Raw genomic sequence first — 115,343 nt, 5'->3', positions numbered from 1 at the left:
TATTTCATTGCGATGCGCACAGCGCCGTAACCGCCGGAAGAATGGCCGCCAATTGCGCGGGATTCTTTGTCGACGATTGAGCGAATACCGCTTTGGTTGTTGACGTCGATGTAATCTATCAACTCGGTAGACATCATGGTTTCCCACTTGCCGGTCAAGTCATTGTTATTGTAGAATGATCCGCCGTAATAGAAAGATGCATCCGGCATAACGATGAACATCGGTTTGATTTCGCCTGACGCAATTAGTTCATCAGCTACGGCGCCGATCGCACTGGCGCGATAGTAGTTTTCATTGCCGAAGCGATAATAGAAAGACGGTTCGCCGTCGTAACCGGGAAGCAGATACAATACCGGAAAACGGGCGCCGGTAGTGTTAAAGTCATAACCGGGGGGAGTGTAAACAGAAATCCAGCGGCTGGGGAACTGGCTCCAGATCGCGCTGTCAGGGTGAAGGCCCTTGAATTGGTGCGTACCTTGAGATACGGCACCAGCTGTCAGATCTTGCGGGATTGTCGGATTGTCGCGGCGTGTACAGCCAGCGGCCACCAGCAACAAGACTCCCAGAGCGACTATGTAGAAGAATCTATTGTTCATTTTCAACACCTCACCTAAAACCGATAGTTAAGAGCCCAAGTGGAATTGAAGCTCTTAGTCTTCCACTCGCCGCCGAAGTTGTCCCAAGTGCCATTGCCATCGGCATCAGTTGCTTCGCCGACTTCACGAGAACCAGCAAAAACCGCTTCAAAAGCACCGTCGAAGGTAATTCTCTCATTGAGGAAGAACCGGGCGCCGATATTGAGATGATGTTTGTTGCCGGTATCGATAAATACCTGGTTGAAGGTTTCATCAGGAATCGGCGAGCCGTCATACATATAGCCGAAGCGCGCGGTCCAGCGTTCGTTCACTACACGTTCGAGACCGAGGCTGAGGCGAATTGCGTCGTCCCAGTTGAACCGATACAGCGGCGCCTGAAGCAATGATTTCCAGATATCGGATGCTTGCGGGTTAGTCGAGCCGAGGAAATCACGTTCAGTTATGACGACCGCAAAGTCATCAAACTGCGACCACATGGTATAGGTAATATCCGCCGAGACCAAGGTCTGTTCGTTTGCCTGGATGGCAACGCCAGCACCGAATTCTGACGGCAGTTTCATATCGACATCGAAGTTGCTCAGGACGATCCACTCGTTGCCGTTGGAATAGGTGTCGCGGATTTCAGCCTGATTTGGTATGCCGTTGACTTGCGGGTCATTGTAAAGGTTGGCGATACCTTGATTGAATGGGAAGTAGATGCGCTCTACTGATTCTCCATCGATCTTGATTTTCGAACTGGAGATGAAGTTTGCGCCAAAGCTGACCTTTTCATTGGGCTTGTACTGGAAACCGATATTGGCGCCAATTCCGTAGCCGAACCCGTCGATGGACGTGATCGTCGGGAACTTGTCGTAAGGACGGACATTAAGCGGATAGCCGTACGGATTATCGACGAAGCCGACCTGATCGATCCAAAGATCGCCGCGATTGATCTGAATACCGACGCCTACTCCGAGTTTATCAGAGAACTTATAGGAAATAGTCGGCTGGAAGGTTACGACGTCGACGTTGGAGCGATGATTTTCTTCCATGACTTGACGCTTACTGTTGTAGGCATCGGAGATCTGGAAGAGGTTCATCGTCGCGTTGTGGTCGTACATTTGATAGAGAGCGGCGCCAAAGGTGATCTTATCTGAGCCTTTGGGTTTGAAGAACAAGGCGGTGTTTCCCATCAGGTAGACATTGTCTTTGACAGGATAACGAGTCTGGCCATTGAGGTAGCCGAATTCGTAACCATTGGAGTTGAAATTGGGCGTAACTTCGGGTCTCGGACCGGCGAATTCGGCGGTGAGATTGAAGTAGTTGGTTGTTAAGAATGCCAACCCGCCCGGGTTATAGTAGGCACCTGCGCCGTCATCGGAAAGTCCGCGATATGCGCCTCCCAATGCCTTTGCCCGTGCACCGACCCCCGAATACTGCCACCCTCCGGCCATAACCACCCCGGATAAGAGGACGACAACCATCAGCGAAAGCGTCGTTAACCTGCTAATTCTCATTATCGTCTCCATGATAAGAAAAAAAATGAGTCAACCTGTACTGTCAGGATCAAATGCGTCTTTGTCGCCTGTCAATGGAGCGCCACTAAGGCTTCCGCACTCTCCCGTTACTCCCAAGACGCGCAATGCTTAGAACTTGCGCAAAAAATAGATTCGGCATATTACGCCTATGGCAGTTCTTTGTCAACCGATTTTTGGGAAGGGGGATAGTGCGACCCGGATGGTCGAGCATATAGCTTTTAGCGGTCAAAAGCGGACTTTGTTTACCATTGAATTCACAACAAAACGAAGCGAACAAGCTCGAATCGAGCCACAGATATTCGAGAATGAATTGTTGCACCCGAAGAGCCGGCAAGATTGAGATGCATTTATCAAAGTCTCAATTTGTCTATCTTCAAGAACTCTGTGATATTTGGTAGTAAGATGGCATCTTCAAGATTCGAATTGAGAACAAAACTACTGGCGTTGTTCTGCGCCTGGTGGTTGTTTTGGGCATACCAGCCTTCGCATTTCTCGGATTGGGTGCTGGAGAATGTCCTAACAGTGGTTTTCATCGCTGTTCTGATCTATACCCGCAACCGATTTCGATTCAGCAATGTATCCTACATCCTGATGTTTGTCTTCTTGTGTCTGCATACGATCGGATCACACTACACGTATGCGGAAGTTCCGTACGAGAATTGGACCTCAACGCTTGGTTTTTCGCTCAACGAGTTGTTTGGATTTGAGCGGAATCAATTTGACCGCATGGTACATTTCTTGTTCGGGTTCTTACTTTGTTATCCGGTTCGTGAGACCTTCATGCGCATTGTCCAAGCGAAAGGCGCCTGGAGCTACTATTTGCCGGTAGAACTGGTAATGTCGCTTTCGATGCTCTATGAGTTGATCGAATGGTTGGTTGCAGAGGTATTCGGCGGTGAACTGGGAATGGCATACCTTGGCACCCAAGGCGACATTTGGGATGCCCACAAAGATATGGGGCTGGCATCTTTGGGTGCGGCATTGGGAATGGCGATTGTGGCAGTGATCAACTGGCGCTATCATCGCGATTTCAGTGCCGAGCTTCGCGATAGTCTGAAGATCAAGGACAAGACTCCGCTTGGCGAAGTGAAATTTCGGGAGTACCGCAAACGGCGTGATGGTGAAGGTGGACATAGATAGGGAAGGCGGGAGTTGTTATGAAGAGCTATCGGAAAGAAATGTGGATTGAAACTGCGTCGCGTCGGCAACTGATCAATATCACTCCCGAGGTCGAGGAATGTCTGCATGAAAGCGGTGTCAGAGAAGGGTTGCTACTGTGTAATGCGATGCACATCACCGCAAGTGTGTTCATTAACGATGACGAGTCGGGACTGCATCAGGATTACGAACAGTGGCTGGAGAAGCTTGCGCCCGAGAAGCCGCATTCGCAATATCGCCACAATGGCTATGAAGACAACGCCGATGCGCACCTGAAGCGGACGATTATGGGACGGGAAGTGGTCGTGGCGATTACGGAAGGCAAACTTGATTTTGGGCCGTGGGAGCAGATTTTCTACGGCGAGTTCGACGGCAAACGTCGCAAAAGGGTATTGATCAAGATAATCGGCGAGTAGGTCGAGTCAGCAACAGCTAATTATTTGAAGCCGGGGCGGACGGCGTGTCCACGGTTCGTGGCGAAGATGCCAGCGACGATTCGAGCTTCTCGCGCAATTTTACCAAAGGGATAAAATCGGAATCAGCGTTCTTCCAAAGATCGACAGCTCGTTGACGATAAGCCAGCGCGGATGCCTGATCGCCGGCAGTTTCATAAACGTCTGCCAGTCTCAGCAGGGTCTTGCCGTGATTCGGGTTGATAGAGAGATTCTTCTGAAGTTCGGATATCGCCAAATCCAACTGATTGTTGCGGCGAAGAACATTGGCATAGTAAATTCGGTAGCCGAGTTTCTCTTCGGGGGTCATGGCGGTAGTCACGAGCTCGCCGAACACTTTTAGCGCATCCTCGTTGCGTCCCGATAAGTCAAACTCCGTTGCATCCATGAAGCGGCGATACTGCAGTATGCCGCGATCGTCCGCCAGTTGTGGCTTCTTTGCTACTTCCTTGTCAAGGTATTCGCGAGCGCACGCCCAAGCGAGTTTCAGGGAGTCGAGGTTCTCAATTCGATAGTAGATCGCGCCGAGCAGACGGCAGGCATCGCCTAGGACATTCTTTTCGCCGGTAGAATCCTCGCGGAATACGACCTCTAACATGCTCCGAGCAGAATCATAGTCCTCACGTTGAATCAACATGCCGGCCCAACCAATGTGGTATTGGAGCTTCTTGGCTTCAGCGGGACCTTGATCGAAGAGTATACGGTAGCAGTAATCAGCCTGGTCATTTTGTCCCAGTTGCTGATAAGACTGCGCCATGTGAAGCGTGGCGAAATCAAAATCGGGGTTGATATTGAATGCCTGGCGAAATTCGGCGATTGCTTCTTCGTATCTTCCAACAGAATGAAGGATTTCACCGCGCGAATCGTGCGGATTTGCCTGTTCGCGACTGAGTTCGATGTATTTGTCAAGCATCGCGAGAGCTTCATCATAACGGCCAAGATAGAAATTCAGGTAGCCGATCATATTGAATGCAGGGGCATAGCGGGGGTTTATCTTTAGCACAGATTGAAATAGCGCGAGAGATTCCTCGTAATGTTCCCGCGCAAACTCCTGATAAGCCATGGTAGTCAAGGCATCCTGATCTTCGGGGAATTGGCGAAGGAAATCCTGGGTCAATGTGAATGCCTCGTCCAAACGACCCTCCCATTGTGCTTTGAAGATATCAAGCTGCAGCTGTTCGCGGTGCGAAACAAAGGAGCGATTGGCAAGCGCGGTCACTTTCATTTCTTCGAATTTCTTTGTGAATCCACGGGAAGCATAAACTTGGGCGAGACTGGCTTGTGCCATGGCAAAATTAGAGTCGAGCTTAACTGCTTGTTCAAGTTCTTCCATTGCCTGACGGAAATAGAAATTCTCCATCCATTCAGTGCCGGCGAGATAATGTTCGTAGGCTTCGTTGGAAGTTGTGGTGACTCGTTTATCGTCTTTGAGCGCCACGACGACTGCCAAGATTGTCAGAACCAGGAAGATGATGAGTGCGGATTTTCTAAGCATTGGAATTGTCCTAAACAAGAGTCTCGGATTATAACGAATTGTCGATGAGCCGAAGCTCACCAATGATATACGAAATTCCAACGGGAATGTTCGCCGGTAATGAAAATCACTTGCTTGTGACCTTCACCTTCACAATATTTGAATATGCCTCGCATGGTTCAAATTGCAGCAATAGTGGGTCTGGTTTTCGTTCTTTGCAGTAATCTCTTCGGGATGACTTTGGCTGAAGCGCTTGATAAGGCGATTCAATCGAATCGGGCCATTGCTGTTGCAGAGAGTCGGATTAATGAAAATGACGGCCGGATTGATGCAGCTCGAAGCGCTTTTCTGCCGACCATAGATTTAAGCGGGACATACACTTATGTCTCACGGTTGTCGGAAATAGAGATCAAGCTGCCGTTGGCTGTCCCCTATGCCCGAGATCTCAACCGGAACACATAACATGGTCGACACCAAGCTTTCGGGAAAGTACCGCTTGTTCGATTGGGGGAAACGGCGCAAACGGGTTGGACAGGCAATTCTGGGCAAGGAATTGAGTGAAGTCGTGGTTCTTGGAACCAAGCAGGGAGTCGCCTATCAAGTGGTGCGGGTCTATGCGACTGCCGCACTGGTTGTGGAGCAGCGTCGGTTGTTAGAGGAGTACCTTGCCATTTCGCAGAAACATCTTAATGACGCGCAGACGAAGTATGACTTGGGATTGGTTTCGCAGTTTGACTTGCTCAAGAGCGAGATGCAATTGAAGGTCTATCAGGAACAAATCGCGATTGCGGATGCCGAACTGAAGATTGCCCTGCACCGGCTGAGCGAAGTACTGGGCGATACGGGCAGTGTGATTAAAGTGACTGAACAGCTGTCGGGTCTCACGATAGACGAACCGAATCTTGACGAAACGAGAGTTGGTGAGCAGATCAGATCCAAACCGGAAGTGGTGTCAAATCGCAAACAGCAGGAGATCTCGAACCTGACACTGGGAATGGAACGGCTACGACCAACGGTGTCGCTGTTTAGCTCTGCTGGATGGAAGAATAGTTATATGCCCGATCCTGATAAGCTTTTGTTCAATTACGCTGGCGGTGTTTCGCTCAACTACGAACTCTTTGACGGTGGTTATTCCAAGAGCAGGCGCGCCGAGGAACTGGCAAAGCAGGAATCGTTGGAGTTGGAGATAGAGCGTTTAACCAGCGAGTTTGAGACGGTAGTTCGACTGCATCGTGAGGAAGTTTCGAAGATATCCGCAAAGTCGAAGATCACTTCGGAGAAACTGATTCTTGCACGCAAGGCGATGGAGATAGCCTCGGTTGCTTACAGCACCGGCGTCATAACCAACGCCGATTATCTCGACACCGAGCTGGAAGTCCAGCAGATCGAGATGGAATCATTGCAGGATAAGTACAATCTGCTGATGTCGCAGATTGAGCTAAAGAGGGCGTTGTCGTACTGGCCGGAGATTGATTAGCAGCAGTTATTCGTAGCGCAAGGCAACGATAGGATCGGTTCGAGCGGCACGCCAAGCAGGATAAAGCCCCGAGACAATTCCAGTTCCAGCAGATAGAACCAAGCCAATAATCGCCCACGCGGGCGAGAAGAAATACTTCCATTCCAACAATGTTGTCACTAGCCAACCGAGACCGGCGCCAAAGATAATGCCGATCAGGCCTCCCATCATTGTAAGGGTGGCAGCTTCGACGAGAAACTGGAACATGATGTTGTGCTTGCGGGCGCCTACGGCTTTGCGAACGCCGATTTCACGAGTACGCTGGGTGACAGCGACCAACATGATGTTCATTACACCGATTACACCCACCATCAAACCGACGCAAGCCACGGCAGTTGCGCCGAGCTGGACCTTGGAGGTGATACCGGCGACCTCGTCCTTGAAACGATCCTGCGTGAGAATGCCGAAGTTGTTGGGTTCGTCGGGACGGACCTTGCGAACGCGCCTTAGAGCGTTGATGACCTGGTCCATTGCCTCGCCGAATTGCATGCGCGAAACAGCGCTGCACATGAGGGTTACCGATTTCTCGTTGGGATAGAGCCGGTCGAAGGTTGTCATCGGAATGAAGATAAAGTCATTTTCGCTGATGCCGAAAAAGTCATCTACGCGCGCCTGGACACCGAGAACGGTGAAATTCCAACCATTGATTCGAATCACCTTGCCGACCGCCTCTTCATGGGTGTCGAACAAGGCGTCGGCAATTTCAGGACCGATTACACAGACCATCGCTTCGCGTTGCATATCGTTGTCGTCAAAGAAACGGCCATGGGACACTTCGCGATTGGTTACAATCATCTGTGTTGGCCAGCATCCGCGGAAGTCATCGGGTGTGCGGATTGAGCGGTTGTTGTATTTGGCGATGTTATTTTGCGCGCGTTTTTGCGGGCCAACAGCTTCCACCAGCGGACACATCTCTTGAATGGCATAAGCTTCGTCCATCGTGATGTCTTTGCGGCGGCGTTCTTCCTCGGTCATGTTTTCCCAATCGGTGCCTTCGTCATATTGGATAATGTACATCACGTTGCTGCCGATTTTGTCGATCGAAGATTCCGCGTAAGCCGTGAAACCGTCCATGATAGTATTCACGAGTATCACCGCACCTACGCCGACCATAACGCCGATGATGGTCATCAGGCTGCGGAACTTGTTGGCGCGGACGGCATCGAGCGCGAGAATCATTCCTTCGCGGGTTTCCCAGATCCTTTGCGACCAATTAGTCATAGCTGAGTGCCTTGATAGGGTCGAATCGCGATGCGCGTACCGCAGGATAGATTCCGAAAAACAGCCCGACACCCATGGAAATACCAAAACCGAGAGTTATTGCCAAGGTGGTAGGTGTGACGAAGATATCAAGCAGTGAGGTGAGAATCTTTTCGCCGATGAGCACTCCAAAGAAGATTCCCATTACCCCGCCTACTAATGACAGGAATGTTGATTCGTACAGGAATTGCGCGAGGATATGCAATCGACGCGCACCAATTGATTTGCGGATACCAATTTCGCGGGTTCGCTCGGTGACTGAGATCATCATGATGTTCATAATGACAATACCGCCGATGATAATCGAGAGCAACGGGAGCGAAATCAGTACAATGCGGAAGCCGCGGGTGAAGTCGTTGATGAAGCTCAGAATCGCATCTGGTGTGACGATGGTGAAATCGTCCTCGTCGTCATACGATACATGTCGGGAGGAGCGCAAAACGACGCGGACCTGATCCATGGCTTGCTCGCGGCGTTCAAGCGAGACCGAACTGATGACGAGATTAACCGGATTACCGCGCTGGGTGAACATCTTCTGGTGTGTTGAGAGCGGGATAGCAACGAATTCATCCATGTCACCGCCCAGCATTCCGCCGAGAGCTTCAGCAACGCCGATGACGACGAATTCATCCTTGCCGATTCTAATCTTCTCGCCGATCCCGTTCATGCCTTCAAACAGCTTATCGTATACGGTATGACCGAGGAATGCGACCTGTTTGCGGCGGCTGTCGTCTTCCCAAGAGAGGTAGCGTCCCATTGCGACATCGAGATCGCGCATGGCAAGAATATTGGGTGTGTTGCCTTCGACCTGCACCCAGCTCATGCGTTTCGAGCCGTACTTGATGGTCGAAGAGGCATAAGCCTCGGCGCCGACTTCAGCGCAATCAGGGCAGCCTTCGCGAATTGGTTCAACGAGACTGCGAGTCAATTTGCGACGGTGCATGCGTTCGAGGTAGTCCTGCATCGAAAGACCGAAACCGAAGCGCGTGACCATGAAAGTATTGGAACCAAGTGAAGCGAAAGCGTCTTCGAGATTGGTCTGCATTCCTTCGACAGTTGAGACGATGGCGATGACGGATGTCACACCCAAGGTCATACCAAGGACGGTTAGGAATGAACGGAGTCGGTTTGCCCAAAGAGCGGCGAGCGACTCGCGAATCAGGGAGACAAGTATCATCGGGTTCTCAACCGCGGCGAGAGCCTGCGGCTACTTCTCTTTCATCTTGTCGAGTGAAGCCTGCTCGATTGTGACCAGGTCATTTTCGGCGATCTTGCGCAGGGTCTGGTAAGAGCCGGAGATTACGGTATCACCGGGGGCAATTCCGGTGATTGCGACGATATTGCGTTCGTCAGCAATGCCGGTCGTGATTTCGACGAAGCGCGCCTTGCCGTTATTGACGACGAAGATTCCCGACTTCTTGATCTTGGCACTTTTCTTTTTCTTAGCGGACTCGTCGCTTTGGTCCGATGTCTCAGCGGCATTGGCTTGTTGGATGATGCCTCCGCCGGAAGTCTCTGTTTTTGCTTTGAGCGAGTCAGGATCGAATTCGCGGGTAACCAATGCGGCATAAGGAATCAACAATGCATTTTCTGCGGTGTTGGTCGTAATATCGACGGTTGCGGACATGCCGGGACGGAAAGTGACCTCCGATGTATCGAAGCGGACTTTGACCCGGAAGCTGGTGGTGTAGTTGTCGCTGCCTTCGTTGGCGATGAGCGCTGAATTGCCGATTTCGACGACTGTACCGGCGAAAGAAGTATCACGATATGCGTCGACTTTGATTTTGGCTTTTTGTCCAAGTTGAATCTTGGCGATTTCGCTTTCGTCGACATCGATTTCGACTTCAAAGACGGACAGATCGGCAATGGTCATCAATGTCTTTCCCTGAGTAAACGCGGTCTGAGCCTGAGAAATTTCACCGACTTCCACGCTTAGGAAGGTGACAACACCGGCCATTGGGGCTTTGATCAATGTTTTGGTGAGGTTGTCGCTGGCTTTTTCGAGGCCGGCTCGTGCCGTTTCGACCTGGGAGAGCATAGCACGATAGTTGGCGGCAGAATTTTCGTAGCCATAGCGAGCGTTGGTGGCGGCGTTTTCGGTGCCAAGATCGCGTTCGAAGAGCTTCTGCTGGCGTTCGGCTTCGAGCTTGTCGATTTCGAGCTGCGCTTTGGCGGCTTCTGCACGCGAAGTGATTTCATCGAGGCTGTATCGCGATTGCGAGACATCTGATTGAAGCTGAATAGTGTCGAGCAAGATCAGGCGCTGGCCGCGTTCGACGAGATCGCCTTCTTTAACAAACAGGTTGATAATCTGCGCGGATACTTCGGAAGTGATATCAACCTTGGTTTGAGGTTGAATGCGTCCCGATGCCGAAACGATTTCTGAGATGTCGTCGTTAAATGCCAAGTCGGCTTGGATTTGCGTGGCTTCGGTGCCTGAACCGGAAGACATAGTGATTGCCACGATAATGATTACCGCCGCTCCGATTGCGGCAAAGAGGAACTTCTTCGATCGCCATTTAATTGCCATGGATACTCCCTAAGTGCACAATGAGAATAGATGTTAATCACTGGTTTGACTTTGGGGTGTTCGAAAATGTTTCAGGGCAGGAGGTGGAATTGGTGATTCGGACTGGTGCGGCGTAACTTTTGATGGTGCGATTACGTAAACTAACACGAATACCAAATTGACGGAATGTGTTCCTGGAGCTGTTTAACACATCTTAACCATAATTGTGGAACATAGAATCGGTCGAACAGGTATGAAGTGGTGAGTGTTGACAATGAAAGGAATCGAAATGAAGCATAGTCGCAAAATGTGGTTATTCTCAGCAATAGCAGGGCTTTTGATGATACTCGCCGTAAGTCCGCTTCAAGCAGCCAAGCGGCCGTGGATTGGTATCTATATGCAGGATGTCAATCAGAGTCTGGCCGAAGCGTTTGATCTGAAGACGACCGAGGGTGTGCTGGTCAATGACGTCGCCGAAGATTCTCCGGCGGAAGAAGCAGGGATCGAGCCGAAGGATATCATCTTGTCATGGAACGGCAGTACTGTAAGAGATTCGGACGCATTAACAGAATTAGTGCGAGCTTCGAAGATTGGTGACAAAGCGAGCCTTGCGATCAACCGCGACGGCAAAGAAATGACAGTTTCGGTTGAAGTTGGCGAGCGCCGTGAGCCGCAATTTTATGGTTTTGGCGGCGAGGGCGACGCTGGAGAGTGGGCTCCGCATTCTTTTGAATTTCTGGACAACATGAAGACGACCGGAATCGGCGTTTCGATGCAGTCGTTGTCGGGTGACTTGGGAGAATACTTCGGCGTACCAGACGGTGAAGGTGCATTAATCACGGAAGTGATGGAAGACACACCGGCCGCGAAAGCTGGATTGCAGGTGGGCGATGTTGTGGTAGAAGTGAACGGCGCGAAGGTCGAATCACCGAATGATGTCTCCAGCGAATTGCGCGGCAAGGATCGCGGCGAAGAGGTTGAGTTGTCGATTATTCGTAACAAGGCGAAGCAGAAGGTGTCAGTCGAGATAGACGAGATTGAAAGCTTCGGAATGCAGTTTCCCGGCAACTTGCGCGAGATGATGAATTGGAACGGAAATCGCGGTCAGACGTATCACAATTGGAGCGCGCCTTCAGTGCCGCAAGTCGATCAAGAAGATTTCATGCGCAAGATGGAAGAGATGCAGAAGCGTCTCGAAGAGATGAAGGTTCGCCTTGAGGGCCTCGAAAAGAAGATGAAATAACGCAAAGACCTTAACGGGTACTTCCCATTATCCGACAGAGCCGCCGGTAGATCAGCAACCCTATCGGCGGTTTCCATTTGTGCTCTCACCCCTTCCCCTCTCTCCGAGGGAGAGGGGAGCCGAAGAAATGGTCGATTCGAGTGCAGAGCACTCAAAAAGGAAACAAATCGCGGGCGCCAAAGCGATAGATTTCGTATAAAGGTATTATGGCAGACCAGACTAACAGCAAATATCTCTCACCGGAAGTATTGAGCAAGCTTAAGGGGCTTGAGGTCAAGGCGCGCTTGGTGGTAGAGGGATTCATTGCGGGGCTTCACAGATCGCCCTACCACGGGTTTTCTGTTGAGTTTGCGGAGCATCGTCAGTATATGCCGGGGGATTCGATTCGTAATGTCGACTGGAAGGTGTTTGCCAAGTCGGATCGGTTCTATATCAAGCAGTATGAAGAAGAGACCAATCTCAAGGCGTACTTGCTGGTTGATTGTTCGCGGTCAATGGGGTTTGCAAGCGAGAAACGAATCGACAAGCTGACCTATTCGCTGCAACTGGCGGCGGCGCTGTCGTTTTTGATGTTGAAACAACGCGACGCAGTCGGTCTGGTGGGATTCGACGAGAAGATCAATACTTACGTTCCACCACGGTCGGCGGCATCTCATCTGCACGTATTGCTTCGCGAAATGGAAGCATTCAAGCCGACACTTCAGACCAATATCGCGACAACGCTTCATGAAATGGCGGAACGAATCAAACGACGCGGATTGGTGATTGTGCTTTCTGATTTGCTCGATGATCCGACGCAGGTTATTGCCGGGCTGAAGCATTTCCGCCACCGTAAGCACGAGATTATTGTGTTTCATGTGCTTGACCCGAGAGAGCGCGACTTTGCGTTCCCGCAGGAAGCTATCTTCAAAGACATGGAGACCGGCGAGCAGATCAATACGTTGCCGTGGCAGATAAAGGGCGAGTACAAAAAGGTGGTTGGCGAAGTGATTGATCGCTTTTCGCGCGAGTGCCGGATGTCGAATATTGACTATGTTCCGATCGACACCGCGACCGATTATGATTTTGCACTGTTTGCGTATTTGAACAAAAGGGCGAGACTGTACTAACAGATTCGTCGGTTACGGCTTAACCAAACTACACCACTTTAGCATTCCAGACTTCTTAAGAACAGGAAAGACTACAGCTCCGGCCGGTCTACTTTCGACTCAAACGAAGCCAGCGTTTCATCCTCACTCGTCTCATGCACCAGCGACGCGATATGATTCAGCGCAATCTGAACATTGCCAAAGCCGGTTGAAATCAGCTTGATTCGTCCGGGATGATTTGAGATATCTCCGATTGCGTAGATATTATCGACGCTGGTCCGCATGAACTTGTCTGCGCGAATCGAGCCGTCAGCAATCTCAAAGCCGTGTTCCTTCAGGAATCCCAATTTCGACGTGAAGCCAATACAGCCAAGAATTCGATCAACTGCCAGTTCGGTTACTGTGCTGTCTTTGATGTTCGTTACGGTAGCGCCGGTAACTTGGGCATCGCCTTTGATGGCGAGAATCTTGGTGTCGGTGAGAATTCGGCATGGTGTTTTCTGAAGGCGCTTAAGAGAACCTTCAAATCCGACGAACTTGGTGCTGCGGTGGATTAGTGTCACTTCCGGTGACATTGCGGTAAAGAAATTTGCCCAATCAAGAGCTGTATCGCCACCGCCAATAACCAGCACGCGCTTGTCGCGATAGTCTTCAACGTTTTTGACGACATACTCAAAGCCCTTGCCGACGAATTGGTCAGCGTCTTCCAACTCGAGCTTGCGCGGCGAGATCATTCCCGCTCCGGCAGCGATCAAGACATACCGGGCGTGGACGTAACGGCCATCTTCGGCGGTGAGTTTGTACTCGCCGTCGGGTTCGCGCACCATCTCGACGACTTTGAAATTGACGAGCACCGGGACTTCGTGCTGTGTGACTTGTCGAAACAATTGATCAACTAAGTCCGCTGCTGTGACTTTCGGGTAACCGGCCACGTCGAAGATGAACTTCTGGGGATAAAGCGCTGTCAATTGTCCGCCGACATAGGGAAGGGCATCGACGACTGCAGCGGATAACTTCTTGTCGACAGCGCAGAATGAGGCGAAGAGCCCAATCGGACCTGCGCCTACCGTGACAACATCGTAGATTTTTTTCACTGTTCGCTGCTCAGCAGCTCGTTGCCGTAACCTTCCAACTCCTCAAGGCCATCCAGTTTGAACGGATCGCGCTCAGGAATTTCAATCATCACATCGCCGTGAATCCGGCACTGGCACCCCAACCTCGAGGTCGGCGTCAGTTCGGCGCATTCTTCCAGCCGATCTTCTTCTTCTTCTTCCATCGGCGAGAGATTCTGTTCGCCTTCGCGAACAATGATGTGGCAGGTTGTGCAACAGCAATTGCCGCCGCAGTTATGTTCCAATTCAATATCGTTTGCCATTGCTACTTCGAGGACGGTTTCGTCGTTATCTGCCTCGACAGTGACGTTATGCGGCAAGAATGTAATTTTATGACCCATGATTCGCCTGTTATTCCACCTTATCTATTTCTTCCCGCTTGAATATGCGCTTGGGTTGGCTGGAATCACCAAAAAAAATTTTGCGAGCATGTCGGGAAAGTTCTATACCAATCAACAAGTGAACCCAGGCAGGAATTTGTTCAAGTCCGCACGCGGAAATGCGCACCGACTTGTCTTGGAATTGTTTCCAGTCGAAAGCCTTGAATCGCTTGTCAAAATCATCTTCAAAGAATACCCCATCTTCGGAGAAGTCTTTTAGTTCGAGGAGTTCCATCAGAGGTTATACAGAGAACGAAGTACCGCAGCCGCACGACCGTTTGGCTTTGGGATTGGAAAACTGAAATCCGCCGTTGACCATTTTGTCTGAATAGTCGAGTGTCATTCCATTAATATATGACATCGACCGCTGCTCGACCAGAACAACGAGACCCTCAAAAAGGAATTCGACATCCGAATCCTTCTTGTCGGCAGTAAACTCCATTTCATAGGAAAGACCGGAGCATCCGCCGGCTTCCACCCAAAGACGCAGCATTTTGCCGGAGTCTTCCGGTTTGAGAGACATGCGGCGTCTGATCTCGCCGACAGCTGAAGGAGTCAACACGATAGATGGCAGCGGCTTAGACTGGACAGAGGCGTTGCCGCCAGCCGGTTCGGGCCGCAGGAACTTGGTGCTATATAATGTTGTCGCTCGGTTCATTTCTTACTCCTGGTCGGGAAATCCCTGACTCAGATTACTCTAACACAAAATCTACGAGTCGGTTCCATCTGCCTGTTTGTTGTTTCGGCAGATTTGGGCGGCTACTTAGGTCGCTGAATTTAATGAATTGCCGGAAAATGTCAATTGGTAGCTGTACTAATTGAAGCTCAAATCAGGCGCCTTCGACAGAATTGGTTAACAACTCGTTGATGGCTTCGGTCAGTTTCCTGTGTTCCCGCAACGACTTAACGTAATCTTGTTCGCGCAGGGCACCTTTTGACTTCATTATTGAGACCAGATTCTGCTTATCTCTGGTGACCCACTCCTCCAGATTTGGGAGGGAGAGCGCGAACAAAGCCAGACGGTTGAACCATAGTCTTTCGTCTGGTGTCCACCCCTTGGTTGACGATAGTACGAGTGTCCGCCGCGCCAGCTCCGGGGCTTCTCGTTCGGCACGGCTGCGGTCGCCATTAAAGTGGGATGCGATGAACCGGGTTTGAGCCAGAGAGATCTGACTCAAGCTGATATCGCGATCAGTGAATTCTCCACGGCGCTTGAGGTCCAAACACAGATCCGACTCAGCCAGTTCTTTGAGGACGGCCTTGGATGTGCGATAGCTCTTGTCTGAAGCGATTTTCGCGGCTTCAGCGTCCGCCAGTTTTCGGCACGATTCATCAATGGAGCGGAATCCAAGTTTGTAATAGAACCAGTAAGCGCCAGAATCCAGTCCTTCTGGATTATCGTATCCGACTTGATAGCGGCGAATCAACAAGTAGCTACAGCCAAACATTTGATTGAACAGCTGTGCAAACTTACCAAAAATGAATCCAGCTTCGCTGCGGCGGAATGTCTCAAAAATGTTGATCGCGATCTCGATGCGATCAAAGACCATTGCTCCGATTCCATACCCGATTGGCACTCCGTTGCGGACCAACAGCGCAGCATAGTTCGATTCAAGCGGCAATCGCCACTCGGGCATCATTCCCATGATATAGATGGTCATGCCGCGACCAAGAGCAGTCGCGTAGACTTCATCGAGATTCGCGAAGGTCAATGGCCACAATTCGCGATGACGCATGATCATCGCCATCTTGTGCATGTTGACAATCTCTTCGGCTTCTCGCTTTGGCAGGAGCTTTGGTTTCAGATCGATTTTGCGTGTAATTTTGCGAAGGTCAGGATATTCTTTTTCCAGAGCCTGTTTTTGGTAATGCATTTCGCCCGAAGCGAGTTTCACATTGGTTCGTGCAAAAGGCTGGTTACCGATATCGATAGTCAATGGAATGTCCATTTTGTCGAAGAGCAACCGTTTGAGGCGTTCGTCTTTGGACAGGCGTTCAAAGATATCCATGAACCACTCGAGTCGATTTACTCCGCGCACGGAAGTTTCGGCATCGATGATATCGGTGGTGGGCATGAACGGATCATCGACGGCATCGTTTTCGCAATATGTGAGTAACTCAGGAAGCAGATCGAGTATTGGATCGTTTTCCAAATCCTTGTAAGTATTCCAGTCGATGTCGACGGTCTTGGGATATTTCTTGAGCAGCCACTTCGTCATGAAGTAGGCATAAGGGTGACTCAGTTTCGTTCCGACGATACCCGTCTCATCGAGGGTGTCTTTGTCGGGTGACTTGAGCAAATTCACTCGTTCATGGAATTGCGCCAGTTCAGACTCGACGATTGCCAATACTTTTGCGTTGTCTGGAAATGCTCGCAGATAGCAAAGCGATTCGTGATAACTTAACAGCAGGTCGGCCTTCGGTACTGCTGTATCGCTCAGTTCATGCAACAGTTCGAGTTTCTGAGTCGGGAAGTCGCCGCCGAAACTGCTCTTGATGTCAGAAAGAATTTGAATCAGTTTGCTCGGGTTTTGACCGGATTGTGCGGTCTTAGTCACTAAGTCTCCCTGGTTATTGCGGTAGAATCTTTTCTAAAATGCACACTAAAACGCTTGCCCGCAACAGTTTTTACTAGAAAGTGAGCAGTTTTGAGATTGTGAAAAAAAGCACAAAATTTACTCGAAACCTTTGAAATTATTGTGGCTGAGGCCCGAAAGAATACTATATTTCGGTGATTAAATAAACCCGCAACGGGAGTTGTAGTTATGATTAAGAAAGAAGAAGCCCTACAATATCATTCGATGGGGCGCAGAGGTAAAATCGAGGTCACTCCGACCAAACCCTGCGTAACACAGCGTGATCTTGCTTTGGCATACACTCCAGGCGTCGCAATTCCTTGCCTGGAAATCGAGAAGAATCCATCCGATGCATACCTGTACACTGCCAAAGGCAATCTCGTCGCTGTAATCAGCAACGGTACCGCCGTCCTTGGGCTCGGTGACATTGGCGCTCTCGCCGGCAAGCCGGTTATGGAGGGCAAAGGCGTATTGTTTAAGAGATTCGCCGATATCGATGTGTTTGACATCGAACTTAATACGAAGGACCCGCTGGAGGTCATCCGTACCTGCCAGATCCTTGAGCCGACTTTCGGTGGAATCAATCTTGAAGACATCAAGGCACCAGAGTGCTTCCAGATCGAAGAAGAACTCAAGAAAACCCTGACCATTCCAGTCTTCCATGATGACCAGCACGGCACAGCGATTATTTCCGCTGCCGCGTTGCTCAATGCGCTCGAATTGTGCGGCAAAGATATTGCCAAGATTCGTGTAGTCTTCTCAGGCGCCGGCGCTGCCGGAATTGCCTGCGCGAAGCTTTATCTGTCGCTTGGCGTCAAGATCGAAAACGTCCTAATGGTAGATTCCAAGGGCGTCATGTATGAAGGCCGCGACGACAAGTGGAACAAGTACAAACAGCAATTCGTTCGCAAGACCGACATTCACACGCTTGAAGCCGCAATGAAAGATGCCGACGTCTTTGTCGGTGTGTCGGCGAAAGATGTTGTGACCAAGGATATGGTCAAGTCGATGGCGAAGGATCCGATCATTTTCGCGATGGCGAATCCTGATCCGGAAATCACCTATCCAGACGCCGTCTCTGTCCGCAAAGATTTGATTATGGCGACGGGCCGTTCCGATTATCCCAACCAGGTCAACAATGTGCTCGGCTTCCCGTTCATATTCCGCGGCGCACTCGATGTTGGCGCAACGGCAATCAACGAAGAAATGAAGATCGCTGCTGTCAGAGCTCTTGCCAACCTCGCCAAGGAAGACGTTCCCGACTCAGTGGCACGTGCCTATGGCGTAACCAGTTTCAAGTTTGGCCGCGAATACATTATTCCGAAGCCGTTTGATCCGCGCGTCCTGATTTGGGAAGCTTCTGCTGTGGCGAAAGCCGCAATGGACTCCGGTGTCGCCCGCAAGAAGGTTGATATCGAAGAATACAAGCACGAGCTTGAACATCGTCTCGGCCTTGGCCGCGAAATCCGCACGATGCTGATCGAACGCGCCAAGAAGTCGCCGAAACGCGTTGTCTTCAGCGAAGGCACTGCTCAGCGCATTCTGCGCGCCGCGATGATCGTCAAGCACGAAGGCTTCGCGCAGCCGATCGTTCTCGGCAATGAGACTGAAGTCCGCAAGGTCGCAGCCGAAGGCGATATTGATCTTACTGGAATTGAAATTGTTCATCCACATTCATCGCCGAACTATGAAAAGTACGTGAAGGAGTTCTTCCGTCTGCGTCATAAGAAGGGCGTCACGCTCGACGATGCGAAGTTCATCATGCGCAACCCGAACTATTTCGGCGCCATGATGGTTCACATGGGCGACTGCGATGCGTTCCTTGCCGGTGTTACTCAGCAATATCCTGAGACAATTCGTCCGGCGCTGGAAATTATCGGAAAACGCGATGACTTGTCGATCGTAAGCGGTTTGTTCGTTCTTATCATCAAGAACAAACTGTACTTCTTCAGCGACACGACGGTGAATATCACGCCGACGGCAGAGCAGCTTGTGGAAATCACGCTTTGCTGTGCTGAAGCCGCTCGTCGCTTCGGTATCTCGCCGAAGATTGCATTGCTGTCGTTCTCGAATTTCGGTTCGGTGAAACATCCGGAAGTTTCCAAGGTTCAGGATGCAGTCAGAATATTGCATCGCGAGTATCCCGACATGATCGTCGATGGCGACATGCAGGCAGATACTGCAACCGACATCAATATACTGCGCTCGAACTTCCCGTTCAGCAAATTGCAAGATCAGGCAAATGTCTTCATCTTCCCGGATCTATCCTCGGCAAACATCGCCTACAAGCTGATGATCAAGCTTGGCGGCGCTGAAGCGATTGGACCGATTCTGATGGGCATGAAGAAACCTGTCCATGTCCTGCATCGCAGTAATGACGTCGATCAAGTCGTGGTAATGGCAGCTTTGGCAACCGCCGAAGCAGGCCGTGCCGCCGCCGATCAGCCAAATCTACCGAGCAAAGTGAAAGCTTAATCGGTTACCGACGGGCGTTGCTAAATGGCGGCGCCCGTTTTTTTGTGTCTGGCGCCAAGTGCAGATAATATAGACCAGTCTTAATTACGGCGCTCAACATAAGTCGGGATTAGTAACTATGCACCGCAACGATTCACCGCACCAATTGCAATACTTCCTCCGCGAGCGGACCAAGGAACTCACCGCACTCCACAAGACTGCACGATTGATGCAGGATGACTCGCGCCCGATTGTCGAACTCTTGACTGAAGTAGTCAATCTTCTCCCACCGGCGTGGCAATATCCCGAAGTCACAGTCGCGAGAATCGCCGTAAACGGATTTGATGTAACCACCCGGGATTTTGACCGCAGTGCGTGGATGATGACCGCGCCAATCCAGTTCGTCGGAGGTGCCGCCGGGCTGATTGAAGTCGGCTATGTAGAAGAACGGTCTCCTGCGGTTGAGGGACCATTTCTTGCGGAGGAGCGCGAACTTCTCGATTCGCTTGCGGATATGCTCCGCAATTATCTTCAATACCGGATGGCAATTGAGGAGATCAAGAAATCGAATGACAATCTGGAACGGTTGGTGTCCGAGAGAACACTTGAATTGAGTAACACGAACGTTGCGCTGCAATTGCAGATTCAGGAACACGAAAACGCTCGCCGAGAGATTGTAGCGTACCAGAAACAACTTCGCAAACTGGCGGCTGAACTTTCGCTTTCCGAGGCGCGAGACCGTCGCGCTATTGCATCCGATCTTCATGACCATATTGGACAGGCGTTGGCATTCATTCGAATGAAGGTCTCCGGATTTAGCGGCGAGTCGGTCTTTTGTGGATTTGAGGAAAGCACTTCAGAGATTCTGACGTTGCTTGACCAGACAATTCAATATACCCGTTCACTCACATTCCAGATCAGTCCGCCGGTGCTGTACGAACTTGGGCTTGGACCGTCGCTTGATTGGCTAGCAGAGCAGTTCACCAAGAAGCACCGCCTTCAAGTGAAGACAATAGTTCAAAACGACGTGCCAAGGCTGCCGGAAGAGATCGAGGTATTCGCTTTTCGTTCGGTTCAAGAGATTCTCACGAATGCAGTCAAGCATGCACAGGCAAAGCGCGTTGAAATGAAGCTTTCGCTCGGCAATGGCACGCTTGAACTGAGCGTGTCTGACGATGGAGTCGGATTTCCACCAGATAAGTCAAACTCCGACTCAACTGATGGCGGTTTTGGGCTGTTCAGTATCAGGGAACGCTTGATGCATCTCGGCGGATCGATCAGGATTGATTCTTCACCGAAGCAAGGAGCACGCGTTACATTGTCTATCCCTGTAACTTCGGGAAAGGTGAATAAGTGAAAATTCGATTGCTCCTTGCTGATGATCACAAGCTCTTTCGCGACGGGCTGCGTTCAATGCTTGACGGTCACAAAGGAATCGAGATTGTCGCAGAAGCCAGCGACGGTATCGCAGTGACAAAATTGGCAGGGGAGTTGCATCCGGATATCATACTTATGGATGTATCAATGCCTGATTTGAATGGAATCGAAGCTACGCGCAAGATTAGCGCTGAACATCCAACTATCAAGATTATCATGCTTTCAATGCATTCTGATCGCAGGTACATCACTGAGGCTCTTCGTGCCGGTGCTCGCGGTTATCTTCTCAAGGATTCGGCATTTGACGAAGTGCTTACCGCTATTCGCGACTGCAGTTCGGGAAAATCTACTTAAGTTCCCGAATCGCTGACATTGTTATCAATGACTATATCAATCTCGCCCGAAATGCTGACTCTTCGGCTTTCGCGATTCTCAGCGCCCGCGAGCGCGAAGTGCTGCAATTGCTTGCCGAAGGGAAGTCGACGAAAGAAATTGCCTCTCAACTAAAGGTCAGCGCCAAGACGATCGAGTCGCATCGCAAGCAAGTGATGGACAAATTGAACCTGCACAGTGTCGCAGAGCTTACTAAGTATGCCATTCGAGAAGGGCTGACCCAGCTCAACTGATGCATCCTCTTTCCTGAACAAGCCGTTCCACGATATCAGCCTCCTAAGGAAAAACGCAGCCGACAATCAGGTACTGCCTAATTGCGTCGACAACATATTCCACGTTATTGGTGTTAATTCGGGTGCCGGCTTTCCGGCGAGTGTAACACGCTTCGTGGAGGCGAAAGATGTTTGATACTGGAAACACCGGCTTTATGCTGGTGGCAACCAGCCTCGTGATGTTGATGACACCGGGTCTGGCGTTTTTCTATGGCGGTTTGGTGGGCCGCAAAAACGTGTTGTCGATCATGATTCAGAGTTTTGTATCGATGGGCGTAACCACCGTGCTCTGGTGGATCTGCGGGTACTCGCTTTGTTTCTCGGGCGGCGAAGGCGGAATCATCGGCAATCTCGATCAGGCATTCTTTATGGGAATTGATCCGATGACGCCGTTTGGCGCCGGCAAGATACCGCTTTACGTCTTCATTGCATATCAGATGATGTTTGCAATCATCACACCCGCGTTGATCACCGGCGCGTTCGCGAATCGCGTCCGTTTCTCTGCCTACATCATGTTCCTTGTCGCATGGCTGGTGCTGGTGTATTTCCCGTTCGTTCACATGATCTGGGGAGGCGGGATTCTGGCAAAGTGGGGAGTGCTCGACTTCGCTGGTGGCATAGCCGTACACAACATTGCCGGATTCGCAGCATTAGCATCAGTGCTGTATGTTGGTCGTCGACGCATCGCCGATAGCGTTCCGCACAGCATTCCACTTGTCGCTCTTGGTACCGGACTTCTGTGGTTCGGCTGGTATGGGTTCAATGCCGGTAGTGAGCTACAGGTTGATACCGTTACCGCACTTGCTTTCCTCAATACTGATATAGCGGCGTCATTCGCGGCCGCGACGTGGCTGTTCCTTGCGTGGAGACTCGAGAGAAAGCCGAAACTGGTTGGCTTGCTCACCGGTGCTGTCGCGGGATTGGCGACAATCACGCCGGCAGCCGGTTATGTGACCACGACCAGTGCCGTCATAATTGGAGTGGTTGCAGGTATCGTTTGTTACGGCGCTGTCGCACTGAAGAACAAACTTCATTGGGATGATGCTCTTGATGTTTGGGGTGTTCACGGTGTTGGCGGGCTGCTTGGTATCGTAATGCTCGGATTGCTCGGAACGACCGCTGTCAATGCTGCCGGAGCCAACGGTCTGTTTAATGGCGGGAGCGAGTTTTTTGTTAAGCAGTTGGTAGCTATTCTCGTCTCCTCGGTATATGCGTTTGGTTTCACTTATGGTATGCTCTGGGTGATCAATCTGATTACGCCGGTCCGCACCAGCCAGGATGAAGAGAGCACGCTTGATGTATCATTGCACGGCGAAGTCGCCTATGAGGAGCCGCTTTAGAACCAACGAGATTTATGAAACCTTGATGGTATTGACCGGTTTCTTGACTATCATTAGAGGATCGCTTTTCGTTTGTTCATCGCTGTCAGATTAGACGACTAACAAGGAGAGACCAATTTGAACAAGTTTAACTACCGAATTATAAGTGCCTTGCTTCTGGTGATATCGGTATTTAGCCTCAACTCGGCTGCAGCCGAAAACCCGGTATCTGTCACCGCAGGCGCGACGTTTGTCAGCCGTTACAACTGGCGCGGATCCGACTACGGGGCGGCAGCTTCGATTCAACCGGCATTGACAGCGACTTATAAAGGTCTCAATGTCGGATTCTGGGGATCGTATTCGCCAAATTTCGAAGAGATTGATACCTGGGCGAGTTATTCGTATCAAGTGCCGAACTCGATCACTATTACCGGCGTCGTAACTGACTACTTCTTTCCAGATATGGGATTGGAGTTGTTCAATTACAATAATTGGGACGACCCGGATGGCGCAGGTGCCCATACCATTGAACTCGGTGCTGTAATCGCCGGTCCGGAGAAGTTGCCGCTTGTATTCTCGGCTTACGTCAATGTTTACAATGACGAAGGCAAGAACAAGTACTTCCAGCTTGATTACAATGCGACGCTGGGCGAAAACACGCTCGGCTTGACTGTCGGGGCAACCAGCGGGAGCAAGAAGAACCCCAGCTACTATGGAAGCGACGATTTCGCGATCATAAATTTGGGAGCCAAGGTCGGTCGGACCATTGAGTTCACCGACAAGTTCTCTTTGCCGGTATTCGGATAATTCATCGTCAACCCGAATGCTGAACAAGCGTACATGGTTTTTGGATTTTCACTGTAGACAAATGGACCGCCCCTTTCAATCGTTGAAAGGGGCGCGTCATTCTCAGTAGCTGGTCGAGTCCAGTTTCACCTTGCCTCGGAATATCCAGTAAATACTGATTGTGTAGGCCAGCACGACCGGCACACCCATCGCCGCAATTATCAGCATTATCTTGAGAGTCTTGGCCGATGACGCTGCATTGTAAATGTTCAGGCTGTTCTCAGCTATCGGATTTGAGAAGATCATGTTCGGGAACATTCCAATACCAAACAGCGCCAGCAAAAACACTATCGCAAAACTCGAAGACAAAAATGCCCGCCAGTCGCGACCATGATAAATCTCTCTCGGGATATTGGCGATGGCCAGCATGTTCATCAACGGCACTAAGAATAGCACGGGGTTCTCTTTGATTACATTCGCCATCTGCGGAACATAAAGCAGTGTTGCCATTGTCGTCGTTGCATAGCAGATGATGAAGAATATTATCGAATTATTGATCCATCCGCGCACTTTGTCGTGAAGTTCGCCTTCAGTCTTCATGACGACATAGATCGCTCCGTGCATCATGAAAAGCGAGACTGTTGTTACTCCGACCAGAATCGCATAAGGGTTGAGGAGCCCCAGGAATGTGCCGACGAATTCATTATCGCTGTCCAACGGTATGCCGATTCCAATATTCCCAAGTGCAACGCCGATCAAGAATGAAGCCAATACGCTCGACGCGCTGAACGATACATCCCACATCCGACGCCACCAGAGCATCTCTTGCTTGCTGCGAAACTCGATAGCCACGGCGCGGAAAATCAGGCAGAAGAGCAGCAACATCAGTGCGAGATAGAATCCCGAAAATGCCGTTGCATATACTTCGGGAAATGCGGCAAACAATGCACCGCCGGCAGTCACCAACCAGACTTCGTTGCCATCCCAGACCGGACCAATCGCATTCAAAAACGTCCGGCGTTCAACATCCGATTTCGTGAATAAGTGCAATGCACCGACTCCGAGATCAAAGCCGTCGAGGATTGCATAGCCGGTGAAGAGCACGCCAATCAGAATGAACCAGATTGTATTCAGATCAAGATTCATGTTATGCACGCCTCTTGATTGTCAGATCTTCGACAGCGGGTCCGTGCTGAATCTTCTCATTGAGCAAGTAGATGAAAAGAACGAAGAGGAGCAGGTAAATCGCTCCGAACATAATCAGCGATGTAATGACTTCGCCGGCTGTGACGGACTTCGAGATGCCGTCTTTGGTTTCTAAGAGGTTGTAGACGATATACGGTTGTCTTCCGACTTCGGCCGAGAACCAACCCAGTTGATTGGCGAGTTGTGGGCCGAGCACTGAGATTACGAATGCTTTCAACATCCACGCGGTGTTGAACAATTTTTTTCTCCACCAATACCATAGGCCGAGCCACGACAGGGCGATTAATCCCATTCCAATCGCGACCATTGCGTGATAACTCTGAAACACCGCGTTCACAGGTGGGCGTTTGTCCGGCGGAAACTCACTGAGCCCCGTCACCGGTTCATCCCAATCGCCGTGGATCATGTAGCTTAGCAATCCTGGAACCGCGATCCCGAATTGCACCTTTTCTTGTTCCTCGTTTACCCAGCCGAACAGGTACAGAGGTGCAGACTCATTAGCAGGGTAGTGTCCTTCATAGGCGGCCATTTTTGCCGGCTGAGTTTCTGCAACGCCGACAGCGCTTGAATGACCCGATACGAGTTGCAGCATCGAGGCGACCGCCGCAAGCACCAGAGCGATCTTCATGGAGGCTTTGGCGAAATCGATATGTTTTTTCTTGATCAGATAGTATGCGGCTACGCTGAGAACAAAGAAAGCTCCGGCTTGCCAACATCCCATATACACGTGCCAGATGCGATCGACACTTGACGGGTTGAAGACCATCGCCCAGAAATCAACAATCTCCGCTCTGGCCTTGAGCCCTTCACCAACGATGTGGTGCCCGGCTGGAGTTTGCTGCCAAGAGTTTGCGACGACAATCCAGACGGCGCTGAAGTGTGCGCCAAGACAAACCATAATAGTCGAAATGAAGTGCACCATAGGGCTGACTCGGTTCCAGCCAAACAACAGGATGGCCAAGAATCCTGACTCAAGGAAGAAGGCGAATATTCCCTCGGCTGCCAAAGCGCTGCCGAAGACGTCGCCGACATAGCGCGAGTAGGTAGACCAATTGGTGCCGAACTGGAATTCCATTACGATTCCTGTTGCCACACCGAGAGCGAATATCAGGCCGAATATCTTGACCCAGAAACGGGTCATTTGGTGATAGAGGGGATTCTTGGTTTTGAGGTACATCCCTTCCATGAACACCAGCAGTAATCCAAGTCCGATGCTCAAGGGCGGGAAGATATAATGGAACCCGATTGTTAATCCAAATTGGATCCGGGATAACATCAGGGCGTCCATCTTTAAGAGATTACGCCTTCAAATCAAATTCTGATAGAGAAATGTTTCACAAGTTGACGTGCTGCAAAGCAAAGAGAATGACGCTTAGCAAAACAGCTCGGTGATGATCTTTTCTCGGTGCTTGAAGATCTTCTCCAGATCGCGGCGCACGAACAATGCATGAGCGATACTTCCGTAAACTCCGAATGGCAACGCATAGCGAACATCATCAATGATCTTGGTACCACCATCGGCACTTTCAAAAGTATGCGTGTGATGCCAGAGTTTATAGGGTCCTGTCAATTGCTCGTCGACGAATCTGTTCGGCGGATCATAGGCTGAAATCAGAGTCTTCCAGCGAATCCGCATGCCCATCACTTTAATCGTGTAGTCAATCAAAGCACCGACTTTCATTTCTATTGGCGTCGGAGTTACAATGACGAAGCCCAACGACTCAGGTGTAATGCGAGCGAGATTTTCCGGTCGCTCGAAGAAGGCAAAGACTTCAGCCAATGGCTTGGAGACGATTTGTTCGGTATGCAGGTGGTAGACTTTCACACTACTATCCTCTATTCGCGTGTTTGGCGATGTACGATTTGATATCGAACTTCCGTTTGCAGCCGTCAAAGCTCATATAGCGAATCATACCGAAAACTGGTCGGGTTCCCCACGCTCGATCGTGAACGCCGCCGATGCTCCATGCGATGCCGGTGTATCCATTCGGGTCGCGGCCATCAAGCTCATAGCGATCATTCAGATAGATCGCTGTCTCCATTGCTTCCTCAGGTGAAGGAGACCACTCGAGGATCTTCTTCGCCCAATACATGCGCATGTAACCGTGCATCTTGCCGGTGGTAACCATCTCCAATTGAGCAGCGTTCCAAAGTTGATCGTGTGTTTGAGCCGACTCGAATTCATCGAGTGTATAGAGATATTCCCGGGTATCATTCCTGTGTTCGTTGAGAGTCTTCTGAGCCCAGGGGTGGAATCCTTCGAAGGCATCGTACTTGTCATTATAGTGGCAGAAATTGTCAGAGAGCTCCCGCCGGACTATGAGTTCTTCAAGGAACGCTTCTTGCGACGGAACATGTAGATCAAAGCGTTGTGCTTCCAATGCAACTCGCTGAGCTGATATTTGACCGAAGTGCAAGTAGGGAGAGAGATTCGACTGGCCATCGATCTGTGGTTGGTTTCGATCGGTGTCGTATCGAGAGAGTTTCTTCTCCAGAAAGTGCCGCATAACTTTGATTGCGGCGGCTTCACCTGAGTCGAATCCATCAACTATGCCGATGGAGCGGTCAATCTTGAGTGACTTGCGAACTCGCTCCCAGTTTGTGGGGTTTGGTTGCTTGGTTGAAGAAAATGGGTGTTTCTTCAATTTGGGAAACTCTGTCAGGTATTCCGGCAGCAGTTTTCGAATCTTCGGGCGGATTGTGTACGCCCCATACTCCTGTTTGCCAGACGCTACCAGACACGGGACGATGTTGTGAGCATCGACTTCAAAGAAGGGAGTATTCGTTCTTTGAGCCATGGAGTCTTTCCACCTGCGGTTGATGCGCAATGCGGTGAAGTCGGTTACGAGTGCAGCCGGTTTGATCTTTGCAAGGTACTTAGGGAGCTCGTCTTCCGGTTTCCCTAATAAGAGTGAGAATCCAATGCCGAATTTCTCACAGCCTTGTTCGATTTGCTCAAGTCCCTTTATCATAAACTCATATTGCCGCAGCGTCGCTTGAAGGAACTCTGGCACCAGACAGAAGACAATCTCGAGCGGTAACTTGCGTTCCAGAGCAGTCTGTTGTGCGAAGAGCAGCGCCCAATTGTCATTGAGCCTTTGATCTCGGCTCATCCAGTAGATGACAGAATTGCCTTCGCCGTTGCCATCGCCAAGTCTGCAGACTCGACCGGGATTGATGATTGATGTCCGCTCTTCGTGCTTCATGCTTACCAAGTTGGCTGCGTGGGATCTATCGGTATCGGACTTTGAGCGAGAGAATGGTAATTGTGATAAACAGCGCAACGGCATTGGCGACTATCACCGGAACATCGCTGATCAGGAGGCCATAAATCAGCCAAAGCAAGATCCCGGTACTGAAGACGATGTACATTACCAGCGAAATGTCATGCGTCGATTTGGAACGTACAATCTTTATCAACTGCGGGATAAAAGAAAGCGTTGTGAGTGTACCGGCTACCAATCCGATTATCGTTGCTTTATCCATAGAATTCTGCCTCGCTCGTTTGTGCTGTCAATCTTCGATTCGGTGTCTCTTAACGCAAGACTATTCAGACGATGCCGTCGCCAATTTCGTTTGTGCTTAGTGACTTCCAGCGCGTATACTCATAAGTATGAGTGAGAATTGTTGTTTCAGTTTCCATGATCTCTTCTTTGCCGCACAGGGCCGTTCCTGGACAGAAGAGGAGCGGATGTCATTTAGTGCACTATCGCAGGAAGAGCGAAACGATGAAGTTCGCAAGCTCGTGGCGGCGACCGATGGTCGTTGGGTCTGTGAAGATCGGCACTGGCACGACGGCGTAACCTATACTGCCTTTTGGAAGACCGGCACGCCAAGTTCGGCAACCCGCCCATAAACGAAATTAGTCCTGTTCAAAGTCGCATACCCGAATTACAAACTCTGACAATCCTTACCAAAGTGGTCAATGGAGTCAACATACATCATAAAAGTCGGAGTTTGTGAAAAATAGTACTTGACAAAATCGTCCAAGTTTTGTATTCATTGCAATCATAATCGTCAACAAACTCAACGTTTGTAATCGGATAGGTGCATCATGGCGTCCTCACAGTCGTACTCTGTCTGCCGCGAAGATTTTCTTAACCAACAGACCTTTCGATTTTCAATTGTCATTGGCGAGTTCCTGCCAGATTCCTATCGTTTTTTGACCAAGTCTATTGCCGGGGCTTTTTCTAATTTGACGTATCCGCATTTCGTTGATACGGGTGAGTATTCTGCTCACATAACTCACATCTTACGTTCCAACAGGAGGGAGTCGGATGATTTATTTGATCGACCCCATGGAAGCCACAATTGATATCTGCATTCCGAAGTGCTTCTTAAAGTGCACTGGCGTATGCGGTATTAAGCCGTTGTATGGCGTTCCGACGGAAACCGAATAACTTTCGGTGAAGAGTATGGAGGGAGCCAGTTGCTCCCTCCACGCTCGATCGATCATCCGCACCGGGAGAAGCATCATGGCAAAGATCTCGCGCTACAACCACTTCCAGCCCTGGCGAAACGGCCACTACATAGCGTTTAATGCTCGATCCGGCGCTGTGGCGGTAATGACTGCTGAGAATTTCGATGCTTACCAAAATCTCTCAATAAAACTGATTCAATCCAACGGTTCCTCGTCGCTCACCGATTCTGAAAAAGAATTGCTCAAGCAACTTGAGTATGGGCGATTTGCGTTTCCCGATAACTGTGACGAATTTGAAGCGATTAAATTCCAACACGGAGTCAGTCGCTTCGACATGACGAGCCTGGGTTTGGTGATTGCACCAACGATGGCTTGCAACATGGCCTGTGAGTATTGCTTCGAAAGCAACAAGAAGGGCAAGATGTCGGCGCAGACTCAAACGGCAATTGCTGATTTTGTCGAGAAGCGCGCTGATTCGCTCAACCATGTTGATATCTGCTGGTACGGCGGCGAGCCATTGCTTGCACTCGATGTCATTGAAGACCTTACTGCCAAGATGCTCGATCTGAGCCAGCGCAAGAGTTTCCAATACACGGCGACAATGATCTCCAACGGCTATTTGCTTTCGCAGAGTGTTGTTGATAAGCTGGTTGATCTCAAAGTATCGACCATTCAGATCACACTCGACGGACCGGCGCGAATTCACGATAAACGCCGCCCGCTCAAGAATGGCAAAGTCAGCTTCCACCAGATCATTGCCAATATTGTCTATGCAGTAACGAAGCTCATGATCACTGTGCGCATCAATGTCGACAAGAATTTTGATGAAGCTTTGATCGAGGAACTATTGCTCGAACTCAAGGCCGCCGGACTCGAGCGGAGAGTCGGCGTCTATTTTGGCCAACTTGAGCCTGCAACTTCGGTATGCTCCAACATCGCAGAGAGCTGTTACAACACGGCGGACTTCTCGGCAGTCGAGATAGACTACTTCCGGCTATTGTTGCAGCATGGATTCAGTATCGAGAAACTGCCGTCGCCGGTTGCTGCATTTTGTATGGCACAGCGGGTCAATGCGATGTTGATCGACCCTGAGGGGAATCTCTGTCGCTGCTTCAACTATGTCGGCGACCCGGAGCGCGTGATGGGAAACATCAGCCAACCGATCAATTATCAGGATCCGAACTTCACAAGACTGTTCAATTTCGATCCAACTATCAACGACAAATGCAAGAGCTGTAACATTCTGCCGATTTGTTTCGGCGGATGTCCGTCGCAACGCGTCGATCGCGACCTCACTGAAGATCAACTGTGTCAGGGCTGGCGGCATAATTTGATTCCGATGCTGGAAATCATCGCCTGCTCACGCCAACAACGAATGAAAAGTACCGTCAAGGAGCAAATATGACCGAGTTCCGAATGTACCCTCAATCTGTCGTCTGGGAGATCACCTTTGCCTGCAACATGCGCTGCATCCATTGCGGAACCTCGGCCGGCAAACAGCGCCCCGATGAACTGACGACCGACGAAGCACTCCATTTGGCTGATGAACTAATTGCTCTCGGCACTGAAGTCGTTGCCATATCAGGCGGCGAGCCACTGATGCGCAAAGACTGGCGGGAGATATCGGAGCGTTTCGTCAAAGGCGGTGTCAAGACTTGCTTGATTACGAATGGTCTTGCCGTCACTGAAGAAATCGTCGATGACTTCAAGCGCATTGGCTTCACCCGGGTCGGCTTCAGCTTCGACGGCACCAAAGAAACCCACAATTACATCCGCCAACGCGACGATAGTTATGACAAGGTCATTGGCGCAATGCACATGATGGCTGCGAAAGGCGTACCTTTCTGCGCTGAGAGCCAGATTTCCAATATTAACATTGGCGAACTTGACCAGATGCGCCAAATTCTCATCGATGCCAAGTGTCCGGTGTGGCGTATCCAAATGACCACCAGTACGGGCCGCATGATGGAGAATCGTAATCTCATACTTTCGCTGGACAACTACGAGCGACTCGTCAAGAAAATGATCGAATTCAAGCAGAAGAATCACGAGATCGCGATTGATGTCGGCGAAAATATCGGCTACTATGGATGTCTCGGAACCGAACTTTGGGAAGATGTTCCGTACTTTGGCTGTTTTGCCGGCACCCGCGTTGCTGGAATCGAATCAAATGGCAACGTCAAGGGATGTCTGTCGATGCAAGAGCAATTCGTCGAGGGCAATGTTCGCAACTCGTCTTTTACAGCGATCTGGAACGATCCCAACGCATTTGCATACAATCGCCGTTTCACTCGCGATACCGCCACCGGTGCTTGCCACGACTGCAAGTATCTTCCGTTGTGCCGTGGCGGCTGTACGACGACATCGGTTTCTGCTTCCGGTTGTCGCGCTGACAACCCATATTGTACTTATCGCATGGAGCAGCAACGCGGTGTTGCGGCACCCGAGGATAATGCGCTCGTGACGCAGCTGCTCAACCGTTTCAAGTCGGTGCAGGTGAAAGGATAGTGGTTGTAGTTGCCACAAAAGATCGCCCCATCGCATCGGGATAGATGCGCGTATGCAAAGGGGGAAGTACAATGAAGAGCATGAAAACTCCGCGAGCCCGGCGGTTATGGGCTTATCTTAAGCCATACCTGCGAATGGAGTTCGTTGCCTTTTTGGCGATGGCGATTATAGCCGTATTGCAGTTGGCTCTTCCGGCGTCAATTCAATACATGATCGACTCGCTCATTCCGGCGCTCGCAGCCGATAGCGCCGATCCGACAAGCTGGCACAAGTCCGCATTCTTTGCCGGTGCTTTGATTTCCGTCTACGTCATAATCCTACTTCTGTCGTGGCTACGCGATTATCTTGCCGCAAAGATCGGCGGCAGCATCATTGCCGACATCCGCTCCCAGCTATTCGAGCACTTGGAATTGGTCTCGTTGAGATTCTACCAGAAACATCAGGTCGGCGAGGTTATGTCGCGCATGATGTCTGATGTCAGTCGCATTCAGGATTTGTTTACCAACAGCCTGTTGAGTCTGCTTACAAATGTGCTGTTCCTGATTGGCATTCTGATCTACCTGTTTTCGCTCAACTGGTATCTCACTCTCATTGCCCTGATACCGCTTCCTGTCACGATCTATCTCACACATCGCTACGGACTCAAGATGAACACCATCTCCCGGACATTGCAAGAAGCGGTCGCAGAATTGTCGGGAAGAGTGCAGGAGCGATTGGTGGGAATCAAGACTATCAAGGCTTTTGGCCGCGAACGCGAAGAACGTGAGCGCGTGGACACCGTTCTCGATCGGCTAAAGGTTGTCTACATCAAGTACAGCGTCAATCAATCGCTTGCGCGGAATTTTGTTCAGATTCTCAGCTTTGCCGGTGTGATCGTCTTCCTGAGTATTGGCGCCTATCTGGTTGCGAGCGGTTCGATGAAGCTTGGTCAGCTAATGGCGTTCTTTGTCTTGCTGACGTGGCTGAATATGCCGATTCAGGCTTTGGCATCGGCGAATGTGGAAATCCAGGGCATAATGGCCTCGGTCGATCGCGTATTCGAGTATCTCGACTATAAGCGTGAAGTAGTCGAAGCGCCGAGTCCCGTTTCGATCACCAAAGCACGCGGCGTCATTGTGTTTGACAAAGTCGGATTCTCTTACGAAGAACAGAGCTTCCGAATGGAGAATTTCAATCTGACTATTGCAGCGGGCGAGAAATTGGCCATAGTCGGGACTTCGGGCGGCGGCAAAAGCACAATAGTAAATCTCGCGATGCGCTTCTATGACCCGCAACAGGGCAGTGTCACTCTTGACGGTATCGATTTGCGCAAGCTGTCATTTCAGTCATTGCGAGACAATATAGCCCTTGTCGATCAGGACCCGCTTTTGTTCAATGCCAGCATTTTCGAGAATATTGCATACTCCAATCCGGCGGCGTCACGCGAAGAAGTTGTATCGGCCGCGCGGGTCGCCAACATCCACGACTATATCGAATCATTACCTGCAGGCTATGACACCGTTGTTGGTGAGCGCGGGGTCACATTGTCCGGCGGCGAAAAGCAGCGCCTTTGCCTTGCCCGCGCGGTGTTGAAAGACCCGCCAGTGTTGATTCTCGACGAGGCGACTTCGGCGCTTGATTCAATTTCCGAACAACTGATTCAGCAGGCGCTCGACAAAATTCTTCTCAACAAGACAGCGATCATCGTTGCGCATCGGCTTTCCACTGTGCAACGCGCTGACCGCATTATCACCATGAAGGGCGGCGCCATTGTGGACGAGGGGACGCACAGTGAACTGATGTCACGGTCATCGATTTATCGTGAACTCGCAGAGAAGCAGCTGGTGAAGGCGAGTTAGCTCTGGTCCGGACGATGTGAGATTGCGCCCTCAGCCTCCCCTCTCCCCAGGGAGAGGGGAGAGGGGAACAATCAAAATCGAACGACACACCCCGCCTTGATCGCGCTCTCCGCCGCGGCGGATCGCGCGCTCAAGGCACCCCTCTTTTTAGAGGGGAATTGAACTTGGTGGCGGTTTCGGAATGAATGAGTCGCGTGGTGCGCCCTCACCCCTGCCCCTCTCCCCCGCAAGGCGGGACCTGGTTGGCCGAGGGGGAGCTTGCCGGGTACAGGAGAGGACCGTGACCCCAGCCACCCCGAGGGGATTGGGCGGGACTGATTGGGCATTTTGCATTGGGGCTGAGGCGGAAATTCACTTCACATTTGGAATCGGTGTGTTATAATCTCCGGCTATGAAGATCATTCATTCACCGAAGCAGATGCAAACGGCAATGTTACGGCTCAAGAAGCAGGGGAAGAGGATTGCTTTTGTGCCGACGATGGGGGCGTTGCATCGGGGGCATATTGAGCTTGTCAAGCGGGCGAAAAAGCACGGCGAGATCGTGGTTGTGTCGATATTTGTCAATCCGACTCAATTTGGGCCAAATGAGGACTACTCGAAGTATCCTCGGACTTGGAAGGAAGATTGCCGGGCGTGCAAGGCCGAAGGGGTGAATTTCATTTTCAATCCGGGCAAGGATGACATGTATCCGGCTGGATTTGATACCTATGTTGTGCCGGATAAGATAGCTACGGTGCTTGAAGGCGCGGCACGGCCGGGCCATTTTCAGGGTGTCGCGACGGTAGTTTTGAAGCTTTTCAACGCCGTCCAAGCAGACGTTGCGTTGTTTGGTAAGAAGGACTTACAGCAGACGGTGGTGATTCGACAGATGGTGCGGGATCTGAATATCCCAACCAAGATTGTCATCGTTCCGACAATTCGTGACCGAGACCAACTTGCTTTATCTTCGCGAAATGTGTATCTTAATCAGCTAAGTCGTTCCCAGGCGCTGACAATTCCCCAATCGTTGGGAGTAGCGCGGAAGATGATCGAGAGCGGAGAGCGATCTGCCGCGAAGATCAGGAACTATATAAAGAGCCGTCTTGTTAAAGAGGCGAAGGCGACAGTGGACTATGTTTCGGTCGCCGATGAAGACACGCTGGTAGAATTGACGAAGATCACCGGGCGTGTCGCCATCAGTCTGGCTTGCCGAATCGGCGGAGTAAGGCTGATTGACAATATCACTTTGAAGGTGAAGTAGAATGTATCTTACGATGTTCAAATCGAAAATCCACCGCGCTACCGTAACTGATGCCAATCTCAAGTATGAGGGTTCGCTTGAACTTGACCCACTCTTGATGAAGGCAGCGAACATTCTCGAAAGCGAGAAGGTGCAGGTGGTCAATGTTGCCAATGGTGAACGGTTTGAGACCTACACGATTCTTGGCAAGCCGGGATCGGGTACCGTGTGTCTCAATGGACCGGCGGCGCGACTTGGTCAAGTTGGCGACGAAGTTATCATAATCACCTATGTTCTGCTGACTCCCGAACAAGCGGCGAATCACAAACCGATTGTCGTCAAGGTCGACAAAAACAACAAGATCCTCGCGTGAGCAGTTATCCCGATGTAATGGCAATAGTCCTGGCTGCCGGGCTGGGGAAGAGAATGAAATCGGATTTGCCGAAGGTGCTTCATCCGGTCGGCGGCAAACCGGTGATTCGAGTTATTGCAGACATGCTTAAGAGCATGGGTCTGGCGAAGACCGTTTTTGTGATCGGATACGCCCGAGAATTGGTGAAATCAGAACTGAGCGGCGAGCCGAATTTTTCGTTTGTTGTTCAGGAAGAACAGCGCGGTACCGGTCATGCAGTGATGATGGCAGAGGAGTCGTATCGTAATTTCAAGGGAAGCATTTTGGTGCTTGCCGGTGATGTGCCGCTTCTGCGTAAAGAGACGCTGGAGAAGCTGATAGCTCGTCAGCGGGAGCTTAAGGCGGCTGGGATCGTCGTTTCTTTTGCTCCGCCGAATACCGAGAAGTATGGACGGATTGTCCGCGGTTCCGACGGCAAGATTAAGGCGATTGTGGAATTTGCCGATTGTAATAGTGAGCAAATCAACATCCCGGAGGTCAACACCGGGCTGTATGTATTCGATGCCGAGGCACTGGCGCCGGCGTTGGCGAAGCTGGATTCGAACAATGCTCAGGGCGAGTTGTACATCACGGATGTGATGCGGATTCTGATGTTGGACGGCAAGGTAACGGAGTGTATCCAGCTTGAGGATTATCGCGAGGGGTTGGGATTTAACGATCCTGATGAGCTAAAACAACTTGAAGCGATCTTTTTTGAATTAAAACGTTGACAAATTTTTGGGCAAAAAGTAGATTCCGCGCGTATTACCGATAGAGACTTATTGGAGATTTTCCGTCATGACTATTCTGAGAAATGCAGTGTTGGCTTGCTTCATCATTGTGTTGACGGTTGCTTCGGTTTCGGCCGAGACAGTGATGGACCAGAAGAGCAATTCGTCAATCGGTAATCAGAACGGGTTGTCAGTTGAAAAAAGCAACATGCCGTTTTCGTTGTTTGACCCGTCGCGTTTGCGGATGAATCACAGCTATTCGATGAACTTTTTCTCGTCCGGCGGACACACGCAGTCAATCGCGATGTACATGAATCAGATTGACTATCAGTTTGCCAAGCCGTTACGGATGCAGATCGGAATAGCGTACATTCATCAGCCGCAGTCGTTGTTTGGTGCATCGACCTCTTCGACTATCAACAACAAGATCTTGCCGAGTTTCCGATTGTTCTGGGAGCCGTCGCGTAATTTTCATGTTAGCGTCGGATACGAGCAGTGGGCGCCCGGTTTGATGAATTCGGGTTATCCGAATTATTATCGATCGCCGTACGGGAGGTATGGATCCTTTTTTGAATGACAGAAGTGACGCATTGTGCCCCCCTTACGTTCGCAGTCCCGAAACATTTTCAATAAAGAATAGAATCTGAGCAAAGTTCGTTCCAGAACCAAGGCGGCGAAGCCGAAATCGGGAAGCCGGATCATCGACATAATACTCATCGCAGTGTCACTGGGAGTATTGGCTTTTGTCGGTTCGTTTGTCATAAACATCATGAAGGGCGAATCGGCGCCTGCGCCGGATTCTGCCGAAGCGATTGTGCCGATGGCGTTGCGCGTGCAGATACTTAACGGCTGCGGAATCGCCGGGGCGGCCTCGACATTCTCGCGTCACGTTAAGACGAACGCTGGACCTGATTTCATAGTTGATGTTCTTGATGAGGGGAATTTTGAATCATTTCAGCAGGAGAAGACACTTCTGATAGCGCGCAAGGCAAAGCACGATCATGCGGCACGTTTTGCGGCGAAAATCGGATTGTCGCCCGACCGGATCAGCTTTAAGGAACTTGAAAGCAATTTTTACGATATAGATTATTCACTGGTAGTTGGCGCCGACTATGAAAAGTTGATCGCGCTCAAGAAACCAAACTGACCTCGCGACGGCGAAGGAGGACTTTTCAGCATCTCGTTATTGACTCCAAATGAACTGGCTCACAAGATAGCCGATCTGGCGCTCGACAAGAAAGCCTATGACATCAAAATACTCGACCTGCGCAAGTTGTCCGCGGTCTGCGATTATTTCGTGATCTGCACGGTAGATGCCGATGTGCAGGCGCGCGCAGTAGCGGATCACATTGTCGACGAACTCCGGGACACCGGGGTTAAAGTCTGGCACCGGGAAGGATACAGCAGTCTGCGCTGGGTATTGCTTGACTATGTCGATGTTGTAGTGCATGTGTTCCAACGCGACGTTCGCGAGTTCTACGGTCTTGAAGACCTGTGGGGCGACGCACCGTCGGAGGAAATCGCAGCCTAAGCAGCCCATCGGCGCTTCATTTCAACCGCTGGAGATCGCAACGAAATCAAATCGCCCGTGACAGGCGAGCCTCAGGCGCATATCAAGAGCGCATCGACCGGACTATCTCATTTGCCCGGGCACAACTAATCTCGAATTCAATTTTGTTTTAATATTCTGAAAGGACCATACAATATGGACATTGTCGAACTGAAAAGTAGAACCATTGCGGAGCTGTTGAAAACCGCCGAGGAATTGGAAATTCCCGGGGTTTCCGGTTTACGCAAATCCGAGCTGATCTTCAAGATTCTCGAAGCCAAGACGGAAAAGGACGGACTCATCTTCGGTGAGGGCGTTCTGGAAATTCTTGAAGAAGGCTACGGCTTTCTGCGCTCGGCTGATTACAATTACCTTCCCGGGCCGGACGATATCTACGTTTCGCCATCGCAGATCAAGCGATTCGATTTGCGCACCGGCGATATTATTTCCGGGCAAGTGCGACCGCCGAAGGAATCAGAGCGATATTTTGCGCTGCTTAAGATCGAGGCAGTCAATTTCGAGAATCCGGATGTTGCCAAGCACAAGATTCTCTTCGACAACCTGACGCCGCTTTACCCCAACGAAAAATTCCAGCTTGAGACGATACCGGAAGAGCAGACCACTCGCGTGATGGATCTGATGTGTCCGCTGGGCAAGGGACAGCGCGCATTGATCGTGTCGCCGCCGAAGGCTGGTAAGACGATCATTCTGCAGAAGATTGCCAATTCGATTACAACGAATCACCCGGAATGCAAGTTGATTGTATTGCTGATCGACGAGCGTCCGGAAGAAGTCACCGACATGAAGCGCTCGGTCAAGGGCGAAGTGGTGTCTTCGACATTTGACGAACCGGCGGAACGCCATGTGCAAGTTGCCGAGATGGTGTTGCAGAAGGCGAAGCGGTTGGTGGAGCATCAGCATCACGTTGTGATTTTGCTCGACTCGATTACCCGTCTGGCGCGCGCACACAACTCGGTGGTGCCGCACTCGGGCAAGATTCTTTCGGGCGGCGTTGACTCGAACGCATTGCAGCGTCCGAAGCGATTCTTCGGCGCGGCGCGTAATATCGAAGAGGGCGGTTCGTTGACGATTGTCGGAACGGCGTTGATCGAGACCGGCTCGCGCATGGACGAAGTGATTTTCGAAGAATTCAAAGGCACCGGTAACTCGGAAATCGTGCTTGACCGCAGACTGGCGGATCGGCGCGTGTTCCCGGCGATGGATATCAATCGTTCATCGACGCGTAAGGAAGAGCTTCTGATTGAAGAGGTGTCTTTGGCGCGTATCTGGATTTTGCGCAAGTTTTTGGCGGACATGAATGCGATTGAGGCGATGGAGTTCTTGTTGGATCGTTTGAAGAAGGCGAAGACGAACAAGAAGTTTTTGGATTCGATGAAGGATTAGGGGGCGCGACCTGGGACCTACAAGGAGACAGCAAGGTAGTTATGATCGGAAAGATAACGCGGGGAAGCTCCGCGAAGTTTGGAAACATGAGGCTCACGACTTCACAACTTGGCTTGAAAATAACATTGAAGTTCTGGGTGAATCGCTAGATCTGACTCTGTCGGGTGCAGAGCGCGAAAGAGACGCTGGCGATTTTAGCGTTGACTTAGTGGCAGAGGATGAACCAGGAAACGCCGTGATAGTCGAGAACCAACTCGAAAAGAGCAATCATGACCACCTAGGAAAGCTCATCACCTACCTGACTGTATTGGAAGCCAAGTCTGCCATTTGGCTCGTAAGTGAACCCCGTCCAGAGCATGTACGTGCAATCGCGTGGCTCAATGAAAGCCGGCAGCATCATTCTATCTGGTGAAGGTTGAAGCAATCAAGATGGTGACTCACAGCCTGCGCCATTGTTTACGCTGATTACCGGCCCGAGCGAGGAATCTGCGGAGGCTGGAGATTAAAAAGGACTTTGTAGAGCGTCACTACTATCGCACAAAGTTTGGGAGGGATTGCTGTCGTACGCCAAGACCAAGACGAAGTTGCACGCGGGAATTACTGCAAATCGATTCAACTGGATTGGCACTTCAGCAGGATCATCGGGGCTCCTTCTCAATTACGTCGTTCGCCGCCATGATGCGCAAATTGAGCTTTACATCGATCGGGGCAAAGAGGCTGAAGTTGCCAATCGACAAGTTTTTGACCAATTGAAGGCTCACAAAGAGGAGATTGAAGCTTCTTTTGGGGGTCCACTTGAGTGGGAAGTCCTAGAGGGCAAGCGTGCCTGTCGCATAAAGTATGTAGTGCCGATTGCAGGATGGCAGGACGAAGGAAAGTGGCAAGGAGCGTGGGAGGTTTTGGTCGACTCAATGATTCGATTTTACAATGCCTAAGGCCGTTTTTAAAGCAAAACTAGGCGAGTCTCTCTTTGGGGATCACAGTTGCATCCGATATTCAGGCGTTTGAGACTTGTTTAAACGCGCGGTTTGATCCGGCCAATTCAGACACATTTTCAGACTAACGTTCGGGAACCTATTCAAATACCTCGATGTTGTATTAGCTGACAACAGGATCTTCCGATAGATTAGTTCGGGGCCGGTCGACATCGTTGAATCCAACCAGTTTAGGGACCGGCTCCGGTACTTTTTTAAGCTACTACAAGTTGTTGGAGAAGTTGGATTTAGGAAGAGAATCCAATAATTCACTTGCCAAAGACGACGTCCGGGCATATAATAAAAGACTATTTTGTGGTTTAACAGGAGAGTGCGAAGTGAAACCGGATATTCATCCCAAGTACAATAAGGTCATGATCAAATGTGCCTGCGGCAGCGAGTTTGAAACCCGCTCGACCACGAAGGACACGATCATGGTTGAAATTTGCGCTCAGTGCCATCCGTTCTACACCGGCAAGCAGAAACTACTGGATACGGCAGGCCGTATCGACCGTTTCCGCCGCAAGTACGGCCAAACAGCCGGCGCTACCGAAAAGAAGTCGGAACAGTAACTGAGCAAGCAGAACATAAGCAGGAATGGCTTGGCTATTCCTGCTTTTTGTATATCTATTCCCTGAGGTATTAATGGCAGATTTCCAGGTAGGCGGACAAGCGGTAATTGAGGGCGTCATGATTCGTTCAGCGACGCATATCTCGACTGCAGTTCGCCGCGCCGATAATTCGATACTTGTCAAGACGACCGAGCACACGCCGCTGTCGAAGCGCTACAAGTTTTTTGCGCTGCCGATCATACGCGGATTTATCTCGTTGTTTGAGATGATGTGGATCGGAATCTCATCGCTGAATTTTTCGGCCGAAATTGCCGGACAAGATATTGATCTTCAAGAGGGCAAGGCGCCGGAAGAGATCAAGAAGACGAGTTCGATCATGCTGGCATTGAGCATTGTGTTTGCGCTGGGCATGGGTGTGGTGTTTTTCTTTTTCTTGCCGCTGTGGGTAGCCTCGTTGTTTGGACTGGGCAAGGACGCGCTGATGTTCAACGTTGTTGCCGGATCGGTGCGAGTGGTGTTTTTCCTCGGGTATGTCTCGTTGTTGACGCTGTTCAAAGATTTCCGGCGGATATTCGAGTACCACGGTGCAGAGCACAAGTCGATCTGGGCCTGGGAAATGAAAGATGATCTTACCGCGATTGCCGCAAAGAAGTACACGACTCTTCATCCGCGCTGCGGGACGTCGTTTATTCTGATCGTGGCGTTGTTTGCGATTTTGATTTTTGCGATATCGGATACGCTGTTCCAGGTGATTACCGGACAGCCGCCGAATTTGTTCGTTCGTTTTGCCCTGCATTTTTCGCTTCTGCCGATAGTCTCCGGCGGTTCATACGAACTGCTCAAGCTCTCCGGCAAGACGCGCGATAATAAGCTCACCAAGATATTGATCAAGCCGGGACTGTGGCTGCAACTGATTACGACCAAAGAGCCGAGTCTTGACCAGCTCGAGGTCGCGATTGTTGCGGTGAAAGCCTCGCTGCAAATGCCTCAAGATATAGAAGTCCGTGAATTCGCCGATGCTTGATCTCGTCAAATCATTCGAAGATAAACTCGATAAGCTTGCGATGGATTTGAGCGACCCGAAAGTGGCCGCCGATAACCAGCGTTTTCGCAAATTGTCACGCGAACACAAAGAAGTCGCGGAGATCGTCGCGGTTGGCCGCGAGTACCGCAAGCTGGTGCAGACGATTACGGAAGCGGACCGCATCATTACTGAGAACGCCGATTCTGATTTAGTCGAATTGGCGCAAGCTGAAAAGGAAGAAGCTGAGGCGCATCACGACGAAGTCGCCAAAAAGTTGAAGCTTCTTTTGTCACCGCGCGATCCGAACGACTCGAAGGATGTCATTTTGGAAATTCGTGCCGGTACCGGCGGCGACGAGGCGGCACTGTTTGCGGCTGATTTGTACCGAATGTATTCGCGTTATGCAGACAACAAAGGTTTGAAGATTGAGTTGCTTAGCTCGAATCCTACCGGTGGCGGCGGATTTAAGGAAGTGATTCTTGCCGTAAGCGGTGAGGATGTCTTTGCGCGTCTCAAGTTTGAATCGGGTGTGCACCGTGTTCAGCGCGTGCCGGCGACGGAAGCTTCGGGACGGATTCATACTTCAGCAGCGTCGGTGGCAGTACTGCCGGAAGCGGACGAAGTGGATATCGAGATCAATCCCAGCGAACTGCGAATCGATGTGTTCCGGTCATCGGGACCGGGTGGGCAGTCGGTCAATACTACAGATTCAGCTGTGCGAATTACACATCTGCCGACAAATACGGTGGTGAGTTGTCAGGATGAAAAGTCGCAATTGAAGAACAAGGTCAAAGCCCTCAAAGTGCTGCGTGCGCGTTTGCTTGACCGGGCAATTGCCGAGCAACAGGAGAAGATTGCCTCGGCGCGCAAGACGATGGTTGGTTCGGGTGACAGGTCGGCGAAGATTCGGACATACAATTTTCCACAGAGCCGGGTCACGGATCACCGCATCAATCTGACTTTACATAAGCTTAATGATATTTTAGCCGGCGATTTGGACGACTTGATCACGCCGCTGCAGGAGCAGGAGCAGGAGGAACGTCTCAAGAAAGCCGGCGAGTTGGCGGGGGTGAATTGAGCAGTGTTAAGACATTCCTTGCATTCATTCTGACGCTGCTGCTGTTCGCGGTCGCACCGCGCATCAATAAGAATACTTCCGACGCCGGCTACTACGACAATTCAGCCGGCGGTTTTATTTTAGACCACACTTCAGCCGGCAAATTCTCGCGCAGCAGCGACCCGAATATCGAGGTCTGGGCGACGGCGCCGAACGACTCCATCCAATTTAACCTGAATCTCTATTATCGAAGCGGCGGTGTTGGCGACTTCTCGCAATTAGCTTTGACTCGCAATCCCGAGACTTTGGATCGGTACTCTACCGAACTGCCGCGACTCGGACGAGGCGAGGTATACGAATATTTCGTAGAATTAACTTCGGTTGACGACACTTTGACACTGCGGCTTCCAAAGGAACTAAATTCGAACATCGCTTTGTTATTTGAGGGCCGACCGTCGTTGATTGTATGGGGCGCGCATGTCGGAGTCATGTTTATTGCTGCGATGTATGCATTCATGGCATTGTTCAATGTTTTCGGATTGCGCACATCGAACGAAAAGAGCCTGAAGAAACTCTCGCGCAAAGTGTTTATAACCGGTTTGTTGATGCTGTTGGGGACGGCGCTGATCGGGTTGTTTGTGTCGCATATCCGTTTCGGCTACTACTGGGGCGGGTGGCCGCTGGATGACAACCGAGCGCAAACATACATGGAATTGCTGATCCTCTATTGGCTGGGGTTAACTGTCGTGTTTCGCGGGACAATTTTCGGGTTCAAACCGGAGAAGAATTTTGTTTCGGTTCCGGGAGCCATTGCCTTGACGCTGGTCGGGGTTTTGTTTATGATAATTGTATATTTGGCAGGAGGACATTTCGTCGACATACCGATATGATCAAACTCGTCGAAGACATTGATGGTTGGCTGCGCAAGCTGACCAAGGGCAAATGTGAATACGCTGATCTGCGCGTACAACAGATCGAGATCGAACGCCTCGCATCTTCATCCCGCAAAATTGAACCGGTAGAAAAATCAGTAACGCTCGGCTTTGGCGTGCGTGTGCTCAAGGATGGATCGTGGGGTTTTGCGGCATCATCGCAGTTTGATGAGAAGGAATATGAGCGAATCGTCAAGTTGGCCATTGCCATTGCGGATGCTTCGCGCAAGGTGAATAAGAACCCGATTGACCTGGGGCAGTATCCGACGGCAAAGGGCGTATATGAAACGCCATTCACGAAGGATCCGTTTGTGATGCCGATTGCTGAGAAACTTGATCTGCTGGCGCACTGGGAAGATTTGATGCATGCGGATGCGGCAATTTCGGCGACGTCGGCATTTCTGGATTTCCGGCGCGAGACGAAGATGTTTCGTTCGACAGCGGGAAGCGACATCAAGCAAGTGTTGTTGCACACCGGAGCCGGTGTGACCTGCGGAATTGTCAAGGGCCGGCGCGAGCGATATGAACGCTCATTTCCGACAGCTTCGGGGCAGTTTGTCAGCGGCGGGTATGAACAGATTGCGACATTCAAGATCGAAGAGAATATTGGCAAAGTCGCAACACAGGCGATTGAGATGCAGACGGCGGCAGAGTGTCCGGACAAGGTGACGGATATTGTGCTCTCTCCGGATTTGGCCTCGCTACAGATTCATGAATCTATTGGACATCCGTTGGAATTGGACAGAGTGTTCGGTTCGGAGCGGAATTTTTCGGGGACGAGCTTCGCGACGACGGATCAATTGAATAAGCTCAAGTATGGGTCAGAAATTGTGAATGTTTATAGCGATCCGACCTTGCCGGGAGGATTGGCGACATACAAATATGATGACGACGGCGTTGAAGCCACACGGATGCCGCTGATCAAGGACGGATTGTTGGTGGGATATCTTAGTTCGTTGGAGACGGCGAAACGGATCAATGCAAAGTCATCGGCGGCGGCGCGAGCAGAAGGATGGGGCAATGTGCCGCTGGTGCGGATGACGAATCTAACGCTTGAACCGGGCGACAAGAAATTCGCCGACATGATCGCGGAGATCGAAGACGGTATCTATATCGAGGGTGTCGAGCAATGGTCGATTGATGACAATCGCGACAACTTCACGCTGGGAGGCGAAGTCGGCTGGGAAATCAAGGGTGGGAAGCTGGGTGCAATGGTTAAGTCGCCTTCGTATTCAGGTAATACAGTGCAATTTTGGAATAGCTGCGACTCGACGGGACACAAGGATGAATGGGTATTGTGGGGTACGCCGAATTGCGGCAAGGGCGAGCCGGGACAAAATGGAAGAACGGCGCAGGGTGCGGCTTACGTGCGGTTCCGGCAAGTGAAGGTGGGCGGATGATCAACAGAGACCAAACGCTGAGCAGTCTCAAGGCGGCACTGGCGGCATCGACGGCGGACCAGACGGAACTATGTTTGATCGGCGAAGACTTGAGCTTGACCAGATTTGCTGAATCACAAATACATCAGAATATGTATCGCGCCGACACGACGGTGTATGTGCGGGCGATTAAGAATAGAAAAGTTGGGATAACTTCGACAGGGGACCTGAGCGCACAGGCTTTGAAGCAGGCGGTAGTTAATGCCTGCACGATCGCTGAGCTGATGCCGGAAGACCCTGATTTTGAATCATTGCCGTCGCCGCAGGCAGCGCCGACGATTACAGCAAATGAAGCAGGCACGATCGAAAACACACCGCAGTTGAGGGCGGATGCAGTCGGCAAGATTGTTGATTTGTGCCGGAAGAGCAGTTTGCAGACAGCAGGCGCCTATCGCGTAACGACCGATACTGTGGCGGTCGTAAACTCGCTCGGCATAGAGCAGTTTGGGACCAGTTCGCGGTCGGAGCTGTCGTTGACGGCAAACGGCGAGAAGGGGAATGCCGGTTGGGCGATTGCGTATGCTCATGATGCGAAGAATATCGATGTAGAGAGAACTGCTAATCGTGCGATTGATAAAGCCGTGCGCTCGCTTGAGCCGATTTCGCTGGAGACTGGCGCTTACACGGTGATTCTCGAACCGGCGGCAGTCGGGCAGTTATTGTTGTTCCTGGCGTTTATGGGATTTGGAGCAAAGACACTTCACCAACAGCGCTCATTCATGGCGGGAAAAATCGGCGAAAAGATTACCGGCGACAACATCACCATCATCGAAGATCCATTGGCGCCGGAGTTTGCCGGGTTAGCATTTGACTATGAGGGTGTACCTCGCAAGCAGGTGACGTTGATCGAGAACGGAATCGCCAAGGGAGTCGTTTCAAATTCGTATTATGCGAGACTGCTTAAGAGCGAATCGACAGGACATGCACTGCCGCCGAATAATACCTACGGGCCGTATCCGAAGTATATGGCAATCAACGGCGGGAATTCAACGATCGACGAGATGGTGGCATCGACGAGTCGCGGAGTATATATCACGCACTTCTGGTATGTCAATTTCCTGAATCCGATGAAGACACAGGTGACCGGCACGACGCGCGATGGGACTTTCCTGATCGAAAACGGCAAGGTTGGCGCGGCGATCAAGAATATGCGCATCAACCAGTCGATACTTGAAGCGTACGCCAATGCCGAGATGATATCCAAAGCACGCGAGTTGTATCCACAATACTCGGTTGCGATGCTGGTACCGGCAATGAAGATCAACAACTTCAATCTGGAGACCACGGAGGGATAGATATGTATCGTCGCGAATTCATTCGAAACTCAAGCATGGTCATTGGAGCGGTTGTTGTCGGACTGCCGACTTTTGCGCAGGCATTTGAAGAGGAAGCGATCCAACACCACGAATCTCAAAGTCCGCGATTGATGGGACACAAGCGGTTTGGATGTGCGCGCGCACTCAATGACCCGGCAATTGCAATGAATTTGCCTGCTGACTTTCCAATTCACTTCGCTTAGTCTAAAAAATGGCGAGGATTCTCAGTGAACTGCTCGATGAGGGCGCGAGCCGTCTGCTTGCCGCCGGAATCGAGAATCCGCGATTGGCGGCTGAGTTGTTTCTTCGCTCAATTCTCAATCTTCGAAGACTCGATATCCACATTGACCCCAGGCGTGAAGTTGGTAACGAAGAGTGTGCATCCTTTGCAGAGATGGTAGAGCTCAAGGTAAATCGCGAACCATTGCAATACATCATTGGCGAGACGGAATGGTATGGGCTGATAATCAGATGCGACGGGCGGGCACTGATTCCCAGGCCGGAAACCGAGGTCGTACTTGAACGGGCGCTGGAGTTGATTCGATCGACGCCGAATCCACGGGTGGCGGACATAGGTACGGGAACAGGTTGTATCGCCATAGCTGTGGCCGCGAATCGATCTGATGCTATCGTTTATGCTACCGATCTGTCGAGCGGTGCTCTACAGTTGGCGGAAGAGAATATAGCGCTGCATAATCTGAGCGAGAGGATTGAGCTTCGGCAAGGAGACCTATTGTCACCGCTGCTAATCGAATCGCCAATGGATCTGATTATTGCGAATTTGCCGTATGTGCGAGAGTCGGAATGGCCGGAGCTCATGAGCGAGGTCCGCGATCATGAACCGCATAGCGCGTTGGTTTCCGGCGTGGATGGTCTCGATGCAATTCGGCAGTTGATTGCTGATACACCGGACTTGCTAACGTCGGGAGGATACTTGGTGATAGAATACGGTATCGACCACGACGCGGTGATTCGCGGCATTGTCGAAAAGGAAAGCGGGCTGAGGGTTCGCGAGACAATCATCGACTACAATCAGCGCCAGCGCGGAATGGTAATCGAGAAAGTATAGCAGATCAAAGTCGGGGCGAGATCAACGGCTGACAGTTGAATCGGAAGACGAATCAGGTTCCGCGGTAAGTGGAGTGCCGTAAGGGTACTGATTTAACTGCGTCTGCGGCGTCTTGTTAACGCCAACTCCGTGCTGATAGACAAGCTCACCGCCTTCGTGGCCGGCGATAACAGTAAACACAACGCCTAACAGCCCAACCGCAATTGCAGATGTAAGGTACTTGTCTGTCTGCTTGAGATGCGAGTACAACTTTATTCCAGCGAATGCCAGTGCGGTTGCTAAGACAAGATAGCCCATTGTCTCGTGGGATTCGAGGACAAACACGGCGGGTCCCTTTGTGACGAGGGTCTTGGCGAAGAGGCCGGTGACAACGGCAGCAAATGCCGAAATCGCAGCGGCGACGCCGTTGACCAATGCTGCGATTCCAAAGAGGCGCGATTTGAGGAAGTAAGCGAACAGCTCGCAGACTACCGCGATGATGAACAACGCAATCGGGAAGTGGACAATCAAGGGATGCGGATTAGGCAAGGGCGAACTCCGTTAATGAAAGCGCCTCAGGCGCAGAGCATTTGTTACGACAAAAATCGACGACAGCGACATTGCAGCGGCGGCGATGATCGGCGAGAGCTGGATACCGAATGCCGGGTACAGCGCGCCGGCTGCAACTGGAATCGTAATAACATTGTAGAAAAATGCCCAGAACAAATTCTGCTTGATGTTGCGGACAATTGCGCGTGCCAGGCGAATGACCTGCGGGACCTTGCGCAGGCCCGATCCGGTAAGTGTTACGGCAGCGGATTCGACTGCAATATCGCTTCCGGAAGAAAGGGCGATGCCGATATCTGCCGCGGCCAATGCCGGCGCATCGTTGATACCGTCGCCGACCATGCCGATGATCGCACCGCTCGATTTAGCCTCGGCAATGGCGTTGAGTTTCTGTTGTGGCAGAAGTTCGGCTTTGAAGTTGGTAATGCCGATTTCACGAGCGACAGACTGAGCTGAGTGCTGATTGTCGCCGGTGAGCATTGTTGCGGTGATGCCCAGCATTGAGAGTTCGTGAATGGCAGTCGAAGCGTCGGGTTTGATGGTGTCGGCAAGTGTGACGAATCCGGCGGCAGTGCCGTCGATAGCGACGAACATCAAACTACGACCGTGTGCGAGTTCAGGATCGACATCTGCGGCAAGAGCGGACAGGTCGATTTTACGATATTGGAAGAACTTGGCGGTACCGAGCAAGACTCTCTTGCCTTCGACAGTGCCTTCGGCTCCAGCTCCGGCGTAAGAGACGAAGTCTGACACGCTGGCGAATGCGACACCCTGCTCCTGTGCATATTCGACGACGGCTTTCGCCAATGGGTGTTCGGACTTGGATTCCACCGAAGCGACAAGGCGGAGAAGCGATTCCGAAGACTGCCTGATTCCGTGCATGTTAACAACACGGAAGGCGCCATTGGTGAGCGTTCCCGTCTTATCGAAGAACATTGTGGAGACCTTGCCGATTTGTTCTAATGAGTCGCCACTGCGGAAGAGAATTCCCATTCCGGCGCCGCGACCGATGCCAGCCTTGAGGGCAAAGACAAATCCTGCGCCGGCAAGTAGCCAGATCGCCAGCGTCACGACTGAAAGTCCGATCACGATAGGGACGAAGATTGAAGCGACCTTGTCGACAAGGCGTTGAATTTGCGGTTTGGCGGACAAGGCTTGACGCACCATGGCCGCGATCTTAGTGAGCCGCGATTCCGATTGGGCAGTCGTGACACGGAAGTCAAAACTGCCGGTGGTGTTGATTGTGCCACCGGTTACTTGATCGCCTGTTTGTTTGTCAACGGGAAGCGCTTCGCCGGTCAGCATTGATTCGTTGACCGAGCCGGTGCCCTCGATGATTTCGCCATCGGCGGCGATCCATTCACCGGGACGAACACGGACGATGTCGCCGATCTCGAGGTACTCGGAGCGCTTTTGTTTCTCTGTGCCATTGACAACAATGGTAGCTTCGTCGGGTCGCGCCTCAAGGAGTTTGCGAATCGCGGAACTGGAGCGCGAGCGGGCTTTGGCTTCAAGGAAGCGTCCGAGCAGGATCAGGGCGATGATCATAATTGCGGTATCGAAATAGAATTCGGAGTGGCCGCCGGTTGCAGGGAAAAGAGATGGCTTGAAAAGGACGACGACGCTGAAGAAATAGGCTGCCGACGTGCCGAGCGAGATGAGGGTATTCATGTCGGCGCTTTTGCGTTTGAGGGAGTGCCACAGTCCGAGATGGAAGCGTTTGCCACACCAGAAATAGACCGCCGTTGCGAGAACGAATTGAATGTGACCGGAAACTTCGGGGTCGATGTGGAAGAAATGGAAGTGTTCGCCGGCCATGATGAACATGGTGATTGCTACTGAAGCGAGGCTGAACAAGAGCGGCCAGCGCAGCTCGGCGACTTCGGAGTCAGTCGGATCAGAATCCTGGGTGCCCGTCATCGGCGATGGTTGCTGCGTAGCCGCTGCCGGCGAGGGCTGTGGTGATTTTTTCCTGCAATCGCTCGACGCCGAGGTGTTTGATCGTTCCGGAGCCGGTGGTGAGGTTGACGGCGGCATCGACAACGCCGTCGATTTCGAGCAGGTATTTCTCGATGTTGGCGACGCAGGAGGCGCAGTGCATGCCGGAGACGGACAGGTGCGTCACAGTGAGTTTGGCCGGATAGCCGCCTTTGTTCAAAGATTTGGCGACGGCAGCAACATCGAATCCGGAGCGCTGGTGCTCGATCGACGCCGAATTGGTGGCGAGATTGACGCTGACTTTAGTAACGCCAGGGACGGATTTGATAATCCCCTCGACCTTGGCGACACAACTGGCGCAGTGCATGCCGGTGACAGGAATTTCGGTCCGGTTAGGTTGGCCAGTTTTCATAGTAGCAGCCATAGTATCGCCTGTTCTTCACTCTTTCCCGGCACTACGTTACTTATGCCGACCTACAATGTCAACCAATGGATGACGGCGGAGTTCCAGACTTCGCCGATTGGCCTTGCTGAATGAGACGGACAGTCGGAAAAAGGTTACAGGGGAATTGCGATAAGATTGCATGCCTTGCAATGTAACGAGATTTGGGCTTCTTGCGTATATTTGTTCAGATTGAGTTTTCAAGACGTTCTAAAGGAGAAGGTGCAAATGGTGCAGAGCAAAGCCAAGTCGGTGAAGGAGTATTTGGCGGAACTACCGACTGACCGACGCAAGGAGATTGAGAAGGTTCGAAAGGTGATTCTTGCCAACTTGCCGAAGGGGTACGAGGAGGGAATGGACTTTGGGATGATTGTCTACTACATTCCTCTCTCTCGTTATCCGGATACATACAATAAGCATCCTTTGGGGGTTGCGGCACTGGCTGCGCAGAAGAATTACCTGTCAGTTTACCTCACTTGCGTTTATGGTGATGCCAAGTATCTGGAGTGGTTCAAAAAAGCGTTCGCGGCGGCTGGTAAGAAACTGGATATGGGAAAATCGTGCGTGCGCTTCAAGTCGGCCGATGACTTACCGCTCGAAGTTATAGGGGACGCGATAGCGAAAGTATCGGTAGATGAATTGATCAAGAACTACGAAAAGGTGCGTAAGCAACTGGCCGAAGGCAAACTCAAGAAGTAGAAACGGGGCGCGAGAGTCGCGCCCCGTGGTAATTGGCGAGTATCGGGCTATTCGTCCCAATCGACGTTGAGCTGTTTGCCGACATCCTCGAAGATGGCGGTGATTTTCTTCTCCATGGCGATGCGCTTTTTGAGCAGGTCACCCTTCTTGACAGTCTTGTCACGTAGCTGAATGTGGAAGCGCAGGCTTTGTGACGTACCGGAGGGGCGAATCGTCAGATGGCTGTAATAGTCGCCGAAGAAGAAGCGGATGCCTTCGTCAGGGAAACCAAAGGTGGATGGATCATCCTGATTAAAGCCCTTGGTGTAGCCGTGCTGGACATCGTACTTGCCTGTCTTGTAAACCTCGAATTTTGAAGAAGTCAATCCGGCAAACTTGACCTTGCCGCCATTTTTTATGCGGTCCATCATTTCTTCGGCCTTGTGGATGACCTTCATCTTGGTGGAGCGGCCTTCGATGCCTTCGTACTGGCCGAACACAGGCGCCGGACGATAGCCGGTGCGGATGAGGCCGATTGAGGGATCGAGATAGAGCTTCTCGTTGACCAGATCAAGAATTGATTTCTTCTGCGTCTTGGCGTAGGCGAGGACTTCAAGGAAGAGAATTGCCGCGAAGATACCGTCCTTGTCGCGGACGTGGCCGTCGGCGCCCATTGACATCGCATCCTTGGGCTTGCCGCCGAGAATGCTGAAGCCGTTCGACTGTTCGAGAGCGGCGAGATTAAAGGTCGAACTCGGGGTGAGTCCCTTGTAGTCGTAAATCGTCCAGTAAATATCTTTGGTGATCGGGTCGCCATCCCATACTCGTTGGACGGCGGTGGACAACTGCGCGAAGCCCACCCAGGTCTTGATCCAGGCAATGCCGTACTTCTCGCAAAGTAAGGTAATGACATCGGTGGTGGTATGCGACTGGACGAGGAAGAATTTGCTGAAGTCGGATTTGGCGTGTTTCATTTTCTCCATGCGGTACCAAAGCAGGATCGCCCAGGCAGTGTCGGCATCGAGCAGGACGTTGTCTTCGCCGTTGTAGATCGGACGCTGGCTCTTGGGGACGGGAACGACAACGCCGACGCGGTCGGCATCGGGGTCGGTGCCGATGAGAGCATCGAGCTTGCCGAACTGGTCCTTGCCGTATTCCTTGACAAACTCGGAGACAGCCTTGAGCGCGGCAAACTTATCGCCGGGATCAGGCTGTTGGTAGACCTTCTTGCCCTTGGGGCTTTTGAGATCGTCAAAGGCGGGGAACATGCCGTCGACCGGCTGCATCGATGAAATGCAGTCGAGCTTCTTGATGTCGAGCGACTTGATCAAACGGGGGACGGCATCGCGACCGGCGCCGTTGTAAGCGCAATAGCCGAGATGAATCTTCTTGGCTTCCTTCTTGAGGAGCTTCTTGTCGAGCAGGAACGAGGCGATTTGCTTCTCGTGCTGTTTGTGGATGTTGACCGGTTCGCCGACGTAGCTGTAGTAGTTGATGTCCTTGACGCGTTTGGCGCCGCCGAGGAAGACGAGCTGGTCGCCGTTGGCGGTGGCAAGATCGGCGCGGCGGATTTCGTCGAAGCCGGTTTTGCCGATGTAGTCATTCAGGATCATGCGGCGTTCGGCGACCGAGAATTGCGAGCCGTTGCCACAGGAAAGCTTGTAGCCATTGTAGCGGCGGTCGTTGTGACTCGCAGAAAGCAGGATGCCCATGTCGGCGTGCATCGTCGGGATCGCGAAGGTGACCTCGGGATAGGGGACGACATCGTCGAAGAGGTAGACCTTGAGGCCGTAGTCGATGAACAACTCGGCGATGATTTTGGCGAAGTCACGGCCGCGGATACGGCTGTCGAAGCCGATCACCAGCGACTTGAAGCCGCGCATTTTGGCAAATTTGGCGATGGCGGCGGATTTTTGCAGGAGGACGACATCGTTGATGGTGTTGGGACCGCGCAGGAACGGGGCGGCGATGCCCTCATCGCGCAGGAGCTCAAGCTCCCAGTCGGAGATGACGGCGCGGCCGCGGATACCGCCGGTGCCGAATTCGACCTCGGTGAAGAAGCATTCGTTGATATCGGGCCAGCGGTTGGCGAAGAGCGCGCTTAGGATACCGCGTTTGGCGTTGGGGGAGATGCGGTCGATATCGGGGGATTCCATCCAGCGGTTGAGGTTGGCGAAGACGCCGACATCAGAGATGGCTTTTTCATAGATGAGTTGATCGACGGTGCCGGAGTCGAACTGGGCTTTGAGGAAGCCGGAGATTTCGCGTTCGACATCGCCTTTGATCGATTGCCAGACAACAGATTCGTTCATTGTGTATCACTCCGTAAGTAATAGATCATCGTATCGTAGTCAGGTTGGCCCCCTGGGGGAGATTCTACGAGATTTTAGGGGGAAAGCAAGGGGAATTGAGGGGTGGAAGCGGATACTCGGTAACCAGATGCGAATTCGGGAGCTCAAATCTCTTTCGATATCGCATCACATTTGGTAGCGTTTGGACATGAAGCTTCGATCCTTGATCGGCGCGGATTCCGCGATCGTGTTTTTTGTTCCGGAATTGGATTCTATAGTCGAGAGGGCAAGGTCTTCCTGTCCAGAGAGCGTGGATCCCGGAATCGCGGCTCACATCACTGTCAACTATCCTTTCATGATTCAAGAAAACGACTTGGAGGTAATAGTCGCCAGGTTGGCCGACTCGGTCGAAGAATTCGGAGCTTTTGAATTTCGTCTGACCGAGCTGAGGCGTTGGCCGACAACGCTGTATTTGAAGCCCGAACCTGACTCTGTATTCCGCGCAATCATAGCTGCTGTGTGGAAGGCATTTCCACAATCTCCGCCATACGGTGGCAGATTCCAGGATGTTGTGCCTCATCTGACGATTGTTGAATCAAGTGAAGTCGAGGAGATTGATGCCTCGGAGTCGGAGCTACGGACAGAGTTGACGGCAAAACTACCAATTGCGGCGCGCGCGTCAGAACTGCATTTGATAGTAAAGTCCGGGAGTGAGTGGAACAGAGTGGCACGAGTCAGTCTGTAATGTGCGGCAGATATGTCGAATTGTCAGCTGTACTCTAGAAAACGCAGTAAGGAATGGGTTCCTGACTTCTAAATTGCTTTATGAACACACCGCGCCTTGATCGCGCTCTCCGCCGCGACGGATCGCGCGTTCAAGGCACCCCTCTTCCCGCAAGCGGGATCTTCGACAAGAGGGAAATTGACTCGATTCCTTTTTTTGTAGAAATGAAAGGCGAATTGCCCCGTGGGCGGGGTCGTCGACTATGCACTCCCGCGCGATATTGATATCTACAAATTCCTCTGAACAATTCGTAAGCAGTGACGTAATTCACCTAAACAATTAGGAGAGATCGAATGAAGTCATTGTCGCTATGGTGTGCCGGCGCTGTGATCGCGCTGGCGATGTCGGGAGTTTTAATGGGACAACAGCTTGAGCATTTCAAAATGCAGAAGATCAACGAGCACGTGTATGCGTTTATCGGCTGGGATCCGACGCTTGATCTGGTCGATGGGAATTCGTATGCGATCATCACCGACGAGGGGGTGTTCGTGGTGGATACGCATCAGCCGCCGATCTGTGCCGAGGCGAATATTGCCGAGATTCGCAAGCTGACCGACAAACCGGTGAAGTTTGTCCTGAACACGCACTGGCACGGCGATCACAATATGGGGAATTTCGTGTACAAGAAGGCGTTTCCTGATGCGAAGATCATCGCTCATGCGAAGACGCGCGAAACTCTGGCGAGAAGGCAGGCGGACTGGGTCAAGGAAGCGCGCGAGGGGGAATACGAGAAGTACATAACGGATTTCGGCAAGATGCTTGCCGAAGGGAAGGGCTATATCGGCCAGCCGATTACCGCAGTCGAGCGGGAGCGGATGGAAAAGCTGATGGTGATCCTGAAGAAGTACGATCAGGATGTGCGGCGCGATGAGGTTTGTATTCCGGATATGACATTTGAGAAGAACCTGACATTGTTCATGGGCGGGATTGAGATTCAGATTAGGCACGATGGACGCGCCAACACGCCGGGGGATGCCTATGTGTGGCTGCCGCAGGATAGCATCTTGATTACCGGAGATATTCTGGTTTCGCCGATACCGTACTGCTTCGGGAGTTTCTTCAATGAGTGGCCGGCAGTGATGGACACGATGCTGGCGCTGGGGCCGAAGGTGATATTGCCGGGTCACGGCGAGGTGATGACGGACACCGCGTATATGCGAATGACGCGGGATTTGATTGCCGATTTGTTCGTTCGTGCAAAGACGGCATTCGAATCAGGGGTGACGGCAGCGGATTCTTTGAAGAAGGCGGTGGATATGTCGGATTATCGGGTGCGATATACGAAAGGCGATCCGGCACTGGAGTGGGTGTTTGATAATTATGTCGTGAATCCGGCGCTACCGCGGATATTGAAGATTCTCAAGAATGAGTTGGGGGATGATACAAAGGCGAATTAGGGGGGAATGACTTAATGCCCTACCAATATGCCCTTGCTGGATCCCCGCTTTCGCGGGCATGACAGTCACGAGGTTTTGTGGTGTGAGGATATGCACGACTAGGTGCCAGAACACACCCCACCTTGATCGCGCTCTCCGCCGCGGCGGATCGCGCGATCAAGGCACCCCTCTTCCCGCAAGCGGGATCTTCGACAAGAGGGGAATTTGCTTATGGATATGCCGTGATGGCGGCAATCCCATCAATTAACGGAGAAGACGCTGGGTCATTTTTGACCAGTTGGTGGCAGGGGTTGTGATTCAGCAATGTCGGGTTCCGCGCTTCGCTGGGAACCCGACCTACGGAACTGGATTCCCGCGTTCGCGGGAATGACATCAAATCAATGATCTACGAAATCAAAAGAACATCTTCGCAATTTTGAGGGCGCCTTGTTTCCAGGGGACGCGATGGGTGACACCGCCGCCGCCAGAGTTGGATAGTTTGTCGGCGTTGGCGAGATACCATTCGTAGTTGCGAAGGAGTGCGTCCTTGTTGGAATACTTGGGGGCATAGCCGAGTTTCTTCTCGGCTTTTTCGATCGAGACAAAGGACTCTTTGCCGGCAGTCTCATAGATCCACTTGTAGAGCGGTGAGAGATTGAGCATTTCCAGAAAACGCAAAGTCCAGATAGCAGGGGCTTCGGGAAGCGAGACAACCTTGCGGCCCTTGCCGGCGCGGTCGAGAACAGCCTGGAAGTCGGTGCGCGGCGTGCCGAAGATTTTGGCGCCGATGTTGAAGGTGTCGTTGACGGTTTCGTCGGGGAGGGTCGCAGTCAGCCAGATGACATCGCAGAGGTCTTCGACATCGAGGTATTGATAAGGGTTGTTGCCTTTGCCGAGAATCGGGAAGCTGTGGCCATCGCGCGCCCACTCGTAGAACATCGCGAAGACGCCGAGTCGTTCGGGACCGATGAAGGATTTGGGGCGCAAGATCGGAACGCAGAGACCTTTCTTGCGAAATTCGAGGCAGACCTCTTCGGCTTTGACCTTGGCGATACCGTAGGGACCGACGCCGTGCATCGGGTCATCCTCGAGCAAAGGGTGATGATCAGGAATGCCGTAGACGGCTGTCGTCGATATGTGGATGACGCGCTTGACACCGGCACGCATTGATTCTTCCATGACGATGCGGGTACCTTCAATATCGGTAGAGTAGATGTCTTCGGGTTTGTAGAGCGGCAATGCTGCTGCTGCGTGGACGACGATATCGACATCGCGCAAGGAATCGCGGACATTGTCAGGTTTGCGGATGTCGCCATCGACGACGCGGATCTTGTCGCGAACGTCGGCGTAGTCAAATGGGGCAATGTCGAGGGTAACAACGCGTTGGCCTTTGGCGAGCAGGTAGCGGACGAGGTTGATTCCCAGGAATCCGGCGCCGCCGGTAATCAGATAATTCTTACTCATTGTATCGAAATCACTCCTTCAAGTTCAGTCATAGCGCGAGCTTGGAGCGTCAAGCACTGTTCCAATCCGCGAGCAATTTTGAAAGGCTAACTTATGTCGAAAAGCTCAGAAATCCAAGAACTGCGTTTGGGTCTGGACGGGAGTGTGATTGCAGGGTGAAGATTGTGAATGTAGGCACATACTTGACAATTATGGTGACATCTCTGATAGGGATTGTGGCAATTGAACCGACAGGTCGACGCGGATAAAGCGCTATTGCATCACGCGCAATAAGTCGTTATTGCATAATGCATTATGAATGTTCAAGCCGCAACCCTAAAACGACCAAGCTTGCTAATGCGCTTTCATACGGTTTTTATCCGAATTTGTTATTTTTTTCACAATCTGTGACAATTAGGTGACAATTAAAGTACGGTTTCTTTTAACTTCTACGCAACGAAAGACGATAGACTCAGGTGAGATTAGGAATGACTATGGAATTTGGAATAATCGGAACATCGATCTGGCAGCAAAACATGAAGCTGCTTGAGCACCTGACGGTGGAACGAACCGAGCGGGTCGAAGTTCTGCGTTCCCTCAAAACCGCACTCGGTTTGAGTGAGATAGTCTACCTGGCCACCTGCAACCGTGTCGAATTTGTATATGTTTCCACCGGCGAGTATGCCGGCTCCAAACTGCTCCACAAGCTGATTGATTACTTCTTCCGCGACACGAAGGGTTTGGGATTTTTCCCGAACGACTTCTATCATTACACGGGACGGGAGGCGGTTGCTCATTTGTTCAGGACGACCGCCTCGCTTGAATCTCTGGTAGTCGGCGAGAATCAGATAGTCGGTCAGTATCGAGATGCATACATGGAAGCGCTTGCCACAGGGCTGGCAGGTGCCACTCTTAAGGATATTTCCGAAGAAGCTTTAGTGGTTGCCAAGAAGGTGAAGCGTGAAACCGAGATCGGCGCCGGCGCGGTTTCGATGGCTTCATTGGCTGCAGATGAACTGGCGGGCTATTTGCAAGGGGTGGACGATCCGACGATAGCCTTGATCGGGACCGGATCGATGACAGTCAAGCTTGCGCACTATGTACAGGACAACAAACTCGGAAAGCTTCTTTTCGTAAATCGCACGGCCGAGAAGGCCGACACCCTTGCTGATCAATTTGGCGGGGACGCAGTAGCGTTGAGTGATTTCTTTGATTCGTGCGTTCCCGTCGATGCAATCGTTTCAGCAACAGCGGCAACAGCGCCGATCTTTGATGCCGGATTTATTCAACGCCTACCGAAACGCACTAAGCCGGTGTTGTGCATCGATCTCGCGATACCGCGCGATTTTGGCTGCGAGTTTGATGATAATGCGAAAGTGAAGTTGATAGACATTCCGTACCTGAGATCGAAGAGCAATGGAAATCTTCGCCAGAAATTCGTGGAGACCAGCAAGGCGAATGAAATTGTGCGGGATGCTGTAAACCAATATTTTTCTGACCGCATGGAAGTATCACTGAAGCCTATTTTTCACGACAGTTTTCAAGAATCGATGCGCCTGGCCAAGAGTGCGCTTGATGATTTGTTCGCCAAGAAGGTGACGGGTCTTTCGGAAGAGGACAAAGAGGCTGTATATCGGTTGGTGACCAAGCTGGTCGCAAACTCGGCATTTCAACCGGTTAAGGTTCTCTCCAATAAACTGGTGGAAATGGGTTCTGACTTGGAAATCGCAGAAATCAAGAATATTCGCAAAGAAGCAATATGACCGCAACAAAGTTGATCATTGGATCGCGTGGTTCGGACCTCGCACTTTATCAGGCAAACTTCATCCGTGATATCCTGATTGGCGAACATGGGTGTGAAGTTGAAATCAAGATCATCCAGACTGCCGGCGACAAGATTGACAATGTGTCGTTCGACAAAATGGAAGGGAAAGGGTTCTTCACGAAGGAACTCGAAGAAGCGTTGCTCAAGAATGAGATTGACCTTGCCGTGCATTCGCTCAAGGATTTGATGACGACACAGCCGGCGGGGTTGAAATTGGGAGCTGCCGGTTATCGCGCCGATCGCAGTGAGATGTTGCTGATACGAAAATCTTCGCGTGCAGGAGATGGTGTCATTCCGGTTCGGGAGGGCGGAATCATTGGCACCAGCTCTGCACGCAGGAAAGCGCAATTGCATTATCACAATCCGACTTTGAAGATAAACGATCTACGCGGCAATGTGCCAACGCGCATTCGCAAACTGCGCGAGGGTTTGTATGATGCAATCTTGATTGCTTCGGCGGGAGTGAAACGCCTTCAGCTCGATGTGAGCGATCTTGACGCGATTGAACTTGATCCGCAGGTATTTCTACCAGCGCCGGCCCAGGGAATCTTGGGAATTCAGATTAGAGAGAATGATCCGCGCGTCGAAGCTGTCATCGCCAAAATGGGATCGCAAGAAGAGCTGAAGCAAGCTGAGTTGGAGCGGGGTCTGCTGCGCAAGTTTGGATCGGGATGCTCGCTTCCGCTTGGTGTGTGGTCTGACAAACAGGGAGAAGAGTACCGGCTCAAGGCGGTGCTTGGTGTGCAATACAAGGATGAATGGATCGGCATGAAGTCGGCCGACGTGCAAGGTACGAACATCGAACAAATGGTAAACCGGGCGTATGCGACGCTACAAGGAGATTCAGTATGCGTATAGCAGTCACGCGGTCAAAGGAACAGCTTTATGAACTTGCAAGTCGCGCTACAGTTATGGATATCGAAATTGTCCCTTTGCCGTTAATGGAAACTCGCCCCATTGCTTTTGCGTGGCCGGATGATATTGACTTGGAAAGGGTGGGTTGGGTGTTCTTCACAAGTGCCAATGGAGTGGAATTCTTTTTTCAGAGGCTCGATAGTATTGGATGTAAGCTGCCGAAAGATACCAAGTTTGCAGTTGTGGGAAGGCAGACTGAAGCTGCACTGGTGAAACGCGGGTATGACGCTGCGTTTCAACCGTCAGACGCATACGGTAGATTGCTATTCGGCGAGTTTGTCGAACGACATCCGGAGTGTACTCAGACGCTGGTGTATGCGCGAGCCAAGGACATAGATTGGGATCCAGCTACGCTTTTGGCAGCACGGAAAATGAACTACAAGTCAGTTGAATGTTACGAATCGGTAGAGAAGCCGATAGACCCGCATTCGGTAACAAGAATCAAACGTGAAGATATGATACTGTTCACTGCGCCGTCAATGGTGAGGGCTTTTCACAAGCAATTCGGCGATCCGGAAGCTCGGCTGCTGGCAATTGGAAGTACAACTGCCGCCGAAATGGAACGGCATCGCTGGGTCAATTATCGAGTGTTAGAACAGGCGGATGTAAATTCAGTTTTGGAGTATGTATAAATGGAACGCCCGATTCGCCCACGTCGCCTTCGTCGGAATCAGATCATTCGCGACCTGACTGCTCAAACAAGTTTGAACGTCAAAGGTATGATCCAGCCTTACTTCGTGACCGATGGGACAGGAATCCACGATGAAATCAAAGGGCTTCCCGGGATATATCGGGACTCGGTAGATTCGTTGGTGAAGTCAATTGACGAAGATAAGAAACTTGGTATTGACAAGATCATGCTCTTCGGAGTAACTGACCGAAAAGATGTGATGGCAACTTCCGGATGGGACGACAAGAATCCGGTAATCAAAGCTACCAAGGAACTGAAGAACAAGTTCGGCGACGATCTCTTTGTGAGCGCCGACGTTTGTTTGTGCGCTTATACCGACACCGGCCACTGTGGAGTAACGCTGAACGGCAAGATAGACAACGACAAGTCGGTCGCGGTTTTGAGCAAGATGGCCGTTGAATTGGCTAAGGCCGGCTGCGACTGCGTTGGTCCGTCGGATATGATGGATGGCCGAGTTGGCTCGATTCGCAAGGCGCTCGAATCTGAAAATTACTATGACACTTTAATCCTCGCATATTCCGCTAAGTACGCCTCCGCTTACTACGGCCCATTCCGGGAAGCCGCAAATTCGGCTCCCGGAAAGGGCGACCGCAAAGGCTACCAGATGGATTTTCGCAATCGACGCGAAGCATTGCGCGAGCTACAGTTGGACGAAGACGAGGGTGCAGATATTGTAATGGTTAAACCGGCGCTGGCATATTTGGATATCATTTCCGATTTTGCGGCGAATACTGAATTGCCGATAGCGGCATATAATGTTTCGGGCGAGTACACAGCTGTGAAGCTCCTGGCGCAGGCGGGACTTGCCGACGAGAAAACGATGGTTCTGGAGAACCTGACGGCGATTACGCGAGCGGGAGCCTCGATAATCTTGACCTATCATTTGAAGGACTTACTGAAAAATGGCTGGCATAACTAAGGTTGGATTTGATAGCGCGAAATCGCGCAAGTTAATGGAATTGTCGTCGGAGATCATACCCGGCGGTGTGAACTCACCGGTACGCGCGTTCAAATCGGTAGGCGGAACTCCGAAGTTCATCGCCAAGGGCAATGGTGCGTACCTCTATGATGTTGACGGCAACAAGTATCTGGATTTTTGCAACTCGTGGGGACCGTTGATTCTCGGGCATGTCGACAAGGATGTCGTCTCTGCAGTGAAGGCGCAGATCGACAAAGGAATGACGTTCGGCGCCTCAACTGAACTTGAGTACGAACTCGCGCAGTTCATCGTCCAACATGTGGATGTTGTCGAGAAGATTCGATTTGTGTCTTCGGGAACGGAAGCCGTAATGTCGGCAATCCGCGTCGCCCGCGGATTCACAAAACGTGATTTGATTCTGAAGTTCGACGGGTGCTATCACGGACACTGTGACCATCTGTTGGTCAAGGCCGGATCGGGACTTGCGACATTTGGACAGCCGTCATCAGCGGGTGTGCCGGAAGCAATTACCAGCCAGACTGCTGTGCTGCCGCTGGATGATGAAGACGCACTTCAGGATTTCTTCGCCAAGCACGGTGATGAGTTGGCTGCAGTGATCATCGAGGGAATTCCTGCCAACAACGGATTGCTGATTCAACGACATGACTATATGCGACTGTTACGTGCACTGACGGAACGTCACGGCGCGCTGTTGATACTTGACGAAGTGATTACCGGATTCCGCATCGGTCTTGGCGGTGCAGCGGCATACTATGGGCTACGTCCGGATCTCGTCACATACGGTAAGATCATAGGCGGCGGCATGCCGGTTGGCGCTTTCGGTGGACGCGCGGATATAATGAACATGCTCTCGCCATTGGGGCCGGTGTATCAGGCAGGAACGCTGTCCGGCAATCCGGTTGCAATGACTGCCGGTTTGGCGACGCTGAAAAAACTTGCTGATGGAAAGATATACAAAGATTTGGAAGAGAAGAATCGTCGTTTCGTCACGTTGTTGATGGAACAGTTGCGCGACAATCTCGTCAATGTGGCGGGAGTGGGGTCGATTTACTGGATCGTATTCCAAAATGATCTGCCACGCGCGGCGCACACTATAAGCACTGATGGAATCTCGCACTACAATCGGATGCACTCGAAGATTCTTGATCAGGGCATCTACCTGCCGCCATCCGGATACGAAGTCTGTTTCTTGTCAGCGGCACATACAGATGAGCTTCTGGAGCAGGCGGCGACGATTCTTGCCACGGCAATCAAGAAAGAAGCGCATTTATGCGCATAGCCGATAGTCCGTTCATCAAAGCTTGCTATGGCAAGAACGACGGACCGATTCCAGTTTGGATCATGCGGCAGGCAGGGCGATACCTGCCGGACTATCTTGCGGTCCGCGCCAAGGTGTCGTTTCAAGAACTGTGCCGTTCGCCGAAGTTGATTGCCGAAGTTGTGCGTCAACCGGTCGAGCGGTTCAATCTCGATGCGGCGATACTGTTTTCGGATATTCTGACTATTCTCGAACCGATGGGAGTGGCTGTCAGTTTTCCGGATGGCGGACCGGTAATCGGGTCGCCGATAAGCAAGCCGGCCGACGTCGAGACCATTAAGCGATGCAACATCGAAAGCGATTTGCGTTTCGTATTGGAAGGGCTAGCTGAAATAAAGAAGATACTGCCGAATACGCCGTTGATTGGATTTGCCGGGTCGCCGTTTACATTGTTCTGCTATCTTGCGGAAGGCAAGGGCTCCAAGACATTTGATAAAGCGAAAAAGTTCATCAATCGATATCCTGATGCGGCGCGCCAGCTGATTGATTTGCTGGCTGAGTCGGTGGGAGATTATCTTTGCTACCAAATTGATGCCGGTGCCGATGCAGTGCAGATATTCGACAGCTGGGGAGGAATCTTAGCACACGATGATTATTGCGAGTGGTCGGCAAGGCCGATCGCGGCAATACTCGCGAAAGTGAAATCGAAGAATGTACCGCGAATCGTGTTTGTGAACAATGTTGCGCCATACTTAGATGCGGTTGCGGCTCTTGATTGCGAGGCGGTTGGAGTTGACTATCGAATCGAGTTGGCGAAGGCAGAAGCTAATCTGAGCGGTAAGGCTGTGCAGGGGAACCTTGATCCGACAGTGCTGTTCAATTCTCCGGCAGTGATTGCAGAGAGAACGAACGCGATACTGGCGAGTCTGCCGAAGCATAACAATTTGATATTTAATCTTGGTCACGGAATTCTACCGGAGACGCCATTGGTCGCGGTAGAGACGATGATTGCAACCGTAAAGAAATTTCGCAATTGACAATGCCAGCTGAACAGACATATACGCAGGTTCCGATAGAGTTGCTGCGCAAGTACGACCGCCCCGGCCCGCGCTATACGAGCTATCCGACAGTTCCGGTGTGGAGCAATGAGATTGGCGCCGAGCAGTACGTTGCGGCGCTTCAGGCGACAGGCGCAAAGACGGACCTGCCGCTGGCGTTGTATTGCCATATTCCATTCTGCCGCAAACGCTGTTTCTACTGCGGATGCAACACAGTCATAACGAACAATCCTGACCGAGTGAACAAGTATGTTGCGGATCTCGCCCTGGAGATAATCAACACGTCCGAGCATCTGGGCGAGCGCCGCAATGTTAGTCAGCTTCATTTGGGAGGCGGCACACCGACATTCGTTGGTTGTCGCGGACTGGAAATCGTGCTGAAGGTGATTGACGACCGATTCAAGTTCATTGCAGGCGCCGAGAAGTCGATCGAAGTTGATCCGCGAGTGACGACCGACGAGCAGTTGGAATTCCTGGCATCGGTGGGCTTCAATCGCATCTCGATAGGAACGCAAGATTTTGATCCGGCGGTGCAAGAAGCGATCGGGAGAATTCAGTCGTACGAGCGGGTGCAGCATATCATTGAAAAAGTGCGAACGATGAATTTTCGCGGTATCAACATCGATCTGATATATGGGTTGCCGCTGCAATCGGTAGAGAGTTTCAAGACGACGCTGGCGAAATCGATTTCACTTCGACCGGATCGAGTGGCGCTTTATTCTTTTGCGTATCTTCCACAAAACATGGCAAACCAGATGGCAATCAAATCGGCTGACTTGCCGACAACTGAGGTCAAGTATCAGTTGTTCGCGACAGCGGTGGAAGAGTTTACCAAAGCTGGATACCGCCAAATCGGAATGGACCATTTCGCTTTGCCGGACGATGAGCTGGCATTGGCACAGAAGGATGGTCGACTTCACCGGAATTTTATGGGCTACACGGTACAGACAGCACCGGAGATGATTGGTTTCGGAATGTCAGCTATTGGTTACGTGAATGATTCATTTTTCCAGAACTACTCCAAACTTGACAGCTATGAAACCGCGATCAGAGAAAAGCGCTTCGCGATATACCGCGGAATGAATCTGACCCAGGATGATCTGATTCGCCAATATGTAATCAGCCAGTTGATGTGCAATTTCCGGCTTCATTATCAAGCGATTGAGAAGCTCTTTGCCGTGAAGTATGACGAGTATTTTCGCAATGAGCATGAGGGTCTGAATATTTTCCTTGAAGACAATTTGATGACCTCAGACGAAACCGGTTTACAGATTACTCCAGTGGGACGGACATTTGTCCGCAACATTGCCATGACCTTCGATGCATACCTCGATAGCAACGGCGAATCGAAAGGTGTTCGATTCTCGCGCACGATATAGGCAATGCGATGAAGAAAAAACTCGCCGTCATTTTGCTCGCAATGGGCGGTCCAAACTCTACTGCCGACATACCGGAATTTCTCTATAACATATTTTCTGACCGGGCGATTATCAGATTGCCGGGCGGCGCTGTTTTGCAGAAGCCGTTTGCGCGGTTGATATCGCGATTGCGATCGAAGAACGTTGCCGAACATTACAGTCACATCGGCGGCGGATCGCCGCTGCTCAAATGGACGCAGGCACAAGCGCGGTTGATCGGCGATCATCTACAGAGAGACTTCGACGAAGTAACTTGCTATATTGGAATGCGGTATTTCCGACCAAGCATTGAAACTGCGATCAAGTCAGCTGTCGAGGACGGATACGAGCAGATATGCTTCTTGCCGCTCTACCCGCAGTTTGCAACCGCAACAACGGGGTCGTCGTTTGCAGTTGCGCGAGATGTGCTAAAGACGTATTCGCAAATGAAGGCGACCTATATCAACGATTTTCACGACAACGTGGAATACACGCGACTACTGGGGGCATACATTGATCGCAATATTCAGCCCGGCGAGACATTGATGTTTTCGGCGCATTCGTTGCCGCAGAAGTTTGTGGATGAAGGTGATCCGTATGTCGAGCAGGTGAAGAAGACGGCTGCAATGTCGGCGGGGAAGCGCGAGTATCATCTTGCATTCCAGAGTCGCACGGGACCGGTCAAGTGGGTGGGGCCGGATACAGTGGTAGAAGTTAAGAGATTATTGGAAGATCCGGAACGTAAGTTGTTTATTGTGCCGATTAGTTTCGTGTGCGACCATATTGAGACGCTGTATGAGTTGGATATACAATTGAAGGAACTGGTCGGGGAGGAAAAGGGAAGTCGCATTCGGCGGATGCCGATGTTCAACGACGATCCGAGTTTTGGACGAATACTGGCGGAGCTGATCCGAGCCAAGGTAGGCGAGAATGTCAGCAAATGACGTGATCATCATTGGCGGTGGAATTTCCGGATTGGCAGTGCTGCATTACCTTCGCCGCGATAAGCCGCAGTTGAAAGTGAGACTTCTTGAGGCCGAACCGCGTTTGGGCGGGACAATCGGCACGGATAGGATTGACGGTTACAGCTTTGACTCAGGGACCGAACGGATTTCTCGATCGCGAGCCTTTGACGCTGCAACTCTGCGACGAACTTGGATTGACAGAACAACTTGAGCGCGCAAACGAGAGCGTCAACAATCGGTTCATTCTCAAGGGCGGACGCTTGCGGTCGGTACCGATGTCTCCGCCGAAATTCCTGATGGCGGATATCATTAGTTGGCCGGGAAAGCTGCGAATCGCAATGGAGCCTTTTGCGAAGGCGAGACCGGAGGGGATTGACGAATCGATTTATGATTTCGCCTGTCGTCGCATTGGTCGCGAGGCGGCGGACTATCTTGTGCAGCCGATGGTTTCCGGCGTGTATGGCGGCGTTGCAGAGAAAATGTCGCTGCAATCGTGTTTCGCGATCATGCGCGAGATGGAAGACGAGTACGGATCATTGTTCAAGGCGATGATTGCCAAATCGAAAGCGGCAAAGGCGAAGGGCAAGAAGAGCGGAAGTCCTTCAGGACCGGGCGGATGGCTGACTTCGTTCAAAGGCGGATTGGACAAGATCGTTGTTCGGTTTCAGGAAAAGTATGCACCATTTATCGCAGTTGGAAAGTGTGTTCGCACGATAACAAAATCCGATGATGGATACAGGGTTGAGTGCAATGACGGCAGCTCGGAGACAGCACGACAAGTAGTAATCGCGACGCCATCTTATGAAACAGCAAAGATGACGAGCGGTTTGTCACAGGACTTGTCGAAGGCGCTGGCGGCGATTTCGTACGCACCGATAGGAGTTGTCTGTACCGGATATCGTGCGGAGCAAGTAAAGGCTTCGGTGGACGGGTTCGGGTTCTTGGTTCCCAAGAAAGAGAATCGCAAGATACTGGGTTCAATTTGGACATCGTCGATATTTACCGATCGTGCGCCGAAAGGGATGATTCAGTTCCGCACTATGGTTGGCGGTGATGGCTTTCACGAATCGGTGAGAATGTCCGATGACGAGTTGTTGTCGACCGTGAAAAACGACATGAACGACATTATGCGCATCAGCGGAGAACCAAAGATTGTTAAAATGTATCGCTGGAAGTATGGAATTCCACAGTATCATGTTGGCCATCGGAAACTGCTCGACACAATTGAAAGCGAACTGAAATCAATCGGTGGTGTCCATATTGCGGGCAACGCGTACTACGGTATCGGACTCAACGACTGTGTCAAGCAAGCGCACAAGGTGGCAGGGCTCATCTTTTAGTCGACGCGACAAGCCGTCGACCTTCATTCCAATCCAATCTTCCGTTCTTCAAGAAAAGTCTTCATGTGAACGCGCAATGTCGCAGGATTATTGGTCGCGGCGCGACGCGCGGTGTGCTCGGTCCAGGAATAGTCAGGCGGGACTTCGCGACCATCAGGAGCTGGAAGCTTGCGATGTGCGCCCTCATATAAGCCTGTGCCTCGTAAAGTCTCGTCATATTCGTGCAAGTACGTGTGAAGATTTTCATCGTTGTATTCTTCATTGTGCACGACGGCTCCATGAGGTAGACGCGGTTTGATCATTGGTTCCTGATCGGGATAGCCGAGGCAGATGCCCATGAGCGGAAAGACTCGCTGCGGCAGTTTGAGTAATTCGCAGACCTTGTCGGGATTGTTGCGGATGCCGCCAATCATACAGATACCCAACCCAGCGGACTCGGATGCTACGGCGATATTCTGCGCGACTAAGGAGGCATCGACGATTGAGACAATTGAAATTTCGATGTGACGGTCTTTGAACTGATAGCCGCGAATGTTGCAGACCTCGTTGAGTCGGCGAAGATCGGGGCAGATGACGAGAAAGACCGGGCATTGCTCGATCCAGACTTGATTACCGCAGTATTGCGCAAGAAGTTGCTTCTTCGTCTTGTCGCGCACGACAACAATCGAGTAAGGCTGGAGATTCGAAGACGTCGGCGCTTGCCGAGCACAATCGATAATTCTGTCGAGCAACTCAGGTTCGACCGATTTGTCGGTGTAGCGGCGAATCGACTTATGTGTCCGTAGTAATTCGAAAACTTCGTTCATAGTGATCCTAACATCCAAATTGAGGAGAATTCAAAGAGTTGCGCGAGCTGTCTCATGCGGGTTAATCAACTCGTTAGATAGACAATCAGAGCGAATGTCAGCGCAACGGAAAATGATTTGATATAGATACCGAGAGCCTTTTGGCGCAATACGCGAACAGCGGTATCATCTGAAATTCTCTCTTCACCATTGTCAAAGTTGCACAGACCGCGCGCCGCAAGCACGACTCAAGTCTTTTCACGCGCCTGCAGAAGCCCAAGCATGGCGACCCAGGCGGGGATGAACAGGAGAAGATACCACGACTGCGCGGCTGACGACAGGTTTAGAGTAACGAACAACACCACAGTGAAAGCGATCGCCGCAATCGCAGTCTTCCGGCGTTTGCGGCATTCAGCTAAACCAATATTGGTGACTTCGGCATTCATTGATTCACTGCGCCGATGGCAGTTACTTTGTTGACTTGCCAATCGGCAGTGGGCGTGCTGCATCGGTAACGGCGCCGATCTTAAGGGCATAGCTATTCTTGTTAGCGATGTCCTCGTCGGTCACGATGTGAACGTCCAAAATCTTGTTAACTCTGAGTCCGGTGCGTTCGAAGTTGACCTCGGACAGACACAAACTCCAGCCTTCAAGCCAACTCTCGAGCTCTTGCCGCTGATTGGCAGTACCGGCGAAGTGTATCAGGATATCGATGTCGCTTCCGGGCTTGGCATTTGCATTCTTTGTAGATCCAAACAGATAAAAACCGAGGACGCCGAAGCGGTCGGGGTCGATCATCGCGGCAATCTGTTCGGCAATGGCGAAGCGCCAGCGCCAGTAGTGTTCGCCAGATGCTTCGGTGAGAAGCGGTTCATGCCATTCGCCTTGAACCCGCGCTCTTGGAGCAGCCAACATGGCAACCGCCTTGTCCAATTCAGCATTCATCAAAACGTGAACGACCTGACCACCAGCACTACGCGGCACATCAATCAAGCGAATCACACTTGAGAGCGATTCATATTCGGGCAGAACTTCACCAAGGATATTCTCGGACTGTAGAAGGAAGCGGTCATTCATGACATTGACGCCATCGTCGGGATAGAGCGGGAGATAGCGAATTTGGGCTTCGACCAAGTCTTGGAAGAAGTGGGTTCCGAATGACAAGTCTGGGACGTAGTGCCCACTCTGTCGTGCGATTTCTATCAGCATAGCTGTGTTGTTGATGTCGGAATAGGTGACGCTGACTCCAAGCTTGATGTCGCCACGACTACCCCAGCGGCCGGGACCCATCAGGATAAACTGACGTTTGGGGAGAATATGATTCAGCCGGCTTACCGCACGGCCAACATTGAGCAAGGTTTGGCGGTCTTTGATGGAGCCGTATGCTTGCGGATCGACATAGACAAGATGCGTTATGTCGGGGACACGTCCGTTTGAAACATATCGGCTTGCGGTGAAAAGGACTTTGTCCGGTTGTACGTCTTTGGGAAGAGCGGCGGGACCGCTGTCTTCAGAATGACTTTGGGGGCGACACTGCAAGAGATAGAAATCGGTGCCGTCGTGGGCGAATTCCATGTCGACCGGCTCGCCAAGTTTTTCTTCAAGCGTCTTTAGTATTGATTGCACCTGTGCAACAAACGGCGTGTTGGTCAGAAGGCCCTCAAAGGTTACGACCAGTCGTTCACTTGCAAAGTCGATGTGGCCGAGAGGTCGTTGAATGTGATCGCCTTTGTCGATGGAGACGATTTGATTGATCATGGGAATCTCGTCACCAAACTCGTGAAGCAAGTCATCGATGTGCAGAGTTTCGAAAGTATTCGTCTCGAGATTAATGACGTCGATCATCTTGGGCGAATAGCGTGCCATTTCGTCTGCTGTCACATTGACTCGCAAGCCCGGTTGGCCGGGTGAAACGAGAATAGGATAGTCATCACTGGTGCGGTCGACGGCACGAGTACCAAGACCGGGCACAATACGAATCAGCCCGTCGCTGCGGCGAATGCGCGGTGACCAGCGAAGCTCGTTTTGGCTGAAAGCAACGCCCGCGAAGGCTGGAAGGAAGTACTTGCCCGATTTTGTACCGATAACCTGCTGGATTATGATTCCCATCTCTTCATGGAAGTCGAGCAAGCCGCGTTCGGCGCGGTATTCGATTGGGTCGGGTCCAAAGGTAGAGGCATAGACCTCTGCGATGGCATCAAGCAAGGCGGCGAGGCGTTCGTCTTTGGAGCCTTGGTTTGCTAAGAACAGGCTCTTGTATTTTCCAGAAAAGGATGCGCCGGTGCGATCTTCGAGAAGGCTCGAACTACGGACGATCAACGGATGGTCGGCAAAGTCATCGAGTACGACTGAAAGTGCTTTGAGAATTTCCGGTGGGAATACGGCGTTTTTGAATGTCTGGATGACATTTGGATATTCGAGGCGAATCTGATCGACCTCTTTGTACTTCTGCTCAACGACTTCATCGAAATTGTTGTAACTCATGAAATGCAAGACGACGTCAGAGGTGATGTACCATGCCTTTGGCGTCTTGATATGAGTCAACAGCGGATTTGTGGCGACGGATTTCTTGAGGATTTGTCCGGCGAGAAATATTCCGGCAGCTTTGCCGCCCAACTTGCCTTGTGAGCCGGGAAGGTAGATGACGTTCTGCATGACCTCGAAGATGTCGTATACGTCGACGTAGTTCTTGGCGATGTTAATATACTCAAGCGACTCAGAAAAGATGCGGCGGATCAGCGAGACTAACAGACCGCGCTTGGTGTTGATCGGGAAATCTACATCCTCCGGCGCCATGCGATGGAATCGTCTGATAGCTTCGCTAAGCTGAGGCAGAGGAGTGTTTACGTTCGCGAGTGTCTTGACAAGAAAACCGAGTTTGTCCTGAGTTATCCATCGTTGGACGAAGGCGACAATTTCTTCCTGTGATAAATGTTCGGAGGCAATCTTGAATATCTTATCGCTAACTGCTTCGCTGCCGGCCATAGCCACACGTTTGCGGTGCGGAACATTTGAATCACTGAGGAGTGAAGCGGCATCAGCGGCTTGGTCGGGGTAGTAGTCCTGCGACAGTTCGCGGGCGTCGACAACACCGCTCCAGCAGAGGTAATTGAGCATTTTCGTAGAAATCGTCAGATACAGGTTGCGATCAGTGCGCCAGAGGAAGTTTAGGATTACCTTCCACTCCGGACGGGCTTGGGTTGATGATTCCCCGACACTCGGGTCTGATCTGCGATGAATTGCTCGCATCTTGTGGAAGGCAATGTGACTTGCAAGTCGGTCAGCGATCGTGGTGAGCAGTTTGCGCTCCTCCGTAAGGAAGGGACCATCATCCTCAATGGGCATTTGTTGCGTGTAATAGACACTGATCGAGCCGAGCGACTGATCAAGGATATTCATCGTTTCGGTCATGACCCAGGCGCTCTCGCGAAACCCGGGAGCGGCGTAGGTGATATCGGTCAACATGATTCGTGCCTGGCATACATCAGAATGTTGCCAGCCGCCGGGGATGGCTTCGATGATGCCGTTACAGACTTGCTCAAGAGTTGCACCCGGCTTATTGAGCCACTCTTCGATGCGGTAAAGGCAATTCAGTTCCTTGGCACGCTCACGCAAGGACCAAAGTAGTCTATCTTGTTTCGGGTCTTGATTACTCATTCGATAATTTGTCCTCGGCCACTACGACCAACGTTCGTAAATGAATGAAATGTTCGCGATTGTTTGAAAAGCTGAACTCGCAATCGGCCAGCGGCAGACTATCCCTACAGCTCAGGGCAATTTACATCAAAATAAGCTATAGGTGGTATTGAAAAAGTTGTCTAGCAATGCTGGAAGAAGGAATCTGCCCCGAACTGAGGTACTAATCCCGGTCTCGCAAAAGCGCGATAAATTGAAAAGGGTTCTGCGCAATGGTACTAGACCCTGCACAGAACCCTTGAAAGGTACGGATTATACTACTATACCCAACCGCGGTCGCGACAGGCCTGTGCCACGCGGCTGACAGCAATCACGTAAGCTGCTTTGCGCATGTACAGTTTCTTCTTTGTCGCCAGATCGCTGACATCGTGAAATGCCGCAGTCATCTTGGTGTCAAGCTTGCTGAGCACTTCGTCCTTCTCCCAATAGTAGTTCATATTGCACTGGACTTGTTCGAAGTAGCTGCAAGTCACACCGCCGGCGTTCGCCAGGAAGTCGGGGATCATGAAAACGCCGCGTTCTTCGAGGAACTTATCGGCTTCCGGAGTGGTCGGTCCATTGGCGCCTTCGGCAACAATGCGAACCTTCTTCGAGATTTTCTTCACGGTGTCGGCAGTAACCTGGTTTTCAATTGCCGCCGGAACGAGGATATCGACATCCTGTTCGATCCACGCGTCGCCTGGAAGGATTTCGTAGCCGAGATCCTTGGCTTTGCCTTTATCAATTCCGCCGAAGCGATCAACGATGCTCATGAGTTCGTCGAAGCTGATGCCTGACAGTTTGCGATAGGTGTAGGAGACTTGGTCCTTCTGATCCCAGCACGAAACGCAAACAGCCTTGCCGCCCATCATTTGATAGAATTGAAGGGCATACTGGGAGACGTTGCCGAATCCCTGAAAAGCTGCGGTGGTGTTTTCCGGTTTGATATTCATCTGCTTGAGGGCTTCACGTACTGTGTACATCACGCCGTAACCGGTAGCTTCTGTACGACCGAGTGAGCCACCCATACCGACCGGCTTGCCGGTGATGAGACCCGGGCTCTTTTCGCCGACGATAGCTTCGTATTCATCGAGCATCCACAGCATGTGCTGACCGTTGGTCATAACATCCGGTGCCGGCACATCAGCCAATGGGCCGATGTTGTGCCAGAGTTGGCGTACCCAACCGCGACAGATTTGCTGTTGTTCCCATTGGCTGAGATTGTGCGGATCGCAAATAACGCCGCCCTTGCCGCCGCCGAGAGGAATATTGACAACAGAGCATTTCCAAGTCATCCACATTGCCAGAGCACGAACGGTGTCAACGGTTTCTTGCGGATGGAAACGAATACCGCCTTTGCTCGGTCCACGAGCATCATTGTGCTGAACGCGGAAGCCGCGGAAGATTTTGGTTTTGCCATCGTCCATGCGGACGGGAATGCTGAACTGATGTTCGCGCAGAGGCCAACGCAGTAATTCGCGTGTGCCGCTGTCGAGATTCAGCAACTCGGCAGCTTCATCAAACTGCTGCTGAGCCATCGCAAAGGGGTTAAACGAATCGCTCTTCATGAAAGTTCTCCCTTCCCGTAATCATAACGGAAAATCGGTATCTTGATCATTGGAGGTTCGCTGCAACGGATATGCAGTAGGGGGAAACCCCCTTCACAAAAAAGAGCCGCGGCATCGATTCCTTGGTAAATGTACATGCGGGCTCTCTGTGTCACTCCTGTAACTTAAAGGGGAGTACCTCTCCCCTAATATCGCCGCAAATTAGACAAATGAGAGTCGATTGTCAAGGATTTGCGAGCAATGCACGGCAAATTTTGTGAAATATTTCACTATATCCTGTTTCGGCTATATCTGGGATAAAATTAGTGATATTTAGGAGAGCGCACAAAAAGAAAGGCAGCCGGTTGGCTGCCTTTCGGAAGTTCAAAGATATCGGAATCAATTACTTACGGAATCTACGAGCAACTCCGGCACCGAGAAGGCCCATGCCGAGAAGTACGATAGTCGCCGGTTCCGGGACTTCATCGCTGCTGCTGGCGAAACGGCCACCTACTACCATATCGTTATGGTCGTAGTTTCCGTAGCCACCGCGGGCATCGTCAATGAAGAGAAGGAAATCGTAGTCACCTGAGAACGCCAAGTTGCCATCTTCGAAGAAGTAGTTGGCATTGCCGAACGGAGTGTTGTAACCACGGAAGAACTGATAATTGTCATCCGGCATGCTGTTCGGCGAAGTGTCTGAACGATCGGAGAACAACCATCTGTCGCCTTCGTTGGAGCGATAGCGGCCATTGTCGTTTTGGTCGCTCAGAAGCGAGAAACCATAATTGCCATCAAGGTCAAAGCTACGGGTAGTGCCAACGCCTTCGTTATCGTCGAAGATCGTGCGATAAACATTGTCGTTGCCCCAATGATGCAAGTACAGCGTGTTGCGATTTGAGTACGAAGTTGACTCGAATAGAAGAGTGAACTCAACCTCGTCGTACGCGGTGAGCATCAGATCCTGGTTTGCGCCAGCAACCGGAGTTTCGGCAACGGGCGAACCATTAACAAACAGGTTTGGAGCAGCTATAGCCTGGCCTGCAATCGCAACCAGAACAGCTGCTACAATCAGAAACTTTCTCATTTAAACTATGACCTCCTCGTCATATGCAAATTACTATTAACCAAGCACTCTAAAAGCAACAAACATGCCGAAATGTGGTAATCGGTTGATTCATATGTGGTTAGGTGATTCGAGCCAATTGCGTCATTGTACGGAAATCCGACAGTTAGCAGTGTTCCTTTCTTCGAAGTTGTTTATAGATAGCGATTTAAGCCAAGCTACTTCCTGTCCAGACACGCGACAAACTCGACTAGTAAAGTCCTGAATGTCTGGATTTCAAGACCAGATTCATCACATCGTCGAACCACTGCCGAACAGGATTCTCTTCTTGTGTCTAGTAGCGGGTTTCCGTATTAAGGGAGCTTTCTCAATAAGTGACGGAGGTATGGAAAGTGGATTACAGCAGATATACAGAATCGAATCGACGCGCCTGGAATGAAGTCACACCTATGCATCAGGAAGCAAAACAGGAGAAGTTTTTCAAGGCATTCAAGACGCCGGGCTATGTTTCTCTTGATCGGTTGATTACGGAGCGAATCCGAAAAATCGGATTGAAGGGGAAGCGAGTAGCACAACTTGGCTGTAACGATGGACGGGAGACCTTGTCGCTGAAGAATCTCGGAGCTGAAACCGCGACCGGCTTTGATATCTCGGATGTTGCTATTGCAGAGGCGGTTAGATTAAGCGAAACTTCGGGGGTGAAGTGCGAGTTTGTGCAGTGCGATATCTACGCAATACCTGAGAAATACAACGGCGCATTCGACTTCATCTACATCTCGATTGGAGTATTCGGGTGGATGCCTGATCTTGCGGGGTTCTTCAGGGTGGCTTCGTGGCTCTTAGTGCCGGGCGGTGAGATTTTGATATACGAACAACATCCGGTTGCCGAGATATTCGATGCGGAGAATCGTATTGAGCCGCTGAAGATCGTGAACCGGTACTTCAATGATGAACCGATGGCGGATGATGCCGGGTTTGACTATTGGGGTGGGAAAAGCTATCGCGGGGAAGTATCGTACTGGTTTTTCCACACGATGGGAACGATCATAACCAGACTCATTGAGAGCGGCATACAGATTAAGTCGTTGCAGGAGTATCCGCATGATATTTCATCCATGTGGGAGCATATCGAGAAAACCGGAAAGATGCTGCCGCTTAGCTACATACTTCACGGACAGAAGCTTTAGAACAAGGCTCTTATTTTCAGGTAGATGGTCAAGATAGGCTACACTTCCGATCTGCATGTGGACTATTCCGCCGAGAATCGAGAACTGGTTTCGCGGCTGGCGGAAGCTGCTGATAAGGCAAAGCCTGATGTGTTGATCATAGGCGGGGATATCGCGGCCTCACCGGCGGATTTCGGGTGGGCGCTGGGATGCTTCGCGGAATTGAAATGCCGGAAACTGGTAGTCGCCGGGAATCACGATATCTGGATTGAGTCAAAGACGGATATTCTCAACGGCAAGGATTCAGGCGCCAAGTATCGGCAGATACTGCCGCAAGCAGCAAGCGATAGCGGTTTCGAATTCCTGCATAAGGAGCCGGTGGTCATTGATGGAATCGGTTTTGCAGGGTGTATGGGCTGGTTTGACTACTCATTCCGCAATCCCAAGTTTGACGAAACGGCGACACTTGCACAGTATCAGGCAGGGCGGTGGCAGCACCCCAGCAACGGGAAGAACTTTCTCTGGAACGATATGCAGTATGTGTGGTGGCTCAAGGATCTATCGGCGAAGATAAGTGGATTTTCGCGCAGTGATCTGTGTCTGTCGGATGATGAAATCGCAAAGGAGATGGCTCAAGCATTGTCACGCCAGCTTGATAAGCTGGCAGAGGATGAGGTGCGGCAAGTCGTGGTCGTCACGCACTTCGTGCCGAATCGAGGATTGCTAGAGTATCGCGATACAATCCCGCATGATTACTTCAATGCATACCACGGCAGTGCGAAGATCGAGGGCGTGATTCGCGAGAATACGAAAGTATCCCATGTTCTGTATGGTCACTCTCATGTTGCGAAGGATGCCACGATTGATGGTGTACGTTATCTCTCGCGGCCAGTCGGTTACTTGGGAAATGGCAGGGCGGTTGCGGATGCTTCGGCAAAGTTGGCAATTATCGAGATTTAACGGATAGGCGCTTTCGTCAAGGCTTGAATGGCGCGCTGTTCGATATCAAGAGCTACAAGGGGTCTGATCTTTTGACGAGTGCCGAGGATGTCGGTCAAGTCGCGACGGATGATATCGCGCAAACCAATTTGCCAGGGCGCGGGATCGATAGCGACGCCGCGAGAGCCGAGAGAGCGGTTTTCCTGCGCGGGTCCCATGAACAGATTATCAAGGTGATTGAACATATTCAACTGCCACTTACGCGCCGCTTGCTGAATGCTTCCGCCGAAATTGTCGGGATCACAGCCGACTTCGCATAGGTAGTCACACTGCTGGTCGCCATCGCGAAGGCTGTTGAGCAGGTCCTGGATGAAGTTCTTGGAGAAGAAATCGGCGAAAACATGGCGACGGTCGTGGTCGCTGGGCGCGCCGACTTCTTTGAGCGGTGACTTGGTTGTCGAGCGGAAACTGCCACGTTCCGGTAGTGAGACATAGACTTTGGAGATGGTGCGACCTTTGACCGCTTGTTCGATTTCGTTGTAGAGCAACGCGAGTGATCGGCGGCCACCTGAGCGCTCGGCGTCAGTGCTGGCGTGAACTTCGCGCGATAGGACAGGGAGGCACTTTTCGAGCAGTTTCTTGCCGGCGCGACTCTGAAGGGCGATGTTGCGAATCGCTGTGGTTGCGACAGAGCGGTTTACTGAAGGGGAGAGCCAATAGTCGACGAGGCTCTGGTAGAAGAGCATAAAGTCGAATTCGCTTGATGAGTCGAAAGTCCAATTGGCGGTTTTCAAGGAATGAATCTCCAGTGTACAAGTACAATTCTATTGTCGGCGGTAAGGATAATCAGTTCGGGGGGAAATAGCAAATGGGGGCGGAGGTGGGTCTTTTCAATCCGAGTCCAGCCGAACAGATTGAAGTGAAGTCAATCAAGAGCTCGAACCGAAGGGGTGCGGACCTACCGGTTGGACCTTTGTCGCGATCTGTTGAAATGTCTTGTTAGCCAACGCGAAAAGCGCCGTCGCAACGCCTATCCCGGAAACAAGATAGAGCGGGGATTTGCCAACCAATACGGCGTAGATCCCGCCAAAAGCGAAAACTGAACCGACCATTGATAACGCCCATGTCGGCCAAAGCATGGATAGAAAATTCAAAGGAGTCGGTACAACAACTCCAACGGCATGGGAAAGACGTTTATAGCTGATCAACTGGAGTACAGGTAGATAGAGCGATACAGACATTATGAGCAACCCTGCTGTGACCTGGCGCGACTCGACACTTTCGATTCGCGGTACTACCAGAAACAATATCACTTGGATAACAGCAAAACTGGCGAAAAGTATGATAAAGTGCGTTTTCAAGTTGACAGTGTACTTCTCTACTTTGGGGTCATCTTCAAGATTCTGAAGTTTGAGAAGTCGCCGTCTCACAACCTCCGAGTAGCTCAAGAAGAGCTTGACGTCAAAGAGCACAAGAGGAATCAATGCGAGCAAAAACGAAGCAGTACCCGAAACGTGAACTAGGCGAGAGCAGACTAACCATCCGAGGAGGGCTACGGCGAGGCAGAATAGTGATTTCGCAATCAATATTCGGAGTATTTGCCTTTGCTTGTCCATCGACAGTTCCTTCAGGGTTTTCGATCATTAATATAGACAAGTATCAAAAGCCCACAAGCAGTTCTTGGCTGTTTGGGTGATCTCGTTTGGGGGCATTCCCCCAATTTGATTGACACAAACCCTCAAATATCTTAATCTTACAGGCAGTAAAGTGCGCCCGGTCGGGTACAAGCCGACCGATTCCCGATTTATACAATTGAAAGGAAAATATGAAGCTGAACAGCCGCGAACAGGATGGTGTCGTTGTACTTGAGCCGAAGGGTAAGATCATGGGCGGACCTGACGCCACCGCTCTCAAGGAATCGATCCGCGACTATGTCAATGCCAACAAGAAGAAGGTCGTTATTGATCTCGCCGAAGTTGATTGGATGAATTCGACTGGTTTGGGAATCATGATTTCCTGCCTGAAGACGGTAAAGGAAGCCGGCGGCGATCTGAAGCTTGCCAATGTCACCGACAAGATCAAGTCATTGTTGACGATCACTAAGCTGGTCACCGTATTCGATTCCTACGATTCGACTGAGGAAGCAGTCAACGCCGCCAAGTAGCGCCAGCGTTTTTCGATCATGCTGAGGAAGCCAGAGATTAAGGGCGACACGATCGTCGTGCCGTCCGACCCGAATTTAATCGGGGAGATCGATGAATTTGTCGAATCGCGATTGCGGTCGCGGCAGGTCGACGACTCGATTATTGCCGATATCGCGATTTGCGCTACGGAGATTGCCAATAACGGCATAATTCACGGCAACAAGGAAGACCCCGAGAAGACGGTTACATTGGCAATGAGTTTCTCCGGTGGAGAGGTGACGATTGTCATAACCGACCAAGGGAACTACTTCAATCCAGAGACGATAGAGAATCCTCTCGACGACAAGAACCTTTTGCGCGAGGTCGGGCGCGGCATTTTCATTGTCCGCAGCCTGATGGACCGCCTCGAAATCACACCCGCGAACGGCGGCGGCACGACGGTGACACTCGTTAAGAAGATCACCTAATCCCGGTTTCGGGAGGGGATGTGAATCTCGAATTGATCATAGCGGTCGTCTACCTCGCGTGTGCGACCCTGTTGTTCATAATATCCGTATTGATATTCCGGGAAGACCCGCGCAAGCGCATCAATCGCGTGACGGCGTTGATGTTCGGCTTTGCTGCGTTCGGTCCGATGTTCTACGGATTCGGGATATTTATCGGCGACACGATTATCAGCCGCGGGCCGATTTATAATCTAGTCTACGTCTGGGAGTTGTTCTTCCCGCAGTTAGTATTCTTCTCGTTAGTTTTCCCTTCGACATTGCGATTCTACAACCGCTTTGCGCGGCTGAAGTACCTGATATTCGTACCCCACTTATTCCATCTTGCGCTAACGACCATATTGAGTGATCCCGATGAGTTGGTGCGCCTTGTTGACCCCAAGAAAATGGGTGCTTTCGGCAAGGCAATCTTCGAGCCGCTGGAGACTGTTTTCACACTGATCGCCACGGGCTTTTCGATACTGCTTGATAGTCACATCAAGCTGTTTTCGGTGGTGAACTTCGTATATGTCATCATTGCGGCGGTGATTCTCTATTACGCGACCAAGCGGGTGATGGCCGCGCAATTGCGCAAGCAGGTGCAAATCGTGATTTGGGGTATTATCGCGGCACTGGCGATGTATGTCATTGCGTTTATTCTGCCGGCGATCGGCATTCTGACGCTAACGACAGAGTGGCAGAACTTCATCACGATATTGGCGCTGGTGGTTGGTTGCGGATCAATTGTGTTTGCGATCGTACGCTATCGATTCATGGATGTGCGCCTGATCGTACGGCAATCGCTGGTATACACGGTGTCATCGGCAATGGTAGTCGGCGCCTATGTGTTGATAATCAGGCAATTCGAGGACATCGTGAAGTATCTCTTCGGATTCGATGTGCCGGGTCTGGACATTGTCTTCATTATCATTGCGCTGATTCTGTTCCCTTCAGTAATGAGCCAGGTCGATGAATTAATCAGGAAATTCTTCATCCGCGACAAGTCGGATTATCGCAACATTTCGCAGACCTTCAGCCGCAAGGTAGCCTCGGTATTCAAGCTTGACGAGGTGTACTCTCTGGCACACGAGGTCTTGTCACGGCAGTTGCTGCTCGAAAAGGTGTACATCTTTGCGCGTTCGAGCAGCCAAAACGGCGTGACAAGTGTGGCAATATCCGGAATTGATGAGCCATGGGAAGCTATGGATATCGAACAGCCCTTGATGCTGGAATTGGCGCGGCGCAGTGGAGTGAACAATATTGATGAATTGTCGGGCGCATTTCCGCAGTCAAATTTCCTACAGCAATTAGCGGCTCGCAAAGCGCGATTTGTGGCGCCGATGATTTCGGGTGAAGAAATACTGGGATGTCTTGCAGTTTCGGATAAGGTCTCGGGATATCGCCTCAACTATGAGGACGTAACTACGATTTCGATCATCGCCGATCAGCTTTCGCTGGCGATTAACACATCGCGGCTGTATCGCGAATCGATCGAAAAACAGCGTCTCGAAGAAGAAATGAACATTGCGCGAACGATTCAGATCGATCTTCTGCCCAAAGTATTCCCATCGGGTGAAGATTTCCACTTCTCGGCGTTCTCGGATCCGTCACTGGAAGTGGGAGGGGACTATTTCGACTTTATCAAGACGCGCCGGGGAACGATTGCGATGGTGATAGCGGATGCTTCGGGCAAGGGCGTACCAGCGGCGCTGTTGATTAGCCAGATTCATGCGGCAATCCGTACGGAAATTCGCCACGATTTGCCGCTGGGGCAGATATTGGTCAATGTCAATGAGCTGCTGCAGAAAGAAGAGATCACCGATAAGTTTGCGACATTGTTCGTTGCCGATTATGATCCGCAAACGAAGGTCCTGCGTTATGCCAATGCCGGTCACAACTACCCGATTTTGATTTCACACGAGGGTGACACCGAATTGGACAGAGGCGGGCTGTTGTTGGGCGCGTTTCGAGATGTTGCTTATGACGAAGGCGAGGTACAACTTCAAACCAATGATGTACTTTTCCTCTATACTGACGGATTGAACGAGTGTATAAACAACAATGACGAGCAGTATGGAGAAGGAAGAGCAGTACAGTTGATTAAGGAACATCATCATTTAACAGCGCCGGAGATTCAACAGAGGATAGTAGATGATGTGCGTGAATTTGCCGCACCAATGGCGTTGCAGGACGATATGACGCTGGTACTATTGAAGGTTTCTTAGAATGCAGATCAAGGATCCGATTTCGAGCTTTACCTATTGTCCCAAGTGCCGGACGGAACTGGTTTTGGAAATGTGCGATCACCGGATGCGCAAGTTGTGTTCGGCTTGCGGGTTTATTGACTACCACAATCCGGTACCGGCTGCGGGGGCAATTGTCGTGCGCGATGGTAAGATTCTCTTAGTGGAGCGCGCCGCGAACCCCTTCAAAGGTGACTGGTGCATTCCGGCGGGATACATGGAGTGGGATGAATCTCCGAGCCATTGTGCTGAAAGAGAACTGAAAGAAGAAACGGGTCTGGAGATTCGGGCCAAGTCGATATTTGAAGTTTATTGCGGCTCGGATGATCCGCGCACGAATGCAATCTTGATTCTTTACTTCTGTGATGTTATTGGGGGAGAGGCTGTAGCAGGGGATGACGCTGCGGAACTGCGATTTTGCAGTCTGGCCGAGATTCCAAACAACATTGCTTTTGAGGCTCATAAGCAGGCGCTGCGGGATTTGCAGGAGCGTTTTCCGGGAATGCTAAAGTAGGATGGGAATGTTCAATTTACGGATTTTTATAGCAGTATTGGTGATTGCAGTTGCAATGAATGCAACGACACGCGGGCAGTCGCAGCCTGAAGTGGTCATTTCCTTTGACAAGAAAGTTTGCATTATCTCGATAGACACCGGGTCCGCGAAGACTGAAGTGTCATTCTCGTTTTCCGAAGTTCGGACCAGTGACCGGTCGGTTTCAATTGGGTCGAGGCGGTTGATCACAGGCGATTCGCTTTTTGTCGGTGACCGAGTCGTAGATATGTCAAAACTCGCGGTAAATGGCGTGATCCAGCGCGAGGGGTTCTATGATATCGCACTTGGAGATGCTGCTGCGAATGCAAGAAGGGGACGAGCAGACGCAAACAGGTATGGATCTTTCACACAACTCAAGTTACCAGTCGGGGAATTTATCAGAGGAAGTGCAGTCGTAGTTGGCGGCGAATTGGAGTCCAACGCCGAGATTAACGGATACGTCGTGGCATTATTCGGCGATGTCAAACTTGGACCTTCAGCAACCTGTCATCGCGATGTGCTGGCTATTGGCGGACAGATAAAGCGCGACCGCAATGCACGAGTTTATGGCGCATTCCAGTCGACGGATTCATGGAAGAGATCAGACATTTTCAAGAGACGTCAAAGGAATTACGGCTACCAACCACTTGCCTGGTCGAAAGGACTTGTATACAACCGCGTCGACGGGCTGACGTTGAATGCCGGGGTTGCATTCCAATCGGAGGAGAACTTTGTACCAAGGTTCTTTGCAAAGGTTGGTTATGGTGCATCCTCAAACATCTGGAAGTACAAACTCGGCTTCGATCATCGCGTTTTTGACTACCACCAACTCTCTTATGGCGGATCTGTATATCGTCAGACCAAGACCTCGGACGAGTGGATCTGCTCCGAGGGAGAGAATACAGTATATGCTCTGCTACGACGCGAAGATTTTCGAGATTACTACCAGGGCGAAGGCGCAGAGTTGTTTGTCGAACAGCAGATCAATGTGCGGCACACCATACGTGCAGACTATTTCATCGAGGTACTCGACTCGTTATGCGCTCATCCCCGGCTCTGGTCATTAGTCGGAGGAAGCAAGGATTTCAGGTCAAATTTTTCATCGATTCCAGAAGCTGAGCGCGAGCTGAGCTTAATGGCATTCACGAATCACGAAGCAGCGCTGAAGCTGTATTATAAGTATCAAAGCGTAGTGGATCCGGCACGAAGCGCGCCGCAAGGATGGTGGCTTTCGTTCCAATTTGAACACTCGTCAGATGCGATTGCGTCAGATTTTGTTTATGACCGCTATACTTTTGAGGCACGCCGCTATCAGAGAATAAACGAGTTCCTGAATGTGAATGTTCGCGCGATTTATGGCGAGATTACCGGCGACGCGCCGATACATCGGCTGTACTATCTGGGCGGAATTCGGACCTTGCGCGGGCACAAGATCAAAGAGTACTATGGAACGGAAATGGGGATGTTGAATGTTGAGTATGTCATCAACCCCAACCGGACGATTCTTGATTTTGCGGCGTTAGTCGATGTTGGCGGAGTCGGAACCAAAGAAAGTTCACTATCGAAGTCTCGTTGGCGCGGTGATGTAGGTGTAGCGGTAGTTATTGGCGAGATATTCCGAATCGAACTGACCAGGCCATTTAACGGCGAAGACAACGATCTTCAGCCAAGTGTCTTGATTGGCCGCTCCTTCTAGAGGTCAACATTTGGTCGCGAATACGGAACCAGCAAGGTGTTCCAATTTGCACCAAGCAGTCGGCGCGATCTCTGCGTAGTTTCTGTCTACTATTAAAGCGTGCCTTCCTTCTTTGGTACCCAATCCTGCGAAAGGGTACTTAACTAATTACAGAATCATCCGATACCTTACTTGACGACTTGGACAGATAATATTTTGCGTCATTGAGGTATAGACTATGCCGTTTAATTCAAAAGACTCCAAAGGACTGGAACGGACCGACAAGTTTATCATTCCCGTTAGCGGGGAAGTCGATACTGACGACTCGCTTTCGAGCTTCGAAGACTTGTTGGAGAGCGGCGCCAGTTCTATAGCGGCGATTCACGCTGCGCGACCTCATCTTGAGCCGGCGACCTCGAATTCGACGGAGATCAACAACTACAAGACCTTGCTGGAGATCGCGGCGTTCGTCAACAGTTCGCTGGTGACCGACCAAATTCTCCAAAATGTGATGAAGCGCGCTATCGAGTTGTTGAAGGCAGAACGCGGATTCTTGATGCTGTTGGACGAGAACAACAAACTGCAATTCCGTACCGTCTATAATCTCTGCAAAGAAGAACTGATGCAGGAGGACTTCAAGTACTCCGGCACTGTAGCTAATCGAGTCGCGGCTTCCGGAGTCCCGGAGTATACCTCGGATGCACAGAACGACGAGCGTTTTTCGAAGCAGGAATCGATTCGCAGTCTGAATTTGCGGTCCATTGTCTGCGTGCCATTGAAGATTCAAGAAAAAGTCATCGGCGTCATCTATCTCGATAGTTCGAGTGAGGGACGTTTGTTTTTTGAAAGCGATCTTTATCTTTTTGAGCTGTTTGCCACACAGGCGGCAATCGCAATTAACAACTCGCGCCTGTACGAACGCATTTTGCGTTTGAAGAGGTTCAACGAGAACATCGTCACCAATACACCGGTGGGGTTGGTAGTTGTTAATGGTGAGTTCAGCGTCATTACTATGAACGCATCGGCGGAACGGATATTCAAGAAGACCGGCCAGGTGGGGGTAACTTTTGCTTCGCTCTTTGACAACAATAATGTCGAGCGGTGGGAGCAGAGCCTGAAAAATGTACTGGCGACTGGTGTCTCTGAGAATCTCCCGCGCTGCTATCTCACATTCGGCGATGAAGAGAAGGTGGTATCATCCAAGATATCGCCGCTGGAAGATGCCGACCAGCATGGCCGCGGATTGATTGTCGTGCTTGAAGACATTACCGAGAAGACGATACTTGAGAACTACGTGACGATATCGGAGAAGCTGATTGCCAAGGGTGAAATGGCAGCTTCGATAGGTCACGAGCTGAACAATTTCCTGGCGATTATCTCGAATAACGCCGAGTTGCTTCAGATTCGCGTGAATAAGAATGAATACGATAAGCTCGATAAGTCGGTACAGGCGATTCTTGACAATATCAGCAAGATCAAACGTTTCACCGACAATTTGATGGACCTCTCGAAGCTGGACCAGGAACTGGTGAGCTATAATGTCAATCATCTGATTGACGATTTGCTGTTTACGATCAAGTCGCAGCAGCGCTTCAAGAAGGTTGGTTTTGTTGTGCGCATGAGTCCGGAGATTCCGGACATTGAGATTGATGTCGGCCAAATTCAACAGGTCTTTTGAATCTGCTGTACAATGCGGCCGATGCATTGGAAGGAACGAGCGGCAAGAGCGAGATCTTGCTGTCGACTCGCAAGGAAGGCGATAAGGTCTTGGCGACGGTCCGGGATTCCGGTTCAGGAATTCCGAAAGAACACCTTGAGAAGATCTTTGAACCGCATTTCTCGACCAAGCCGCACGGGCATGGGTTAGGTTTGTCGAATTGCAAACGGATCATCGAGAATCATGGCGGCGAGATTTCAGTCCAAAGCAAATCGGGAGAGTACACTGAATTTAAGGTCGTACTGCCAATAAAGCGATAGTATACCGATATGGAGCCCAGGTTTCCCGCATCGTCTCATCTGGACGGGGCGCAACGTATCGGAGCCGGCGGATGCGGGATCGTTTATACCGCGAAACACGCCAGGTGGGGCCAAGTTGCCGCAAAAGTAGCCATAAGTGCAGATGACGATTCGCGCCGATTATTTGCAACCGAGTACGCGCTCCTGCGCAGTTTTCGTCATGCCGCGATTCTCAAAGCCTACGATTTAATCTACCTCGAAGACGATCGACCTGCCATCATTATGCAGCTCTGTGATGGCGGAGACCTGTATCAGGCAACCGACCCATTGCCGTTGCGCGAGCGATTCCGCTGTTTTGGACGAGTCCTTTCGGCAATCGAATATCTGCATTTGCTTGGATTGATTCATCGTGATCTTAAGGGAGAGAATGTACTGATCAGCAAGTCTTCCGGTGCGCAGTTATCAGATTTGGGGCTGGCGTCGTCGAAGAGCGACGACAGCCGCGAGCGCGGCGGTACGCTTGAGTACATGGCTCCCGAGGTTATTGCCAATAAGGGTGCTTCAGCAGAGTCGGATATTTACTCGGTTGGAGTCATTCTCTATCGCATGGCGACAGGGGCACTTCCATTTGTGTCTAGCGATCCGGTGCAGATCATTTCTCGCAAGCAACAGCCGGACGCGCTGCCGCTCGACAAGCTTGCCAGCGAAGTTTCACCGCGATTCGCCCGGCTAGTTCGGCAGTGTATTGATCCGAATCCCGGGGATCGGCCAAAGAACGCGAAAGAGGTGGCCGAGCAACTCAGCCTCGACAACCTGATCAACGCTGCGGATTTCGGTTCGCACAAGATCGCGGACTTGATTCATCACTATGTGTACAGCTACAACGCCAGCTTCTGTAAGCAGGAACTGAAACAATTACCACGAGATTTTGCAATTGCTCATCATTTTCAGGAAGAGGCGGTGGATCTTGCCGGGTCGATTGCGGATTATTTAAAGCAGTCCGGCTTTGAAGTTGTACCCAGCGAGAGCGGATTGCAGTATCGACAAAGCACGAACGACCATCAAAGTGAAGTCAGATTAATGGCGAGAGCAATCGACAAACAAGCAGTCGACTTTGCCGAGTTGGACCGTTTCGCGTTCGACAGAATTCTGAGCAAGTTCATCACTAAGGAAATTGATCCAGCGACCGCGAATCTCATATTCGAGTTGTCGTCTGGCAACTTGGCGTTGGTTACTCTCTTACTAAACCAATTGGAACGCGAAAATCGATTCGAAGTCTCCAGCGGTAAACTGAAAATCCCGCCATTGGAGAGAAGCCTCTTCCAGCCGGATGACACTTACTTTCAAGTTGCAAGATTGATGCTGCCGCAGATTCCAGTGCAGCACGCTGAGGTCGCCGGATTCCTATCTGCCGATACCGGGGAGTTTCCGGTGGCAGATTTGGCGGCGATGGGTCGTTTGACTCAGGCCGAAATGGACGACCTGGTACAATGCGGATTGCTAAACAGTATGAGCGGTTCAATTGCTCGCGGATACTACCGCAGTTGTCTCTATCACAATCTTGATCGAACAAAGGCTCAGCAGTTTCATTCAGGTTGGATCAAGATAATTGGCGAATCGGATGACTTGCCGGCATTGCAACGAGAACGACTTCTGGTCCATCACAATTACCGTGCCGGAGCTGTTCAGGAGGCGATTGAGGCAGCAATGCGACTGGCGGATCTTCTTCAAGGAGAGCAGAATCTGGAAGAGTCGGCATCGGTACTCGAATTTGCTTGTAATATGAAGGGCAATCGAGAAGATCTGCGTCAATACGTTACTCTGCTGAAGAAGCGGGCGGATTTGTTGAACAAGTTAGGCGATTTCACTGCATCGCTTTCAGCATATTCGAGAGTTGTGCGGTTTGGGCGCCGAATCGGATACAACGAGATGGTGGCGGCTGCATACAAGCGATTGGGCGATGTTTATAAGGGCAAGCGCGACTACATGCGCGGTAAACGTGCGCTTGATCGTGCCGTGGAATTCTACGGCGAAAAGGGAAATGAACTTGAGCTTTCGCACTGCTATAACAACTTGGGCAACATATTCTGGATCAATGGCGATCTTGGCGGAGCGGCTGCCAATTATGAAAAGGCGCTGGTAATTCAGCGTGAATTGGGAGCAATGCGAGACATTGCGTCGACATTAAGTAATCTCGGTTCGCTCCGTTGCATGTTGCACGGATACGATAGCGGCATTCCGCTCTTCAAAGAGTCGATAGAGATCAAGAAGCAACTCAATGATCTGCCGGAGCTGGCGCGCACTTACAATAATCTGGCAGTGGCGTACTTCGAGTTGGACGAGCTAGCGACTTCACACGAATATTTAATGCAATCGTTCGAGATAAACCAAAGACTCGGAGCGGTCTCGGAGTTGCACTACAACTATGACAATTTTCATGAATTAGAATTACGTCGGGGCAATTACAGCAAGGCGCGCGAGTGGTTGATTGAGGGTCTTAAGAACTCAGCGCGTGAGGCTCATTCGGCTCGCGGCGGATTTATCACGTCGTTGGCGGCACTTTCGATTCTCGAAGGACGATATGCAAAAGCCGGTGCATTGCTTGCTGCTGCAAGAGCGCGTGAAGAGAAGGTCACAGACCGCCAGTTCTCGATGAGATTGGCAGGGACCTACTCAGACTACTACTACAACCTTCAGGACTACGGGCACGCTTACGACTACATTCAGACTGCTATCGAATATGCCCAGAAGATTGGTGAGCCGAAGAGCTATGCTATATTTCTGATAAGACGGGCTCGGATTGAACGGGCCATATCGCGGCCGGTAGACGAAATCCGAGCTACATTAGCAGACGCTGAAAACACGTTGGCTTCACTACCGGGCAAGCGCGAGAAGCATGAGTTGATTCTTGACTACGCAGAGCTGGCATTGGCCACAGGCGATGTTGGCGAAGTAGAGATTCGATTGGCTGAAGCGATCGACTATCCGGAATTTGACGGTATTGTGACCTTCAGAGCCAGGCTGTATTTGTTGCGCGGGCTTCTTGAAATAAAACGGGAAAATTATAGTCGGGCAAACCAACTCCTCCATGATGCGGTTCTGGCCGCTAAGTCGGCCAAAACGGTGGAAATGTTGTGGTACGGGCTGTTGATGCTCGGTGATAGCCAGCGCAAGACGAAGCAACTTGAACAATCGCTGAAGTCATATATAGAAGCATTTAATACTGTGAAGCAGCTTGCCGGCGAGATCACCGACAAACGTCTGCGTAAGCTTTACTTGACTGATAAGCGCAAAGCACTCATTGGAAAACGGCTCGAGGAGATGTCGTCACTGGTTGCCTAAAAAGCAGAAGGACCGCGTTGCGGCGGTCCTCCATGCAAACCGGTTAAGCGGTCGAGTTATTGACCACCCTGGCTGAAACCTGCTGGGGCGACTTTCTCCTCGAGCACTTCGATGATGAGATTGTACATACTGTCACCTCCTCCTATGAAGTTAAGGTAACCGGTTACCACGACACCGGCAACGCCGGTGGTTCTTATCGGTTAAGCCGACGTTGTCGGCTAACTCTTCAATAGTGACCCAAACATCTACGTCCGTGTAGAAATCAACTTTTATCTCATCTATTATCTATCTTAGCTGGTAAAGTATACGACCAAAGTCCACTTATGTCAAATTAATTTTGCAAACTTGCAGATTTTGGTTCGGTGCAAACTTGCCTGAAAGTGGAACTTCGATACTACATATAGTGGAGCGAGTCGCCGAACTCCCACGAGATATTGTGTAAACTGACACGTTTTGTCTAGAACCAGGACCAAAATTCCAATCGGAAGAATCGCGTGACTTTTCGCATAGACAAACTCGCAAGTGAGACTTTGCCGCAACTGACTTTGGCATAGCCGGTCATTTCGGGTAGGAGCGTGTTAGAGCTGTTGGCGACGGAGGCAACAGCCATCAGGCTCGGTGAGAGCTTGAGTTTAATTACCTTGCCGTAATTCTTGATGGAGGGGAAAGCGTGTACTCGCAATTGAATGTCAGAACCGGGAGAGAGTATATCGAGATCGGCCTCATCGAGCTTGACCTCGACTACCAGTGAATCGGTACGTGCCAAATGGAGAATGTCATTGGAGTTGGAGGCGCCAACGATGATTCCAGCAAAGGGGCTGAGGATGACGGAAGCGTTCAACTGCTCATCCAAGTAGGCGACGCGGGAACGGAGCTTCTCGATTTCGGCGTCGATTTTTTCGACCTCTTCGGCTTTGGGCGCAGACCGCAGTAGTTTCAGTTCAGATTTGCGCGAGTTCCAGACCGATGTTGCCACGTTGAAGGATGCGGAAGCGCGTTCAAATTCGTCTTCGGAGATCAACTGCGGATTGTGAAGTTCCTTAACTCGATTGAGTTCTTTGCGGGCGGCCTCGTAAACAGCTTCAGCTTCTTTTATCTCAGAACGCTTAGTGGCGACGGCTTCGACTTTGGGATCGGAAAGCAAGAGGCGGCGGTCAGCTTCGGCTTTTTTTAGATCGGAAGCAGCTTCAGCGAGCAAGCCGCGGTTGAGAGTCGAGTTGATGACAAGCAGAGTGTCTCCGGCAGCAACTGCTTCGCCGACGGAAACATTGGGTCGAATCTGGGTGACGGCGTTATCGGACTGTGATAGTTGGAAGAGCTTGGAGACGCTTTCTTCAACGATACCGCCCCGAAAATAGGAGCTTTCAAGCGAGCTGGGGCCGATGCGTGTGATAACGAAGGACTCCGCGGCTACGAGGCGAGCTTCACCGCCAGAGGTCTGTTCGATCTTGATTAGTATAGCGAGGGCGAGGATAATCACCAGCGCCACGCCATAGGCTACGACGCGTTTCGGTTTCATCCAATCCACTTTCCTTTCACGCCACACATCCATGATGCGGCTCCCACTCGTTTTAATTAGGCGTTTGAAAATAAGGAATACGAGAGCGAGGAACAACAGAAATCCGAAGCCGGCCCAGTGCTCGACGAAGAACTGACCGCCGCGGTATACAATAAAGACAATCAGGAGAGACGAGTAAAGCAGCGCGAAAGCGCCATAGCGGCGGTAGATCTTTCTTTCGCGGTTTGAAGGTTGGACTAACGAATCATCGCGGCAGCCAAAGAGGTTCACTTTGATTCTTGTCCAGATGTAGTTGAACGATTTCTGACGCAAATTTGGAATCTGCAGGTAGTCAGCAAGTAGGTAGTATCCGTCCAGCTTAATGGCGGGATTCAAATTGAAGACCAACGTCGCAAAACAGACAGCTGAGGTCCAATAGAAGATGCGGTTCAGCGGGTACCCTTCGATAGTCATGCGCCAGAGAACTGTAAACAATGCCCAAAGAAACAGCTGAAAGAAAATCCCGGCAAACATGACAACGAATCGTTGGCGCTTGTTCGGGAAAAGATAAGCATCGGACAAGTTGCAAAAGAAAGCCGGCTGGAAGTAGATCAACAGGAATCCCATCTCGTGCACGTCGCCGCCATAGCGTTTGCAGGCGAAGGCATGCGCATACTCGTGGATTACTGTGATGACGAATAGCGATGCGATGATCGAAACCAAATCGGCCGCTGAAAAGATGGTCATCAGGCTAAACGGAAATTCTCTGATATTGGCAAAGAAAACGATCATGCCGACAATCGTGAAAAGAGAAAGTAGAAACACTGATACTGGTGAAAACAGCCAGCCAAGGCGAGGATACCAGCGATTAAGAAAATTGTCAGGGTCAAAGGCCTTCAGTTTGATGAAGAGCGCGGATTTGCCGCTTTCCTTGCGGGTAGCTTCGACGCCCTCGAGAAATCCGAGTTGACCGAGTTGTTTGGCAAATTGCGAGATTGCCTCGCCGGTTATGACGGTGTTGAATGTCCGAACGAAGTCTTCGGCTGCTTCTTCCGGAGTACGGTTGCCATCGAGCAGATTAATAAGGTAGTACTCGGGTTCGCGCAGGCGGATGAACTTGCCGGTATCGGGGGATTTGACGGTGTAGTAGTCGATGCCTTCGACTTTCTCCACCTGAATCAGTAGGTTCGATTTTCGTTTCGGATATTCGGCCATGCGAAGTGCAATATTGGTTGCGCAAAGAGGAAGTGCAAGAGCAATGCTAAAAGGGCAAGCTTTCGCTTGCCCTCACAGCCTACCCCTTTGACTTACCGCCGGAAGGAGTCATTTCGGAGGTACTTTTTATTCACCCATGCCAAGCGGCTCAGGGATGAGGCTCTTCGCCTTTTCGGTTCTGAGTTTGTCCGCCTTGGCAATGAGATTCATCAGTTCGATAACCTGATCGTTGCTTTCTTCCTGATCGATATTGCGCACGACAGAAAGGACATCTGAGAGCTTGCTATCTTTGGCCCAGAAGCTGGCGCGCATAATCTCGGCAAATTCGGCACCGGCTGCGGCAAGACGGAAATCAACAGACCCCAGTTCGAAGCTTGTTTTGAACATGTTGGCGCCGATTCGCTCGGCGATTTCGGAAACTTCAAAGGAATCCGGGTTTTTGTGGCGGATATAGACGGTACCCAGATCGCCGCGGGCGCCATCCTTGAGCTTGATTTCATAGAGTGCGGTCACGGTATGGCCCGAACCGATCTCGCCGCCATCTTCCTTATCGTCGCGGAACTTGTCGTCGGCGACATCGCGGTTTTCATAACCGAGCAGGCGATAACGTTCGACTACGTTGGGGTCGAAATCGACTTGGATCTTAACGTCACGGGCGATGACCTGCAGCATGCCGGTGAGATTTTCCATGAACACGCGCTGTGATTCTTCCCAACTGTCGACATAGGCGTAGTGGCCATTGCCCTTGTCGCCGAGTTTTTCCATTAACACGTCGTTATAGTTGCCCATCCCGAAACCGACTGCGGAAAGAGTGATGCCCTTGTCGGCATAGCCCTTGATGAATTTCAGGAATTCTTCAGCAGAGGTACGCCCGACATTGGCAACGCCGTCGGAGCACAGGATGATTCGGTTAATGGAATTGGCATTGAAATTGCGATTGGCCATTTCGTAACCCATGCGGATGCCTTCCTCGGCATTGGTTGAGCCTTGAGGAACAAGCTGTTCGATGGCTCGGATGATTTGAGCTTTGTCGCGAATCGAGGTAGGTTCAAGAACTACCCAGGCATTGGAGCCGTAGACAACGATTCCGACCTTGTCGCGCGGGGTAAGCTGGTCGACGAGCATGCGCAGACTGCGGCGGACGAGGCCAAGGCGATTATCCTCATCCATCGAGCCGGAGACGTCGACGACAAAGGTGAGATTGGCATCTTTGCGATTCTCGGCACGAATTTTCTTGCCGACGACGCCGATCTTGAGAAGCTGGTAGCCTTTACCAAAGCGGGAGGGTGCGCCTTCCATCTCGACATCAAAGGCACGGTCGTGCGGAAATTCATAGGCATATTTGAAGTTGTTGACAAACTCCTCAACACGAACAGCTTCTTCCGGCGGCAGATAGCCGTCATTGAGATAGGCACGCGTCATCGTATAGGAGGCGTTGTCGCAGTCGATGGCAAAAGTGGAAAGGTGATCGTCATCAGTCGAAATGAACGGGTTGGTGCCGTAACTCTTGAAGAGCATGGCATCGACCGGTTCGCCGTTGGGAGGAGTGTTGCCGCCGTGAGCGGGAGCGGATGAACCATCAACACAGTAGGGGACGGCTCCCGATCGGCTGCCGCGAAAGTGAATGCTTCCGTATTCTTGAACTACGCCGACCTGTGCTTTGAGGAGTTCCTGCCCCCCCCCCCGCGGGCATGTTCTTAATATTCTCCGGACTGATCTGGCGAAGATTGGCAGTCTCTGTCACTTTGAGAAGGTCGCGAGTGGCTACGACGATTTGGGCCTCAGTCGCGACAATGCTCTCCGTGAGCGAAAAGTCCTGGGTAGTAGTTACACTCTCAATGATTGTAACTTCCTTGACGCAGCTCGAAGTCCAGCCGGTGAGAGTAGCGCACATTTCATACTTGCCGGGAGGGACGTTGATGATCAGGTACTCGCCGTCTGGGCCGGCCTGGGCGCCCATGGTTGTACCTTGTAACTGAACAACGACGTAGGGAACAGCTTCTTTGGTCTTGATGTTGATGACTTTGCCCTTGATTCTGCCGGTGTTGGTGGAGAAGACCTGTGTGGTCACGACGACCAGCACATAGATCACCAGCACGATTCCGCTTAAGAGAAGACGTTTCATAACTCCTCCGATTGGTTGAGGTTTAACTAAGTACCTTTGTCTTCAATACAGGCGGTGCTGGCGCTTATTCCCAACCGGGTGCAAAATTTCTGTTCGTTTTTATTGGTGTGTGGTTATGAATGTTGGTGCGGATGTAATGTCAGCCCCAATAGTCCAGATGGAAGCAGTTCAAACGGCGGGTATGGTCTATCGATACACCACGCCAGCTATTCTTCGAAGAGTTTCGCGGACGTTTCTTGCCGGACGATGCTTGAGTTGATCTGCGTTGAGATTCTTGACAGATTGAGTCTCGCTGACATTGATAAGGTCTCGATACGTAATCAATATGCAACACGGCAATGAATCCAACGTGGACTCCGTCATTGCGACATTGACGAAGGTAGTTTGGTTTGAATCGACAACTATGCTTTCAACGCGAGTCGATACCCAGCCGCATTTTGTTACTTGCAGCCTCCAAGTGCCAACGGGCACATTTTGGATTTCGTAACGACCATTGACGTCCGTTTGGGCACCCATTGTAGTTCCTTCAATTTGCACGACCGCATACGGGATCGGCTCGCAGGTTTCGTTTTCCGTAATCTCCCCTTTGATCTTACCAGTAGTTCCCGCAATTGAAGAGATGTACATCGCCAGAACGACGAGCGCACAGTAAACAAGCTCCTTCATAACACACCAGCCTTCTTAACTGTTTATTGAGTCAGCGTGCCACGAATAATTCCTGATCGATATTCGGTCACTGTTCCAATTGAATGAGGTTTCGCTGCTCCACTATTGAGGACGATGGAAAAGAGAGTTTGTCAAAAGCGAATTTTAGAGTTCGAAGAATGCCAAAAAAATCTGCTTGAAGGAATCATCGTCGAACATTGACGAAAAACGAGAGCTTCAACAGAAACAAGTGCCTACTTAGGAGTATTCTATCCAATCAAACTAAGCCAAATCTGTTTCAGCGAACAGTTTGGCGACAACTCTAAGGCAATCAGAAGTTGCTAAAAAGGCGACGTATCCGTATATTATCGTCGATTCGAATTTGGAAAAACGCTGGAGGTTAGAATGCATTCACGAGTAATTGTGACCGCAACGGTCATAATTGGGCTTTGTGCGTACGCCGTAGGAGTTGGCTCGGACCTCGGATTCTATACGTCACCCGGATTTCCGATTGGCTCGACTTATCAGGATATTCAACACAACGCCCGCATGGCCAGACAGATAGTGGTCGGAGGCGGGTGGGTACACAATAACTGGACCTATCTGCCGGGGCCGAGCACCGCAAATCGCGCGGTGCAGTATTACGCCTGGCAGATTGGTGGTCCCGGTGTAATGTTCAATGCCAACGTTGATTCGAGTGTCGGAGCGGGTTATTGCGCTATTGACTTTGATCCGACAAATGGCGGAGCGGCCGTTGTTGGTTACCATCATGTCGCCTCGGGGGGGACAAGATTCTCACGAGATACAGGAGTCGGGATTGGTGCGTTTTCGCCTCGATTCACATTTCCGGCGGCAAACTGTCAGGGAATTGTAAGCGGTTACGGAGCGACTGAAGGACCTTACATCTGGCCGGTCATCGCAACGGATATTGATGGTTCAGGTAATGGTATCGTTCATGCGATTTCGACGGAAAGCCCGACGACCGCAAGTGACATGAGGTCGATTGTCTACTATCGGTCAAACAGCGGAATTACGGGAGTCGGTGCTACTTGCGGCATCTGGATCGACTCGGTTGACAATATAGCAGCTACGATAGTGGCCGATCCGAATTCGGACAATGTTGCCATCGTTTACTTGGTGCCGGCAGACTACGCATTCACGGGTGGTGTTCAGCAGCAGAATCAGGATGTTGTGTATCGCGAGTCGATTGATCGAGGCAACACTTGGGGACCGGTCGTTAATATCACCAATTACATGCCGTCGGATGATGAGCGCGCCTATTCTGATTTGAATGCTATGTATACAACTGACGGATGCCTGCACATTGCCTGGCAAGGGGTTTATTTTGATTACAGCGAACGGAGACGCAGCGGAACAGGCAGGACGGTTGTTGCATTGGGACGACTGCGGTCAATGCAAGAGCATTATCGCTGACGCTCCGCACGAGAGTCCAATTTGCGATCTGGGTACATGGCAGAAGAATGTGTCGCGTATGAGCTTGAGCGAGTGCCTTTCCGGTCTCGATAAGCGGCTTTATATCACATATACCTACTTCGGCGATACGACAGATTGTACTCAAGGTGGATACCGCAACGGCGATCTATATATGCAAGCCTCAGCAACAAACGGTGCGACTTGGGGACCGGCGACCAATCTGACCAATACACACACACCGAATTCAGCACCGGGAGCGGGAGCTTCGGAGAACTGGTCATCGCAAGCAATGTATGTCACCGACTCGCTGAGGATTCAGTACATACTTGATCTGGATGCAGGACGCATCACGGGAACGGAAGGGACATGGCAGAATAATCCGGTGATGAACATGTCTACGCCGTGCGTGGAGGTACCCTCATTCGCATCACTCACATTGACTCCAGTGCTTATTGGTTATCCATTTCAGACAGATCCGACGGAATCTCGCGACACAACAATCGTCCTGACAAATTCCGGAAATTCGCCGGTGAACTATACGCGGAGCATCGAGTATCTGAACGGATCGGGTTGGCTCGATTTTCCGTCGCAACCGGCAACTGGGTCGGTTCCGGTTGGGTGCGTTAACACTGCTTTGGCCACGATGCGGGCGACGGGACCGATAACTCAGGGTCTTTTCAAGGCGATAGTTCATTTTGAGTACGACAATGGGCGGTGGATAGATACTGCCAGCCTGGCGGTGGATCTGTACAACTTTGAGACGTTTTGCGATCCGCCATATCCGAATCTGCGGACGAGCTGTGCGACGCTGCACACCGACAGGACGGCTCGTGTCGGAGCACAGAACTCGACGCGCGGCTTCACCTATTTCAGCGACAACGCGCACTTTATTTATGATGGATCGCTGGTTCTTGGCACCGCGGCTGACGATATGAGTTGGTCGATTTACAAGCCACCGCATTCATCCTGCGGAGTTCCGCCAAATGTTCCGGGGATACTAATTGGAATTGGACTCGAGACCTTTGATTCGACATCGGCTACCGGGTATCGCAGGATTTCAGGAAGAGGCAACAATCGGGACGCGACGGTTGGCTATTCGGTCGATTACTATGCTCCGAAACACCCGGACAGCTGCAATTTCATGGTAGCGAGTTTCAAGTTGTACAAAGGTACCAGCGATTCCCTTGGTGTGGTCAACAATCTCACTGTCGGGTTTGCCTGCGATTGGGATGTGCCGGCTGACACCGGTTCCGACAATACGGGCGGATTTGACGCGGGCAGGCAGATGCTGTACCAGCGCGGGTTGAAATTTGGTCCTACGGTAGAGAATTATGGCGCTATTGCGGCTTACCGCGAAGATGGTCAGCCGATAGTCGGCGGATTTGTTTGGGATAGTCCGACACATGTTTATCCTACGACCGACTACGTCGCGGCAGATCTTTGGAATCAGATGGAGTCTCTGTCAAACGGCCAGTATACGACATATGGGTCGGTCGAAGACCTCAGCAGTGTCCTGACCATTTACCGCGACGCGAGTATCAACGGTGCCGCCAACGACACGCTGAAATTCGTTGTCATACTTGCCGCAGAGAATTCGGTGCCGTCTTCGGAATTGACAAGGACAGTCGATATGGGATACAAGTTCGCCAAGGATCATGATCTCATCTTGACATTGCCATCGAACTGTTGTCTTCACGGCGATGCGGATAATAGTGGTACCATAACTATTTCGGACATCGTTCGTGTGATCGCCTATGTTTTTGGAGGCGGACCGGCGCCAGCGTCAGAATGTCAGGGCGATTTCAATTGCGACTGTGCTGTCACGATCTCGGATGCCATTGACGGAATCATCTATATCTTTGGCGGTGGAAATCCGCCGGAGACTTGTTGTCCGGGTTGCGTCTACGACTGGTAGGCGGTTATTTTGACGCAGTGACGTAAATTTTGTTGACTGCGTCCCAGTTGACGACATTCCACCAAGCGCCAATGTAGTCGGCGCGGCGGTTCTGATACTTCAAGTAATATGCGTGTTCCCAGACGTCGATTCCCAGAATCGGCGTCTGTCCATATGAAAGCGGGCTATCCTGATTGGCGGTCGAAGTGAGCTTGAGTTCGCGATCGCTGTAAACGAGCCATGCCCAGCCTGAGCCAAAGCGCCCGGCAGCAAACTTGCCGAATTCTTCGCGGAACTTTGCAATATCGCCGTACTCGGCTGTAATTGCGGCGGCGATTTCGCCGCCCGGATCGCCGCCGGCATTTGGTCCCATGATAGTCCAGAAGAATGTGTGGTTTACATGTCCGCCGCCGTGATCGCGGACTGCCGAGTGAATCGCATCGGGCATGGTGCCTTGTTTGCGAACGAGGTCTTGCGGCGACTGCTTCTTCAACTCGGGGTATTTCTCCAGCGCTTTGTTGAGATTATTGACATAGGCAGCGTGGTGTTTGCTATGGTGGATTTCCATCGTCATCTTGTCGATGTGCGGTTCGAGGGCGTCGTAGGCATACGGAAGAGGCGGCAAAGCGTAAGCATCGACTGTTTGCGCCTGCGCGAGTTGTTCGCCCAGCAGTCCGGGCACCAATACGGCGGCGGCGCTGATGATGGCGGCGTTTTCGATAAAGTCTCTGCGATTCATCCCTGAATCATTCGAGATGGGATTTGTTTCGGACACGACGGACTCCTGTATCATTCAAGTAATCAATTTCGACTCGTTCGCTCGACGATAGGTCAAGCTACAAGGTTTTAACATTGGGGGAAGGGAAACGTTCCGGGGGATGTTGCCTGAAATGAAAAGCCCCTCGCGTCAAATGCGAGGGGCTTGAACCAAAGTGGTTATTCTTCTCGCAGGAATGGATACTTGTAGTCCGTCGGCGGGACGAAGTTTTCTTTGATGGTTCGCGGCGATGTCCAACGAATCATGTTATGCAAGGCGCCGGCTTTGTCATTAGTGCCGGAAGCTCTTGCGCCGCCAAACGGCTGTTGGCCAACGACTGCGCCGGTCGGTTTGTCATTGATGTAGAAGTTGCCGGCAGCTTGGCGCAGTGTCTTTTCGGCAAGAAGGATGGCATCGCGATCTGCCGCAAAGATTGCTCCGGTTAGGGCGTAGGGTGATGTCTCATCACAGAGTTTCAACGTCTTTTCGTATTCGCTATCCTTGTAGATATAGACCGTCATGACAGGGCCGAAGATTTCTTCCTGCATAGTCTTGAATTTGGGATTTGAAGTTTCGATCAAGGTCGCGTCGATGTAGTATCCCTTCGAATCGTCGCAGTTGCCGCCGGAGATGATTTCGGCGTCGGTGGCCTTCTTCGCGAAGTCGACATACTCTTTGATACTGTCATAAGCGCCGCGATCGATGACGGCATTCATGAAGTTCGAAAAGTCAGTCGGAGCGCCGATCTTGATCTCGGCAAGCTGTTTGAGAACGGTCTTCTTGATTGAAGGCCATAGGGACTTGGGAATGTAAGCGCGTGATGCCGCAGAACATTTCTGTCCCTGATACTCGAATGCGCCACGGGTAATAGCGGTTGCAACCTGATCAGGCACTGCTGACTTATGGACAAAAATGAAGTCCTTGCCGCCGGTTTCGCCGACCAGACGCGGGTAGCCTTTGTACTTGTTCTTGGCGATGTTCTCGCCGACGGTTTTCCACATGGTCTGGAATACCGGCGTGGAGCCTGTGAAGTGAATACCGGCGAGATATTCGTGATTGAGTATGATATCGGAAATCTCTGAAGCTTTGCCGGTTACCATATTGATAACGCCCGGGGGCAGGCCGGCTTCCATGAATATCTTCATCAAGAAATGAGAAGTGTACATGACGCTGGAGGCCGGTTTCCAGACGGCGACATTGCCCCACATTGCCGGAGCACTGGGAAGATTGCCGTTGATCGAGACAAAGTTGAATGGCGATACGGCAAAGATGAAGCCTTCAAGTGGGCGATAGTCAATGCGATTCCAGATAGTCGGATCCGGGTTGATCGGCTGGATATCGGCGATCTGCTGCATGAAGTACGCATTGAAGCGGAAGAAGTCCACCAATTCGCAGACAGCATCGATTTCCGCTTGAAACGGATTCTTGGAGTGGGCCAGCATGGTTGCGGCATTGACAATGTAGCGATAAGGACCGGCGAGCAGATCGGCTGCTTTGAGGAAGATGGCGATGCGATGATGCATGGGAACTTCCGACCAAGCTTGTTGTGCTGCCAAGGCCGAAGCGATAGCGTCGTTGGTTTCTTTCTTGGTGCCTCTGTAGGAATATCCAAGTACCAGCGAATGATCGTGCGGCGCGGTAAGTTTGATCTTTTCGCCGACGCGGACTTCCTTACCGTCGATGATCAGCGGAATGTCGATCTGTTTGGATTTGAGTTCTTCGATAGCGGCCTGCAGTTTTGCGCGTTCCGGCGTACCGGGGCCATAGCTGTAGATCGGCTCGTTAAATGGATGAGCCATACGAAAGTTGCCCATCAAATTCCCTCCGTGATTGTATTGCAGAATAGTTGTGAATTCATACTGAAAAGACAGGGACACGCCGCCTGTGGCGAAAGCATGTCCCTGATAAGGTCAAACAGCCGAATCGAACACGAACGGCGTTTAGTGGGCGATATTGCTCCACTCAGCGTCGTCGAGCCAGCTTTTGGGCTGATGCAGGAATTCAAGCACATGCTCTATTAATACGACGTGCTTGTGTTCTTCGTCGGCAAGAAGACTGAAAGCGCGCTTAATTTCCGGAAGTTTTTCTTCGCCGGATTTCTCGCGATAAAATTTCTCAGTTTCGGTTTCGAGATGCTGGGCTTTGGTCCAGGCAGCAATTACATCGTCGCCAAAGTTGAAATCATTGCCGGTCTTGGGCAACTGCTCGAAAACAGTCTTGGCAGTGGCAAGAATCTGTGTGCCGAGTTCAGACATGGCTTTGGCCTCGTGAACGTCGCCATCGCGGAAGCGCTTGAATATCTCATAGTGCTTCACTTCGTCGCCGGCCAATTGCAGCCAGATTTTCTTAAGCGCGGGATTATTGGTTTTTGCAGCTTCGCTTTCATAGAAATGCTGCCCATCTTTTTCCATTTTCATTGCAAATTCGAAGACATTCATAGCAACTCCTTATTGTGGCGTCGTAGCCAACACTTTGAGAATATAGCGAAATTGCATCGGACAATCAAATGAAAGTGCAAGAATCAGGAGAATTTGGTCAATTTAGGCGGGTTACGAGAAGCTGCTCAGAGTCAACGATTTAGACCACAGGATCATAATGTTACCTTCGGATTCGATGTTGAAGCAATAAATCGGACGCGAATCTTGATAGTCTCGGCAAGTTTGAGCAGAAGCATTTTGGGACGGGGAATGCCGTAGTCATCGAGTTTTATCTCGAAAGTTGCAGTGACGAGAATCGCCTGGTTTAGCGTGTCGCTTGGTGGGAGCAACTCTACGCTAGCAGGGGCGGTGATCGGCAAGGTCTTGCCGTGTACAGAGAAATCGCCGGAGATGCTCAGATTAGTTTCCGTTGCTGGAGACAATTGCGCCGGCAATCCTGAGACAGATTTGAGCACAAACTCAATATGTGGAAACTGCGCCGTATGAAGATGGCGCTCGCGCATATGCTCATCGCGCAATTCGATTCCAGTTTTCAGTGACGCTGCATCGACGCGGATGCGCCCGCTTGCCGGAGAAGTGGTGTTCGCCGGATCGAAGCTAACAACACCGACAATGGCATTGGTTGTGCCCTCGATGAACTCCAATTTGGCATCGGAGGCGAAGGTCACGTTGTCGGTTTCTGGTGCGCCGCTAACGTAAAAATCGGCGGCGGACGCTTGAATGCTCGCCGAGACTACTATTGCCAAGGCGACGAGAATCGCATTGATGCATCTATTCTTCATAGTGTTTTCTCCGGACTAGTTGTTGAGCGCACCTTCATCGATCCAAGTGCGGATCGTTTCTTGTTCGGCGCTGGTAAGGGTATCGGAAAAGCGCGGCATACGAAAATCGAGTCCCAATTCCCGGTAGCGCGGGCTGATCGAAATGTACAGCGCGCTGACTCCAGCTTCTCCGGGAACGATGATACGACCGTGCAGTGGGCTGACCTTCAATATGTCGTCGTAGCTGGTGACTTTGAGATCGTGCTGAGGATTGACATCGCCGTGACAACTATTGAATGCACAGGACCGCAAGAGGATCGGCTGGACGTCGGTAGTGAAGAATACGGTCGGGTCCGGAGGCGGAGGACCGCCGCCATTGTCATCCTTGACAATGGCCCCGTGGTCGCTACAGGCTGAAAGCGAAATGCTAGCCAGAAGCAGAAGTGTGATTCCGACGGCATTCCACAGTCGATTTATGGTCAGATTAAGTGATATCATCTTCCTCTAATAGCTTACATGAAGTTGCACGAAGAAATCGACCTGGTCTTTACGGGGGCCGTCGCCGATGTAAGTAATTGCCGGGCGCAGTTCGACGAACGGAATCGGGAAGAACTCACAAGAGAACCTCCAAAATTCGTTTGTGCCCGTTTTGGCGCTCCAGTCCGGGTCGTGAAAGTTGTATTCACTTATGAAGTACAGCCCGTAGACAATTCGCGATGCCATATGGGCGTAAAGCGTGCGTTGTTCGTTGCCTTTGCCGACAGATCCGATTTCGCCCATGAGGGTGAACCTGTCATACGATACTCCGCCGAAAATGGATTTGGAGATTGGATACCCCCGATAGCTGCCATTGATGGCTTCCGATTGACGCCAGGAAAGTCCAGTCAGATAGCCAATAGAGCCGATGGCGCCGGCTCGGAATGAGTGCAGAGCTGCGACCCGCTGGCCATCCGGCTCGTAAAACTCAAGTGTGATGTTCGAACCATCAAAGAAATTGCCACCGACAGAGAGACCATCAACATTTAGTTCCGGCCCCAACAAGGGGACGGTGCGTACATACGCATTGTGATCTGAGTCGCGCAGTCCGTACGCCGGGTAGAAACGACCGGCCTTGATCCAATAGTGTTCATCTTTGAATTTCAGGAGCAAGTAGCTGTCTTTGACATAGGTCTGACCGAATGTCAAGTTGTAGCTGATGTTTTTGAGCAACTCAAGATTTAGGTAGAGATCTGTCTGCATACGGAAAAACCGGCCTTGATCCAGATACAACATGCGATAGTCAATGCCGTAAGTCACATTGTCGGAAATGCGGGGTTTCAGGCGATACGGCTCAACCAATTTCTTCGTGCTTTGCAGGCAGAGTTCGTTGTACGAAACGGCGAAATTTCCAAACTCATTGCGCATTCCGCCTCCATTAGGGCTGACATGGCAGGTGACGCATGGCGTGGCATGCTCCAGTGACAATCGCGGTATGCTGTAAATCGATATCGTTGTCAGAGCCAGAAACGAGAACAGGAAAATTCCAAAGATTCGCAGTTTAACCGTCATGATTCCTCAACCCGCAGCGGGGGCTGCTTGAGCGCAAAAGAGAATAGCCTACATTGATAGAGACGCGCGCGCCTCATAATCGTACAGTAAATAGGTCAATTTTCTACATTTGGTTGGCAATGTCAAGGCAACTTCGGAAGATAGTATTGAGGGGCAATGACGAAACGGGGAGTTATTTTGTCATCGTTGTGTCACGATGGTGCTGACCTGCGATGATCAGACGAATGATTGCAGCACGTAGTTGGAGAGATTGACCGGGAGTTCTTGCGGGTCAACGACTCTGACGATATGGCGCCCAAATTCGCCGACCTCGTTGCGAGAGCTTAAGTCGACTTCTTCAGCCATATCGAAAAGACTATTGAGATTCCCGATTACTTTCACTATTGGGCGGAAGAGATCATGCGAATTTCGGGCAATCACGAGGCCAAGAGTTTGATCATCAAGCAAGAGCAGTGATCAGGGCGGGTACACGGAGACAGCTTTGACGAACATCTTGACCAACAATGGATCGAATTTCTGCCCTGCTTGTTCAAGCAACTTGCGCAAGACGTGATCGGGCGACATTGGATCGCGGCGGTAAACGCGGCCGGAAGTAAGGGCGTCAAACACATCGCAAATCGCAACTATCTTGCTGTAGAGATTGAGATTGCGGCGGAAGCGCACCAATGGATATCCGGTGCCGTCGAGATTGAAGTGGTGCTCGAACGCAACCAACATGGCGCGACATGTGTTGTCGTCGAACGGCATGGTTTTGGCAAGTGCAAGCACGCCATAGGTTGGGTGTTTGCGCATCAATTCCCATTCGGCTTCATCGAATTCGGTTGGTTTGTTGAGAATCTGAAGTGGCAAGCGTGTCTTTCCGATGTCGTGGAAAAGGGCGGCGAATCCGAGATGTGCCAATTCGGCTTTAGTCAATTGCAAAGCTGAACCGAGGCAGATGGCATAAACGCACACATTGGTCGAATGAAGGAAAGTATACTCGTCGTGTGCGCGCAGAGCAGTCAATTCAAGCAAATATCGGTCGTTCGAGACAACCTGGTCAACGAGGGAGTGGACAATACGATTGGTGTAGGTCAAATCGACACTGCGACTGGCGCCAATGCTGGCGACGACAGATTTGAGGTTGCTGATGGCTGAGAAGAACGTCCGTTTGGCGAATTGACGATGGCGGCGAGTCTCGTCCATATTCTCCGAAGTCTCGAACACGGGCGGCAGGACTTCGATGTAGTCCAGCCGATGCTTGGCAAACTGCTGCTGCAAGCTGTCGTAGTCGGCGTTGCCGTTGTCTTCCGCATCATTAAGAAGTTTTGCCAAAACGATTACATTCTCTTCGCTGACGCCGGTATTGATCATTAGTCCCGAAATGTGCAATCTAAGAAAGAGATGCAGGAGGTAACCAGAGTTGGACTCAATGTCATACTCGGTTTTGAGGCGAACTCCGCAGAAGAAGAGATAGCCTGCCTGGACTTGCAGAGTAAGGTCTCCGTATTCGGCGAGAAGATCATTGAGTTGACGAACGAGCGCCTGCTGCTGGTTAATGAAGTTGTTGTTTTCGCGTTCATAAAGCCGCGCGGTTTTGAGGAAGATCCGCAATTGATTGACCAAAGCCGTGCCATGTTTTGAGAATGCAGCTTCTTGTGCCGGAGTAAGGAGAGTGCTGACCGTGGGGTCATTGGATGCGGACATTAGATTTCCTCCCGGCGTTTGTTAACGAAGGATCGGGCTTTGCGTGCTGCGACGGCGATGTGGTTCCGACTGTCGGTAGACAAACGATCCAACATTTCTGTTGCCTGCTGGCGCGGTGAGTATGCCAAGGCAGCAATAATGGCTTCTTGAAAGCGATGAAGTCGAGCCTTGTTGAATAGAGCGGTCTTTGAAAGAATCTCTGCGCACACAGCAAGTGATTCTTCGCTGCCGCAAGTAACCAGAGCTTCGAGAATCTGGCGCATTTCCGCCGGCGGCGAATCGGGAAAGTCTTTTTCGCGGACGACATCCGTCAATCCCTGGCAGGCGGCGCGGCTGTGATTCTGGCCCAGTTCGCGTGCCGCGTATAGACGGATTTTTTCCGATTCATCGCGCAGCATGGTCTGGAGTACGCCGGCTGCTTTATCGCCGCCAAGTTTGCCCAGCGCCTTGATGACTTCGGTCTTGACACGAGGTTCATTGTGTTTTGCGGCTTTAGTAAGGAAAGGCACCGCTTGAAGAGTCTTCATCTCGCCCAGGACCCAAACGACGTTTCGAGCCACGTACCAGCGGCTATCGTAAACGGCGCTACCCAGAATGTCGATCTTTTCAAACCCCTTCTTTACAAGTAAATCGCAAACCATCTTGCGGGCCGGGTATTGCGACAACTCTCCCAACATCCAGAGAAGATTATTGAGTGATTCCCAGCCTAGCAGGGACAAGTAGCTTTCAACTGAAGCAAGATCGACATCGGTTTTTGTATTCAGAATATTCGTTACCATTTTCAGTCGGACGCTATCGCCACAACGAGCTTCGAATTCCTTGAGGCGTTTCTTGACAACGTGCGACTCAAACTCATCGAGTTCCAAGAGCCGGCGGACGCTGATGATGATATCGCAGAGTGTGAGGAAATTGGCATCGCCAATGAGGCGGTCAAATGTCGATTGCAGCGCTTCGGCGGTCAACCGCATATCCTGCGGGCCGGAATTTTCCGAACAGAGTTGGATCAGGAGATCGACGACTTCGCGCTTTGTATTCTTGGCACGATCCTCGCTGATCATACCGGCGAGTGCTTGTTGTTCCACAGTGCTGAGTTTGTCCGGCTCGCCGAAAGCCTGAACCATCATCTGATGGGTTTGTTCGGCCTGGGCCAATGGCGCATGACTGCTGTTTGACCAGGAGATTTTACTTCCGGGTATGTATGAGGCGCGGGTTCCGGCAAAGGCATGCTGTGATTGGTCGGCAGAGAATTCAGGAAACATTCCGGAGACTTCACCGGTCTCGAAAGAGTCGATGACCTCGTAGCGAATATTCTCGAATGATGCCTTCCAAAAGCAATTCACAATATCTTGTGGCTCATCGCCCTGACTTGAGCAGGTGACGAATGCATCAAAGAATGCATCTATTTCATTCGCGTTGATAGAAGGTTGAATTTCGAGTAAGCGGATGCCATTGCGGTGCATGATGTGAGCGATATTGTCACTATTCGTCGGTCCGCGGAAAACTGTTTCGTCGCCGGCATCGAAGCCGTCAATCGTGACAGAGAGACATATTCTATCTGAATGCTCAAAGAAACGTGCAAGTTGGTCGCGGAAGATGTGCTTGAATTGTTGAGGAATCGGATGTTCGGGAGGATACTGACGGGAAGCGCGCAGACCCTTGCCGAGGCTCAGGATCAAGTCGCGCAGCTCGGCAATCTCACCGACGCCGTACGCTGTGTTGGACGGCTGATGCAGGTTTTCCAATCAACTTTCCTTCATGCAAGTATTTACATCCAAGTTCGTCAAAGGCATGTCGGCGCTTTAGCAGCTGTCTGAAATCACCTTCAACTCCAGGTACCGATCGGACAAGAGAATTGACGTTGTTTCAAATTGGAGCACCTGGAAAGATGGGCGGGAGAAATGATAGCTAAGAATGTGGATCCAACGCCTGCGAGAGTTTTCCACCGGCACGGGCAAGCTGTTTCTTGGCAACAGAATATTCAGCGGACAGCAGGTGCATAGCAATGGCCGTTTTGACCTCACCATGTGATCGCTTCAGTAGAGCAGAAGCTTCGGAGTAGTTGATTCCCAGAGTTTCGACCAGAATCCGGCGTGAACGTTCCGCGAGCTTTTGCGAAGTTGCGCGCAAGTCAACCATTAAATTGCCATAGGTTTTGCCAATCTGCACCATGGCGGCAGTCGTTATCATGTTGAGAATTAGTTTCGTAGCGGTGCCAGCTTTGAGTCGAGTTGAACCGGTGAGAATTTCCGGTCCGAGTACCGGCGCGATTACAAAATCGACGAAGGATGGCTTCTTCGGAAGTCGATTGCAGGAGATGAGAATGCACTTGGCTCTGTTCTTTTTCGCGAATTTCAGAACGGCCAGCGGGTATGGTGTGCGGCCCGATGCAGCAATGCCAATAACGGTATCGCGAGCCGTGGGCTTGAGTTTAGCGATGTCCTTAACAGCAGCAGATTCGTCATCCTCGACACCTTCCCGAGAACGAACCAGTGTTTGGCGACCACCGGCGATTACTGCCTGTACCATTCGGGGTGGAACTCCAAAGGTAGGAGGGCATTCTGCAGCATCAAGTACTCCCAAGCGTCCCGAAGTTCCGGCGCCGGCATAGATTAATCGGCCGCCTGATTGGAAGGAAGCAGCAACAAGATCGACGACACGAGCAATTTCGGGAATGATTTTTGAGACAGCAACAGCAACTGTGCGGTCTTCGCGATTCATGAGATCGAGAATCGCGCGAGTGTCAAGTCGGTCAAGGTTTTGCGACGACTTGTTGCGCGACTCCGTGGTTAATCCTTGGAGTTGCTCGTAAAGCTTCTTGCCCATTCTTATGAGCCGGCCACCGCCGTAATTGTCTTGCGCGGCGAAATATAGATTGAGCCGATTTGACCGGTGACTCCCACGCGGTCGATATTCTCGACGAATACACCATCTGGTATGGTGAATGGTATATTGGGAGAGGCTATGGGCTGTTCGATTCGAGAAACCACCCAGACATTGTAGGTGCCGGTTTTGTAGGTGCCCTGCGAATCGCGAAATGCGTCGCGGGGTATTGTACCTTGTGTTCCCGAAATCAGGTTGAAAGAGCCGACCGCAGAATTCAACGACGAGCTTGGCTCAGTGACAATAAAGTAGCTGCCGGTGACATTCTCGAAGTCAGACGCTGTCCAAACGACGTTCACGACATTTGTAGAGCTGAAGACCTGATTGCTTGGAAGTTGCTCAAAATTGAAGGTAAAAGTATCAGGGACGACGATCATCTGCTGGAACTGGAAAGGATCGAGCGGAGTCGTAATCGATATTAGTGAGGTGTCAGACAACAAGTCAGGGTCGAGATTTGCAGAGTACTTGCCGTTGCCAAGTGACTGGACAGGCAGGTCGTCGACCTTGAGTACGGCGGAAATGAATGCGGCATCGTTCTTGAATATCTCAGCGTAAACGTTAACGAAGCCCGTCTCGCCGTTTCGGGCAAGAAGCATATTGATTTTCCAATTACTCTTGGTATTGCCGTCGGTGCTCGTATCGCCACATGAGACCAAGAGTGTTGTTGCGACAACGGTCATTGCAGCAATTAATAGTAAGAACAGCTTTCTTCTCATTTTTATCCCGCAATTCTAATGTACATAGAGTTGGCGATCAGGTTAGTGGACTATCATTTATATACTTATCGGCAAAACCTGCGCCAATCTGAAACATGATATCTTGTGTGGCTGTACAGCTTCAACTAAAAAATAGAGCTGTCGGCTACTCAGGCAATTTCGGTGTATCAACACCGTTGATATTCGCGAGATCGAGAGCAATATCTCCATCGAACACCATGCCAATTCCTTTCGCCCAGATTTCCGAGTAACGTGATGTATCTTCAATGACGGTTCCGCTCTTGAGATAGACCTTGCTGATATAGTCGTAGTCAAGCTTGAAACAGCTATCGAGATCAACGTTATTTACCTTTCTGGTAATATAGCCGTCAAATGAGAGGGCACCGTAGCTCCGAATCGAATCGGCATCAGAAGTGAAGGCATCACTGACCAGCCCGAGTGAAGAGAACTGGAACGGAGTTCCCTTGGTCATGTTAAGTGGAATCTGGAGCGGCGGATCAAACCAAAGGAATCCGTCAAATAGATGCTGAGAGAAGCTCTGGGCATTGATTGACCAAGCCTGATCGGTATCAGGTCCTTTGAGAATTCGTTTGCAAAGGACGCCGTTTATAGTAGTATCGCCATCGACCTTGCGGATGGTGTTGCCACTATTGTAATACCAGGTATCGCCGTTTCCCATGGGAAAGTATGAAGCGGCATTGACCATAACAACCTTGACTTCGGGTTCAACCGGATCGCTGCACCCGACGAAAATCGCGACAGCAGCAAAAATGGTCAGAAAGGGGATAAGTATTCTCAATCATCCTCCGCGGATAGGATCACAATTTCTCTATATTTATCGGCTCCAAAGTTCAACAACCTAAAGACGTATAAGTTTCGTTATTATCGAGATAATTAACTTTGAAAGTAGCCGGAAAGCCGGCACCCTACTATACTAAAGGACGGTAATGCAAAACCCCTTAGCACAAGAAGTTCACGAATTAGCTTACGCACTGCATAAGCGTTCGATTGAGATTCGACGCGATCTTCACCGGATTCCCGAAACGGCATGGCAGGAGGTAAAGACCTCCGCCTATCTTAAGAAGAAGCTCTCCGACAATGGCATCAAATTCAAGTCAATTGCCGGAACCGGAATATTGGCAGAAATCTCATCCGGTAAGGGGAAATGTGTCGCGATTCGGTCCGATATCGACGCCTTGCCGATAGAAGAGCAGACGGGCTATCCGTTCAAATCGACCCATCCAGGGCGGATGCATGCCTGTGGTCACGACATGCACATGGCTACGGTTACAACAGCGGCCATTATGCTGTCGAGGCTGAAAGAGCATTTCCGCGGGACCATTAAAATTCTCTATCAACCTTCGGAAGAGGAGCCGCCGGGCGGGGCATTGAAGCTGATAGACCAAGGCGCCCTTGAACGGCCAAATGTTGATATGATTTTCGGGCTTCATGTCAATTCTGCCTATCCGACCGGTACAATTGCGGTTCGTGACGGTGCGTTTTTTGCCGGTGTACTTGACTTTGACGTGACAATCAATGGAATTGGCGGACACGGTGCAATTCCGCATCGGACTGCTGATCCGATCGTCTGCGGATCGGCCCTGGTAACGGCATTGCAGACAATAGTGTCGCGCAATATTGATCCATTTGAACCTGCCGTAGTCACAATTGGTAGAATTGAAGGGGGGACGGCGCGAAACATTATTCCAGGAAGCTGTCGACTTTGCGGCACTGCCCGGGGACAAAGCGCAGCAACGCTCAATACGCTGAAGAAGAGAATTGGGATGATTGTGAAAGAAACGGCGAAGTCTTTCAACTGCAAAGCGGAGATCAACTATATAGCGAGCTACCCGCCACTTATCAATCAACCTGAGGCGAATAAATTCATCACAGATTCAGCCAGATCGCTCTTTGGCTCCAACAGCATCAAGAAGATTGTCAACCCATCGATGGGCGGAGAAGATTTTGCCCGCTATGTCCAGTTGGTGCCGGGTGCCATGTTCTTTCTTGGCGTGGGCAATTCCGGGATAGGCGCAAATCGTGCGTGGCACCATCCGAAATTCAAGGCTGATGAGGATGCAATTCCCGTCGGAGCGGCAATCTTAACCAAGTCAGCGATCGATTTTCTGAATGAGTAGACTGCTTGTCATAATGATATTGCTTGGCCTGGTATCGGAAGCCAATGGGCAACGCATATACAACTACTATCGTCCCGGTGACTGGGTAAGCTTTACAAATTCACGGTATGTCACTGGAATCGGGCGCGGATTCAATACGATCTACTTTGCTACGACAGGGGGCATACTTCGCTATGACAAGGCATTTGACAAGTGGCTTGATCCATTGACGGTCTCAGACGGGATGCCGGATAATCGCATCCGACGCATTGCCGTTGATCGACTCACTGATGACATTTGGGTCGAAACTCCCAGCGGGAATAGCTACTTCAATCCGGGATTTCAGGATTGGTCAACAATAGCGAATTTCCCGACGGAAAAGATTGAGCCTGCCGGAATTTCGGTAAATCAGCTGCCTCATTTCTTTGTACCGCAAGGCTACTCCTACTTTTCGCCCGGAATACTGACTGATCGAGAGATGGCGCAGTTCCGTATTACGCAGATTCTCGAGGACGACAATGGAATTGCCTGGATGGGGATTTGGGGAATCGGTCCGGCGAAGGGTGATTTGGCAATCAGCGATTTGGCAGTGTTGCCTCAGGGACCGTACGACGATGACATCGTTGCGATGGATGCCGATGGTGACGAATTCTGGTTTCTCGGCGGTGGCGACGGTCTACCGGGAGCCATCTCTGCATATAATCGGTCTAACAGCGAGTGGGGAGTACTTCGATTCACGTTGGGACCACGGAATCAACTCAGATATCTACTATGCCGTGGCACACGATGCCAAGAATGTTTGGATTGGCACCGAGAATGGATTGGTCAGAATGGACCGCAAATCGCGGGCATTTCGATCGTACAGCCAGTTTGACGGGATTTCCGGAGATCGAGTAACGGCGCTTCTACCGGTGAAAAACAATCTGATTATCGGCACCGATCGCGGAATATCGGTTTTTGATATCCGTCGCGACTCCCTTTACGATGCCAATACGGATATCATGTTGCAACGGGTCATTTATGATCTCGCCAAAGGTGATTCGGTAATCTATGCTGCGACGGATCTTGGTATATTCTCGCTGGTTTGGGGTGGGAGTGAGTGGAAGAGGATATTGCTCGATTCGCCGCATCTTCGTGCGGAGGTATATCAAATCCAAGTCGTAGATTCATTGCTATACTCTGTCGGCGAGGATGGGGTCATAATTTTGAACCTCAAGTCAATGGCGAGTCGAGTTTTTGATCGAAACAGCGTCTTCAAGAATGCCGACCTGACGGCAATGCTCGTGCACGACAACGTCATTTGGGCCGGAGGAGTCAGCGGACTCTATCGATACAATAGCCGGAAGGACAATTGGTATCGTTATACCACGAATGATGGTCTGATTAGTTTACGGGTACGGTCGATCATTGGCGATGGCGATTATGTGTGGATCGGTACGGAGCGCGGCATCAGCAGATTTCGTTGGAACGATTTTGACCGCAGTGACTGGCTTCAGTAGCCGCTCAATACCCTTCGATTGATGTCACTAAACAAACTTCCAAAAATAAGCAACCTCAGTGCACTCTTTTGAGTAAATTATAATCTAACAGGGCGAGTGGAAGAAATCCCTCTGTCCGCGGGTAACTACCTGAAGGCAGGAGACGTGAACGTTCAATTGCGTGCTAATTTCGGCATAGCTACAAAGACAACCAGGAGTTTGAGTGTCATTGCGACAATGGCGCTTCTTCTTGGTTTGTTTGGTTTTGGCCGAGTTAGCGCCGCGGACACTGACAGTTTTTCTGCTCAAGCACTCGTTCCAGACGGAAAGATTCTCGCGACAATTCCAGTTCAGTTTGACGGGGTCGGTTCAAAGGAACTTGCCATTGTGATCAGCAATGAGCAACGTGGGCTGCGGCTTCTGGTTCACAAAGAATCGACAGCGCGCAATTATGAGGTCACCCCGGCGATTTCAATAGACTTGCCGACCTCGGTGTTTGCTGTGCAGGCCGTTGACCTTGACAGTGACGGGCGAACTGAGCTTGCCTTGCTCGGATTAGAGACCCTGCATGTAGTTGATTGGGACGAAGGTGGATTTGGTGCGACTGCCAAGGAAATTGCTCGATTTGAGCGTCTCTTCGCGATTCCTCGACCGGATTTTGTCGTCGAGTACGAGTTTCTTTTTGATCTGAATAATGACCGCAGCTTCGATGCGATACTGCCTTGCTGGGACGGTATTCGCGTACTTAAGCGGGAGAAGACAGGGTTCACGCCGGTCCGCTTGGTAAAGATCGAACATGGCTCGACGGCGAATTTGGGAAAGAACTTGCTGTCGTCCGGTGCTCATTGCGGCCTTGCGATTACGTTGCCGACGCTTGCAGCTTCGGATCTCAACACTGACCGGACCAAGGATATAATGGTCGCGTCCGGCAGCGGGCTGGCAGTTTGTTATCAAATTGGCGACATGCAGTTTTCTGAGGCACCAAGTCAGCTTTTGGAGGTCAGGCCGGCATTTCTTGACAATCTGAAGTTCATGTCGTGGGGATTTGGCGATCTCAACAATGATAAGATAGTAGATTACTGCCGCGTTTTCACACAGGGCGGTCAAGATGAATTCAAGACAGTGTTGGAGATTTATCTCGCCGGCGGTCAAATCGGTTTCGCGCAAAGGCCCTCAAAACGGATTGTTCTCGATCAATACTGCCTTGGCTTGGTTGTCGCGGACTTGGACGATGATGGTGTGGCGTCGGCAATTCTGGCAACGGTCAGTGTCAGCCCAACGAGTCTTGTGAAGTCACTCTTGGTGAAACGGATGCAAGTTGATCTGAGTGTTTATCAACCGCAGGGCGGTGTGCTCTCGGAGCAGCCGGCGTCAGTCAAGAAAGTCAGCTGTGCTATTGATTACTTCAGCAACGGTGTGCCAACGCGGCTGGTCGGTTGTCTTCATGGCGATATGGATCGCGACCGTATGAATGACTTGGTGAGCCTAAATGATGATGACGAGATAGAAGTGTTTAAGGGAGCACAAAATCCGCAATTCTCAGACAAACCGATTCTGACGCGCCAAGCGGGTCGGTGCACGTGGTTGGATGCGATTGACCTCAATCTCGACGGAAAAGCCGATTTGATTCTTCATTCAGTCGATGAGACCGGCCGCGATGTCGCGACTTTGCTCTGGTCAAAATAATCAATTCATTTGACTTCATCAGCAACTGCAGTTAATTTGGCACGGTGACCCTAAGAGAGTAACTGCAACCGCCAAAGGAATGTAGCGTTATGGACACTCAGCTTCCGGAATGTCTCAAATGCAAGGTCGGCCGACTGCTCCCGCTTTCCGACTACGGGCGTGACGGGGCTGCGATTCGCTTCAAAGCCTGGGCCTGTTCGAACCCGGAGTGTGGCTTTAATCTGCGGATTGATAACGGTGAAATTTCATTCGGCAAGACGATCTTGCCGTCCAATAAGTAGTCGTTTCCGCAGCGCGTGAGGTGACATGCGCATTAACCCATTCAACAATTTGACATTGAAAATCGGGGCTGTTCTGCTTGCTCTGCTGCTTTGGGTCCACGTGGCTACCAACAAAGCGTATGAGCATCAGTTTGATGTCGAACTACGGCTGGTTAACGTCCCCTCCGGATTAGTACTTGTCAGTGATTTCCCAACAACAGCGACAATTCGCGTCAAAACTACCGGCAAGCAGTTGATTGCGCTTTCTGCAAAAGAGATCGTAGTCCAGGTTGATGCTTCTGAATTTACGGAAGGATCGATTGAACATGATCTAACCGACCGAATTGCAGCAGCGGCTTTTGATCAGGTCTATGAACGAGTCGAAATCGTGTTTCCGCGGAAGCTATTTCTGCGATTTGAGCGGGAAGCACAGAAGAATGTGCTGATCGAAAGCCAGGTAAAGGCTACCGCGGCGGATGGTTTCTTGATTGTGAATCGACCCCGGATAGAGCCGGAGATGATCAGTGTCTCGGGACCGGCAAGTATAGTTCGGAACTTGAAGAAAGTTGCGACAGCCGGTGTTGAGCTTAACGGGCTGACAACTTCGACCTCGCACAAAGTGAAGTTAGTGATTCCTGATTCTATGCACATCAAGCTGAGTGATTCGGCAGTTACACTTTCGTTCAACGTCGAGCCGATGGCAGAGCGAACGCTTGACAGTCTGTCGATCCGAGCGCCCCGGGAATTTGACGATTCGCGGCTCGTATATTATCCAAAGCAGACTTCGATTCGAGTAGGATTTCCTTCTTCAATGCGCGATTCGATTGACCTCAGGCAGGTGCGGGCAACTTTTGAAGTCGAAGGGGGCTATCGCGATTCGATCCGGGCGGCGCTTGTTTATTCTCTTCCCAAAAATGCGACTATCATCGGCCACCATTTGGATTCGGTACAGATTTTGAGTCGCTGATGAAGATACTCGGCATCGAAACATCATGCGACGAAACGGCGGTAGCGGTCGTAGAGGACGGCAAGCGTGTTCTTGCTGATTTTGTCTATTCCCAAGTTGAGCATTCGGAGTTTGGCGGAATCGTACCGGAGATAGCCTCGCGGCAACAACTTCGAAAGATCACGCCGGTATACGAGACATGCAAGAAGAACTATGATATTTCGCCATCGACTATTGATGCGATTGCAGTAACGCGGGGACCCGGCTTAATCGGATCGCTGATGGTGGGCTTGAATTTCGCGAAATCGCTTTCCTATGGCTGGAATTTGCCGCTGATCGGAGTCAATCATCTGGAAGGACATATCTTTGCCAATCTGCTGGCAGATAATGCTCTTCAACCGCCATTTATCACGCTGATAGTCTCAGGCGGCCATACGTTGCTTGTCAAGGTCGAAGATTGGTGCCAATACACGATTCTCGGTTCAACCCGCGATGATGCGGCAGGTGAGGCTTTTGACAAGGTCGCGAAGCTGCTGGGGCTTGGCTATCCGGGCGGTTATATGATCGATCAACTTGCCAAGGTCGGCGACCGCGAGTTCTATCGATTTCCAAGGGCACATTTCAAGAAGGGGGAATATCAGTTTTCGTTTTCAGGTCTCAAGACTTCTGTCGCAGTATACCTCAAGGAC

Annotated in this window: 106 protein-coding genes and 2 pseudogenes (2 of these 108 running past the window's edge); 64 read left to right on the top strand and 44 right to left on the bottom strand. The window is 51.1% G+C overall.

Annotated features, from left to right (window positions below):
- Both IPH59_13830 and IPH59_13825 read right to left on the bottom strand, forming a co-directional pair.
- On the bottom strand, nt 1-596 hold the 5' portion of the coding sequence (locus tag IPH59_13830; protein MBK7092778.1) for a hypothetical protein. The gene continues 355 nt to the left of window position 1, outside the view; the window shows 596 of its 951 coding nt (coding positions 1-596); the start codon lies at nt 594-596; the stop codon falls past the left edge of the window.
- Between the two features lie 14 nt (nt 597-610).
- Nucleotides 611-2,092, bottom strand: coding sequence for an outer membrane protein transport protein (locus tag IPH59_13825; protein ID MBK7092777.1), 1,482 nt, complete (start codon nt 2,090-2,092; stop codon nt 611-613).
- 423 nt (nt 2,093-2,515) lie between these two features.
- Between IPH59_13825 and IPH59_13820 the strand changes: the two genes are divergently transcribed.
- Complete coding sequence (locus IPH59_13820; protein MBK7092776.1) at nt 2,516-3,253, top strand: DUF2238 domain-containing protein; 738 nt, start codon at nt 2,516-2,518, stop codon at nt 3,251-3,253.
- 17 nt (nt 3,254-3,270) lie between these two features.
- Entirely contained in the window at nt 3,271-3,687 is a 417-nt protein-coding gene (locus tag IPH59_13815; protein ID MBK7092775.1) for a YjbQ family protein, read from the top strand.
- 16 nt (nt 3,688-3,703) lie between these two features.
- On the opposite strand, the gene IPH59_13810 is transcribed toward IPH59_13815, so the two are convergent.
- Nucleotides 3,704-5,218, bottom strand: coding sequence for a tetratricopeptide repeat protein (locus IPH59_13810; GenBank protein ID MBK7092774.1), 1,515 nt, complete (start codon nt 5,216-5,218; stop codon nt 3,704-3,706).
- Nucleotides 5,219-5,437: 219 nt separating this feature from the next.
- Here IPH59_13810 and IPH59_13805 point away from each other — a divergent pair, with 219 nt between their 5' ends.
- Nucleotides 5,438-5,659 carry a TolC family protein gene (locus IPH59_13805; GenBank protein MBK7092773.1) on the top strand — a complete coding sequence of 74 codons (222 nt, stop codon included), beginning with the start codon at nt 5,438-5,440 and terminating at the stop codon, nt 5,657-5,659.
- Nucleotides 5,631-6,674, top strand: a complete 1,044-nt coding sequence (locus IPH59_13800; protein ID MBK7092772.1) for a TolC family protein — start codon at nt 5,631-5,633, stop codon at nt 6,672-6,674. Before IPH59_13805 ends, IPH59_13800 begins: the two co-directional genes overlap by 29 nt.
- Before the next feature lie 6 nt (nt 6,675-6,680).
- On the opposite strand, the gene IPH59_13795 is transcribed toward IPH59_13800, so the two are convergent.
- Genes IPH59_13795 through IPH59_13785 form a run of 3 tightly spaced genes read right to left on the bottom strand, consistent with a single transcriptional unit; the run spans nt 6,681 to nt 10,503 of the window.
- The gene (locus tag IPH59_13795) at nt 6,681-7,934 is read right to left on the bottom strand and encodes an ABC transporter permease (protein MBK7092771.1); all 1,254 of its coding nucleotides are present in this window, start codon (nt 7,932-7,934) and stop codon (nt 6,681-6,683) included.
- Entirely contained in the window at nt 7,927-9,150 is a 1,224-nt protein-coding gene (locus IPH59_13790) for an ABC transporter permease (GenBank protein MBK7092770.1), read from the bottom strand. The genes IPH59_13795 and IPH59_13790 overlap by 8 nt, the downstream gene beginning before the upstream one ends.
- A 30-nt stretch (nt 9,151-9,180) precedes the next feature.
- Nucleotides 9,181-10,503 carry an efflux RND transporter periplasmic adaptor subunit gene (locus IPH59_13785; GenBank protein MBK7092769.1) on the bottom strand — a complete coding sequence of 441 codons (1,323 nt, stop codon included), beginning with the start codon at nt 10,501-10,503 and terminating at the stop codon, nt 9,181-9,183.
- A 253-nt stretch (nt 10,504-10,756) separates the two neighbouring features.
- Between IPH59_13785 and IPH59_13780 the strand changes: the two genes are divergently transcribed.
- Nucleotides 10,757-11,725 carry a PDZ domain-containing protein gene (locus tag IPH59_13780; protein ID MBK7092768.1) on the top strand — a complete coding sequence of 323 codons (969 nt, stop codon included), beginning with the start codon at nt 10,757-10,759 and terminating at the stop codon, nt 11,723-11,725.
- Nucleotides 11,726-11,931: 206 nt separating this feature from the next.
- Entirely contained in the window at nt 11,932-12,834 is a 903-nt protein-coding gene (locus IPH59_13775; protein MBK7092767.1) for a DUF58 domain-containing protein, read from the top strand.
- 71 nt (nt 12,835-12,905) lie between these two features.
- Here the strand turns inward: IPH59_13775 and IPH59_13770 are convergent, their stop codons facing one another.
- The 5 genes from IPH59_13770 to IPH59_13750 all read right to left on the bottom strand — a co-directional run bounded on the left by IPH59_13770 (nt 12,906) and on the right by IPH59_13750 (nt 16,863).
- Complete coding sequence (locus IPH59_13770; GenBank protein ID MBK7092766.1) at nt 12,906-13,907, bottom strand: NAD(P)/FAD-dependent oxidoreductase; 1,002 nt, start codon at nt 13,905-13,907, stop codon at nt 12,906-12,908.
- Nucleotides 13,904-14,266, bottom strand: a complete 363-nt coding sequence (locus IPH59_13765) for a 2Fe-2S iron-sulfur cluster binding domain-containing protein (protein MBK7092765.1) — start codon at nt 14,264-14,266, stop codon at nt 13,904-13,906. Before IPH59_13765 ends, IPH59_13770 begins: the two co-directional genes overlap by 4 nt.
- A 10-nt stretch (nt 14,267-14,276) precedes the next feature.
- On the bottom strand, nt 14,277-14,540 hold the full coding sequence (locus IPH59_13760; protein ID MBK7092764.1) for a DUF2480 family protein: 264 nt from the start codon (nt 14,538-14,540) through the stop codon (nt 14,277-14,279).
- A gap of 6 nt (nt 14,541-14,546) precedes the next feature.
- Nucleotides 14,547-14,879 carry an iron-sulfur cluster assembly accessory protein gene (locus IPH59_13755; GenBank protein ID MBK7092763.1) on the bottom strand — a complete coding sequence of 111 codons (333 nt, stop codon included), beginning with the start codon at nt 14,877-14,879 and terminating at the stop codon, nt 14,547-14,549.
- Nucleotides 14,880-15,135: 256 nt separating this feature from the next.
- The gene (locus IPH59_13750; protein MBK7092762.1) at nt 15,136-16,863 is read right to left on the bottom strand and encodes a hypothetical protein; all 1,728 of its coding nucleotides are present in this window, start codon (nt 16,861-16,863) and stop codon (nt 15,136-15,138) included.
- A gap of 207 nt (nt 16,864-17,070) precedes the next feature.
- Between IPH59_13750 and IPH59_13745 the strand changes: the two genes are divergently transcribed.
- The 5 genes and pseudogenes from IPH59_13745 to IPH59_13725 all read left to right on the top strand — a co-directional run bounded on the left by IPH59_13745 (nt 17,071) and on the right by IPH59_13725 (nt 23,503).
- Nucleotides 17,071-19,356 carry an NADP-dependent malic enzyme gene (locus IPH59_13745; protein ID MBK7092761.1) on the top strand — a complete coding sequence of 762 codons (2,286 nt, stop codon included), beginning with the start codon at nt 17,071-17,073 and terminating at the stop codon, nt 19,354-19,356.
- A 118-nt stretch (nt 19,357-19,474) separates the two neighbouring features.
- Complete coding sequence (locus IPH59_13740) at nt 19,475-20,692, top strand: sensor histidine kinase (GenBank protein ID MBK7092760.1); 1,218 nt, start codon at nt 19,475-19,477, stop codon at nt 20,690-20,692.
- A pseudogene (locus IPH59_13735) lies at nt 20,689-21,338 on the top strand (response regulator transcription factor). Before IPH59_13740 ends, IPH59_13735 begins: the two are co-directional and overlap by 4 nt.
- 167 nt (nt 21,339-21,505) lie before the next feature.
- Nucleotides 21,506-22,717 (top strand): ammonium transporter, encoded by a 1,212-nt coding sequence (locus tag IPH59_13730; GenBank protein ID MBK7092759.1) that lies wholly within the window; start codon nt 21,506-21,508, stop codon nt 22,715-22,717.
- Between the two features lie 117 nt (nt 22,718-22,834).
- A complete protein-coding gene (locus tag IPH59_13725; protein ID MBK7092758.1) occupies nt 22,835-23,503 on the top strand; it encodes a hypothetical protein in 669 nt (222 codons plus the stop codon).
- A 102-nt stretch (nt 23,504-23,605) separates the two neighbouring features.
- On the opposite strand, the gene cydB is transcribed toward IPH59_13725, so the two are convergent.
- The 5 genes from cydB to IPH59_13700 form a co-directional block, all read right to left on the bottom strand.
- Complete coding sequence (gene cydB / locus IPH59_13720) at nt 23,606-24,628, bottom strand: cytochrome d ubiquinol oxidase subunit II (protein ID MBK7092757.1); 1,023 nt, start codon at nt 24,626-24,628, stop codon at nt 23,606-23,608.
- Nucleotide 24,629: 1 nt separating this feature from the next.
- On the bottom strand, nt 24,630-25,976 hold the full coding sequence (locus IPH59_13715) for a cytochrome ubiquinol oxidase subunit I (GenBank protein ID MBK7092756.1): 1,347 nt from the start codon (nt 25,974-25,976) through the stop codon (nt 24,630-24,632).
- A gap of 84 nt (nt 25,977-26,060) precedes the next feature.
- Complete coding sequence (locus tag IPH59_13710; GenBank protein ID MBK7092755.1) at nt 26,061-26,513, bottom strand: SRPBCC family protein; 453 nt, start codon at nt 26,511-26,513, stop codon at nt 26,061-26,063.
- Between the two features lie 4 nt (nt 26,514-26,517).
- Entirely contained in the window at nt 26,518-27,894 is a 1,377-nt protein-coding gene (locus tag IPH59_13705; GenBank protein ID MBK7092754.1) for a deoxyribodipyrimidine photo-lyase, read from the bottom strand.
- A 25-nt stretch (nt 27,895-27,919) separates the two neighbouring features.
- The gene (locus tag IPH59_13700) at nt 27,920-28,174 is read right to left on the bottom strand and encodes a SemiSWEET transporter (protein MBK7092753.1); all 255 of its coding nucleotides are present in this window, start codon (nt 28,172-28,174) and stop codon (nt 27,920-27,922) included.
- Between the two features lie 127 nt (nt 28,175-28,301).
- On the opposite strand from IPH59_13700, the gene IPH59_13695 reads away from it, so the two are divergent.
- The 20 genes and pseudogenes from IPH59_13695 (at nt 28,302) to prmC (ending at nt 47,131) form a co-directional block, all read left to right on the top strand.
- Nucleotides 28,302-28,544, top strand: coding sequence for a hypothetical protein (locus tag IPH59_13695; GenBank protein MBK7092752.1), 243 nt, complete (start codon nt 28,302-28,304; stop codon nt 28,542-28,544).
- Nucleotides 28,545-29,163: 619 nt separating this feature from the next.
- Nucleotides 29,164-30,513, top strand: coding sequence for an SPASM domain-containing protein (locus IPH59_13690; GenBank protein MBK7092751.1), 1,350 nt, complete (start codon nt 29,164-29,166; stop codon nt 30,511-30,513).
- On the top strand, nt 30,510-31,616 hold the full coding sequence (locus IPH59_13685; protein MBK7092750.1) for a radical SAM protein: 1,107 nt from the start codon (nt 30,510-30,512) through the stop codon (nt 31,614-31,616). The genes IPH59_13690 and IPH59_13685 overlap by 4 nt, the downstream gene beginning before the upstream one ends.
- A gap of 71 nt (nt 31,617-31,687) precedes the next feature.
- The gene (locus tag IPH59_13680; GenBank protein MBK7092749.1) at nt 31,688-33,454 is read left to right on the top strand and encodes an ABC transporter ATP-binding protein; all 1,767 of its coding nucleotides are present in this window, start codon (nt 31,688-31,690) and stop codon (nt 33,452-33,454) included.
- A gap of 391 nt (nt 33,455-33,845) precedes the next feature.
- Entirely contained in the window at nt 33,846-34,694 is an 849-nt protein-coding gene (locus IPH59_13675; GenBank protein MBK7092748.1) for a pantoate--beta-alanine ligase, read from the top strand.
- A 1-nt stretch (nt 34,695) separates the two neighbouring features.
- On the top strand, nt 34,696-35,046 hold the full coding sequence (locus IPH59_13670; GenBank protein MBK7092747.1) for an aspartate 1-decarboxylase: 351 nt from the start codon (nt 34,696-34,698) through the stop codon (nt 35,044-35,046).
- Nucleotides 35,047-35,063: 17 nt separating this feature from the next.
- Complete coding sequence (locus IPH59_13665) at nt 35,064-35,795, top strand: NTP transferase domain-containing protein (GenBank protein MBK7092746.1); 732 nt, start codon at nt 35,064-35,066, stop codon at nt 35,793-35,795.
- 67 nt (nt 35,796-35,862) lie between these two features.
- Complete coding sequence (locus IPH59_13660) at nt 35,863-36,372, top strand: hypothetical protein (protein MBK7092745.1); 510 nt, start codon at nt 35,863-35,865, stop codon at nt 36,370-36,372.
- A 144-nt stretch (nt 36,373-36,516) separates the two neighbouring features.
- The gene (locus IPH59_13655) at nt 36,517-36,942 is read left to right on the top strand and encodes a LytR C-terminal domain-containing protein (GenBank protein ID MBK7092744.1); all 426 of its coding nucleotides are present in this window, start codon (nt 36,517-36,519) and stop codon (nt 36,940-36,942) included.
- A 39-nt stretch (nt 36,943-36,981) separates the two neighbouring features.
- Nucleotides 36,982-37,326 carry a ribosome silencing factor gene (gene rsfS, locus IPH59_13650; protein ID MBK7092743.1) on the top strand — a complete coding sequence of 115 codons (345 nt, stop codon included), beginning with the start codon at nt 36,982-36,984 and terminating at the stop codon, nt 37,324-37,326.
- A 174-nt stretch (nt 37,327-37,500) separates the two neighbouring features.
- The gene (gene rho / locus IPH59_13645) at nt 37,501-38,748 is read left to right on the top strand and encodes a transcription termination factor Rho (protein ID MBK7092742.1); all 1,248 of its coding nucleotides are present in this window, start codon (nt 37,501-37,503) and stop codon (nt 38,746-38,748) included.
- Nucleotides 38,749-38,758: 10 nt separating this feature from the next.
- A pseudogene (locus tag IPH59_13640) lies at nt 38,759-39,683 on the top strand (DUF4268 domain-containing protein).
- 377 nt (nt 39,684-40,060) lie between these two features.
- Nucleotides 40,061-40,294 carry a 50S ribosomal protein L31 gene (gene rpmE / locus IPH59_13635; protein ID MBK7092741.1) on the top strand — a complete coding sequence of 78 codons (234 nt, stop codon included), beginning with the start codon at nt 40,061-40,063 and terminating at the stop codon, nt 40,292-40,294.
- 73 nt (nt 40,295-40,367) lie between these two features.
- Nucleotides 40,368-41,318 (top strand): DUF1385 domain-containing protein, encoded by a 951-nt coding sequence (locus IPH59_13630; protein MBK7092740.1) that lies wholly within the window; start codon nt 40,368-40,370, stop codon nt 41,316-41,318.
- A complete protein-coding gene (gene prfA, locus IPH59_13625) occupies nt 41,311-42,396 on the top strand; it encodes a peptide chain release factor 1 (GenBank protein MBK7092739.1) in 1,086 nt (361 codons plus the stop codon). The genes IPH59_13630 and prfA overlap by 8 nt, the downstream gene beginning before the upstream one ends.
- The gene (locus tag IPH59_13620; protein ID MBK7092738.1) at nt 42,393-43,265 is read left to right on the top strand and encodes a hypothetical protein; all 873 of its coding nucleotides are present in this window, start codon (nt 42,393-42,395) and stop codon (nt 43,263-43,265) included. Before prfA ends, IPH59_13620 begins: the two co-directional genes overlap by 4 nt.
- On the top strand, nt 43,262-44,707 hold the full coding sequence (locus IPH59_13615; GenBank protein MBK7092737.1) for a TldD/PmbA family protein: 1,446 nt from the start codon (nt 43,262-43,264) through the stop codon (nt 44,705-44,707). Before IPH59_13620 ends, IPH59_13615 begins: the two co-directional genes overlap by 4 nt.
- Entirely contained in the window at nt 44,704-46,041 is a 1,338-nt protein-coding gene (locus tag IPH59_13610) for a TldD/PmbA family protein (protein ID MBK7092736.1), read from the top strand. The genes IPH59_13615 and IPH59_13610 overlap by 4 nt, the downstream gene beginning before the upstream one ends.
- A gap of 2 nt (nt 46,042-46,043) precedes the next feature.
- Nucleotides 46,044-46,265 carry a hypothetical protein gene (locus tag IPH59_13605; protein ID MBK7092735.1) on the top strand — a complete coding sequence of 74 codons (222 nt, stop codon included), beginning with the start codon at nt 46,044-46,046 and terminating at the stop codon, nt 46,263-46,265.
- An 8-nt stretch (nt 46,266-46,273) separates the two neighbouring features.
- Nucleotides 46,274-47,131: a peptide chain release factor N(5)-glutamine methyltransferase gene (prmC, locus tag IPH59_13600; GenBank protein ID MBK7092734.1), complete on the top strand. Its 858-nt coding sequence runs from the start codon at nt 46,274-46,276 to the stop codon at nt 47,129-47,131.
- 21 nt (nt 47,132-47,152) lie between these two features.
- On the opposite strand, the gene IPH59_13595 is transcribed toward prmC, so the two are convergent.
- Genes IPH59_13595 through IPH59_13585 form a run of 3 tightly spaced genes read right to left on the bottom strand, consistent with a single transcriptional unit; the run spans nt 47,153 to nt 50,039 of the window.
- Nucleotides 47,153-47,659, bottom strand: coding sequence for a DUF2231 domain-containing protein (locus IPH59_13595; GenBank protein MBK7092733.1), 507 nt, complete (start codon nt 47,657-47,659; stop codon nt 47,153-47,155).
- A 12-nt stretch (nt 47,660-47,671) separates the two neighbouring features.
- A complete protein-coding gene (locus IPH59_13590) occupies nt 47,672-49,597 on the bottom strand; it encodes a copper-translocating P-type ATPase (GenBank protein ID MBK7092732.1) in 1,926 nt (641 codons plus the stop codon).
- Nucleotides 49,575-50,039, bottom strand: a complete 465-nt coding sequence (locus tag IPH59_13585) for a heavy-metal-associated domain-containing protein (protein ID MBK7092731.1) — start codon at nt 50,037-50,039, stop codon at nt 49,575-49,577. Before IPH59_13585 ends, IPH59_13590 begins: the two co-directional genes overlap by 23 nt.
- Nucleotides 50,040-50,285: 246 nt before the next feature.
- On the opposite strand from IPH59_13585, the gene IPH59_13580 reads away from it, so the two are divergent.
- Complete coding sequence (locus IPH59_13580) at nt 50,286-50,756, top strand: DUF1801 domain-containing protein (protein ID MBK7092730.1); 471 nt, start codon at nt 50,286-50,288, stop codon at nt 50,754-50,756.
- A 47-nt stretch (nt 50,757-50,803) separates the two neighbouring features.
- On the opposite strand, the gene IPH59_13575 is transcribed toward IPH59_13580, so the two are convergent.
- Nucleotides 50,804-53,047, bottom strand: a complete 2,244-nt coding sequence (locus IPH59_13575) for a hypothetical protein (GenBank protein MBK7092729.1) — start codon at nt 53,045-53,047, stop codon at nt 50,804-50,806.
- Nucleotides 53,048-53,234: 187 nt separating this feature from the next.
- Between IPH59_13575 and IPH59_13570 the strand changes: the two genes are divergently transcribed.
- Together IPH59_13570 and IPH59_13565 are read left to right on the top strand one after the other, a co-directional pair.
- Complete coding sequence (locus IPH59_13570; GenBank protein MBK7092728.1) at nt 53,235-53,771, top strand: 2'-5' RNA ligase family protein; 537 nt, start codon at nt 53,235-53,237, stop codon at nt 53,769-53,771.
- Between the two features lie 332 nt (nt 53,772-54,103).
- On the top strand, nt 54,104-55,207 hold the full coding sequence (locus IPH59_13565; protein MBK7092727.1) for an MBL fold metallo-hydrolase: 1,104 nt from the start codon (nt 54,104-54,106) through the stop codon (nt 55,205-55,207).
- Nucleotides 55,208-55,600: 393 nt separating this feature from the next.
- Here the strand turns inward: IPH59_13565 and IPH59_13560 are convergent, their stop codons facing one another.
- Entirely contained in the window at nt 55,601-56,650 is a 1,050-nt protein-coding gene (locus tag IPH59_13560; GenBank protein ID MBK7092726.1) for an NAD(P)-dependent oxidoreductase, read from the bottom strand.
- Nucleotides 56,651-57,117: 467 nt separating this feature from the next.
- Here IPH59_13560 and hemA point away from each other — a divergent pair, with 467 nt between their 5' ends.
- From hemA to hemG, 10 genes are read left to right on the top strand one after another with little or no spacing between them, the layout of a single operon-like run.
- Nucleotides 57,118-58,392: a glutamyl-tRNA reductase gene (hemA, locus tag IPH59_13555; protein MBK7092725.1), complete on the top strand. Its 1,275-nt coding sequence runs from the start codon at nt 57,118-57,120 to the stop codon at nt 58,390-58,392.
- Entirely contained in the window at nt 58,389-59,312 is a 924-nt protein-coding gene (gene hemC / locus IPH59_13550; protein MBK7092724.1) for a hydroxymethylbilane synthase, read from the top strand. Before hemA ends, hemC begins: the two co-directional genes overlap by 4 nt.
- Complete coding sequence (locus tag IPH59_13545) at nt 59,303-60,001, top strand: uroporphyrinogen-III synthase (GenBank protein ID MBK7092723.1); 699 nt, start codon at nt 59,303-59,305, stop codon at nt 59,999-60,001. Before hemC ends, IPH59_13545 begins: the two co-directional genes overlap by 10 nt.
- Nucleotides 60,002-60,979: a porphobilinogen synthase gene (gene hemB, locus IPH59_13540; GenBank protein ID MBK7092722.1), complete on the top strand. Its 978-nt coding sequence runs from the start codon at nt 60,002-60,004 to the stop codon at nt 60,977-60,979. It abuts the gene before it with no gap.
- Nucleotides 60,963-62,279, top strand: a complete 1,317-nt coding sequence (hemL, locus tag IPH59_13535; protein ID MBK7092721.1) for a glutamate-1-semialdehyde 2,1-aminomutase — start codon at nt 60,963-60,965, stop codon at nt 62,277-62,279. The genes hemB and hemL overlap by 17 nt, the downstream gene beginning before the upstream one ends.
- A complete protein-coding gene (locus IPH59_13530; GenBank protein MBK7092720.1) occupies nt 62,270-63,295 on the top strand; it encodes a uroporphyrinogen decarboxylase in 1,026 nt (341 codons plus the stop codon). The genes hemL and IPH59_13530 overlap by 10 nt, the downstream gene beginning before the upstream one ends.
- Before the next feature lie 2 nt (nt 63,296-63,297).
- Nucleotides 63,298-64,695, top strand: a complete 1,398-nt coding sequence (gene hemN / locus IPH59_13525) for an oxygen-independent coproporphyrinogen III oxidase (protein ID MBK7092719.1) — start codon at nt 63,298-63,300, stop codon at nt 64,693-64,695.
- Between the two features lie 8 nt (nt 64,696-64,703).
- A complete protein-coding gene (hemH, locus tag IPH59_13520; GenBank protein MBK7092718.1) occupies nt 64,704-65,657 on the top strand; it encodes a ferrochelatase in 954 nt (317 codons plus the stop codon).
- Complete coding sequence (locus IPH59_13515; GenBank protein ID MBK7092717.1) at nt 65,644-65,889, top strand: FAD-dependent oxidoreductase; 246 nt, start codon at nt 65,644-65,646, stop codon at nt 65,887-65,889. Before hemH ends, IPH59_13515 begins: the two co-directional genes overlap by 14 nt.
- Nucleotides 65,843-67,018, top strand: a complete 1,176-nt coding sequence (gene hemG, locus IPH59_13510; protein ID MBK7092716.1) for a protoporphyrinogen oxidase — start codon at nt 65,843-65,845, stop codon at nt 67,016-67,018. Before IPH59_13515 ends, hemG begins: the two co-directional genes overlap by 47 nt.
- Nucleotides 67,019-67,041: 23 nt before the next feature.
- Here hemG and IPH59_13505 read toward each other — a convergent pair whose 3' ends face one another.
- Entirely contained in the window at nt 67,042-67,824 is a 783-nt protein-coding gene (locus tag IPH59_13505) for an NADPH-dependent oxidoreductase (protein MBK7092715.1), read from the bottom strand.
- Between the two features lie 148 nt (nt 67,825-67,972).
- Here IPH59_13505 and IPH59_13500 point away from each other — a divergent pair, with 148 nt between their 5' ends.
- Complete coding sequence (locus IPH59_13500; GenBank protein MBK7092714.1) at nt 67,973-68,107, top strand: viroplasmin family protein; 135 nt, start codon at nt 67,973-67,975, stop codon at nt 68,105-68,107.
- Here the strand turns inward: IPH59_13500 and IPH59_13495 are convergent.
- From IPH59_13495 to IPH59_13480, 4 genes are all read right to left on the bottom strand, one after another.
- Nucleotides 68,052-68,249, bottom strand: coding sequence for a hypothetical protein (locus IPH59_13495; protein ID MBK7092713.1), 198 nt, complete (start codon nt 68,247-68,249; stop codon nt 68,052-68,054). The genes IPH59_13500 and IPH59_13495 overlap by 56 nt on opposite strands.
- Nucleotides 68,250-68,271: 22 nt before the next feature.
- Nucleotides 68,272-71,460, bottom strand: a complete 3,189-nt coding sequence (locus IPH59_13490; GenBank protein ID MBK7092712.1) for a nucleotidyltransferase domain-containing protein — start codon at nt 71,458-71,460, stop codon at nt 68,272-68,274.
- Between the two features lie 299 nt (nt 71,461-71,759).
- A complete protein-coding gene (locus tag IPH59_13485; GenBank protein ID MBK7092711.1) occupies nt 71,760-73,046 on the bottom strand; it encodes a Glu/Leu/Phe/Val dehydrogenase in 1,287 nt (428 codons plus the stop codon).
- A 382-nt stretch (nt 73,047-73,428) separates the two neighbouring features.
- Nucleotides 73,429-74,112, bottom strand: a complete 684-nt coding sequence (locus tag IPH59_13480) for a PEP-CTERM sorting domain-containing protein (protein ID MBK7092710.1) — start codon at nt 74,110-74,112, stop codon at nt 73,429-73,431.
- A gap of 371 nt (nt 74,113-74,483) precedes the next feature.
- Between IPH59_13480 and IPH59_13475 the strand changes: the two genes are divergently transcribed.
- Entirely contained in the window at nt 74,484-75,278 is a 795-nt protein-coding gene (locus IPH59_13475; GenBank protein MBK7092709.1) for a class I SAM-dependent methyltransferase, read from the top strand.
- Between the two features lie 24 nt (nt 75,279-75,302).
- The gene (locus IPH59_13470; GenBank protein ID MBK7092708.1) at nt 75,303-76,217 is read left to right on the top strand and encodes a metallophosphoesterase; all 915 of its coding nucleotides are present in this window, start codon (nt 75,303-75,305) and stop codon (nt 76,215-76,217) included.
- Here the strand turns inward: IPH59_13470 and IPH59_13465 are convergent.
- Together IPH59_13465 and IPH59_13460 are read right to left on the bottom strand one after the other, a co-directional pair.
- Nucleotides 76,214-76,990 (bottom strand): hypothetical protein, encoded by a 777-nt coding sequence (locus IPH59_13465; protein MBK7092707.1) that lies wholly within the window; start codon nt 76,988-76,990, stop codon nt 76,214-76,216. The two genes, IPH59_13470 and IPH59_13465, sit on opposite strands and share 4 nt — an antisense overlap.
- A 135-nt stretch (nt 76,991-77,125) precedes the next feature.
- A complete protein-coding gene (locus IPH59_13460; GenBank protein MBK7092706.1) occupies nt 77,126-77,626 on the bottom strand; it encodes a hypothetical protein in 501 nt (166 codons plus the stop codon).
- 395 nt (nt 77,627-78,021) lie between these two features.
- Between IPH59_13460 and IPH59_13455 the strand changes: the two genes are divergently transcribed.
- The 8 genes from IPH59_13455 (at nt 78,022) to IPH59_13420 (ending at nt 88,570) form a co-directional block, all read left to right on the top strand.
- The gene (locus IPH59_13455) at nt 78,022-78,360 is read left to right on the top strand and encodes an STAS domain-containing protein (protein MBK7092705.1); all 339 of its coding nucleotides are present in this window, start codon (nt 78,022-78,024) and stop codon (nt 78,358-78,360) included.
- Nucleotides 78,361-78,378: 18 nt separating this feature from the next.
- Nucleotides 78,379-78,807, top strand: coding sequence for an ATP-binding protein (locus tag IPH59_13450; protein ID MBK7092704.1), 429 nt, complete (start codon nt 78,379-78,381; stop codon nt 78,805-78,807).
- Between the two features lie 20 nt (nt 78,808-78,827).
- Nucleotides 78,828-81,047 (top strand): SpoIIE family protein phosphatase, encoded by a 2,220-nt coding sequence (locus IPH59_13445; GenBank protein ID MBK7092703.1) that lies wholly within the window; start codon nt 78,828-78,830, stop codon nt 81,045-81,047.
- Nucleotide 81,048: 1 nt separating this feature from the next.
- Complete coding sequence (locus tag IPH59_13440; protein MBK7092702.1) at nt 81,049-81,579, top strand: NUDIX hydrolase; 531 nt, start codon at nt 81,049-81,051, stop codon at nt 81,577-81,579.
- Nucleotides 81,580-81,586: 7 nt separating this feature from the next.
- Nucleotides 81,587-83,293: a BamA/TamA family outer membrane protein gene (locus tag IPH59_13435; GenBank protein ID MBK7092701.1), complete on the top strand. Its 1,707-nt coding sequence runs from the start codon at nt 81,587-81,589 to the stop codon at nt 83,291-83,293.
- Nucleotides 83,294-83,510: 217 nt separating this feature from the next.
- Nucleotides 83,511-84,950, top strand: a complete 1,440-nt coding sequence (locus IPH59_13430; protein ID MBK7092700.1) for a GAF domain-containing protein — start codon at nt 83,511-83,513, stop codon at nt 84,948-84,950.
- Entirely contained in the window at nt 84,947-85,249 is a 303-nt protein-coding gene (locus tag IPH59_13425) for a GHKL domain-containing protein (protein MBK7092699.1), read from the top strand. Before IPH59_13430 ends, IPH59_13425 begins: the two co-directional genes overlap by 4 nt.
- A gap of 9 nt (nt 85,250-85,258) precedes the next feature.
- Nucleotides 85,259-88,570, top strand: a complete 3,312-nt coding sequence (locus IPH59_13420) for a serine/threonine protein kinase (GenBank protein ID MBK7092698.1) — start codon at nt 85,259-85,261, stop codon at nt 88,568-88,570.
- A gap of 457 nt (nt 88,571-89,027) precedes the next feature.
- Here IPH59_13420 and IPH59_13415 read toward each other — a convergent pair whose 3' ends face one another.
- The 4 genes from IPH59_13415 to IPH59_13400 all read right to left on the bottom strand — a co-directional run bounded on the left by IPH59_13415 (nt 89,028) and on the right by IPH59_13400 (nt 94,074).
- Nucleotides 89,028-91,283, bottom strand: coding sequence for a hypothetical protein (locus IPH59_13415; protein ID MBK7092697.1), 2,256 nt, complete (start codon nt 91,281-91,283; stop codon nt 89,028-89,030).
- Nucleotides 91,284-91,409: 126 nt separating this feature from the next.
- On the bottom strand, nt 91,410-92,801 hold the full coding sequence (locus IPH59_13410) for a von Willebrand factor type A domain-containing protein (protein ID MBK7092696.1): 1,392 nt from the start codon (nt 92,799-92,801) through the stop codon (nt 91,410-91,412).
- A gap of 61 nt (nt 92,802-92,862) precedes the next feature.
- Nucleotides 92,863-93,408: a carboxypeptidase-like regulatory domain-containing protein gene (locus IPH59_13405; protein MBK7092695.1), complete on the bottom strand. Its 546-nt coding sequence runs from the start codon at nt 93,406-93,408 to the stop codon at nt 92,863-92,865.
- Between the two features lie 186 nt (nt 93,409-93,594).
- Complete coding sequence (locus IPH59_13400; GenBank protein ID MBK7092694.1) at nt 93,595-94,074, bottom strand: carboxypeptidase-like regulatory domain-containing protein; 480 nt, start codon at nt 94,072-94,074, stop codon at nt 93,595-93,597.
- Nucleotides 94,075-94,458: 384 nt separating this feature from the next.
- On the opposite strand from IPH59_13400, the gene IPH59_13395 reads away from it, so the two are divergent.
- Together IPH59_13395 and IPH59_13390 are read left to right on the top strand one after the other, a co-directional pair.
- A complete protein-coding gene (locus IPH59_13395; protein ID MBK7092693.1) occupies nt 94,459-95,487 on the top strand; it encodes a hypothetical protein in 1,029 nt (342 codons plus the stop codon).
- Nucleotides 95,399-97,402 carry a hypothetical protein gene (locus tag IPH59_13390; GenBank protein ID MBK7092692.1) on the top strand — a complete coding sequence of 668 codons (2,004 nt, stop codon included), beginning with the start codon at nt 95,399-95,401 and terminating at the stop codon, nt 97,400-97,402. The genes IPH59_13395 and IPH59_13390 overlap by 89 nt, the downstream gene beginning before the upstream one ends.
- 4 nt (nt 97,403-97,406) lie before the next feature.
- On the opposite strand, the gene IPH59_13385 is transcribed toward IPH59_13390, so the two are convergent.
- The 12 genes from IPH59_13385 to IPH59_13330 form a co-directional block, all read right to left on the bottom strand.
- Complete coding sequence (locus tag IPH59_13385) at nt 97,407-98,120, bottom strand: superoxide dismutase (protein MBK7092691.1); 714 nt, start codon at nt 98,118-98,120, stop codon at nt 97,407-97,409.
- Nucleotides 98,121-98,317: 197 nt separating this feature from the next.
- Entirely contained in the window at nt 98,318-99,952 is a 1,635-nt protein-coding gene (gene pruA, locus IPH59_13380) for an L-glutamate gamma-semialdehyde dehydrogenase (GenBank protein ID MBK7092690.1), read from the bottom strand.
- A 126-nt stretch (nt 99,953-100,078) separates the two neighbouring features.
- Nucleotides 100,079-100,576 carry a ferritin family protein gene (locus IPH59_13375; protein ID MBK7092689.1) on the bottom strand — a complete coding sequence of 166 codons (498 nt, stop codon included), beginning with the start codon at nt 100,574-100,576 and terminating at the stop codon, nt 100,079-100,081.
- A 152-nt stretch (nt 100,577-100,728) separates the two neighbouring features.
- Complete coding sequence (locus IPH59_13370) at nt 100,729-101,358, bottom strand: YceI family protein (GenBank protein MBK7092688.1); 630 nt, start codon at nt 101,356-101,358, stop codon at nt 100,729-100,731.
- A gap of 15 nt (nt 101,359-101,373) precedes the next feature.
- A complete protein-coding gene (locus IPH59_13365) occupies nt 101,374-101,835 on the bottom strand; it encodes a hypothetical protein (protein MBK7092687.1) in 462 nt (153 codons plus the stop codon).
- Between the two features lie 6 nt (nt 101,836-101,841).
- Nucleotides 101,842-102,885 (bottom strand): hypothetical protein, encoded by a 1,044-nt coding sequence (locus tag IPH59_13360; GenBank protein MBK7092686.1) that lies wholly within the window; start codon nt 102,883-102,885, stop codon nt 101,842-101,844.
- A 216-nt stretch (nt 102,886-103,101) separates the two neighbouring features.
- Complete coding sequence (locus IPH59_13355) at nt 103,102-103,332, bottom strand: hypothetical protein (GenBank protein MBK7092685.1); 231 nt, start codon at nt 103,330-103,332, stop codon at nt 103,102-103,104.
- 9 nt (nt 103,333-103,341) lie between these two features.
- Entirely contained in the window at nt 103,342-104,571 is a 1,230-nt protein-coding gene (locus tag IPH59_13350; protein MBK7092684.1) for an HD-GYP domain-containing protein, read from the bottom strand.
- Nucleotides 104,571-106,313, bottom strand: a complete 1,743-nt coding sequence (locus tag IPH59_13345; GenBank protein MBK7092683.1) for a HEAT repeat domain-containing protein — start codon at nt 106,311-106,313, stop codon at nt 104,571-104,573. Before IPH59_13345 ends, IPH59_13350 begins: the two co-directional genes overlap by 1 nt.
- A 163-nt stretch (nt 106,314-106,476) precedes the next feature.
- A complete protein-coding gene (gene murQ, locus IPH59_13340; protein ID MBK7092682.1) occupies nt 106,477-107,394 on the bottom strand; it encodes an N-acetylmuramic acid 6-phosphate etherase in 918 nt (305 codons plus the stop codon).
- 2 nt (nt 107,395-107,396) lie between these two features.
- Nucleotides 107,397-108,167 carry a hypothetical protein gene (locus IPH59_13335; protein ID MBK7092681.1) on the bottom strand — a complete coding sequence of 257 codons (771 nt, stop codon included), beginning with the start codon at nt 108,165-108,167 and terminating at the stop codon, nt 107,397-107,399.
- Between the two features lie 145 nt (nt 108,168-108,312).
- The gene (locus tag IPH59_13330) at nt 108,313-108,966 is read right to left on the bottom strand and encodes a hypothetical protein (GenBank protein MBK7092680.1); all 654 of its coding nucleotides are present in this window, start codon (nt 108,964-108,966) and stop codon (nt 108,313-108,315) included.
- Nucleotides 108,967-109,114: 148 nt separating this feature from the next.
- On the opposite strand from IPH59_13330, the gene IPH59_13325 reads away from it, so the two are divergent.
- The 7 genes from IPH59_13325 to tsaD form a co-directional block, all read left to right on the top strand.
- Nucleotides 109,115-110,305: an amidohydrolase gene (locus IPH59_13325; GenBank protein MBK7092679.1), complete on the top strand. Its 1,191-nt coding sequence runs from the start codon at nt 109,115-109,117 to the stop codon at nt 110,303-110,305.
- Nucleotides 110,298-111,158, top strand: a complete 861-nt coding sequence (locus tag IPH59_13320) for a hypothetical protein (GenBank protein MBK7092678.1) — start codon at nt 110,298-110,300, stop codon at nt 111,156-111,158. The genes IPH59_13325 and IPH59_13320 overlap by 8 nt, the downstream gene beginning before the upstream one ends.
- Nucleotides 111,115-111,783: a hypothetical protein gene (locus IPH59_13315; GenBank protein ID MBK7092677.1), complete on the top strand. Its 669-nt coding sequence runs from the start codon at nt 111,115-111,117 to the stop codon at nt 111,781-111,783. Before IPH59_13320 ends, IPH59_13315 begins: the two co-directional genes overlap by 44 nt.
- Before the next feature lie 144 nt (nt 111,784-111,927).
- On the top strand, nt 111,928-113,448 hold the full coding sequence (locus IPH59_13310) for a VCBS repeat-containing protein (GenBank protein ID MBK7092676.1): 1,521 nt from the start codon (nt 111,928-111,930) through the stop codon (nt 113,446-113,448).
- Nucleotides 113,449-113,537: 89 nt separating this feature from the next.
- Nucleotides 113,538-113,729 (top strand): hypothetical protein, encoded by a 192-nt coding sequence (locus tag IPH59_13305; protein MBK7092675.1) that lies wholly within the window; start codon nt 113,538-113,540, stop codon nt 113,727-113,729.
- Nucleotides 113,730-113,754: 25 nt separating this feature from the next.
- Nucleotides 113,755-114,675, top strand: a complete 921-nt coding sequence (locus IPH59_13300) for a YbbR-like domain-containing protein (protein MBK7092674.1) — start codon at nt 113,755-113,757, stop codon at nt 114,673-114,675.
- Nucleotides 114,675-115,343: the 5' portion of a tRNA (adenosine(37)-N6)-threonylcarbamoyltransferase complex transferase subunit TsaD gene (gene tsaD, locus IPH59_13295; protein MBK7092673.1), read on the top strand. Its footprint extends 333 nt past the window's final position; 669 of the gene's 1,002 nt are visible here — the first part of the coding sequence; it begins with the start codon at nt 114,675-114,677; its stop codon lies off the right edge, out of view. Before IPH59_13300 ends, tsaD begins: the two co-directional genes overlap by 1 nt.

The organism is bacterium (assembly GCA_016708315.1).
Lineage (GTDB): Bacteria > Zixibacteria > MSB-5A5 > CAIYYT01 > CAIYYT01 > JADJGC01.
The sequence above is the reverse complement of the archived record's forward strand: the minus strand, read 5'-3'. Positions and strand labels throughout refer to the sequence as shown.

What these genes read in the sequence shown, in the direction of transcription:
- IPH59_13825 (MBK7092777.1), bottom strand. Translation starts at nt 2,092, where the DNA reads ATGAGAATTAGCAGGTTAACGACGCTTTCGCTGATGGTTGTCGTCCTC.
- IPH59_13820 (MBK7092776.1), top strand. Translation starts at nt 2,516, where the DNA reads ATGGCATCTTCAAGATTCGAATTGAGAACAAAACTACTGGCGTTGTTC.
- IPH59_13815 (MBK7092775.1), top strand. Translation starts at nt 3,271, where the DNA reads ATGAAGAGCTATCGGAAAGAAATGTGGATTGAAACTGCGTCGCGTCGG.
- IPH59_13810 (MBK7092774.1), bottom strand. Translation starts at nt 5,218, where the DNA reads ATGCTTAGAAAATCCGCACTCATCATCTTCCTGGTTCTGACAATCTTG.
- IPH59_13800 (MBK7092772.1), top strand. Translation starts at nt 5,631, where the DNA reads ATGCCCGAGATCTCAACCGGAACACATAACATGGTCGACACCAAGCTT.
- IPH59_13795 (MBK7092771.1), bottom strand. Translation starts at nt 7,934, where the DNA reads ATGACTAATTGGTCGCAAAGGATCTGGGAAACCCGCGAAGGAATGATT.
- IPH59_13790 (MBK7092770.1), bottom strand. Translation starts at nt 9,150, where the DNA reads ATGATACTTGTCTCCCTGATTCGCGAGTCGCTCGCCGCTCTTTGGGCA.
- IPH59_13785 (MBK7092769.1), bottom strand. Translation starts at nt 10,503, where the DNA reads ATGGCAATTAAATGGCGATCGAAGAAGTTCCTCTTTGCCGCAATCGGA.
- IPH59_13780 (MBK7092768.1), top strand. Translation starts at nt 10,757, where the DNA reads ATGAAAGGAATCGAAATGAAGCATAGTCGCAAAATGTGGTTATTCTCA.
- IPH59_13775 (MBK7092767.1), top strand. Translation starts at nt 11,932, where the DNA reads ATGGCAGACCAGACTAACAGCAAATATCTCTCACCGGAAGTATTGAGC.
- IPH59_13765 (MBK7092765.1), bottom strand. Translation starts at nt 14,266, where the DNA reads ATGGGTCATAAAATTACATTCTTGCCGCATAACGTCACTGTCGAGGCA.
- IPH59_13760 (MBK7092764.1), bottom strand. Translation starts at nt 14,540, where the DNA reads ATGGAACTCCTCGAACTAAAAGACTTCTCCGAAGATGGGGTATTCTTT.
- IPH59_13745 (MBK7092761.1), top strand. Translation starts at nt 17,071, where the DNA reads ATGATTAAGAAAGAAGAAGCCCTACAATATCATTCGATGGGGCGCAGA.
- IPH59_13740 (MBK7092760.1), top strand. Translation starts at nt 19,475, where the DNA reads ATGCACCGCAACGATTCACCGCACCAATTGCAATACTTCCTCCGCGAG.
- IPH59_13730 (MBK7092759.1), top strand. Translation starts at nt 21,506, where the DNA reads ATGTTTGATACTGGAAACACCGGCTTTATGCTGGTGGCAACCAGCCTC.
- cydB (MBK7092757.1), bottom strand. Translation starts at nt 24,628, where the DNA reads ATGAATCTTGATCTGAATACAATCTGGTTCATTCTGATTGGCGTGCTC.
- IPH59_13715 (MBK7092756.1), bottom strand. Translation starts at nt 25,976, where the DNA reads ATGGACGCCCTGATGTTATCCCGGATCCAATTTGGATTAACAATCGGG.
- IPH59_13705 (MBK7092754.1), bottom strand. Translation starts at nt 27,894, where the DNA reads ATGAAGCACGAAGAGCGGACATCAATCATCAATCCCGGTCGAGTCTGC.
- IPH59_13700 (MBK7092753.1), bottom strand. Translation starts at nt 28,174, where the DNA reads ATGGATAAAGCAACGATAATCGGATTGGTAGCCGGTACACTCACAACG.
- IPH59_13695 (MBK7092752.1), top strand. Translation starts at nt 28,302, where the DNA reads ATGAGTGAGAATTGTTGTTTCAGTTTCCATGATCTCTTCTTTGCCGCA.
- IPH59_13690 (MBK7092751.1), top strand. Translation starts at nt 29,164, where the DNA reads ATGGCAAAGATCTCGCGCTACAACCACTTCCAGCCCTGGCGAAACGGC.
- IPH59_13685 (MBK7092750.1), top strand. Translation starts at nt 30,510, where the DNA reads ATGACCGAGTTCCGAATGTACCCTCAATCTGTCGTCTGGGAGATCACC.
- IPH59_13680 (MBK7092749.1), top strand. Translation starts at nt 31,688, where the DNA reads ATGAAGAGCATGAAAACTCCGCGAGCCCGGCGGTTATGGGCTTATCTT.
- IPH59_13675 (MBK7092748.1), top strand. Translation starts at nt 33,846, where the DNA reads ATGAAGATCATTCATTCACCGAAGCAGATGCAAACGGCAATGTTACGG.
- IPH59_13670 (MBK7092747.1), top strand. Translation starts at nt 34,696, where the DNA reads ATGTATCTTACGATGTTCAAATCGAAAATCCACCGCGCTACCGTAACT.
- IPH59_13665 (MBK7092746.1), top strand. Translation starts at nt 35,064, where the DNA reads ATGGCAATAGTCCTGGCTGCCGGGCTGGGGAAGAGAATGAAATCGGAT.
- IPH59_13660 (MBK7092745.1), top strand. Translation starts at nt 35,863, where the DNA reads ATGACTATTCTGAGAAATGCAGTGTTGGCTTGCTTCATCATTGTGTTG.
- rho (MBK7092742.1), top strand. Translation starts at nt 37,501, where the DNA reads ATGGACATTGTCGAACTGAAAAGTAGAACCATTGCGGAGCTGTTGAAA.
- IPH59_13630 (MBK7092740.1), top strand. Translation starts at nt 40,368, where the DNA reads ATGGCAGATTTCCAGGTAGGCGGACAAGCGGTAATTGAGGGCGTCATG.
- prfA (MBK7092739.1), top strand. Translation starts at nt 41,311, where the DNA reads ATGCTTGATCTCGTCAAATCATTCGAAGATAAACTCGATAAGCTTGCG.
- IPH59_13615 (MBK7092737.1), top strand. Translation starts at nt 43,262, where the DNA reads ATGATCAAACTCGTCGAAGACATTGATGGTTGGCTGCGCAAGCTGACC.
- IPH59_13610 (MBK7092736.1), top strand. Translation starts at nt 44,704, where the DNA reads ATGATCAACAGAGACCAAACGCTGAGCAGTCTCAAGGCGGCACTGGCG.
- IPH59_13605 (MBK7092735.1), top strand. Translation starts at nt 46,044, where the DNA reads ATGTATCGTCGCGAATTCATTCGAAACTCAAGCATGGTCATTGGAGCG.
- prmC (MBK7092734.1), top strand. Translation starts at nt 46,274, where the DNA reads ATGGCGAGGATTCTCAGTGAACTGCTCGATGAGGGCGCGAGCCGTCTG.
- IPH59_13590 (MBK7092732.1), bottom strand. Translation starts at nt 49,597, where the DNA reads ATGACGGGCACCCAGGATTCTGATCCGACTGACTCCGAAGTCGCCGAG.
- IPH59_13585 (MBK7092731.1), bottom strand. Translation starts at nt 50,039, where the DNA reads ATGGCTGCTACTATGAAAACTGGCCAACCTAACCGGACCGAAATTCCT.
- IPH59_13580 (MBK7092730.1), top strand. Translation starts at nt 50,286, where the DNA reads ATGGTGCAGAGCAAAGCCAAGTCGGTGAAGGAGTATTTGGCGGAACTA.
- IPH59_13575 (MBK7092729.1), bottom strand. Translation starts at nt 53,047, where the DNA reads ATGAACGAATCTGTTGTCTGGCAATCGATCAAAGGCGATGTCGAACGC.
- IPH59_13570 (MBK7092728.1), top strand. Translation starts at nt 53,235, where the DNA reads ATGAAGCTTCGATCCTTGATCGGCGCGGATTCCGCGATCGTGTTTTTT.
- IPH59_13565 (MBK7092727.1), top strand. Translation starts at nt 54,104, where the DNA reads ATGAAGTCATTGTCGCTATGGTGTGCCGGCGCTGTGATCGCGCTGGCG.
- IPH59_13560 (MBK7092726.1), bottom strand. Translation starts at nt 56,650, where the DNA reads ATGAGTAAGAATTATCTGATTACCGGCGGCGCCGGATTCCTGGGAATC.
- hemA (MBK7092725.1), top strand. Translation starts at nt 57,118, where the DNA reads ATGACTATGGAATTTGGAATAATCGGAACATCGATCTGGCAGCAAAAC.
- hemC (MBK7092724.1), top strand. Translation starts at nt 58,389, where the DNA reads ATGACCGCAACAAAGTTGATCATTGGATCGCGTGGTTCGGACCTCGCA.
- IPH59_13545 (MBK7092723.1), top strand. Translation starts at nt 59,303, where the DNA reads ATGCGTATAGCAGTCACGCGGTCAAAGGAACAGCTTTATGAACTTGCA.
- hemB (MBK7092722.1), top strand. Translation starts at nt 60,002, where the DNA reads ATGGAACGCCCGATTCGCCCACGTCGCCTTCGTCGGAATCAGATCATT.
- hemL (MBK7092721.1), top strand. Translation starts at nt 60,963, where the DNA reads ATGGCTGGCATAACTAAGGTTGGATTTGATAGCGCGAAATCGCGCAAG.
- IPH59_13530 (MBK7092720.1), top strand. Translation starts at nt 62,270, where the DNA reads ATGCGCATAGCCGATAGTCCGTTCATCAAAGCTTGCTATGGCAAGAAC.
- hemN (MBK7092719.1), top strand. Translation starts at nt 63,298, where the DNA reads ATGCCAGCTGAACAGACATATACGCAGGTTCCGATAGAGTTGCTGCGC.
- hemH (MBK7092718.1), top strand. Translation starts at nt 64,704, where the DNA reads ATGAAGAAAAAACTCGCCGTCATTTTGCTCGCAATGGGCGGTCCAAAC.
- IPH59_13515 (MBK7092717.1), top strand. Translation starts at nt 65,644, where the DNA reads ATGTCAGCAAATGACGTGATCATCATTGGCGGTGGAATTTCCGGATTG.
- IPH59_13505 (MBK7092715.1), bottom strand. Translation starts at nt 67,824, where the DNA reads ATGAACGAAGTTTTCGAATTACTACGGACACATAAGTCGATTCGCCGC.
- IPH59_13495 (MBK7092713.1), bottom strand. Translation starts at nt 68,249, where the DNA reads ATGAATGCCGAAGTCACCAATATTGGTTTAGCTGAATGCCGCAAACGC.
- IPH59_13490 (MBK7092712.1), bottom strand. Translation starts at nt 71,460, where the DNA reads ATGAGTAATCAAGACCCGAAACAAGATAGACTACTTTGGTCCTTGCGT.
- IPH59_13485 (MBK7092711.1), bottom strand. Translation starts at nt 73,046, where the DNA reads ATGAAGAGCGATTCGTTTAACCCCTTTGCGATGGCTCAGCAGCAGTTT.
- IPH59_13480 (MBK7092710.1), bottom strand. Translation starts at nt 74,112, where the DNA reads ATGAGAAAGTTTCTGATTGTAGCAGCTGTTCTGGTTGCGATTGCAGGC.
- IPH59_13470 (MBK7092708.1), top strand. Translation starts at nt 75,303, where the DNA reads ATGGTCAAGATAGGCTACACTTCCGATCTGCATGTGGACTATTCCGCC.
- IPH59_13455 (MBK7092705.1), top strand. Translation starts at nt 78,022, where the DNA reads ATGAAGCTGAACAGCCGCGAACAGGATGGTGTCGTTGTACTTGAGCCG.
- IPH59_13450 (MBK7092704.1), top strand. Translation starts at nt 78,379, where the DNA reads ATGCTGAGGAAGCCAGAGATTAAGGGCGACACGATCGTCGTGCCGTCC.
- IPH59_13440 (MBK7092702.1), top strand. Translation starts at nt 81,049, where the DNA reads ATGCAGATCAAGGATCCGATTTCGAGCTTTACCTATTGTCCCAAGTGC.
- IPH59_13435 (MBK7092701.1), top strand. Translation starts at nt 81,587, where the DNA reads ATGTTCAATTTACGGATTTTTATAGCAGTATTGGTGATTGCAGTTGCA.
- IPH59_13430 (MBK7092700.1), top strand. Translation starts at nt 83,511, where the DNA reads ATGCCGTTTAATTCAAAAGACTCCAAAGGACTGGAACGGACCGACAAG.
- IPH59_13420 (MBK7092698.1), top strand. Translation starts at nt 85,259, where the DNA reads ATGGAGCCCAGGTTTCCCGCATCGTCTCATCTGGACGGGGCGCAACGT.
- IPH59_13415 (MBK7092697.1), bottom strand. Translation starts at nt 91,283, where the DNA reads ATGGCCGAATATCCGAAACGAAAATCGAACCTACTGATTCAGGTGGAG.
- IPH59_13410 (MBK7092696.1), bottom strand. Translation starts at nt 92,801, where the DNA reads ATGCTCTTCAAGAGTTACGGCACCAACCCGTTCATTTCGACTGATGAC.
- IPH59_13405 (MBK7092695.1), bottom strand. Translation starts at nt 93,408, where the DNA reads ATGAAACGTCTTCTCTTAAGCGGAATCGTGCTGGTGATCTATGTGCTG.
- IPH59_13400 (MBK7092694.1), bottom strand. Translation starts at nt 94,074, where the DNA reads ATGAAGGAGCTTGTTTACTGTGCGCTCGTCGTTCTGGCGATGTACATC.
- IPH59_13395 (MBK7092693.1), top strand. Translation starts at nt 94,459, where the DNA reads ATGCATTCACGAGTAATTGTGACCGCAACGGTCATAATTGGGCTTTGT.
- IPH59_13385 (MBK7092691.1), bottom strand. Translation starts at nt 98,120, where the DNA reads ATGAATCGCAGAGACTTTATCGAAAACGCCGCCATCATCAGCGCCGCC.
- pruA (MBK7092690.1), bottom strand. Translation starts at nt 99,952, where the DNA reads ATGGGCAACTTTCGTATGGCTCATCCATTTAACGAGCCGATCTACAGC.
- IPH59_13375 (MBK7092689.1), bottom strand. Translation starts at nt 100,576, where the DNA reads ATGAATGTCTTCGAATTTGCAATGAAAATGGAAAAAGATGGGCAGCAT.
- IPH59_13370 (MBK7092688.1), bottom strand. Translation starts at nt 101,358, where the DNA reads ATGAAGAATAGATGCATCAATGCGATTCTCGTCGCCTTGGCAATAGTA.
- IPH59_13365 (MBK7092687.1), bottom strand. Translation starts at nt 101,835, where the DNA reads ATGATATCACTTAATCTGACCATAAATCGACTGTGGAATGCCGTCGGA.
- IPH59_13360 (MBK7092686.1), bottom strand. Translation starts at nt 102,885, where the DNA reads ATGACGGTTAAACTGCGAATCTTTGGAATTTTCCTGTTCTCGTTTCTG.
- IPH59_13350 (MBK7092684.1), bottom strand. Translation starts at nt 104,571, where the DNA reads ATGTCCGCATCCAATGACCCCACGGTCAGCACTCTCCTTACTCCGGCA.
- murQ (MBK7092682.1), bottom strand. Translation starts at nt 107,394, where the DNA reads ATGGGCAAGAAGCTTTACGAGCAACTCCAAGGATTAACCACGGAGTCG.
- IPH59_13335 (MBK7092681.1), bottom strand. Translation starts at nt 108,167, where the DNA reads ATGAGAAGAAAGCTGTTCTTACTATTAATTGCTGCAATGACCGTTGTC.
- IPH59_13325 (MBK7092679.1), top strand. Translation starts at nt 109,115, where the DNA reads ATGCAAAACCCCTTAGCACAAGAAGTTCACGAATTAGCTTACGCACTG.
- IPH59_13320 (MBK7092678.1), top strand. Translation starts at nt 110,298, where the DNA reads ATGAGTAGACTGCTTGTCATAATGATATTGCTTGGCCTGGTATCGGAA.
- IPH59_13315 (MBK7092677.1), top strand. Translation starts at nt 111,115, where the DNA reads ATGGACCGCAAATCGCGGGCATTTCGATCGTACAGCCAGTTTGACGGG.
- IPH59_13305 (MBK7092675.1), top strand. Translation starts at nt 113,538, where the DNA reads ATGGACACTCAGCTTCCGGAATGTCTCAAATGCAAGGTCGGCCGACTG.
- IPH59_13300 (MBK7092674.1), top strand. Translation starts at nt 113,755, where the DNA reads ATGCGCATTAACCCATTCAACAATTTGACATTGAAAATCGGGGCTGTT.